This window comes from Ferrimonas sediminicola (genome assembly GCF_005116715.1).
Lineage (GTDB): Bacteria > Pseudomonadota > Gammaproteobacteria > Enterobacterales > Shewanellaceae > Ferrimonas > Ferrimonas sediminicola.
In genome coordinates, this window is the sequence record NZ_SWCI01000001.1 from 283482 (window position 1) to 398147 (window position 114666).

A 114666-nucleotide genomic window follows, 5' to 3' on the forward strand; every position below is an offset into this window, starting at 1 on the left:
TGGAGCACCCCTTCAACAGCCAGGGAAGCTGCAGCTTCCCTGAGGCGGCCACTGCGGCGCCCCTCTGGCTGCAATGGTACTGGGACGGCGATCAGCCCTCGGTGCTGAAGAACCCCACCGCAGAGGTCACCCTGGGCCGGTTCCGTGGCCATGACAAGGTGATCTATCGTCGAGAGCTGTTCTGAGGACAGAAAGACGTTCAAATGACGCATTAACGGCCGGCGTTGCAGGCAGGTGTCGGAAAAATGGAGCAAGTCGTTTTTTCGACACTGTGAAATAACCAGCAACTCCAGTGGTAAAGCGGGTTGTGGATTGGTGGGGGCGTTGGTAAAGTTAGCTGATTTTCGCATTTCTTACCGTTTTGCATACAGGGCTGGTACATGTTCAAAAAGCTTCGTGGGGTCTTCTCCAACGACCTATCTATCGATTTAGGTACCGCCAACACTCTGATCTATGTGAAGGATCAGGGTATCGTCCTGAACGAGCCATCCGTGGTGGCCATTCGTCAGGAGGGGCCCAACGCCAAGAGCGTTGCCGCCGTTGGTAGTGCAGCTAAGCGTATGCTGGGGCGTACCCCAGGCAACATCAAGGCGATCCGCCCCATGAAAGACGGTGTTATCGCCGACTTTATGGTGTGCGAAAAGATGCTGCAGTACTTCATCAAGCAGGTGCATGACAGCGGTTTTTTCCGTCCCAGCCCGCGGGTATTGATCTGCGTTCCTTGCGGATCCACCCAGGTTGAGCGCCGGGCCATCCGCGAATCCGCCCTGGGTGCCGGTGCCCGGGAGGTCTACCTGATCGACGAACCCATGGCCGCCGCCATCGGTGCCGGCCTGCCGGTGTCCGAGGCTACCGGGTCCATGGTGGTGGACATCGGTGGTGGTACCACCGAGGTGGCGATCATCTCCCTGAACGGCGTGGTCTACTCCGCCTCCGCCCGTGTCGGCGGGGACAAGTTCGATGAAGCGATCATCAACTATGTGCGCCGCAACTACGGCAGCCTGATTGGTGAAGCCACCGCAGAGCGCATCAAGCACGAGATCGGCTCCGCCTACCCGGGTGACGAGGTGCGCGAGATCGAGGTGCGCGGCCGCAACCTGGCCGAGGGTGTGCCACGCAGCTTCACCCTGAACAGCAACGAGATCCTGGAAGCCCTGCAGGAGCCCCTGTCCGGTATCGTCAGTGCGGTGATGACCGCCCTGGAGCAGTCTCCGCCGGAGCTGGCCTCCGACATCTCCGAGCGCGGCATGGTACTCACCGGCGGTGGCGCCATGCTGCGTGACCTGGACCACCTGCTGCAGGAGGAGACCGGCATCCCGGTGGTGATCGCCGACGAGCCCCTGACCTGCGTTGCCCTGGGCGGTGGTAAGGCTCTGGAGATGATCGATATCCACGGCGGTGATCTCTTCGCCGAAGAGTAGTTGGCGGCCTCCGCTGAATGAAACCTTTCTTTAACCGTGGTGCGTCTGTGCAATACCGCCTGTTTATGGCGGTATTGCTTTCTCTCGCCCTGATCCTGGCCAACGACAGGCTGTTGCCGTTGCGCTCGACCATGGCCACCCTGGTGAGTCCGTTGCAGTACTTGGCCAACTTGCCGGCCCAGGTACTGGATGGGCTCTCCACCAACCTCTCCTCCCGCGCCGAGCTTCTCCGTGAGAATGAGCGTTTGCGGCAGCGTCAGTTGCTGATGAGCGAGCAGTTGCTGAAGATGGCCAACCTTCAGGAGGAGAACGACCGCCTGCGTGCCCTGCTGCAATCCCCAACACGTAAAGACGCCCGTCGAATGGTGGCCGAGGTGATGTACGTGGACAGGGATCCGTTCAAGAGCCAGATTCTGATCGACAAGGGCATCAATGAAGGGGTCTACGTGGGGCAGCCGGTGCTGGACGATTCCGGTGTGGTGGGGCAGGTGACCGAGGTGGCCCAGTCCACCGCCCGGGTGCTGCTGATTGCCGACTTTACCCACGCCATTCCGGTTCGGGTCGCCCGCAATGATGTGCGTGCCGTTGCCCATGGCAGCGGTAAGCTGGATCAGCTGGAGTTGGTGAACGTGCCCATGAGCACCGACATCCGCGTGGGCGACCTGCTGATCTCTTCCGGGCTGGGTCAGCGGTTCCCTGAAGGTTACCCGGTGGCCACGGTCACCCAGGTGGTGCGGGATGAGGGGATGACCTGGGCACAGGTCAGTGCCGAGCCCGTGGCCCACCTGGATAGAATTCGCTACCTGTTGCTGCTGTGGCAGAACGAAGTACACAGGATATCGCCCCGGGAGGTGACGGGTGGATAAGCCACAACGCTACGGCATCATCTGGATCACCATCCTGATTGCCCTGTTCCTGCAGATCATGCCCCTTCCCCAAGTGGTGGCAGCCTGGCGCCCGGACTGGGTGCTGTTGGTGCTGGCCTACTGGACTCTGGCCCTGCCGCACCGTGCGGGCATTCTGACCGCGTTCCTGGTGGGCCTGCTGTTGGACGTGCTGCTGGGGGCCACCCTGGGGGTGCGCTCCCTGGCGCTGTCTGTGGTGATCTACCTGGTCGCCCTGCAGTATCAGAAGCTGCGCCACTTTGCCTGGATTCAGCAGATGGGCGTGGTCGCCATGCTGAGCCTGCTCAGCCATCTTCTGGTATTCTGGGCTGAATATCTTCATAGCGGTGTTCAGCTCTCCTGGGAATACCTGAAACCGGTGGCATTTACCCCCCTGCTGTGGCCCTGGGTGTTCTGGTTGCTCAGGCGAACCCGCCGTCATTACAAGGTAAAATAGTATGTCCCTGCCAAACTGCTTCCTGGCCTCCTCCTCTCCCCGCCGGAGAGAGCTGCTGGGGCAGCTGGGCTGTCAATTCGATTGCGTCAGTCCGGAGATCGATGAAACCCCGGGAGATCGGGAGAGTCCAACTGATTATGTGGCTAGGCTGGCCAGGGAGAAGGCCTGGGCCGGGGAGGCGCTGACCGACGGTTCCCGTCCGGTACTGGGTTCGGACACCGTGGTGGTGCTCGATGGTCGCATCCTAGGTAAACCCAGGGACCAGGCCGACGCCGAAGCCACCTTGGCGGCCCTTCGGGGACGCAGCCATCAGGTGATGACCGCCGTTGCCGTGGTGTGGCGGGAGCGGCTGGAGCAGGCCCTGGTGGTCACCGAGGTCACCTTCGGCGCCATGACCGCCGAGCAGATTCGCGACTACGTCGCCGGCGGCGAGCCCATGGACAAGGCGGGAAGTTATGGCATCCAGGGAGAGGGCGGGGCCTTTGTGAAGGCGATAAACGGCAGCTACTCTGCCGTAGTGGGCCTGCCTCTGGTAGAGACCCGGGAACTCTTGTCACGTTTTTAATAGGTTGGAGGTCAGGTGCACCCCTCGTCAGTCATTGGTACCGAACTGCTGATCAACGTTACCCCCACCGAAAACCGGGTAGCGCTGCTTGAACGCGGCCAGCTTCAGGAGGTCCACGTCGAACGCCGTGGTCGCCTGGGGATCGTCGGCAACATCTATCGCGGCAAGGTAACCCGGGTGTTGCCGGGTATGCAGGCGGCCTTTGTGGACATCGGCCACGAGAAGGCGGCGTTCCTGCACGCGTCCGATATCATCCCTCACACCGAATGTGTGGCCGAGCCGGAGCAGAAACAGTTCCAGGCTCAGGACATCGCTTCGCTGGTGCGCCCTGGCCAGGACATCACGGTTCAGGTGACCAAGGATCCCCTGGGGACCAAGGGCGCCCGCCTGACCACCGACATCACTCTGCCCTCCCGTTACCTGGTGTTTATGCCCGGGGCGGCCCATGTGGGGGTGTCTCAGCGCATCGAATCGGAAGAGGAGCGTGAGCGCCTGAAGAGGTTGGTGGCCCAGTTTGTCGACACCGACGGCGGCTTCATCATCCGCACCGCTGCCGAGGGGGCCTGTGAAAAGGAGCTGGCCCACGACGCCGCCTTCCTGCGCCGGGTGTGGCGCAAGGTCAGTGAGCGTCGTCAGCGCCCCGGAGGCAAGGTGATCCCCCTCTACGAGGATCTGACCCTGCCGAGGCGGCTGCTGCGGGATCTGGCGATCTGCAACATCGAGCGGGTGCAGGTGGACTCCCGCACCGCCATCAAGGAACTCCGCGAGTTTGCCGAGGAGTTCGTGCCGGATGTGGCCCCGGTGCTGGAGCACTTCACCGGTCCCTCGCCGCTGTTTGATCTCTACGATGTGGAGAATGAGATCCAGCGGGCGCTGGAGCGCAAGGTGGAGCTGAAGAACGGCGGGTACCTGATCATCGACCAGACCGAGGCGATGACCACCATCGACATCAACACCGGCGCGTTCGTCGGCCACCGCAACCTGGAAGAGACCATCTTCAACACCAACCTGGAAGCCACCCGGGCCATCGCTCATCAGTTGAGGCTGAGGAATCTCGGGGGGATCATCATCATCGACTTCATCGACATGACCTCCGATGAACACCGAAACCGGGTGCTCGGCACCCTGGAAGCGGCGCTGGCGGTGGACAGGGTGAAGACCAGCGTCAGCGGCTTCTCCCGACTGGGGCTGGTAGAGGTCACCCGCAAGCGTACCCGGGAGAGCCTGGAGCACGTGCTCTGCGGCGAGTGCCCGGTGTGCAAGGGCACCGGCACCTTGAAGACGGTGGAGACCGTCTGCTACGAGATGTTCCGCGAGATCATCCGGGTGGACCGCCAGTACGATGCCGACGAGTTCTCCGTCTACGTCGCCCCCGCGGTGCACGATGCCCTGATCGGCGACGAAGCCCACAGCCTGGCGGAGCTGGAGGTGTTTATCGGCAAGCGTATCCGCCTCCAGCCCGAGCCCCTCTATGCCCAGGACAAGTTTGACGTGGTGATGATGTGAACCTGGGCCCCGGAATCCGGCGACTGCTGAGCTTCTGCTGGTATAGCGCGGCGACGCTGATCGTGCTGTTTGCGCTGCTGGTGGCGGCGGTGCGTACCCTGTTGCCCGAGCTGGATTCCATCCGTGATGAGTTGACCGCCCAGTTGAGCGCCCAGAGTGGCCTCGATCTGGAGTTTGGCCGTCTGGGAGCCAGCTGGAAGCCCAAGGGGCCACAGCTGGTGATCGATCACTTCCGCCTTCCGGCCCAGGAGGATCTGGAGCTGGAGATCAAGGTGGAACAGGCGGTGGCCCAGTTGGACTTCTGGGCCTCGCTTCTCGATCTCGACCTACGCTTCGACGAGGTCAGTTTCACCGGGGTGGAGGTGCGACTGCTTGGTGCCTTGACCCCTGGTTCCGGGGAGGGATCCGGCAACGCCCTCGACGCCTTCAAGCGTACCTTCCTCCATGGCCTGCGCCGCCTTACCCTCGACGATGCCCGGCTGTTCCTGCCGCTGTCGGAGCAGCGGGGCGAGCCGGTGCATATCGCCCACCTCCAGTGGCGCAATCAGGGCAACCGTCACCTGGGAGAGGGGCGCCTCTACCTGGACAGCGACAGCAACCAGGATGAAACCCTGAGGCTGGCGGTGGAGCTGCGCAGCGATCGCGATCAGCTGTTCGGGCGCAGCTATGTCCAGGCCGAGCAGTTGGATATCGGTGACTGGCTGGCGCGTCAGATCGGCAGCGACGGCCGCCAGTACTCCGGCGTGCTCAACATGGAGTCATGGATCAGTTTCGATGAGTACGGCCTGCGCAGCGGCCAGGTGGAGTTTGGCGAGAGCGACTTCAGTTGGCAGGGGCCGGAACCTCAGCGCATGGCGATCAAGGGCGGTCGCCTGGTGTGGTCTCCCAGCGAGGGCGGCGGCCTGCTGGCCAGCCAGGATCTGCAACTGCAGAGCAACGGTGCCCCCTGGCCGCAGACCCACTTCGCCCTGCGCCATCGCCAGGGCGACCTCAGCCTGTGGCTGGACGGCCTGCAGCTGGACAAGCTCAAGCCCCTGCTGGGGCTGATCCCCGGGATCAACAACCGCACCCTGTCGGACATGCTGGCCGCCAACGGCCGGGGTGAGATTCGCCAGATCCGCGCCCAGCGTCACCAGGGAACCTGGGCACTGGCGGCGGATCTAGAGTCGCTGGGCTGGGATATGAGCGGCAAGGTGCCGGGGGTGGCCGGAGTCAATGGCCGCTTCACCTGGGTGGGCGAACAGGGGCGTCTGCACCTGCCCAGCCAGAAGGCGGCACTCTACTGGCCCTGGCAGTTCAGCCATACGGTTCAATTCTCCGAACTCAGCGGTGACCTGGCTATCCGTAACCAGGATGGCTGGGTGGTGACCACCGACAACCTGCGCCTCGATGGCGCTGTCCTGCAGGCGGACCTGGCGGCGGCGCTGCGGTTGCCCGGCGATCGTCCGGTGCGTCTGCAACTGTACGGCAATGCCCGCGTCAAACAGATGGAGGAGGCGGACAGGCTGTTTCCCCGCAAGGCGATGGGGGAGGGGCTTTCAGGCTACCTGGCCGAGGCGCTGCAGGCGGGCCATACCGATAACGCCCAGGTGTTGTGGCACGGAGATCTGGCCGATTACCCCTACGAGGGTGGTCAGGGGGTGTTCCAGGCGGCCTTCACCATGGAGCAGGGGCAGTTCCAGTTTCTCCCCTCCTGGCCCGCCGTGACCGACATCACCCTGGATGCGCTGTTCGAGAACATGCGCATGGATCTGTGGGTGCGGCAGGGGTTGCTGGAACGGGTCCCGGTGGAGAACGCCCATGTGTTTATCCCCACTCTCAACCGCAGTGCCACCCTCACCGTGACCGCCTCGGTGCGCACCGACGCCGCCGCCGCCAGTGAGCTGATGGCCCACTCCTCCCTGGCCAGCTCGGTGGGGACCACCCTCAAGGAGCTGCAGATCGGCGGTGCGGTGGCCACCAGTCTGGATCTCACCTTTCCCCTGGGGTCGGCGGTCAGCGATCAGCCCCCCAGCATCCTCGGCAGGGTGGCGTTGTGGGACAACCCGGTCCATCTCCGCGCCCTCTCCACCGATCTCACCGATGTCCGTGGCGAGCTGAGTTTTGATTCCGGCAGGGTTTCCGCCGAGGGGCTGACGGCCAGCGTGTTCAACCAGCCACTGACCCTGGACGTGGACACCGGGCCCGAGGGGGATGTCTACCGGGCCAGGGTGGACCTGTCCGGCCGTTGGCATACGGACAATCTTCCCAAGGGGCAGACCTTCCCATTGTTTCAGCACCTGGAGGGGGAGGCCCAGTGGCAGGGGCAGCTGCAGATGAACTTCCGCCAGGATGGCGATTACGCCTACCAGGCGAAGGTGGAGACCAGCCTGGAGGGGCTGGAGGTGGATCTTCCGGCGCCCGTGGGCAAGAGCGCCTCCACGCCGGTGCGTACCGTGCTGGAGGTCAATGGCGACCAGAGCGGTGCGCAGTTGCTGGCCAGTCAGGGGATGCGCATCGGCTACCTGGCGGAGTTTGATATCGACAGCCTGGGGTTCCACTGGCCCAGGTACCAGTTGGCCATTGGCCGGCGGCCCGGCCTGATCGGCGTGGACTCCGGTTCCATCGAGCTGGCGATCTCCCGGGTGAAGCTGGAGGAGTGGCTGCCGCTGATCACCGCCTTTGTCACCACCACTGGCGACGGCTCCCATGGCGCGGTGCCGCCGCTGACCAGGGTGCACGGATCCCTGTCGCGGTTGGACATCTTCGGACTGCACTTCGATCAGACTCTGCTGGAGGGGTGGCCCGATGAGCAGGGGTGGCGGTTCCGGGCCGAGTCGGACCAGATGCGCGGTGAGCTGTTGATCGGCCGGGACTGGCAGGAAAATGGCATCCGCGTCGATGCGGACCGGTTGCAGCTGGAGTGGGACAGTCAGAGTGGCCCCAGACAGCCCGAGTCCGCCAGCCTGATTGCGCAGATGCCGGCGGTGGAGGCCAATGTGGCTAACTTCCATGTCAGGGAGCTGGACCTGGGGCAACTCACCCTCAGTGGCCGCCATGATCCCCAGGGTTATCGGGTGGACGAGCTGCGGCTGACCCGCCCCGAGTATCAGTTTAAGGCCACCGGACTCTGGCAGCCTCAGGGCGAGAAAACCCGGTTCGATATCAGGGGGCAGTTGGCCAGTCCCGACTTTGGCAAGATGAGCGCCGTCATCGGCCAGCCGCTGGGGCTGGAGGAGTCCAGTCTGGACGCCGCCTTCAATGTCGGCTGGCAGGATGCGCCGTGGGCCCTGGAGATCCCCAGCCTGGATGGCGACCTGGAGTTCGCCTTTGGCAAGGGCAGCCTGTCCCAGGTGTCGGACAAGGGGGCGCGTATCCTGTCACTGTTCAGCCTGGACTCCCTGCTGCGCAAGCTCTCCCTCGACTTCACCGACGTGTTCGGCAAGGGATTCTACTACCAGAGCTTTGATGGCACCGTCCAGTTTGCGGACGGTGTGGCCAGCACCAGCGACACCAAGCTGGATGGCGATGCCGGGGTGATGAAGATCCGCGGCAGCTCCAATCTGGTCAGCCGGGAGCTGGATTACCGCATTAGCTTCTCTCCGGCACTGACCGCCAGTGTGCCGGCGGTGGCGTTGATGTCCGGTGCGTCCCTGACCGTTGGCGTGGGCGCTTTCGCCGTCTCCAAGATCCTGGAACCGGTAATCGAGGTGATTACCCAGCTAAACTATAAGCTTACCGGAACCTTCGACGACCCGGTTCTCGAGGAGCTGGAACGGGACAAGCGGGAGATCCGCATCATCGAAGAGGCGCAGCCCGAGTCTGAGCCTCAGGCGGAACCCAGGTCGCCGACGCCGGATTACATGGAGTCCCTGCCCGAGCCCCTGCCCGAGGGGGAGGGCAGGGCAGTCGGTCAGTAACCCAAGGAGAGTCTATGCAGCTGTATGCCCTGCAGTGCCGTTCCGGCGCCGATCCCGCGGACAACTTGAGGTGGTTGCGCCGGCAGCTGGCCCCTCTCGCCGAGGTGGCCGGAGACAAGCTGGTGGTGCTGCCGGAGTGTGTCGTCGCCTTCGATGGCCCGAAGGGGCAGTGGCAGTCGCTGGCAGAGCCCATGGGTCAGGGACCGCTGCAGCGGGGACTGGCCGAACTGGCCGAACTGAGCCGCTGCACCTTGGTGGCCGGTACCCTGCCGATCCTGGCCCCGGACGGTCGCGCCTATGCCGCCACCCTGGTGTTTGGCGCCCAGGGGCAATGCCTGGCCCGCTACGACAAGGTGCACCTGTTTGATGTGACGGTTGGGGACAACACCGGTCATTACCGGGAGAGCGACACCACCTGTCCCGGGGAGCGGCTGCAGGTGGTGGATACCCCTATGGGCCGGGTCGGCCTTGCGGTATGTTACGATCTGCGCTTTCCGGAGCTGTTTCGCGAGCTGGTGGCCCGCGGCGCCGACATCATCGCGGTACCGGCGGCCTTTACCCGGGTGACGGGCGCGGCCCACTGGGCGCCGCTGCTTCAGGCGAGGGCCATCGAAAACCAGGTCTATCTGGTGGCGGCCGGCCAGGTCGGCACCCATGACAACGGTCGGGAAACCTGGGGCCATTCGATGATTCTCGATCCCTGGGGCGAGGTATTGGCCAACGCCGGCGATGGCGAGGGGCTGATTCACGCCCCCTTCGACCGACAACGTATACAGGAGGTGCGGCAAGCGATGCCCTGCCTCAATCACATTCGGCTGCCCCTGTAGGGCGCACCCAAGGAACCAAGGACGCCATGACTTTAGAAAAAGCCAGCGCTACCCTGCTGCAGCCCGCCGGGCTCGACCTCAATGATCTGGAGCGGATCCTGTCCCGCATCCACAGTCATCAACTGGACTACTCCGACATCTACCTGCAGTCGGCCCGCCACGAGTCCTGGGTGCTGGAGGACGGCATCGTCAAGGAGGGCAGCTTCAACATCGAGCAGGGCGTCGGCATTCGTGCCATCGATGGGGAGAAAACCGGTTTTGCCTACGCCGACGAGGTCACCCTGGACGCCCTGCAGCAATCCGCAGATGCTGCCCGAGGCATCGCCGCCAATGGCGGCCAGGGGCGGGTACAGGCCCTCTGCGCCGGCCGGGAACCGAAGCGCTATCCGGCCATCGATCCTATCGGGACCTGGGAACAGCGGCAGAAGCTGTCGCTGCTGCAGGAGATGGATGCCTATGTCCGGGCCCTGGACAGCCGGGTGCAACAGGTGATCGTCAGCCTCAGTGCCGCCTACGAGGAGGTGCTGGTGGCGGCGTCCGACGGCACCCTGGCGGCGGACATTCGCCCCCTGGTGCGGCTGAACTGTTCCGTCATCATGGTTGAGGGTGATCGTCGTGAACGGGGCAGCGCCGGCATGGGAGGCCGTTACGGCTTCGAACAGCTGGATGTCACCGATGATCAGGATCGCCGCAGCGCCCTGCAGCTGTGCCATGAGGCGGTGCGCCAGGCGGAGGTGAACCTGAGGGCGGTGGACGCCCCTGCTGGCGAGATGCCGGTGGTCCTGGGGTCCGGCTGGCCTGGTGTGCTGTTGCACGAGGCGGTGGGGCATGGCCTGGAGGGGGATTTCAACCGCAAAGGATCCAGCGCCTTTGCCGGGCGCATCGGCGACAAGGTGGCCAGCGACCTGTGCACCGTGGTTGACGATGGCACCCTGGAGGGGCGCCGCGGCTCGGTGAGCATCGATGACGAGGGCACCGCCGGTCAGAACACCGTGCTGATCGAGAATGGCATCCTCACAGGCTATATGCAGGACAAACTCAACGCCCGGCTGATGGGGATGGCGCCTACCGGCAATGGCCGCCGAGAGTCCTATGCCCACCTGCCCATGCCGAGGATGACCAACACCTACATGTTGGCTGGCGACAAGGATCCCGGAGAGATCATCGAGTCGGTGCAGCGCGGCGTCTATGCGCCAAACTTCGGTGGCGGCCAGGTGGACATCACCTCGGGCAAGTTCGTGTTCTCCGCTTCCGAGGCCTACCTCATTGAAAATGGTCGAATCACCACCCCCATCAAGGGGGCGACTCTGATCGGCAACGGTCCCGAAGCGATGCAGACCATCTCCATGGTGGGCAACGACCTGGCCCTGGATAAGGGGGTCGGTGTCTGTGGCAAGGAGGGACAGAGTGTTCCCGTCGGCGTTGGCCAGCCAACCCTCAAGCTGGATCGCCTTACCGTCGGCGGCACCGACTAAGCCGCTTGGTGGTGGAATGCGCGGGGCCCATGGCCCCGCTTTTGTTTTTTGCCGGCAAAAAATCGCGGTTTTCAGGTAGGTTAGAGATCGGACGAGCACAAAAGCACTCGACTGTGAAACAGGATGGAGTAAGATCTAGAGCTTCGACTCTAAACCGGACAGACGATGAGATACTGGATCTGTGCCCTGCTCTGTTTCAGTGGCACTCTCTCCGCACAGCCCCTCAGCCTGCAACAGGCGTGGCAGCGGGTTGAGGCGGTCAGCGACAAGCTGCAGGCTCAGCAGCAGGCCCACCAGCGCGCCGAGGCGGAACTGGGCGTGGCCAACCAGCTTGGGGACCCCTCCCTGACTCTGAGGGGCAGCTACCTGAGGCTGGACAGGGCGGTGCAACTGGATGCCCGAGCGATCAACCCCCTGCCTCAGATGCTGACCCTGCTGCCGCCGGGACTGTTGCCTCCACTGCCGGATTCCGCCTGGAAGACGGAGATCAGTGATCGGGATATCTACCACGCCAGCCTGCAGGCGGTCTGGCCCCTGTACGTGGGGGGACGCATCGAAGCGGCCAAGAGCATCAAGGCCGCCGAGGTAGAGCAGCAGAAGCAGCAGACCCGCCTCGATACCCAGGAACGTTTCTCCTCCCTGGTGGAGCGCTATTTCGCGCTGGCGCTGACCCACAGGGTGGAGCAGCTGCACCTGGCCAGGCTCGACACCCTGAAGCGGCAACTGGCCAATGCCGAAGCGCTTCGGCATCAGGGTCAGATTGCCGAGGTGGAGAGGCTGGACGCCCAGGTCGCCCTGGAGCAGGGGCAGGTGGCCCTGTCCCAGGCCAGCCGCCGTCGGGTGCTGGCCCAGATGGCGCTGGATACCCTGCTGCAGAGGCAGGGCACCGAGCTGAGTCAGTCGCTGCTGCTGCCCCGGCAGATGCCCGATCTGGATCAGTGGCACCGGCAGATGCTGGCCACCCATCCGGCCCTGGCGCTGTTTGGCGCCAAGGAGGCCCAGGCCCAGGGCGCCATTAACGCCGAACGGGGTCGCTACAAGCCGGAACTGGCCCTGGTGGGCAACTACAGTTTCGATGTGGATGAGAGCCTGATGTCCGAGCTGGAGCCGGAGTGGATGGTGGGGCTGACCCTCAAGGTGCCCCTGGTTACCAACGACGGCCGCAATGACCGCGTCCGGGCCGCCAAGAGTGCCCAGCTCCAGGTTCAGCACCTCAAGGCCCAGACCCGCCAGGATCTGGAGCTGCTGATGGCCTCCCGCGAGCAGCAGCTGTCCCAGGCCCGGCACGAGTACCTGGCCCTGGCCAGCGCCGAGTCCCTGGCCAAGGAGAATCTGAGGCTGCGCCAGCTGGCCTTTGCCCAGGGTCTGGGGACCTCCATCGACCAGGTGGAGGCCGGTGACAAGCTGCTCGAGGTGCAGACCGCCCGGGCCGCTGCCCAGTACCGCTGCCTGGTGGCCCTGGGGCAACTCGCTGCCATGAGTGACAACCAGTCACTGCTGTTCCAACTTCTGAAGAGTACCGAGATCCAATGAAACGACTGAATCAACTGCTGGGCCTGCTGGCCGTGCTGCTGCTGGCCGGACTGGCCGGCCGGGCCGCCTGGACCCTGAGCCAGCCGGAACCCAAGTTTCTCCAGGGGCAGATTGAAGCCCGCCAGTACCATGTGTCCTCCAAGGTGCCCGGGCGGCTGGACAAGATCCTGGTGCATCGGGGTGACACAGTGGCCAAGGGCGATCTGCTGTTTGCCATCAGCAGCCCCGAGCTGGAAGCCAAGCAAACTCAGGCAAGGGCGGGGCTCAAGGCTGCCGAAGCTCTGAAGGCCCAGGCCGACAACGGCGCCCGCCGCCAGGAGGTGCTGGCGGCCCGGGAACAGTGGCACAAGGCCCAGGCCGCCGCCGAGCTGGCCCGTGTGACCTATGAGCGGGTCGAGGCCCTGTTTGCCGAGGGCGTGGTGGCGCGTCAGAAGCGCGATGAAGCTTTCACCCGCTGGCAGGCGGCCCAGTCCACCGACAAGGCCGCCGAGGCGGTGTACCGGATGGCGCAGGAGGGCGCCCGTCAGGAGACCCGTGATGCCGCCGCTGGCAAGGCGTTGGCGGCCCTCGGTCAGTTGGAGGAGGTGCAGGCGGTGCTGGCGGACAGCCAGATGCGCGCCCCCCGCAGTGGTGAGGTGAGCCAGGTGCTGCTGGACGAGGGGGAACTGGCGCCCACCGGGTTTCCCGTGGTGACCCTGGTCGACATGACCGATGCCTGGGCACTGTTCAATGTCCGCGAGGACAGCCTGGCCCGCTTCCCCGAGGGCGAACCGGTTCAGGTCAGGATTCCCGCCCTGGGCGACAGCTTCCCCTTCAGGGTGCGTTATCGCTCGGTACTGGGGGAGTACGCCACCTGGAATGCCACCGAGTCCGGCATGGCGTTCGACCTGCGTACCTTCGAGGTGGAGTTGGTGCCCTCCGCCGCCATTCCCGGGTTGCGTGCCGGGATGACCGCCCTGATTGAGCAATGACCAAGTCCATTGTCGTCCTGCTGCACCGCAGCGTCCGGGACCTGCTGTCCGACCCCTGGCAGGTCAGCTTGATGACCTGGCTGCCGGTACTGCTCTCGCTGATGCTGTGGGGCGTGTTTGCCCGCAGCCTGCCCACCCAGCTGCCGGTGGCGTGGACCGATCTGGACAACACCTCCGTCAGCCGAGCCCTCGGCCGTAAACTGCAGGCCAGTGCCGCCATCGGCCTGGTGGCCTACGCCACCGAAGCCGAGGCGGAGCGGGCGATGCGCCGTGGCGAGGTCTATGCCCAGGTGGTGATCCCCGCGCGCTTTGCCGCCGATCTGAGCAGCGGCCGCCGGCCCCAACTGCCGGTGTACTATAACGGTCAGTTCCTGCTGATGGGCAAGCGACTCTATTCGGCTGCCGCTTCTGCCCTGCGCGGCGGGCTGGCGGAGCTGGGCGCGCTGGGCGCCATGGCGGAGGGGGTGCCGGCAAAGGCGCTGCCGGTGGTGATGGCGCCGGTCACGGTCTCGATGACCCCGATGTTCAACCCGGATCTGGGCTATCTGCCCTTCCTGTTGCCCGGCCTGCTGCTGGCGCTCTATCAGCTGTTGGTGAGCGCCACCCTGGTCAATGCGGTGGCCCGGGGCAAACGGGGGTTGCCACTGCGGATCCTGCTGCTGCTGCTGTGGTGGTGGTTGATGGGGGGGATCGGCCTGCTGGTGCTCTATTCCGGCCTGGGCCTGCCGATGGCGGGCTCGGTGATGGTGTTGTGGCTGGCGACGATCCCGCTGCTCGGGGCCATCGCCGGCATCATCCTGTCGGTGGCGATGGTGGTGGATGACCCGGTGCGGGCTACCAGCATCGGCGGTGCGCTGTTTGCCCCGGCCTTTGCCTACATGGGGATAAGTTTCCCGCTGGAGTCGATGCCGGCGCTGGCCCAGCTGTGGCGGGTGCTGATGCCCAGTACCCACTACCTGCCTCTGATGCTGCAGGCGGGCGCCAACCACAACTGGTCTGCCACCTGGCCACTGCTGCTGATCTCCCTGCTGCTGGTGCCGGTGGCCTGCCTCTACCGGAGGATGTCATGAGCTGGTGGCAACTGTTCAAACTGGAGTGGCAGGGGCTGCTGGCGGATAAGGCGGCGATGCTGACCGCCATCGGTGGCATCCTGTTCTATGCGGTGATCTATCCGCTGCCCTACGCCAATCACGTGGCCCTGGATCAGCCGGTGGCGGTGGTGGACCTGGATCAGAGTGCCACCAGCCGCCGGCTGATGCGGATCTGGATGGCCTCACCCAAGGTGGCCCTGACCCGGGTCTACCCGGATCAGGGCGCGGCCGAGTCGGCCCTGACCGAAGGGGAGATCAAGGGCCTGATCGTGATTCCGGCCCAGTTCGAACGGCGCCTGTACCGGGGGGAGCAGGCGCCGCTGGCGGCGGCCGGGGATGGCAGCTTCCTGCTGCCCTACAGTAACCTGGCTACCGCGGCGCTCCAGGGCGCGGGTTACCTCGGCGCCGACATTCGCTTGCAGCGGGCCCTGGCCTCGGGGGGCGACGTCGCCGTCGAGTTGCGGCGGCTGCAGCCGGTGCAGACCCTGTTCCAGCCGACCTTCAACCCGGGCATGAGCTACTCCAGCTACGTGCTGCCCGGCGCTTTGGTACTGATCCTGCACCAGACCCTGCTGATGGTGGCGGCGATGCTGGGGGCCAACAACTGGAACACCCGGGGCGCCTGGCCGGGCTACCCGACGTCCGCCTGGCTGAGTGCCCGCGCGGCGATGCTGGCCTGCCTCTACCTGCCCTCCTGTGTTCTCTACTTCGATCTGATCCTGCCCTGGCAGTCGGTGGTGATGGCCGCCTCCTTCCTGACCATGGTCAGTGTGCTGACCCCTTTCCTGCTGGCGACCGCCCTGGCGGGGGTGGCGATCAGCACCCTGTTCCAACGGCGGGCGGTACCGGTGCAACTGATGGTGCTCACCGGGATGCCAATCCTGTTCACCAGCGGTTTTGTCTGGCCCACCGACAGCATGTCCGCCCTGCTCAGCGGGCTGTTTGCCTGGCTGCCGGCCCAGCCGGCGATGATCGCCATGATCAAGGCCAACCAGTTGAACCTGGGTTTACCCGGAATGGGGTTTGAGCTGTCCTCGCTGTGGATTCAGGTGCTAGCATGGGGGGCCCTGGCCTGGCTGGGGCTCAAGAGGCGTCAGGCCCTGGGGAGCCGCGACCCCACCGACGTCTGAAACCTACCAAATTGTTTTGCGAACAAGGAATTGTGATGAAACGCTCCTGTCTTGGACTCTTGCTGCTGGCCTGTGGTGCCAGTGCCAATCAGCAGGCCCTGACGCTAACCCCCTATACCGTGGCTTTCCCCTCCGCCTCCCTGGAGGAGAATGGCAAGGTGGGTCAGGAGCTGTACGGCTTTACCCTGGAGAAGCGCAGTAGGCTCAATCAGCAATGGCTGATGAGCTGGCAGCTGGAGGGCGCCTACAGCGACTTTAATTTCAGCCGAGATTCTCTGCTGGGGGGGCGCATCCAGGCCTGGGACAGCCGCACTACCCTGGGGGTGGGGATCAACGTCACCAAGCCGGATCGCACCGGCCTGACCTGGTTTGTCGGGCCCAGGCTACAGTGGTCCTATGCCGATACCGCCTCTTTCGCCGACGGTTTTGGCTACGGCCTGCTGGCCGGAGCCAGCTATCCGGTGAGTGAGGCTCTGACCCTAGGGCTGGGAGGCGGCTACTTCAACGACCCCTATAATGTGCGCTGGTTCCCGGTCTTGTTCATCAAGTGGCAGATCACCGATAAGCTGAAGCTGCATAACCCCTTCGAGCCGGGCTTCGCCGGCCGGGGCGGGCTGGAGCTGGCGTATCGGTTCAACCCCACCTGGGAGCTGGGGGCGGGGGTGGCCTACCGGACCCAGAACTTTGCGCTGGGGGAGGGAGCGGTGGAGATCGAGCAGCCGCTGAGCTTCCTGCGGGCCAGTTTCACCGCCGACGGGGGCTGGCGCCTCTCCGGCTATCTGGGTTACCGATCCGAGGGGGAGTTCTCCCTGCATGGGCCTCACGGCGGAGACACGCTGGACCTGGAGTCTGAAAGTGCCTTTGGCATGGTGGTGACCATCCACTTCTAGGGTGGCCTGGTGCGGGCCAGGTCGGGGGAGACCATCGCCTCCCCGACCGGGATCACTCTTCCAGGTATTGGCGTATCAGCTTGAACAGTTCCCGGGAGGCCTTGGGCGGTTTGGCCGCCTTGGCTTCTTTGGTGGCCTGGCGAATCAGCTGACGCACCCGTTGGCGCTCTTCGGCCATGGCGGGCACTTCGGCAAAAAGCGCCTGCATGGCGTCATCGCCCTCGGCAATCAGCCGGTCGCGCCACTGCTCCATCCGATGAAACTCCTGGCTGGCCTGGTTGTGCTTGTTGCGGAGCTTGTCCAGGGCGGCCACCAATGGTTCCGGATCGCGGCTGCGCAGCAGCTTGCCGATAAACTGCAGCTGCCGCCGGTGGGCCTCATTTTTGCCTTTCAGTCGCTGGGCCAGGGCCACCGCCTCCTCCAGCTCCTCATCCAGTGGCACCTTGGCCAGGTCATTCTTGCCAAGGGCAACGATCTCATGGCCGATCTTCTGCAGCTGCTCCGCTTCCCGCTTAAGCTCCGATTTGCTGATCCACTCCTCTTCCTGAAGCTCAGGTTCCGGGCGTTTTGCCGCCATAGCAGTTCTCCTAAATTGGTTGACCGCCTATTCTAGCAGTCCAGGGCGGCGAGCGTCACTGCCCCTATCGGAGCGGGGGCGGGGTTTGCTATCCTTGGCATCAACTGTACTTAACGGAATCGACGAGTGACTCAAGTCAGCATTGAAGCCCAGCGCCAGCAGCTGGAGGAGGCGGTGGCCCTGGCCCTGGATGAAGCCAAAAAACTGGGGGTGTCTGCCGCAGAGGTGGCCATCAGCAAACAGCAGGGGCTGAGCGTCTCCACTCGTATGGGCGAGGTGGAAACCGTGGAGTTCAACAAGGACGGGGCCCTGGGCATCTCCCTGTACCGTAACGGGGCCAAGGGGAACGCCTCCACCTCGGATCTCAGTGCCCAGGCCATCGTTGACGCGGTGCGCGCTGCCGATGGCATCGCCCGTCACACCACGTCGGATCCGCATAACGGTCTGGCGGAGGCGGAGCTGATGCCTACTCAACTGCCGGACCTCGACCTCTATCATCCGCATCCGCTGAGTTCGGAGGAGGGGATCGAGCTGGCCGCCCGCTGCGAGCAAGCGGCGCTGGAGAGTGGCCTGGGGATCGAGATGTCCGACGGCGCCAGCTGCAACAGTCACAGTGGCATCAAGGTGTATGGCAACAGCCACGGTTTTATCGGCAGCTACGCCTCCTCCCGTCACAGCCTCTCCTGCGTGCTGATCGGCAAGGATGAGCAGGGGATGGAGCGGGACTACGACTATACGGTCGGACGCCGCTTCGGCGATCTGCTCGCCCCGGAGGCCCTGGGGCGCAGCGCCGCGGCCAAGGTTCATGCCCGTCTCGGCGCCCGCAAGATCGGTACCTGTGAGGTGCCGGTGCTGTTCTCCGCCGAGACCGCCACCGGCCTGATCGGTCATCTGGTGGGGGCGATCAGCGGTGCGTCCCTCTACCGCCAGTCCTCCTTCCTGCCGGACAGCCTGGGCAGCCAGATTCTGCCCGACTGGTTCTCCATTGCCGAGGATCCCCACCTGCCGGTGGGGCTGGCCAGTGCCCCCTTCGACGGTGAAGGGGTGGCCACCCGCCCCCGGCAGATTGTCCGTGGCGGGGTGCTGGAGTCCTATTTGCTGACCGCCTACTCCGGCCGTCGGCTGGGGATGACCACCACCGGCCACGCCGGGGGGATCTACAACTGGCAACTGGACAGCAACGGCGGCGACTTGGCGGCGATGCTGAAGCAACTGGGTACCGGCCTGTATGTCACCGAACTGATGGGACACGGGGTGAATGGGGTGACCGGTGACTACTCCCGTGGTGCCGCCGGCTTCTGGGTGGAGAACGGCATCATCCAGTACCCGGTCCATGAGATCACCATTGCCGGCAACCTGAAGCAGATGTACCGGGAGATGGTGGCGGTGGGCAGCGACATCGACCCGCGCACCAGCATCAAGACCGGCTCCATCCTGCTGAGTGCCATGAAGGTGGCCGGCAACTGATCGGGACAGCCGTGCCGCTGACATGAGAAAACCGGAGCCAGGCTCCGGTTTTTTATACCGATGTCACCAAGTAAGTGGTTAGCCCGCTGCACCGGAGAGCCTGTTCCAATCAAGGCGTGGGGTGCAGTTGCCAGTGGGTCTGACAGTAAGCATCACAACGCAGAGCGGGGCAATTTAAACTGGCAACAGTGATCCGCTGTTGGGTGACATCGACATTACTCCGATTCGTCGAAGCGCCCGCTGAACAGCTGGGTCACCGCCTCCAGGGCGGGCTTGGCGTCACTGCCCTCACAGATCACCGTCACCTCCTGCCCCTGACAGGTCTGCAGCATCAGCAGCCCCAGCACGCTGTCTGCACTGGCGCTCTGATCGCCGTGGATCACCCGGATGCGGGCATCGTAGTTGTGGGCCAACTGGGCCAGCCGGGTTGCTGCCCGGGCATGCAGCCCCAGCTTGTTGACCACCTTAAGCGTTCTGGTCAGCTTCACGATTGTCCAGTTCCCGGTGGCGAACCGAGGTCTGTTTCTGCCGCTGGCGGAAGCGTTGCTCCAGCTGCTGGGCGATATAGACACTGCGGTGCTGGCCGCCGGTACAGCCGATGGCGACGGTCAGGTAGGCGCGGTTGTTGCGCTCCAGCATCGGCAGCCAGTTCAGCAGGAAGCTTTCGGTGTGGTCGATAAAGCGGGCCACCTCGGCCTCCTTGGCGAAGTAGCGCCGTACCGACTGGTCCAGCCCGGTGAGCGGGCGCAGTTGCGGATCCCAATGGGGATTGGGCAGGAAGCGCACGTCGAAGACGAAATCGGCGTCCTTGGGGATACCGTGCTTGAAACCGAAGGACTCGAACACCAGCAACAGTTCGCACTGGGTCCGGCCCAGCAGCCGGGTGCGGATCTCGTCGGCCAGCTGGTGGACCGACAGGCCGTCGGTCATGAAGCTGTGGTCCGCCAGGGTGCGAATCGGGGCCAGCAACTGGGTCTCCGAGGCGATCGCCTCGGCCAGGGAGGCGCCGCTGCGGGAGAGCGGGTGCAGCCTGCGGGTCTCGCTGTAGCGCTTGATCAGGCTGGAGTCCGAGGCGTCGAGGAAATAGATCTGCCGTTCGATGGACTCCGGCAGCGTCTGCAATATTTCCGGGACCTGTTCGGCCTGATCCTGAAGGTTGCGGATATCCAGGCTTACCGCCAGGGTGTCGCAGTGGCCCAGCATCTGCGTCACCAAAGCCGGCAACATGGCCGCCGGCAGGTTGTCCACGCAGTAGCACCCCAGGTCCTCGAGTACCCGGAGGGCGACGGACTTGCCAGCCCCGGATCGGCCCGAGAGGATGATCAGCTTCACGCCGTCACCAGGGCATAGAGGTCGGAGTCATTGGTGCACTTGCGCAGTGACCGACAGGTCTCCTTGTCTTCGAGTACCTTGGCCATGGCGGCCAGGGTGGTGAGGTGCTCCTGCACCGCCTCTTCCGGGACGAACAGGGCAAACAGCAGGTCCACCGGCTTGCCGTCGATGGCGTCGAAGGGGATCGCCTCGTCGCACTTGATGAATACGGCGATGGGGCGCTCGATGTTGGACAGGCGTCCGTGGGGCAGGGCGATCCCTTTACCGATACCGGTGCTGCCCATCCTCTCCCGGGCCAGCAGGCTTTCAAACAGCTGCTGGGGGTTGAGGTTCGGGTAGGAGACACCCGCCAGCTGGGAGATCATCTCCAGGGCGCGCTTTTTGCTCAGGCCCGGAGCGGCTATGGTGGCGCACTCCGGGCTCAGTAGGGTGGACAGTTCCATGATTAATGGCGTGAAATCTTCTCTTTGTGTTTGATTACCTGACGGTCCAGCTTGTCGATCAGGCCGTCGATGGCGGCATACATATTCTGGTCCTGGTGGGTGGCGTACACCTCACGGCCACTCAGGTTCAGTTTGGCTTCGGCGGTTTGCTGCAGTTTCTCCACATTCAGCACCACATAGACGTTGGAGATATGGTCAAAGTGGCGCTCCAGCTTATCGAACTTGGTGTGCACATAATCTCTCAGAGCGGTGGTGATCTCGACGTGATGACCGGTCAGATTGATCTGCATATAGGTTCCTCCTTTTTGCCGGTTACAGCTGTTTCCGCTGATTGGATGGAGCGATGCCGAGGGCTTCCCTGTACTTGGCGATGGTCCGTCTCGCCACCTTGATGCCCTGTTCTGCCAGCAGCTCCGCCATTTTACTGTCGCTGAGAGGCTTTTTAGGATTCTCTGCAGCAACCAATTTTTTAATTAAAGCACGAATTGCCGTCGACGAGCACTCGCCGCCGCTGTCCGTGCTCACATGACTGGAGAAGAAGTACTTCAGTTCGAAGATTCCCCGGGGGGTGTGCATGTACTTCTGGGTGGTGACTCGGGAGATGGTGGACTCGTGCATGTCCACCGCCTCGGCCACGTCGTTGAGCACCATGGGCTTCATCGCCTCGTCGCCGTACTCAAGGAACCCCTGCTGGAACTGGACGATGCAGTTGGCCACCTTGAGCAGGGTATCGTTGCGGCTCTCCAGGCTCTTGAGGAACCATTTGGCTTCCTGAAGGTGGCCCCGGACGAACTGGCTGTCGGCGGAGCTGCGGCTGTTGCGGCTGAGGGCGGCATACTGCTCGTTGATGCGGATCTTCGGCATGGTGTCCGGATTGAGCTCGACCACCCAGCGCCCCTTGCGCTTGGATACGGCCACATCGGGAATGACGTACTGATCGTTGTCGCTCACCAGGGCACTGCCGGGCCTGGGGTTGAGGGTCTGGATCAGCGCCATCGCTTCCTTGAGCTCCTCCTCCTTGAGGCGGGTCTTGCGCATCAGGCCGCGGAAGTCGCGGTTGGCCAGCAGATCCATATGGTCGCGGATCAGCATCTTCGCCTCTGCCAGCCAGGGGGTCGAGGCGTCAAACTGGCTCAACTGGACCAGCAGGCACTCAGCCAGATCCCGGGCGCAGACACCAACGGGGTCGAAACGCTGCACCCGCTTGAGGACAGCTTCCACCTCGTCCAGTTCCAGTTCATCGTCCCCCTGGGCTTCGAGGATATCCTCGGCGCTCTGAGTCAGGTAACCGCGCTCGTCGGTGGCATCGATGATGGCCACGGCGATGGCGCGGTCGGTGTCGGACATGGGGGTCAGCTCCATCTGCCACAGCAGATGGTCCTGGAGGCTGTCGCTGGTGCTGCCCTGAAAAGGCATGTCGTCCTCGCGGCTGGCCATGGGGGCGGGCGAGGAGGTGTAGTATTCGTCCCAGGAGGTGTCCACCTGCAGATCATCCGGCAGGTCGGTCTGGCTCAGGGCTTCGCTGGTGTCCAGGCTGGCGGCTTCCGGGGCGGGTTCGAGCTCGTCGCCGCCGCCGCCGAGATCGGGGGTGTCCGGGTTGGCGGGGTTGAACTCCTCCTCGACCTCAAGCAGGGGATTGGCATCCAGGGCCTCCTGGATCTCCTGCTGGAGATCCAGTGTTGACAGCTGCAGCAGGCGGATCGCCTGCTGCAGCTGCGGGGTCATGGTGAGCTGCTGTCCCAGCTTCAGCTGTAGGGAAGTCTTCATTTACAACAACCTGTCCTTATTCCTTCTAGTTCTTTCCGGTTGCATGCCTGGTCTCGAGTTCAAATTACTATAGCTTGAACTGGTCGCCCAAGTATACCGAGCGCACCAGCTTGTTCTCGAGGATGGCGGCGGGTTCACCCTGGGCGATCAACTCGCCGTGGCTGACGATGTAGGCGTGTTCGCAGACGTCCAGAGTTTCACGGACATTGTGGTCGGTGATCAGCACCCCCAGCCCCCGATCCCGCAGATGCTGGATGATCTTCTTGATGTCGATTACCGAGATGGGATCCACTCCGGCAAAGGGCTCGTCGAGCAGAATGAATTTGGGGTCTGCGGCCAGGGCTCGGGCGATCTCCACCCGGCGCCGCTCTCCGCCGGAGAGGCTCATGCCGAGGCTGTCGCGGATGTGAGTGATGTTAAACTCCTCCAGCAACTGCTCCAGCTTCTCCACCCGCTCGGTCTGGCTCAGGTCCTTGCGGGTCTGCAGCACCGCCATCAGGTTGTCGTACACCGACAGTTTGCGGAAGATGGAGGACTCCTGGGGCAGGTAGCCGATTCCCTTGCGGGCCCGGCTGTGCATCGGCAACAGGGTGATCTCCTCGTCGTCGATCAGGATGCGGCCGCGGTCGTTCTGCACCAGCCCCACCACCATGTAGAAGGTAGTGGTCTTGCCGGCGCCGTTGGGTCCCAGCAAGCCGACGATCTGGCCGGTGCTGACCTCCAGGCCAACGTTTTTCACCACTTCCCGGCCCTTGTAGGCCTTGGCCAGCTTCTCAGCGGTCAGAGTTGAACGGGTCATTGCTGCGTCTCGCCCTGTTTCTCGCCCTTGGGCTCGGTCAGTGATTTCAGGTCAGCCTCGGCGGGCTGGAAGATGGTGGTGATCTGCTCATCCTCACTGCCTTCGGCCACCAGCATCTGCTTCTCCAGGTCGTACTGGATGCTGTCTCCCTGAACCAGGCTGCCGGACTGGCGCATTTCGGCCTTGCCCTTGAGGGTCAGGATCCGCTTCTGGATGTCGTAGCGGATCTCATTGGCCTGGGCTTCCGCCAGCTTGCCGTTCTCCAACATCTGCTGGTAGGTGGCCGGCGAGCCGGACGCGATCAGGGTGGTGACCACCTTGTCGTCGGTGGCTTCGGCGCGCAGTTCGTCGGCGTTGATCAGCAGGGTGCCCTGAGTGATGCGCACCCGGCCGGAGTAGATCACCATGCCATTGGGCAGGTCCGCCCGGGAGTTGTCGGCCTTGACCTCCACCTTCTGGAGGGTGTCGCTGTCGAGGGCGGCGGCGCCGGTGCTGCCCAGCAGCATCAGGGCGGCCAGCAGCAATTTAACGGGTTTCATAGATGGCATTTACCTGACTCTTCAATTCAATCCGGTTCAAATTCAGATCCGCCCACAACCCCTTGGCGGTGATGCGAAAGCCTTCACCCTGGCCCACAATCTGCCGGTTGGAGGTCATGATCATCGTCTCCAGGTCCAGCTCCAGATAGTCGGTGGTGATGGTCTTCAGGGGTTCGTTGGGCTCAATGGAGGTGATGATAACATCATTTTCCAGTACCACGTGGCGGCCATCGCTCAGCTGCCCCTGGCTGGCCTGGACCCGCCACTTTCCCTGGCTGTTTTCAGGATAGAGCAGATAATCGGGCTGCTGCAGCCGGGTCAGGGCCAGCGCCTGGTAGTGCTCCATCTCCTCGGCGCTGATCTCTGCGCTCAGTCGGCCGGTGTTGGCGTAGACGCGGCTGCGCAGATTCTCGGCGACGAAGTCCGGCTGGTAGCTGGGCTTGATGTCCGCCTGGGTCTGATCCTTCATCACCATGGAGCGCCAGGTCAGCAGGATGGCAGCACCGAACAGGATGGCGATGGCGATCCCTTCGCGTTTCATACGCTCATCCCTTTGGCACCCTTGAGGGTGCCCTGGGCTTCCATGATCAGGTCACACAGCTCACGTACGGCACCGAAGCCGCCACGCGCTCGGGTTACCAGGTGGGCCTGTCGCAGCAGCAGAGGGTGGGCATCGGCCACCGCCACCGCCAGCCCGGTGAGCGCCATCACCGGTGCGTCCACCAGATCATCGCCGATGTAGGCGCACTGGCCGTCGCTTACGCCCAGCCGCGATTTCAGCTCCTCATAGGCGGCGACCTTGTCCTCCACACCCTGGTAGATGTGGGCGACGCCCAGGGCCGTCATCCGGGTCTGAACGATCTCGGATCGGCGCCCGGTGATCACCGCCACCTGTACGCCGCTGTTCTGAAGAGCCTTGACCCCGAAGCCATCCCGGGTGTGGAATGCCTTGAGCTCCTCGCCCTGGTTGCCCAGATAGATGCGGCCATCGGAGAAGACGCCGTCGACGTCACACACCAGCAGCCGGATGGCGCCGGCGCGCTCCAGGTTGTCCCGGGAGACCGGGCCATAGAGGGTGTCGGTCATGGTCATCACAGTACTCCCGCTTTCAGCATGTCCATCATATTCAGGGCGCCGACCGGGCGCGCCTGGTCGTCGATGCGCACCAGGCCGTTGATCTTGCGCTCCTCCATCAGTTTCAGGGCCTCGGCGGCCAGGATGTTGTCCTTGAGGGTGATGGGGTCGCGTGTCATCACCTGGCCTATGGTGCTGCTGTGGATCTCTACCCGGGCATCCAGCACCCGGCGCAGGTCGCCGTCGGTGAAGATGCCGGTGAGCCGCCCCTGCTCGTCGATGACGCAGGTCATTCCCAGCCCCTTGGCGGAGATCTCCAGCAGCGCCTGGGACAGGGGCATCTGCTCGGTGACACAGGGGAGCTGCTCGCCGGTATGGGTCAGGTCATCCACCCGCATCAGCAGCTTGCGCCCCAGTGCCCCGCCCGGGTGGGATAGGGCGAAATCGTCGGCGGTGAATCCCTTGGCCTGAAGCAGGGCCACCGCCAGGGCATCGCCCATCACCAGGGTGGCGGTGGTTGAGGAGGTGGGGGCCAGGCCGAGGGGGCAGGCCTCCTGCTCCACCTTGATGCACAGGTGCACCTGGGCCAGGCGGGCGAGGGTGGAGTCGGGGCTGCCGGTCATGGCGATCACCGGAATGCCCAGGCGACGGATCACCGGCATCAGGGTCATGATCTCTCTGGCTTCCCCGGAGTTGGAGATGGCGATGACCACGTCCTGTTCGGTGAGCATCCCCAGGTCGCCGTGACTGGCCTCACCCGGATGGACGAAAAAGGCGGGGGTGCCGGTGCTGGCCAGGGTGGCGGCAATCTTGTTGCCCACGTGCCCGGACTTGCCCATCCCCATGACGATCACCTTCCCTTGGCAGGCGAGCATCTGCTGACAGGCGGCGACGAAGCTGTCGTCGATGTACTGCTGCATCCCCTGCAGGGCTTCGATCTCCACATTGATCACTTGGCGTCCCCATTGACGCAGTTGAGAGGGGTTGGTCATGGTGTTGCTTTGCTCCTTTAACCCGCCTGAGTAAACAGCATGCCCTGATAGGCGATAAATACAACCAGAAGGATCAGCCCTTCGGCCCGGCTCAGTACCTGGCGCTTCTTCATCCACAGCAGCAGCAACGGGGCCAGGCTGGTGGCCATCATCATATAGAGGTCGCGGCCGGCGGCGTTGGCGTCCACCGGACCCGGTGCCAGCAGCGCCGGAACGGCCAGCACTGCCAGTATATTAAACAGATTGGAGCCCACCACGTTGCCGATGGCCAGGTCATCTTCATTCTTGAGGACACCGGCGATGCAGGCGGCCAGCTCAGGCAGACTGGTACCGATGGCGATGATGGTCAGGCCGATCACCAGGTCCGACATGCCGAACCACTGGGCGATGCCGACGGCGCCGTCCACCATCCAGTTTGAAGCCAGGGGCAGCAGCGCCATGCCCAGAACCAGCCATACCAGGGCCATGGGGGTGGAGAGATCCCGGGGAATCTCCTCGTCGCTCTCCCGTCCAAGGGGGTCGCTGTCGCGGTTCTGCCAGGCCTGGACACACAGGTAGCCGAGAATGATCACAAAGGCGGCGGCCAGCAGCAGGCCGTCGGTGCGACTGAGATCGAGGTCACTCAGCAGGTAGCCAGCCAACAGGGTGCCGGCCATCATCAGCGGCATCTCCCGTTTGAGGGTGGAGCTGCTGACGACCAGGGGTCTGAGCAGTGCGGTGGCGCCGAGGATCAGGGTGATATTGGCGATGTTGGATCCCAGCACATTACCTATGGCGGTATCCCCGCGACCCTCCAGGGCGGCCGTGGCGGACACCATCATCTCCGGGGCGGAGGAACCCATGGAGACGATGGTCAGGCCGATGATCAGCGAGGGCAGTCCCAGGTTCCGGGCAATGGCGGCGGCGCCGTAAACGAATCGGTCGGCGCTCCACACCAGCAGGGCCAGCCCGCCGGCCAAGAGTAACAGGTTGAGCAACATGGTCGAGAAATACCTGGCAGTATAAGAGGCGCATTGTCGCCTGAACACTTTGAAAAGAAAAGGGCGCGGCCGGATCGGAGGGGAAATTTGCGGGGCGTGTGCCCCGGGATGACCCTCATCCGCCGCTGGGTCGGAGAACACCTGTGCTACTCGGCGGCGGCCAGGGCAACTGAACCGAAGCTGAATCATGGGGGGAGGGTGCTGTTTTGTTGTTAAATTTCGTCCCGATTCTTGGTAATCTGGCCCATTACGATCTGACGTCGTGTCTGAATTGAGGGAATAACGTTCTAAGTGGATATTCAACGCAACCTGATCGAGGTTGAAGGGCTGACCTTCAGTCGTGGCAACCGTCGTATCTTCAAAGGGCTGAGCCTGGTGATCCCCAAGGGTAAGGTGACCGCCATCATGGGGCCCAGCGGCATCGGTAAAACCACTCTGCTCAAATTGATCGGCGGCCAGTTGCAGCCGGATTCCGGGCGGGTGCTGTTCGACGGTGAAGATCTGCACAGAGCGGGGCGCCAGGACCTGTTCCGCATGCGCCGACGCATGAGCATGCTGTTTCAGTCCGGGGCGCTGTTCACCGACATGTCGGTCTTCGACAACATCGCCTTTCCCCTGCGGGAACACACCCAACTGAGTGAGTCCCTGATTCGCAAGCTGGTGCTGATGAAGTTGGAAGCGGTGGGGTTGCGTGGCGCGGCCGGCCTGATGCCGTCGGAGCTGTCCGGCGGCATGCAGCGGCGGGCGGCGTTGGCGCGCGCCATCGCCCTCGAGCCGGAGCTGGTGATGTATGATGAGCCCTTCGCCGGCCAGGACCCCATCTCCATGGCGGTGCTGGTGAAACTGATCAAGGAGCTGGGACAGGCCCTGGATCTGACCTCGGTGGTGGTCAGCCACGATGTTCAGGAGGTGCTCTCCATCGCCGATTACGCCTACGTCATCGCCGACGGTCGGGTGATCGGCGCCGGTGACAGCCAGAGCCTGCTGGCGGACGGTTCGCCCCAGTTGACCCAGTTCCTTCGGGGAGAGGCGGATGGTCCGGTGGCCTTCCACTACCCGGCTCAGGATTATCAACAGGAGCTGATGCACAAATGATCCTTGAATCTGTAGCCCGGTTGGGCGCGACGGGGCTGAAGACCCTCGGTTCGCTGGGCCGTGCCGGAGTGATGTTGTGGGGTGCCTTGGTGCATCGCCCGCAGCCCGCGAAGATGTGGCCACTGCTGGCCCGCCAGATCTACAACGTCGGCGTGCTATCCATGCTGATCATCCTGGTCTCCGGCCTGTTTATCGGTATGGTACTGGGCCTGCAGGGCTACACCATCCTGGTGGATTTCGGTACCGAAGACAGCCTGGGCCCCATGGTGGCGCTCTCCCTGTTGCGGGAGTTGGGCCCGGTGGTGACGGCGCTGCTGTTTGCCGGACGGGCGGGCTCCTCCCTGACCGCGGAGATCGGTCTGATGAAGGCCACCGAGCAGCTGGCCAGCCTGGAGATGATGGCGGTGGATCCCCTGCGACGGGTGATTGCGCCGCGGTTCTGGGCCGGGGTGATCTCCATGCCTCTGCTGACGCTGATGTTTGTCGCCGTGGGCGTTTGGGGCGGACACCTGGTTGGGGTTGAGTGGAAAGGGATCGACAGCGGTGCCTTCTGGTCCATCCTCCAGGCCTCGGTGGAGTGGCGCCAGGATATTGTTAACTGCCTGATTAAATCTGTCGCCTTTGCGGTGGTGGTGACCTGGATCGCCACCTACAAGGGCTACAATGCCGTCCCCACTGCCGAAGGGCTGGGCCGGGCCACCACGGATACCGTGGTCCACGCCTCCCTGGCGGTACTGGGACTGGATTTTCTGCTGACCGCATTGATGTTTGGAAACTAGCATGACGAATAGAAAACTGGAGTTGGCCGTAGGTGCATTTCTGGCGGCCGGATTGATCGCCTTCCTGGTGCTGGTGTTCAAGGTGGCCGACATCGATCCGAGGTCTCACACCAATGTGTACTACCTGACTGCCAAGTTTGACAACATCGGCAGCCTCAAGGAGCGCTCGCCGGTGAAGGTGGGGGGCGTGGTGGTTGGCAGGGTGGCGAAGATCGATCTCGATCCCGAACTGCTGATCCCCGAAGTCACCCTGGCCATCGAGAGCCGTTTCAACCAGTTCACCGACAACAGCAGTGCCTCCATCCTCACCTCGGGTCTGCTGGGGGAGCAGTATATCGGCCTGACGCCCGGGTTTATGGATGATGAATCTGAGATCCTGGCTGATGGAGACCGTCTGGAGGACACCCGCAGTGCCATGGTGTTGGAGGAGCTGATTGGCCAGTTCCTCTACAGCGCCGGTAAAGAGTAACGGAGGAGCAGATGCTGAAACGGGTTTTACAACTGGGTCTGGTGCTGCTGATGGCGGCGGGTCTGCCCGCCTGGGCCACTAACTACACCAACCCCTACGAGATGATGCAGCAGGTGGCGGACAAGGCGTTTGCCCGGCTGGCGGAGGAGCGGTCGGCCCTGGAGCAGGATCCCGACAAGGTTCGGGTCCTGATCGATGAGGAGCTGCTGCCCTACATCGACTATAAGTACGCCGCCTACAAGGTAATGGGCCAGCAGGCCCGCCTCGCCACCAGAGAGCAGCGGCAGGCGTTCACCGAGCAGTTCAAGGAGTACATGCTGGCGACCTTTGCCAACGCCTTCAACAAATACAACGACCAGACCCTGGAGTTTGCGCCGGAACAGCCCTATCAGGATGCCAAGATCGTCGCCATCAACGTCAAGTTGATCGAAAAACAACGAGAACCGGTGGATCTGCAGTTCAAGGCCCGTAAAAACAAGAAGGGTCACTGGAAAGTATTTGATCTGGTTGCCGAAGGCATCAGCCTGCTGGCTTCCCAGCAGGCGGAGCTGGGCGGGCTGATTCGTCAGAACGGCATCGAATCTGTCACCGCACAGTTGGCGGAGCGCAATCGACAGGGTATTGTGGCCACCACAGGACAGAGCCAATGAGTGCCACCGCTTGCGTCCAGGGGATCCGTCTGAGCCTCAACGGTCGGCTGAACCTGGATTCGGTGCCCTACTTCACCAAGCCCGGACATAACCCCCTGACCGACGCCGTCACCGAGCTCGATCTCAGTGGATTGAGCCACTGTGACAGCGCCGGTGTGGCCCTGCTGATTCAGTGGGTGGCCGAAGCGAATGCCCAGGGCCGCACCCTGACCCTGGTGGCGGTGCCCGACAAGGTGAAAGCGCTCCTTGAGCTCTACGATATCGAATTCTTAACACTCGCCATCGGGCGGGAGGGAGAGGGAAATGCAGAACAGTGAAGTGGCCGACCTGCTGAAGGACACCATGAGCCTGGAGGAGGTGATCGTCACCTCTGAAGGCACCCACTATAAGGTGATTGCCGTAGGCGAGGTGTTCGACGGCATGAGCAAGGTAAAACGTCAGCAGGCGGTCTACGGTCCGCTGATGGAGAAGATTACCGACGGGACTCTGCACGCCTTGACCATCAAGGCATTCACGCCAGCGGAGTGGCAACGCGAAAAGATGTTCAACCTCTGAGTGTGATTGATTCAGCGTGGATAAACTGCAAATTCGGGCAGCCGGTCCCTTAACCGGCGACGTGACCATCTCAGGAGCCAAGAACGCCGCCCTGCCGATCCTGATGGCAACGGTGCTGGCGGATGATGAGATGCGCATTGGCAATGTTCCCGCCCTGAGGGATGTGAACACCAGCTGCCAGTTGCTGCGTCAGCTGGGGGCCGAGGTCAGCGAACTGAAACAGGGGGTGGTGGCGATTCGTCCCCAGAGTATCGACCAGTATGTGGCGCCCTATGATCTGGTCAAGACCATGCGCGCCTCCATCATGATCCTGGGGCCGCTGCTGGCCAAGTTCGGTCGGGCGGATGTCTCCCTTCCGGGCGGCTGCGCCATCGGAGCCCGTCCGGTGAACCTGCACATTCACGGTTTGCAGCAGATGGGCGCCGACGTGGTGGTGGAGGAGGGTTACATCAAGGCCCGGGTCGATGGCCGCCTGAAAGGGGCCACCATCCTGATGGACATGGTCTCCGTCACTGGCACCGAGAACCTGATGATGGCGGCCGCCCTCGCCGACGGCGTCACGGTGATCGAAAACGCCGCCCGTGAGCCTGAGGTGGTGGATCTGGCCAACTGCCTGAACGCCATGGGCGCCGACGTCCGTGGCGCCGGAAGCGACACCCTGGAGATTCACGGTGTTGAACGACTCTCCGGCATCCATTATGACGTGATGCCCGACCGCATCGAGACCGGCACCTACCTGGTGGCCGCCGCCGCCACCCGTGGCCGCATCGTCTGCCGTCGCGCCGCGCCGGAAACCATGGATGCGGTACTGCTGAAACTGGAGGAAGCCGGTGCCGTCATCGAGCGTGGTGAGGACTGGATCTCTCTGGATATGCAGGGAAAGCAGCCTAAAGCGGTGGACGTGAAAACCGCACCTCATCCGGCATTCCCCACGGATATGCAGGCACAGTTCTGTGCCCTGAACGTGGTGGCGGAGGGGGTCAGCAGGGTGACCGAGACCATATTTGAGAACCGCTTTATGCACATCCCTGAGCTGCAGCGCATGGGAGCGAGCGTGGACCTGGAGGGGAATACCGCGATGATCAAGGGCGGTGCCCGCCTCACCGGCGCCCAGGTGATGGCCACGGATCTGCGGGCCTCCGCCTGCCTGGTGATCGCCGGCCTGGTGGCAGAAGGCACCACCACAGTGGATCGCATCTACCACCTGGACCGCGGCTACGAGCAGATCGAAGCGAAGATGGCGGGCCTGGGGGCGGACGTCACCAGAGTGTCCTGATCGCGATGAGCGTCGTGGAAGCCGGCCCCTGGGCCGGTTTTTTTTTGTTCACCAATTCGCTCACGTTTTTTTCACATGCCCGGGTTAGGATCTCCGTTGGAGATATCGTCAAATCAAGGAGGTAATGATGAAGGATAATCCACAACGGCTGTCGTCGCTCTCGGTGCTGCTGCATTGGCTGGTCGGCATCACCTTTATCCTGCTGTTGTCGGTGGGGATCCTCATGGAGGAGACCGACGCGCTGGCCCTCTACCCGCTGCACAAATCGGTGGGGATGCTGCTGCTGGCGGCCGCCGCAGTGCGGATGCTGTGGCGGGCTGGCAATGGCTGGCCGGTCCCCCTTGGCCAGCCTGGTGCCATGGCGGTGGTCACCGCCCGAGCGGTGCACTGGATGTTGATCATCGGTACCGTACTGATGCCGCTGTCCGGCATGTTGATGTCCGGTGGCGGGGGTCACGGGTTGTCGCTGTTTGGCCTGGATCTGCTGGCGGCAAACCCCGATCCGCTTAATCCCGGTGAGGTGATTCCGCTGAGTCGGTCCCTGGCCGGTGTCGGCCACGAGTTGCATGAGATCGGCGGCAACCTGATGATTGCCGCCATCCTGCTGCACGTTATCGGCGCCCTCAAACACCACTTCATCGATCGGGACGCCACCCTGACCCGGATGCTGGGCCGGACGCCGAGGTAGAGGTCCGGATCCGGCTCATGGGGTCCTGCCGCTGTGGTAAGCTGATCCCATGAACCTCACCCATGAACAGTGCGAGCGGGCCCGCCTGGCCCGCGATAGCCGCTTCGACGGCCGCTTCTTTACCGCGGTGATCAGCACCGGCATCTACTGTCGGCCGGTGTGCCCCGCGCCGCCCCCCAGGCCGGAAAACGTTCGGTACTTCGCGAATGCCGCGGCGGCCGCTGCCGCCGGTTTCAGGCCCTGCCTTCGCTGCCGCCCCGAAAGCGCCCCGCTGAGCCCCGCCTGGCGGGGCTGTGAAACCACGGTGGACAGGGCGTTGACGCTGATCCACGACGGTGAACCCGGGGAGACGCTGGCGGGGGTGTGCGAGCGCCTCGGGGTGAGCCAGCGCCACTTGCGCCGCCTGTTCCAACACCATCTCGGCGTGTCGCCGCTGGCCTATGCGCTGAACCACAGGTTGCTGTTTGCCAAGCAGTTGCTTGCGGAGAGTGAGTTGTCGGTGCTCGATATAGCGCTGGCGTGCGGCTTCAACTCCCGGCGGCGTTTCAACGACGCGTTTGTGGGACAGTTCCGGCTGACGCCGACCCGGGTACGTCGCGGTGAGTCGGGTGTCGGCCAGGGGTGTACACTGACACTGAGTTACCGTCCGCCGCTGGACTGGTCCCGTATGCTGGCGTTTCTGGCCCTCAGGGCACTGCCCGGCGTCGAGGTGGTCGAGGACGATCGTTACCGCCGGGCGTTTCGTTGGCAGCAGGCCAGGGGGTGGTTCGAGGTCGCCCCGGTATCGGGCAGAGACGCACTGGGGCTGACGCTGCACTGCGACTCGCCCAGGGCGATACGCCCCGTGGTGCAACGGGTGCGGCGGGTACTGGATCTGGACCTGGACCCGCTGGAGCTGACCCGGCACCTCAGTCAGGATCCGCTCCAGGCGCCGTTGTGGCTGGCGCAGCCGGCTTGTCGGTTGCCCGGGGTATGGAGCGAGTTTGAGGCGGTGGTGCGTGCCCTGGTCGGGCAGCAGATCAGCGTCAAGGGGGCGCGGACCATCCTCAGCCGGCTGTGCCGCCGCTTCGGTGATCCACTGCAGGGGCCCGGCCTGGCGCGGCTGTTTCCTGAACCCGCCGCACTGGCCGGGGCGGATCTGTCCGGCCTGGGGCTGACCCGGCCCCGCGCCGGTTGGATAGCGGCGATTGCCCAGGCCTATGCCGAGGGGTTCAGTGCCGGAGAGGGGGATCTGGTCTCCAGGGTCAACCGGCTCAAGACCCTGAAGGGGGTGGGGGACTGGACCGCGCACTATGTGTGCATGCGGGCGTTTGGCGAAAGCGACGCCTTCGTGGCCACGGACCTGGGGCTGTACCATGCCCTGGGCCTGACGCGGGGGACGGCGGCGCAAACCCTGGCCCTGGCTGAGCCGTGGCGCCCCTGGCGCGCCTATGGAGTAATGGCACTGTGGCATTCACTGGGAGAGAGAGCATGAAATACGACACCTGGGACAGCCCCTGGGGGGAGATCCTGGCGGCGGTGTCCGACAGGGGACTGGCGCTGCTGGCGTTTCAGCAGGGGACGCAGCCGGCGACGCCACCACCGGAGTGGCACAGGGACCGGGAGGCGTTGGCCGAGGTGCGTCGCCAGTGTCGGGAGTATGCCGAGGGCCGCAGGTCGACGTTTGAGCTTCCTCTGGATATGACCGGCACCGAGTTCCAGCGCCAGGTGTGGCAGGCGCTGACCACCATCCCGGCCGGTGCCACGCGCAGCTATGGGGAGATCGCCCGGCAGATAGGCCGGCCCAAGGCGGTCCGGGCGGTGGGGGCCGCCAATGGCCGCAATCCGGTCGCCCTGGTGGTGCCCTGTCACCGGGTGATCGGGGCATCGGGCAGTCTGACCGGCTACGCCGGAGGGGTGGATCTGAAGGCGGCGCTGCTGCGACACGAGCAGCGGCTGGCATAGACAAAGGGCTCAACTGAGCCCTTTGTCCTGTTTGGGTTATCGCTCCGGTCCCTGGTAGGGCGGTTTCTCACCGATGGTGACCGGCAGCTGCAGCCGTTTGCCGTTGCGGATCAGGGTCAGGTTGACCTCGGTGCCCGGCGGGGTCTCGGCGATGTCATCCATCATGGCATTGACCCCGTTCAGGGGCTGACCGTTGAGCTCGATCACCACGTCCCATTGGGCCAGGCCGGCGCGGAACGCGGGGCCACCCCGGTCGATGCCGGTCAGGACCACTCCCTGCAGATCCGTCAGTCCCAGGCTCTGGCTGGCATTGAAATCCAGATTCTGGGCAGCCACTCCGAGGTGACCGCGGATCACCCGACCATCCTGGATCAGCTTCTGCATCACCTTGTAGGCCAACTGCAGCGGGATGGCGAAGTTGATCCCCAGCCCGCTCTCGCCACCGACGTTGTAGTTGGCGGTGTTGACCCCGACCAGATAGCCGTCGGCGTCAACCAGGGCACCTCCGGAGTTGCCCTGGTTGATGGCGGCGTCGGTCTGAATAAAATCCTGATACTGAGAACTCAAGCCGGTGCGTCCCGTGGCACTGACGATCCCCTGGGTGATGGTCTGGCCCAGGTTGTAGGGATTGCCGATGGCCAGCACCGCATCGCCGACCTCGGTGGTCCGCTTCAGGTCAAAAGGGATGCTGGGCAGGCTCTGGCCCTCGGTGTTGAGGTAGAGCACCGCCAGATCTGTCCAGGGGTCGGCGCCGATCATCACCGCCGATCCCCAGCGCCCGTCCTGAAGGGCCACGTAGATCAGGTCGGCCCGACTCACCACATGGTAGTTGGTGAGCACATAGCCGTCCTCGCGCATGATGATGCCTGAGCCCAGGCCGGCGTCCGTCGACTGGCTGGGATTCTGGGGATTCTGGCTGCGGGTGTAGATGTTGACCACCGCCGGTGACGCCCGCTTGACCGCGTGGGCGAAGCTGTTGCGTCCCACCTGGCTGGTGGGCCAGTTGAGATCCGGCAACTGCTGCCGCAAGTTGGGGCTGATCAGGACAATGGCCGCCGCCAGCACCAATCCGGCCAGAATGGGTTTAGCAATGTAGAGGAGTAGCCTTGCCATAGTGCCGAGGGTCCAATGAAAAACAGCAGGATAGCATATCCGGGGTAAGAGAAAAAAAGCCGCGGTCGGACCGCGGCTTCGTCTCAGGTTGAAGGACTATCGGACGATCAGGTACATGTTGGCGTTGTCCCGGCGAATGTTCAGTGCCAGGGCGCCTTCATAATCCTCCAGCAGCTTGCGCAGCGCCTTGAGGCTCTGTACCCGTTCACGGTTCACCCCGAGGATGATGTCACCCTTACGCAATCCCTGGCGGGCGGCGGGAGAACGCTCCTCCAGTTCGGTAATGGCCACACCCTGGATGCCATCCTGGTTATAGGTGGAGAGCTTGGCGCCCTCCAGGGCAGGATGAACCACGCTGGCCTTGACGTTTTCGCCCTCGGCTTCGCTCAGGGTGACATTGACGTTTTCCTGGTCGCCGTCACGGATAATGCCCAGCTTCACCTTGGAGCCGGCGCCCATGGTGGCTACCTTGGCGCGCAGTTCGGCGAAAGTGCGGATCTTGCGGCCGTTCACGGAGACAATGATGTCGCCCGCCTTGAGGCCCGCCTTGGCGGCGGCGGAATCGGGCACCACCTGGCTGACGAAGGCGCCATGCTGGGACTCCAGGCCGAACAGCTTGGCGGTCTCGTTATCCAGCTCCCGGCCCAGGACCCCGAGGACGCCCCGGCGCACTTCGCCGTACTCGATGATCTGTTCCGTCAGCCCCTTCACCATGTCCGAGGGGATGGCGAAGCCGATGCCGACGTTGCCACCGCTGGGGGCCAGGATGGCGGTATTGATACCGATCAGCTCACCGTTGAGGTTCACCAGCGCGCCGCCTGAGTTGCCGCTGTTGATGGCGGCATCGGTCTGGATGAAGTTTTCCAGGCTCTCGATATTCAGGCCGCTGCGCCCCAGGGCGCTGACGATGCCGGAGGTGACGGTCTGACCCAGGCCGAAGGGGTTGCCGATGGCCACGGCGAAGTCGCCTACCCTGAGTTCGTCAGACTTGGCCAGCTTTACCTCGGTCAGATCGCCGGCCTCCACCTGTAGCAGCGCCACATCGCTGCTCTGATCGGAGCCGATCAGCTTGGCTTCAAACTCGCGCCCGTCGGCCAGGCTGACCAGGATCTTGTCGGCACCGTCGATAACGTGGTGGTTGGTGACGATGTAGCCGTCCTCGGCGTCGATGATCACCCCGGAACCCAGGCCGCGGAAGGGTCGCTCCTGCACCCGCTCACGGGGAGCATTGGGGCCGAAGAAGTAACGGAAGGGCTCGGGGATCTCCTGACGGGAGACATGAGTTCCCGACACGGATACCGAGACCACCGCCGGGGCGACCTGTTCAATCATCGGGGCCAGGCTGGGCAGCTGCTGTCCGTCAACAGCCAGGGGCAGGGCGGCCTGGCTGGTGGCTGGAAACAGAGATAAACCGGCAGACAACAAAGCGGCGGTCAAAACAGCGACAGACTTTTTCATCTATAAAAACTCTCCGTATATCAGCAAATTTGTCTACTTGCTTTCGGACAGTCTGTCGCCGTTTTAGTTCCGCCTGTTAGCTGACTTTTTTGTTGGGGGTGATGATGCCGTGGGAGCCTTGGACATAGTCGTTGGGCTGGAACTCCTCGCTGGAGATCATCACCGGCTCGGGTTGATGCAGGGGCAGTTGGGCGGTGGACAGCTGCTCATTGAACAGGTGAGATGCCGAGTCGTTCCACAGCTTGTTGGCCTTGTCCAGGTTCTGGCTAAGTTGCAGCAGGGTGGCGTGGGACTGCTCGAAATAGTCGGCCATCTCCTGGCGCTGCTGCTCGAGATCGAACCTGGCGCTCTCCAGGGCCTTCTTCAGTTGCGGAGTCTCCTCGGCGCTGCCACCGCTCTTCCAGCGGACCAGGTAGCCCACACCGGCACCGAGGATGAAGGCTAATGCAATCCAAACTTCGTTCATATCTTCTCCATGGCGACCCCTGCGCTCGGGTCTGAATACTTGAGGGTATTGTACTTGTTATAGAACAACTATACATCGGCTGTGCCCTCCGTGGTACCATGCGACCCCAAAGCTTAGACCAGTTGAGAGGGCAAAGGACGTGCCGCAGGCGACCCCCTTAGAGCGTTATCAGGCGGATCTGCAACGGGCAGATTTTCATGAAGACCCCGCACAAAAGCAGGCGGTTGAACACCTGCAGTCCCTGTATGAGAAGCTGATCGAGCGCCGGCAGGCCTCCAGGCCCGGACTGCTCTCCCGGTTACTGGGTCGCAGTGCCCTCCCGGTCCCGGTCCAGGGCCTCTACTTCTGGGGCGGGGTCGGTCGGGGCAAGACCTATTTGGTGGACACCTTCTACGAGGCGCTGCCCATCGAGCGTAAGTTGCGCATTCATTTCCACCGATTCATGCACCGGGTCCACCGGGAGCTGGACCGGGCCAAGGGGCAGGCCAACCCCCTCGAGGCGGTGGCGGCGGCACTGGCTGCCGAGGCCGAGGTGATCTGCTTCGACGAGTTCTTCGTGTCCGACATCACCGACGCCATGCTGCTGGCGGGGCTGCTCCGTGCCCTGTTTGAACGAGGCGTGGTGCTGGTGGCGACCTCCAACATCCCCCCGGTCGACCTGTACCGCAACGGTCTGCAGCGTGCCCGCTTCCTGCCCGCCATCGACCTGATCGAGACCCACTGCCGGGTGGTCAATGTGGATCACGGCATCGACTACCGCCTGCGGGCCCTGGAGCAGGCCGAGATCTTCCACCACCCCCTGGATGAGGCGGCTGAGGCGAATCTGCACCTTTACTTCGAACAGTTGGCGCCGGAGCCGGGCCGGATTGGCGGCACCATCGAGGTGGAGGGACGCTTTATCCCGGTACGTCGCGAGGCGGACGGGGTGGTGCTGGCGGATTTCCTGGCCCTGTGCGACGGTCCCCGCAGCCAGGTGGACTACATGGAGCTGGCCCGTTGCTACCACACCGTATTGATGAGTGGGGTGACCGCCATGGGGGCGCAGTTGACCGGCGATGACATCGCTCGCCGTTTCCTGGCGCTGGTGGATGAGTTCTACGAGCGGGGCGTTAAGCTGATCATCTCCTGCGAGGTGCCACTGCAGGCGATCTACGCCGGCGGCGGCCTGGAGTTCGAGTTCCGCCGCTGCCTGAGCCGGCTGCAGGAGATGCAAAGCCACGACTACCTGGCGCGTCCGCACCTGCCCTGACCCGGATCCTGGGTCGATCCCCGCCTAGCGGGTCAAAACCGTCGTTTTTCATCAAAAAACGGGTGATTTTTGGCTCGCCTTACTCTATAATTCGCGCCCTGCCCACGTTACGAATGGTTGATTATTCAACCAGACACTCGGTTTGCGACGTGTTCGAAGGGGCACGGAAGAAACCAACATAGCGTACGGTGTCGGCCCCGACATTGTACTGATGTGTAACAGCTAATTTGGGTTATTAGTTAGATGAAAACCTTTACTGCAAAGCCAGAAAGCGTTCAGCGTGACTGGTTCGTCATCGATGCCGATGGCAAAACTCTGGGTCGTCTGGCCACTGAAGTTGCTCGTCGCCTGCGCGGCAAGCACAAGCCTGAGTACACCCCTCACGTTGACACCGGTGACTACATCGTGATCATCAACGCTGAGAAAGTTACCGTGACCGGTAACAAGTCTCAGGACAAGATGTACTACAGCCACTCTGGTTACCCTGGCGGTATCAAAGAGATCAACTTCGCTGATCTGCAGGCTCGCAAGCCTGAGATGATCATCGAGAAAGCGGTTAAGGGCATGCTGCCGAAGGGTCCTCTGGGCCGCGCCATGTTCCGTAAGCTGAAAGTGTACGCCGGCGCCGAGCACGCACACGCTGCTCAACAGCCTCAAGTACTAGACATCTAATACGGAGATTTTGGCAATGGCACAAACTCAATACTACGGCACTGGCCGCCGCAAGAGCTCTACCGCTCGTGTATTCATCAAAGCTGGCAGTGGTAACATCACTGTAAACAAGCGTTCTCTGGACACCTACTTCGGTCGTGAGACCGCTCGTATGGTTGTTCGTCAGCCTCTGGAGCTGGTGGACATGCTGGAGAAGCTGGACATCTACGTAACCGTTCAGGGCGGCGGTACCACCGGTCAAGCCGGTGCCATCCGTCACGGTATCACCCGTGCCCTGATGGAGTACGATGAGACTCTGCGTCCTGTTCTGCGTAAAGCTGGCTTCGTTACTCGTGACGCCCGTGAGGTTGAGCGTAAGAAAGTTGGCCTGCGTAAAGCACGTCGTCGTCCTCAGTTCTCCAAGCGTTAATTCGCCTGGAACTTCGGACTGGAAAACCCGCTGCCTGGCAGCGGGTTTTTTTATGCCCAATGGAAAATGGCGCGCAATCTGCTGTTTTGTAAAGTTATCTTGTTCTCATGTTTCCAAATTATTGTTATTCAGAACAATATCCCCACGGAAAGTATGATCTATCTCTAATTTTTCTATATAATGGGCGCGCGACCGAGCTTTAACGGTACCTGAAGCCCTTATTTGGGCGACTGTCCGCTCGGAAAGACTAAAAAATAAGCAGACCCCAATGGGAGATTTAGTGGATGAGCAATGCGCCTGTCGATAATGGACGTCGCAGATTCCTGACCGCTGCTACAGCCGTAGTGGGCAGTGTCGGCGCCGCTGCTGTTGCGGTTCCATTCATCAAGTCATGGAACCCGAGTGCCAAGGCCAAAGCCGCCGGTGCTCCAGTAGAAGTCAACATCAGTAAACTGGAACCAGGCCAGCTGTTGCGTGTCGAGTGGCGCGGCAAGCCGGTGTGGATCGTACGTCGTACCCCTGAGGTGCTGGATGGCTTGACCAAGCTGGCCGAACAGCTGCGCGACCCGGACTCGGTTGAGCCCCAGCAGCCCGAATACGCGCAGAACGCCTTCCGCTCCATTAAGGATGAGTATTTTGTCGCCGTAGGCCTGTGTACCCACCTCGGGTGCTCTCCCACCTACATGCCGGACACCTTCTCCCAGCAGGTCGAAGGGGTCGCCTCCGGTTTCTTCTGCCCCTGCCACGGCTCCAAGTTCGACTTGGCCGGGCGGGTATTCCAGGGCGTTCCTGCCCCGCTGAACCTGGTGATTCCGCCCCACAGCTACGTGAATGAGAACACCATCCTGATCGGTATTGAGAAGGGGGCGGCCTGATTATGAAAAAGATCATTGACTGGATCGACGAGCGGATTCCGATGACGGCCACCTACAACAAGCATGTTGGCCAGTATCCCGCTCCTAAGAACTTCAACTTCTGGTACTACTTTGGCTCCCTGGCGATGCTGGTACTGGTGAACCAGCTGCTCACCGGTGTGTGGCTGACCATGAACTACGTGCCCACCGCCGAAGGCGCCTTCGCCTCGGTGGAGTACATCATGCGTGATGTGGAGTATGGCTGGCTGCTGCGTTACATGCACTCCACCGGCGCCTCCGCGTTCTTCGTGGTGGTGTACCTGCACATGTTCCGCGGCATGATGTATGGCTCCTACCAGAAGCCCCGCGAGCTGCTGTGGATCTTCGGCATGCTGATCTTCCTGATCCTGATGGCCGAAGCCTTTATGGGTTACCTGCTGCCCTGGGGACAGATGTCCTACTGGGGAGCCCAGGTGATCATCTCCCTGTTCGGTGCCATCCCGGTGATTGGTGACGATCTGACCCTGTGGATCCGCGGTGATTACGTGGTCTCCGGCGCGACCCTGAACCGCTTCTTCGCCCTGCACGTGATTGCCCTGCCGCTGGTGCTGGTGGTGCTGGTGTTCCTGCACATCATCGCCCTGCACGAGGTGGGATCCAATAACCCCGACGGCATCGAAGTGAAGAAGAACAAGGGACCCGATGGCTGGCCCGTGGACGCCATCCCCTTCCACCCCTACTACACCGTGAAGGACATCATGGGCGTGGCGGGCTTCCTGATCCTGTTCTGCTACGTGCTGTTCTTCATGCCCGAAGGGGGCGGTTACTTCCTGGAGCGTCCCAACTTCGAGGCCGCTAACCCGCTGAAGACGCCGCCTCACATCGCCCCGGTGTGGTACTTCACCCCGTTCTACGCCATCCTGCGCGCCATTCCGGACAAGCTGCTGGGTGTGGTCGGCATGGGCGCTGCCATCGGCGTGCTGTTCGTCCTGCCCTGGCTGGATCGCTGCAAGGTGAAGTCCATCCGCTACCGCAGTGTCCTGCATAAGCTGAACCTGGCCCAGTTCGTAGTCTGCTTCCTGGTTCTGGGCTACCTGGGCGCGGTACAGGCGACCCCGACCCTGACCCTGCTGGCCCGCATCTGTACCCTGGGTTACTTCGGCTTCTTCGTCCTGCTGTTCGTCTATAGCAAAAACGAGAAGTGCAAACCGGTTCCAGAGAGGGTGACAGGCTAATGAAAAAGGTATTCGCAGTATTGATCGCTTGCCTGCCGGCCCTGGCCTACGCCGCCGGCGGCAGCAACGAACACGTGGTCAGCGCCAACATCGATCTGACCGACAAGGACTCGCTGAAGCGCGGCGCCCAGGCGTTTATGGATAACTGCAGCGGCTGTCACAGCCTGCAGTACCAGCGCTATCAGCGTATCGCCGACGATCTGGGCATGACCGAACAGGAGGTTACCGCCCTGATCCACACCGATGCCAAGGTGGGTGAGCAGATCACCAGTGCCATGAGTCGGGACGACGGTGCCAAGTGGTTTGGTGCCGCCCCCCCGGATCTGACCCTGGAAGCCAGGCTCAAGAGTCCAGATTGGATCTACTCCTATCTGAAGTCCTTCTATGTGGATGAGAGCCGCCCGTTTGGCGTCAACAACCTGGTGTTCCCCTCGGTGGGGATGCCCCACGTGCTGGAGGGCCTGCAGGGGACCCCGGTACTTCAGGAGGATGGCACCATCGTCGCTACCGGCGGCGCGCTGACCGCCGAGGAGTACGATGAGTATGTCCGTGACATCACCAACTTCCTGACCTATACCGGCGAGCCGGTGAAGCTGGAGCGTGAGCGTCTGGGCAAATGGGTGCTGGGCTTCCTGTTTATCTTCTTCATCATCGCCTACTTGCTGAAGAAGGAATATTGGCGAGATGTACACTAATCGCCAATAACAGGTTACAATCTACCTCTTGCGCAGTTGGGGGCGGTCTCGCCCCCAACTGTTTTACCGTTTCTGAAAGAGTTTGGAGGATTCGATGGCTGTTGCTGCCAATAAGCGCTCTGTAATGGCACTGTTTTCCGGTGCTAGTGATCTGTACAGCCACCAAGTGCGCATCGTGTTGGCTGAGAAGGGCGTGGGTGTCGAGGTGATTCAGGTTGACCCCAACCACCTGCCGGACGAACTGGTGGAGATGAACCCCTACAACAGCGTACCGACTCTGCTCGACCGTGAGTTGGTTCTGTACAACTCCCGTATCATCATGGAGTATCTGGACGAGCGGTTCCCTCACCCCCCACTGATGCCGGTCTACCCCGTTTCCCGTGGTCAGAGCCGTCTGATGATGTACCGCATCCAGAAGGACTGGTATGCCCTGGCTGAGCGTATCATGCGTGGCGACCGCGCCGAGCCGGCGCGCAAGGAGCTGACCGAAAGCATCCTTGGTTTGGCGCCTGTGTTCGCCGAAACCCCCTACTTCATGAGCGAAGAGTTCACCCTGGTGGATTGCTATCTGGCGGCCCTGTTCTGGCGTCTGCCACAGCTGGGCATTGAACTGAGCGGCCGCGGCAGCAACGAGGTCAAGGCCTACATGACCCGTGTTTTCGAGCGCGAATCCTTCAAGGCATCGCTGACCGAAGCGGAACGCGAGCTGCGCATTGGTGTCTGAGCTGAGCCCACAACGCCCCTATCTGCTGCGGGCGATGTATGACTGGTTGGTGGACAACGGCCTGACCCCCCACCTGGCGGTCAGCGCCGATCTGCCCGGGGTGGTGGTGCCTCGCCAGTACGTCAAGGAGGGCCAGATCGTCCTCAACGTCGCGCCCCACGCCGTGGGTAATCTGCAGCTTGGCATCGACGAGGTGCGTTTCAATGCCCGCTTTGGCGGTCAGCCCCAGGCCCTGGTGCTGCCTCTGTATGCCATTGATGCCATCTACGCGCGCGAGAATGGCGCCGGAACCCTGTTCCCGCCGGAAGAGGCCTACGAGCAGGCATTGCTGGAGGATGAGCCGTTGCCCGAGCCATCGGCAACCGAATCCGAGCCCGAAGCCGAGACCCCGCCGAAGCGGCGACCCAGCTTGCGGGTGATCAAATAGAACGACGCGGCCCAGGCCGCGTTTTTTTATGGTCGTTTCCCGGCAAAGGCTTCGGAAATGCAGAGCCTCTTTTCGGGAAAACGCCAAGCTGCAGCCCGGTGCCGACCAACTCAGTTGAGCAAGTGTGATCGGGGTCACAAATGTGGTTCCGGAAGCTAAAGTTTTTCGGCAAAGGCCGAGTTCCCTGCTATCCGGCCAGCTCTCTGAATAAACCTCATTTATTCCAGTTGGTTAACCAAAAGAATCGGGCTGTCGGGGAAACCGGCGTCGGTTAACGTTTGTGCAAAGCTACGTTAAACATGTCTATAAATCACTCAAATGTCGGGCTGTTTTCATGTCAATGGTCAGGTTTTGAGTGGTTTGTCCAGAAAGTGAGCCATCAGTATTCTGTTTCCCAGTTATCTCTGCGCACCTTTGGGTTTGCGCGAGCCTAGTCATCAATATTCAGACAGCAGATAAAGGCAACTCCCCATACTCGGGAGACGCAAAGCCACCGGCCATCGGCCCTTGCCGATTGGCGGCGGAGCTACCTCATGTCTGGCACCGATCTTCCGTCCCGGGTTGAAGATCCTGCCCATGCGCCTGCCCTATCTGCCGACAGTTGGAGAATCAGACTTGAATCGGCAACAAGATCAGAATTCGGACGGTATCATCCCCTTGAAGGCCCTGTTTGGGGCGGCCCTGTTGACCTTTACCCTGAGTGCCTGCGGCGGCTCCAGTGGTGGTGGCAGCAACCCGGACCCTGACCCGGAGCCACCGCCGGTGATCCCCGACCCGGATCCCGAGCCGGACCCGGACCCGGAGCCAGACCCAGAGCCGGAGCCGGAGCCGGACCCAGAGCCGGAGCCGGAGCCGGACCCAGAGCCGGAGCCGGACCCCGAGCCGGACCCCGAGCCGGAGCCGGACCCCGAGCCGGACCCTGCGCCCGACCCAGGGCCGGTTCTTCAGGGCGATGCGGTCTACTTTAGCGGTCAGGGGGCTTATGGCGAGATCGCCGACTGGCGCGCCGATGGCGAGTTTCGGGTGGTGGCCTGGCTGGACCGGGTGAATGCGGAGCCCTCCGCCAAAACCGTGCTGGTGTCTGACGATGATGGCGACTACCTCTCCTTCAGCCACGACAGCGTCGAAGGCCGATGGAACGGCAACACCGTGTCGCTTACCGGTCCATTCGAGTTCAATCGTACCCGCTATGTGGAGATCACCGTTGACGACGGCAAGCTCAGCGCTTCCGATGGTGAGAGCCAGGCCAGCGTCAGCGATGGTGCCGTGGACGCCGATGCCGCCACTTACCGCTGGCTCTATCGCCTGCAGGACAGTTACTCCAGTGGAGGGCTGCAGGCCCTGGCCCTGGTGGATCTGGACAATGCCGACAACACCCGCACCCTGATCTTCGACCAGGACAGGGGGGTGATCGCCTCCGGGAACGGGGCCGAGAGCACCCATCTGCTGCATGGCCTGGGCAGTGGAGACTGGCACCCCATCGATACCAATGTGTCGCCACCGCTGCCCCACGTGGCCAGTCAGGCGGATTGGGATGCGGAGTTTGCCAGGAGCTACTCCGGCCAGCGGCCGCTGATTGGCACCACCAACGGCAACGATGAGAAGAAGTTCGCCTGGCAGGGGCACTACTGGATGCGCGCTTACGTACGCATGGCCGAGACCTATGGTGACAGCAAGTACCTGGATTACGCCGTTGAGCTGGCGGACCACATGTTCAACTACACCGACGAGAAGCGGGTGGAGCGTGGTGAGCTGAATATCCATAACGAGCCCTACCAGGGGCTGGCACCCAAGCTGTATCTGAATACGCCCGGCCTGCCGGTGCCCGGCTGGCGCAGGCCCTATAACGGTGCCTGGCGCAATGAGGCGCTCACCGACGGCATGATCCTCAATGCCATCATGAGGCTGGTGGATCACATCAAGAGTGAGAATCTCAGCCAGTATATGGAGCGGGCCGACTACTACATCGAGCGTGCAGAGCGGATTGTACGCGCCCACGACAGCTCCTACAGCACCACCAAAAATGGTGCCATCCAGGGATCCTACTTCTATGTGAACTACAAGAATGAGGACTATGGGGACGGCGGATTGTTCTCCAATCCCCTGCCGTTCAACCACAACATGACCCTGGCAACCGCGATGATCTTCCTGGACAAGTGGGGGCAGGGAAACGGTGATCTGGGGCAGAAGGCCCGGGAGATCCTCGGCTTCTACATGGATAATCTGAGGATGGAGGCCAATAACCTGTGCAACTGGGACTACCAGTTCCTGGCCAACGGCGGAGGCAAGATGGAGGACTTCAACCACGCCCACCTGGATGTCGGCTTCATGGTAGTGGCACGACAGGAGGGGCTGCTGGAGAGCGATGAGCCGCTGCAGTGTATGGCCAACACCCTGGTCCAGAGGGTATTCCGGGCACCCGCCATGGCCAGCTTCGGCGTTGACGGCAGCGGGATCAGCTCCACTTGGGACCAGGTGGCTATCGGCTACGACTGGATTGACCTGCAGGAGGTGGATCCCAGGGTCGGACAGGTGGCCGAGCACATTCTGCGTCACTACGGTGATCTGAGCTGGTACCGCCCCTACCTGGCGGCGGCCAACACCCTCTACTGGCGATCCCGGAGCCAGTAACCCGAGAGGCACTCCCCGGCGGGGCCACCCTGTGTGGCCCCGCTCTCATTTTGCGGCGGTAGGGGTTGTCAGTTTTTCCACAGGCGGAATCTTTCAGGGTAACCAACTAAAAAATAAGTGTAATGGCCCGAATTTACTGGCTTTGACTCCGATCTTGCTTCCTTGACAATACTCGCTTTGTGTCCATAAACTTGGTAGCTTGTGGGAAAAAGTGGTTATTTGTGGGAAAAATCTTGTCCGACTGAAGTTTAACAGGGATGGAGTAGCCAGTGTTCAGAGGCGCCAGCAGCATCGTACTTGATGCCAAGGGCCGGATCGCCATACCAAAGCGATACCGGCCGCTGCTGTGTGCCGAGGACTCCGCTCCTCTGGTGCTCACCGTGGACATTCACTCCCCCTGCCTGCTTCTCTACCCACTCCAAGCCTGGAGCGCGGTGGAGCAGAAGCTGGCACGCCTGTCGGATACCCAGCCCAGTGAGCGGGCCGTGAAACGGTTGCTGCTCGGCTATGCCAGCGATGTGGAGATCGATCGCATGGGCCGGGTGCTGATCCCTCCCCCCCTGAGGCAGTTTGCCTCCCTGGACAAGCAACTGATGCTGGTGGGCCAGTTGAACAAGTTTGAGATCTGGTCCGAACAGAACTGGCAGAGCCAGATAGAAGCCTCCCATGCCGCAGTGGAAGCGGAAGCCTTTATCGACAACCAACGTTTACAGGAATTTGCCCTCTGATGGCGGAAACTTTTAGTCATGTCACCGTACTGCTCAAAGAGGCGGTGGATGGGTTAAACATCAAGCCCGACGGCCTCTATGTCGACGGCACATTCGGTCGCGGCGGTCACAGCCGCGAGATTCTCTCTCGCCTCGGACCCGACGGTCGCCTGTTTGGCATCGACCGGGATCCCCAGGCGGTGGCGGTGGCCCGGGAGCTGGAGCAGGCGGATCCCCGTTTCAGCATCATCCACGGCCCCTTCTCCGGCCTGGCGGACTACATCCGTGAACGAGGCCTGGAGGGCAGGGTGGATGGTGTGTTGTTGGACCTGGGTGTCTCCTCCCCTCAACTGGACGATGCCGAGCGAGGCTTCAGCTTCCTGCGGGACGGACCGCTGGATATGCGCATGGACAACAGCCAGGGGGAGACCGCTGCCCAATGGCTGGAGCGCGCCGATGCCAAGGACATCGCCTGGGTGATCCGCACCTTCGGTGAGGACAAGTACGCCGGCCCCATCGCCAGGGCGATCAAGGCACACCTAGAGGAGGGCAAGCCCCTGACCCGGACCCGGGATCTGGCCGGCCTGATTGAGTCGATCACGCCCAAACACAAGCTAGAGAAGGGCAAGCACCCCGCTACCCGCACCTTCCAGGCGATCCGCATCTACATCAACAGCGAGCTGGAGGAGATCGAGCGTGCCCTGGCCGGATCCCTGCTGGCGCTGGCACCCAAGGGACGGCTGTCGGTGATCAGCTTCCACTCCCTGGAGGACCGCATGGTCAAGCGTTTCATGCGTCGCCAGAGCCAGGGTGAGCCGTTGCCGCCGGGATTGCCCCTGACCGAGGATCAGATCAACCAGACACGCACCATGAAGACCATCGGCAAGGCGCTGAAGCCCTCCGATGTCGAAGTGGATGACAACACCCGTTCCCGCAGCTCGGTGCTGAGGGTGGCGGAGAGGCTGGGCTGAGATGATGCCGGGTGACGCCGGTCTGGGTTCGGCCATTGTGGCGGATCTGCGCCGCCTGTGGCCGATGCTGCTGATGGGGGCGCTGGTGCTGATCAGCGCCCTGGCAGTGGTGTGGACCGCCTACGAAGCCCGGCAGATGACCAATGCCCTGAACCAGCAGCTGCAGCATCGGGATGAACTGGATATCGAGTGGCGCCACCTGTTGCTGGAGGAGCAGACCCTGACAGAGCATAGCCGGGTGGGCAGGATGGCTGAGAAACAGTTGGGTATGGGACGCCCCGCACCGGGGCAAGAGGTGGTGGTGAGGCTGCCATGAAGCCAGCAACGCGCAAGAAGCGCCCCCTGAAACGACGCAGTGCCAAGGCTCCGGCCAAGTCCGGGGCCAAGCAGAACCTGCACCCAACCCTGTTCCAGTACCGCTACCGGTTTGTGGTGGTGGCCCTGTGTGCCGTCTTCCTGGCGATTGTCGGCCGGGCCGCCTACATCCAGGTGATCTCTCCGGACCGTCTTATCTACGAGGGAGACATGCGCTCGCTGCGCACCCAGACCCGCGAGGTTCAGCGTGGGCTGATCACCGATCGCAACGGTGAGATGCTGGCGGTGAGCGTACCCGCGGAAGCGATCTGGGCCGATCCAAAAATACTCAACGAGAAGAACAGCTTCGCCGACAGCCGTCGTTGGCAGGCCCTGGCGGAAGTGGTGGGCGAGGATGCCGCTGAGCTGGCCGCTCGCCTCAAGGCCCATCCCAAGCGCCGTTTCGTTTACCTCAAGCGGCAGGTGACCCCGGCCCTTGCCCGCTATGTGCGTGAACTGAAGATCGCCGGCATCGGCCTCAAGCCGGAGTCGCGTCGTTACTACCCGGCGGGGGAGATCACCGCCCAGTTGGTGGGGATCACCAACATCGACGACAAGGGACTGGAGGGGCTGGAGCGTCAGTATGACGACTGGCTGACCGGTTCCGCCAGCAAACGCCGGGTGCGCAAGTCCCGGGACGGCAAGGTGGTGGAGAACCTGTCGGTGATCGAGGAGGGGGAGAACCCCAACGATCTGCGTCTGAGCATCGATATGCGGCTGCAGTCCCTGGCCTACGAGGAGCTGAAGAGGGCCACCGAATATCATATGGCCAGCTCCGGCTCCATCGTCATTCTGGATGTGGCCACCAGCGAAGTACTGGCCATGGTCAATACCCCCAGTTACAACCCCAATCAGCGGGCGGGGATGCAGAGCTTTGCCATGCGCAATCGCGCCATTACTGACACCTTTGAGCCCGGGTCGACCATCAAGCCGCTGGTGGTGGCTACCGCCCTGTCCGAGGGGGCGACCACACCGGACGAGGTGATCAACACCAGCCCTGGCTGGAAGCGCATCGGCGGCAGCGTCGTTCGTGATACCCGCAATTTCGGCAAGCTGGATATTACCCATGTGCTGCTCAAATCCTCTAACATGGGCACCTCCAACCTGGCCCTGAGGATGGAGATTGAGACCCTGCTGGACAGCTATGCCCGCTTTGGCATCGGCGAGTACTCCGGCATCAACCTGCCCGGCGAGTCCACCGGCGTGCTCTCCCGTCGTCACCGCTGGTCGGACTTTGAGCGGGCCACCCTCTCCTTCGGCTATGGTCTCAGCGCCACACCGCTGCAACTGGCGCGGGTCTACGCCATCCTCGGCAACGGTGGCCGCAGGAACCCGGTGTCGATCCTCAAGCTTCGTCCCGATCAGATGCCCGCCGCCGAGCAGGCAGTGCCGGAATGGGTGGCGGATGAGGTGGTGCGGATGCTGTCCGGCATCACCGGCCCCGAGGGGACCGCCAAGCGCGCCCATATCGACGGCTACACCGTGGCCGGCAAGACCGGGACCTCCCGCAAGGCAGTGGCCGGTGGCTATGGGGATGACTATGTAACCTATTTTGCCGGCCTGGCACCCGCCGAGCGGCCCAGGCTGGCGATCTCCGTGGTGATCAACGACCCCAAGGGGGAGCAGTACTACGGGGGGACCGTGGCCGCGCCGGTGTTTGCCAAGGTGATGGCCGGGGCGCTGCAGATGCTGAACGTGGCGCCCATTACAGAACAGGAGCGGGCCGGCAATCTGGTGGCCCGACGAGGAGGCGCAAATGATCGCTCTAGATGATCTGTTGGCGCCGTGGATGACGCTCGAAACAGAGACAGAGGTTCGGGGCCTGACCCTGGACAGCCGCCAGGTGGTCCCAGGGGACTGCTTTGTGGCGATGCCCGGCCACCTGGTGGATGGCCGTGATTACATCGATGCCGCCGTGGCCAAAGGGGCGGTGGCGGTGCTGGAGGAGGCGGAGCGGGCCGGGTTGATCGCCGAGGCGCCGGTGCTGCGCATCGGCCTGCCGCAGTTGGCCTCTCAACTCAGCGCCATCGCCCTGCGCGCCTACCCCGATGCGGCCAGGCCGGTGCTTTACGGGGTGACCGGCACCAACGGCAAGACCACGGTGACCCAGCTGCTGGCCCAGCTTCATGACTTGATGGGGGAGAGGGCCGGGGTCATGGGGACCGTCGGCAATGGCCTGTGGGGTGCGCTTGAGCCCTCCGCCAATACCACCTCGGATGCCCTCACCGTGGCTCGCGCCCTGGCGGACCAGGCCCGGGCCGGCGCGGCGGCGGTCGCGCTGGAGGTGAGCAGCCATGGCCTGTCTCAGCACCGGGTGGATGCCCTGCCGTTTGCCGTGGGCATCTTTACCAACCTCAGCCGTGACCACCTGGATTACCATGGCGATATGAACGGCTATTCCGATGCCAAGGCCAGGTTGTTTGAGCTGCCGCAGCTGCAGGCGGGGGTGTTCAATCTGGACGACCAGTATGGCGCCCAGTGGCACCGGCGCTGGCCGACGGACAAGCCCGGAGTGGGCTACAGCATCGACGGTGCCACCTGCCGTGGTCACTTCCTGTCGGTCAAGCGGGCAGACTACCACCCCGGCGGCGTCAGTGCCGTGGTTGACTCCAGCTGGGGAAGGTTTCAGCTCGATTCACCGCTGATTGGCCAGTTCAACCTGGCCAACCTGCTGGCGGCCCTGGGAGCGATGCTGATTCGCGGGATGGAGCTGGCTCCTCTGCTGCAGGCGGTCAGCCGGCTCAAGCCGGCCTTGGGGCGAATGGAGAGTTTCTCCGCCCCTGGCAGGGCCACCGTGGTGGTGGATTATGCCCATACCCCGGATGCCCTGGGCCAGGCCCTGACGGCGCTCAAGCACCACTGCCGGGGACGCCTCTGGTGTGTGTTTGGTTGCGGCGGTGACCGCGACCGGGGCAAACGACCGCTGATGGCCATGGAGGCCGAGGCGCTGGCCGACGAACTGGTGCTGACCGCAGACAACCCCAGGAGCGAGGCGGTGGCCGACATCATCGGCCAGATGCAGCAGGGGCTGTCCGGGCGGGCCCATTGCCGGGTGGAGACCGACCGTGCCCGGGCGGTGGCCCTGGCAGTGGCTGAGGCCGGCGAAAAAGACATGATTCTGGTGGCGGGAAAGGGCCACGAGGATTATCAGATTATCGGTACCGAGCGTCGCCACTACGACGAGCGTCGTTGGGTGCAGCAACTGATGGAGAGCGTCGATGATTGAGCTCAGCCTGAGCCGGATGGCGGAGATCCTCTCCGGTGAGCTGGTCGGAGAGGACCGCCTGGTCTCCAGCTTGTTTACCGACAGTCGGGCTCCGCAAGCCGGCGGTGTGTTTGTGGCCCTCAAGGGGGAGCATTTCGACGGCCACGGCTATGTCAGGCAGGTGGCCGAGCTGGCCGCGGCCGCACTGGTCAGTGAGCCTCAGCCGCTGGCGCTGCCCCAGGTGGTGGTCGGCGATACCCGTCTGGCCCTGGGGCAACTGGGAGCCTGGCTGTGTCGCAAGCTGGCCCCCTACCGGGTGGCGATCACCGGATCGGTGGGAAAGACCTCGGTGAAGGAGCTGACCGCGGCCATCTTCGCCTGCGAGGGGCCGACCCTGGCCACCCGCGGCAACTTCAACAACGATCTCGGGGTGCCGTTAACCCTGCTCAGGCTGGAACCTCAGCACCGGTTCGGGGTCTTTGAACTGGGGGCCAACCACCCCGGCGAGATCCGCTACACCTCCTCGCTGGTGCGCCCCAACGTGGCGGTGATCAACAATGTTCAGGCCGCCCACCTGGAGGGGTTCGGCTCCATCGACGGTGTGGCCCGGGCCAAGAGCGAGATTTTTGAACACCTGACTGACGATGGTGTCGCGGTAATCAACTTGGACGACCATAAGGCCGACTTTATCAGGGAGACCCTGGGAACGCGGCCGGTGCTGACCTTCTCCAGCCGCGGTTTCGCCGATCTGTATGCCGAGGCGCTGCAGGTGCTGGACAACGGTTGCTACCGATTTACCCTGCATCGCCATGACGGTGCCCGTACCGTCTCCTTGCCTCTGGTGGGCCGCCACCAGGTGGACAACGCCCTGGCGGCTGCCGCCCTGGCCACTGCCGCCGGCATTGAGCTGGACCGCATTGTCCAGGGGCTGCAGGGCGTGGCGCCGGTGAAGGGCCGGATGCGCCCCATCCGCCTGGCGGCCGGCGTCACGGTGATCGACGACTGCTACAACGCCAGCGTGGCGTCCGGCAAGGCGGCCATCGATGCCCTGGCGGAGACGTCCTCGATTAAGGTACTGATTTTTGGTGACATGGGTGAGCTGGGGCAGGACGCCGAGCGCCTTCACGGCGAGGTGGGGGCCCACGGGGTGAAAAAAGAGATTGACCACGTGCTGACAGTGGGTACATTAAGCCGCTCGATTTCTGCGCCCCACCCCCGCGGGCGCCATTTTGCGGATCAGACCGCCCTGGTTGCCGCCATCAAGGTTTTGCTGGCGGAAAATGACCGGCCCATAACCCTTTTGGTGAAGGGATCCCGAAGCGCCGCCATGGAACGGGTGATCGATGCGCTGTCGGAACACTATGGAGAACAGAAGTAGATGCTGGTTTACCTGGCCGAATACCTGGCCCAGTTTTATAGCGGGTTCAACGTCTTTTCCTATCTGACGTTCCGCGCCATTCTTGGACTGTTGACCGCCCTGGCGTTCTGCCTGGTGGCAGGCCCCTACCTGATTCGTTATCTGCAAAACATGCAGATTGGCCAGGTGGTCAGAGACGACGGTCCCGAGTCCCACTTCAGCAAACGCGGTACCCCCACCATGGGGGGGATCATGATCCTCGGAGGGATCTTCGTCAGCGTGCTGCTGTGGGGAGAGCTGGCTAACCGCTACGTGTTGGTGATGCTGTTCGTTCTCGGCTCCTTCGGTGCCATCGGCTTCGTCGATGATTACCGCAAGGTGATTCGTAAGGATCCCAAGGGGTTGATTGCTCGTTGGAAATACTTCTGGCAGTCCGCCATCGCCTTGGTGGTGGCCGGCTACCTGCTGTGGAGCGCCCGCAGTCCCGATGAAACCATGCTGGTGGTGCCCTTCTTCAAGGATGTGATGCCTCAGCTGGGCGGCATCTTCCTGCTGCTGGCGTACTTCACCATCGTCGGCAGCTCCAACGCGGTCAACCTGACCGACGGCCTCGACGGGCTGGCCATCGTGCCCACCGTGATGGTGGCGGCGGCGTTTGCCCTGGTGGCTTACCTGTCCGGCCATGCCGAGTTTTCCCGCTACCTGCACATCCCCTACCTGCCGGGGGTGGGTGAGCTGGTGATCGTCTGCACCGCCATGGTGGGGGCGGGATTGGGCTTTTTGTGGTTCAACACCTATCCGGCCCAGGTGTTCATGGGGGACGTGGGTTCTCTCGCTTTGGGTGCGGCCCTGGGCGCCATTGCCGTGCTCACCCGCCAGGAGATCCTGTTGGTGATCATGGGGGGGATCTTCGTGGTGGAAACTCTGTCGGTAATCCTGCAGGTGGGCTCCTTCAAGATGCGCCGTAAGCGTATCTTCAAGATGGCGCCGATCCACCACCACTATGAACTCAAGGGGTGGCCGGAGCCGCGGGTGATCGTCCGTTTCTGGATCATCTCCCTGTGCCTGGTTCTGCTGGGTCTGGCGACCCTGAAGGTGCGCTGATGAGCCAACTGACTGTGCCGGTACGATGGTTGATTCTGGGACTGGGTATCACCGGTCTCTCCTGTGTGCGCCATCTGCACCGACGCGGTGACACCCTGGCGGTGTGGGACAGCCGGCGGACGCCCCCGGGTGCCGACACCCTGGCTGCGGAGTTCCCCGGTGTGCCGCTGATTTCCGGCCCCTTCGACGCCGAGGCCCTGAAGCTGGCCCAGACCCTGGTGGTCTCCCCTGGCATCCCCCTGGCTCACCCGGCCATCGCCGAGGCGATGGCGGCGGGGGTCGAGGCGATCGGCGACATCGAACTGTTTGCCCGCGAGGTGGACGCCCCGGTGGTGGCCATCACCGGCTCCAACGGCAAGTCCACGGTGACTACCCTGATGGGGGAGATGGCCCGCGAGGCGGGGCGCAGTGTCGGCATCGGCGGCAACATCGGCACCCCGGCGCTGGATCTGCTGGGGCGGGGCCACGACTGCTACGTGCTGGAGCTCTCCAGCTTCCAACTGGAGACCACAACCAGCCTGCGGCCGCGTATCGCCACCGTACTCAACGTCAGCGATGACCACCTGGACCGCTACCGGGACTTTGGTCACTACCGGGACACCAAGGCCACCATCTACGCGGGCGCCGAGCTGGTGCTGGAAAATGCCGACGACCCCCACACCCGCAGCGGCCGCCCCGATGCCTGGCGCTTCGGCCTGCAGCGGGGGGAGTTCCGGCTGGAGGGGGGCCGGCTGATGGCCAGAGAACGGCCGGTGCTGGCGGCGGCCGACATGGCCCTGGTGGGCAGCCACAACCAGGCCAACGCCCTGGCGGCCATCGCCATGGCCGAGGCCCTGGGACTGGAGCAGGCGCCGATGGTGAAGGCCCTGACGAGGTTCGGCGGCCTGCCACACCGCTGTGAGACCGTGGCGGTCAAGGGCGGAGTCCACTACGTCAACGACTCCAAGGCCACCAATGTGGGGGCCACCCTGGCGGCGCTGCAGGGGATGAAGGCGTTTCCCGGCCGACTGCACCTGATCGCCGGCGGTGTGGGCAAGGGCGCGGATTTCTCTCCCCTGGCGCCCTGGCTGAATGAGCGGGTCGACCAGCTGGTAACCTTGGGGCAGGATGGCGACGCCATCGCCGCCCTGAAACCCGGGGCGCTGGGTTGCGATTCCCTGGAGCAGGGGGTCAGGATGCTGGCAGAGCGGGCCCGGCCCGGGGACATGGTGCTGCTGTCGCCGGCCTGCGCCAGCCTGGATATGTTTGCCAACTACGTGGCGCGCGGAGAGGCGTTCCGCCAAGCGGTGGAGGCCCTGTAGATGGCACTGGAGCAGCTGACCATCAACTTCAGGGAGTCGCCGTCACAGCCGATGCTGTATGACCGGATGCTGCTGATGCTGATGGTGGTGCTGGCCTGTCTCGGCCTGGTGATGGTGACCTCCGCGTCCCTGGCGGAAGCGGAGAACCTCACCGGGGACCCGTTCCACTTCGTGAGGCGCCACCTGTTCTTCCTGGCCATGGCCGGGGTGATCGTGGCGGTGGGGGTGCGCATCCCCATCGCCGTCTGGCAGAGGTACAGCGCGCCGTTGATGTTTCTGGGACTGGGGCTGTTGGTGGCGGTGCTGATTGGCGGCCGCAGCGTCAATGGCGCCACCCGCTGGATCCCCCTGGGGCCCTTCAACCTGCAGGTGGCGGAGGTGGCCAAGTTCACCCTGTTCCTCTATCTGGCTGGGTACCTGGTGCGACGCCACCAGGAGGTGCGGGAGGAGATCAAGGGGTTCCTCAAGCCCTTTGTCGCCCTGGGGATGTATGCGGTGCTGTTGCTGATGCAGCCGGATCTCGGCACCACGGTGGTGATGTTTGTCACCGTGATGGGAATGCTGTTCCTGGCCGGGGCCAAACTGCGTGACTTTTTCGCGCTGATGCTGCTGGGGGTGGCGATGGTGGTGCTGCTGATCGTCTCGGCCCCCTACCGGATGAAGCGGGTCACCAGTTTCTGGGATCCCTGGGAGGATCCCTTCGGAGCCGGCTATCAGCTGACCCAGTCGCTGATGGCCTATGGCCGGGGTGACTGGCTGGGGCAGGGGCTGGGCAACAGCATTCAGAAGCTGGAGTACCTGCCGGAGGCCCACACGGATTTCATTTTTGCGGTACTGGGTGAAGAGCTGGGGTTTGTCGGCGTCACCTGTGTGCTGGTGCTGGTGCTGATGCTGGCATTGCGGGCCCTGCGTATCGGCAACCTGGCCCTGCAGGCCAACCAGGCGTTTTCCGGCTACCTGGCCTATGGCATTGGCATCTGGTTTAGTTTTCAGACCGCGGTTAACGTCGGCGCCAGTGTGGGCCTGCTGCCCACCAAGGGGTTGACGCTGCCCATGGTCAGTTATGGTGGAAGCAGTTTATGGGTAACAACGGGCGCAGCCGTGGTATTGCTGCGCATCGACTACGAGCGGCGCTTGGCTCAGCTGAGTGCCAAGGGGGCGGAGCGATGACGGCGCCTAAGCGATTGATGGTGATGGCCGGTGGCACCGGCGGTCATGTTTTCCCCGCCCTGGCGGTGGCCCGGCGACTCCAGGAGCAGGGCTGGCAGGTGAGCTGGCTCGGCACCGCCGATCGCATGGAGGCACGAGTGGTGCCCCAGCATGGCTTCGAGATCGACTTTATCGACATCCAGGGCGTGCGCGGCAACGGCCTGCTGCGCAAGCTCAAGGCGCCGCTGCAGATCCTCAAGGCGGTCTACCAGTCCTGGTGCATCCAGCGTCGGCGCAAACCGGATGTGGTGCTGGGGATGGGCGGTTACGCCGCCGGGCCCGGTGGCATTGCCGCCTGGCTCAGGGGCACTCCGGTGGTGCTGCATGAGCAGAACGCCGTGGCCGGGGCCACCAATCGCATCCTCGCCCGCTTCGCCAGCCGCATCCTGTGTGCCTTCGACGGCGTGTTCCCCGGGCGGCAGGCCCGCCGGGTGGGCAACCCGGTGCGGGAGGAGTTGCTGGCGGTGGGTCGCGATCATCCTGTGGTTCCCGGTGACCAGCTCAAGGTGCTGATTGTCGGTGGCAGCCTGGGGGCCAAGGTGCTCAATGAGACGTTGCCCCAGGCGGCGCAGCGACTGGGCCCGAACACCAGCCTGACCGTCTGGCACCAGGTGGGGCGTGGCAATGAGGCTGCCACCCGGGAGGCCTGGCAAACTCTGGCCCCGGCGGTCGGAGTGCAGGTCTCGGAGTTTATCGATGACATGGCGGCGGCTTATACCTGGGCGGATCTGGTGATCTGTCGGGCCGGTGCCCTGACCGTGGCGGAGCTGGCGGCCTGCGGTCGCCCCGCCATCCTGGTGCCCTTCCCCCATGCGGTGGACGATCACCAGACCAAGAATAGCGAAGCCCTGGTGGCGGCAGGGGCGGCCAAATTGATGCCCCAGTCAAAGCTGACCCCGTCGGCCTTGGCATGCAGGCTGACCCAGCTGGCCCATGATTCAGAACGTTTGACCGCCATGGCCAGAGCGGCAACCCAGGTGGCGGTACCCCAAGCCACCCAATTGGTGGCCGAGGAGTGTATCCAGGCCGCCGGAGGCAACAATGAGTAACAGAACCACTTCCAACGGTTTGCCCGCCATGAGGCGGGTAAAAGCGATCCATTTTGTCGGCATCGGCGGCGCCGGCATGGGCGGCATCGCCGAGGTGCTGGTCAACGAGGGCTATGCCATCAGTGGCAGTGACATCGCCGAGAATGCGGTCACCGAGCGCCTCCGGGCGCTGGGGGCCACCATCCACATCGGTCATGACGCCCGGTGGATTGAGGAGAAGGATGTGGTGGTGGTCTCCACCGCCATCAAACAGGATAATCCCGAGGTGGTAGCGGCGCGCGCCGACCGTATTCCCGTGGTGCAGCGGGCCCAGATGCTGGCGGAGCTGATGCGCTTCCGCCACGGCATCGCCATTGCCGGGACCCACGGCAAGACCACCACCACCAGCCTGATCGCCAGCATCTTCGCCCAGGCACAGCTGGATCCCACCTTCGTCATCGGCGGTCTGCTCAACAGTGCCGGTACCAACGCCAGGCTGGGATCCGGCAAGTTCCTGATCGCCGAGGCGGATGAGTCCGACGCCAGCTTCCTGCACCTGCAGCCCATGGTGTCGGTGGTCACCAATGTCGAGCCGGACCACATGGACACCTACGGCGGTGACGTCAGCAAGCTGCACGACACCTTCGTCGAGTTTCTGCACAATCTGCCCTTCTACGGCCTGGCCGTGGTCTGCGGCGACGATCCCGGTGTGCGCGAGTTGCTGCCCAGGCTCGGTCGCCAACTGGTGACCTACGGCTTCGAGGAGGGGGGGGACGTTCGCGCTACTCACTTCCGTCAGAGTGGGACCCACAGCGAGTTCGTGGTTCAGCGTCAAGGCCGGGCCGACCTGAGGGTGACTCTTTCCCTGCCGGGTCGTCACAATGTCCTGAACGCCCTGGCGGCGATCGCGGTGGCCACCGATGCGGGGATCCCCGATGAGGCCATTGCCGCCGCCCTGACCAGCTTCGAGGGGATCGGCCGCCGCTTCCAGCAGTATGGTGAGTTCGATACCGGTCGCGGCCGGGCGCTGTTGGTGGACGATTATGGGCACCACCCCAGTGAGGTGGCGGCCACCATCAAGGCGGCCCGGGCCGCCTGGCCGGAACGTCGGCTGGTGATGGCCTATCAGCCCCACCGCTACAGCCGTACCCGGGATCTTTACGACGACTTTGCCCAGGTGCTGGCCCAGGTGGATCAACTGCTGCTGCTGGAGGTGTACGCCGCCGGTGAGGAGCCCATCGCCGGCGCTGACAGCCGGGCCCTGGCTCGCACCATCCGTGGCCGAGGCAAGGTGGATCCCATCTATGTGCCGGGACCCGACGCCTTGCCGGCGATGCTGGCGGAGGTGCTGCAGGACGGCGATGTGGTTTTGACTCAGGGGGCCGGCAACATCGGCGCCCTGGCCAGGAAGCTGGGCGCCATGGAGCTCTCGGTGGAGAAGATGAGAGGGGAACACCATGACTGAGTTTGGCAAAGTGGCCGTGTTGTTGGGCGGCAGCAGCGCCGAGCGGGAGATCTCCCTGAAGTCGGGGCAGGCCGTGTTGGCGGGCCTGCTCAAGGCAGGGGTCGATGCCCACCCCTTCGACCCGTCCGAGCGCGCCCTGACGGAGCTGGCGGGGTTTGACCGCGCCTTTGTCGTTCTACATGGCCGTGGTGGCGAGGATGGCACCCTGCAGGGCGCCCTGGAACACATGGCTATGCCCTACACCGGCAGCGGCGTGCTGGGCTGTGCCCTGGCCATGGACAAGGTGCGCACCAAGAGTCTGTGGGCCGGTCAGGGGCTGCCCACCGCCGCCTTCGAGGTAGCCGTCGAGGGGCGGTTCAAGGCGGAGACCGCTTCACAGATGCTGTCACGCCTGGGGGGCAAGGTGATGGTCAAGCCAGCCAATGAAGGATCCTCCATCGGCATGGCCATCGCCGAGACGCCGGAGCAGCTGGCCCAGGCGATCGCCGCCGCCCACGAGTTTGACCGGGAGGTGCTGGTGGAGCAGTGGATCGACGGTCCGGAGTTTACCGTCGCCATCCTGGGAGAGCGGGCGCTGCCGGTCATCGAGATGCGCACCGACAACGCCTTCTACGACTACCAGGCCAAGTACCAATCCAATGAGACCCGCTACCTCTGTCCCTGCGAACTGCCTGAGCAGGAGGAGCTTGAGCTGCGGGCGTTGGCTCTGACCGCCTTCCGTGCGGTGGGCGCCAGCGGCTGGGGTCGTGTCGACGTGATGCGCACCAGAGACGGCCGCTGGCAGCTGCTGGAGGTGAATGCGGTACCAGGCATGACCGAGACCAGCCTGGTGCCCAAGGCGGCCAGGGCGGTGGGGATCGACTTTCCCACCCTGGTGACCACCATCCTGGCCCAGACCGTGGAGTAGCCACCGATGGGGTTGGCGGTGTGGCGCAGCTGGTCCTGGCCCAGGGTGAACTGGTACTCGGTCTGTGGCGTGCTGCTGCTGATTTCGGTGTTGCTGGGCCTGGCCTGGGGTGGACGCTTGCTGGGGCAGACCCTGGCGGATGCCGAACGGTTGCCCATCGATGAGATCGCCCTGGTGGGTCAGCGCAGTTACACCCGGGACATCGAGGTCCGTCAGGCGCTGTCCGCCATCGAGGGAGACAGCCTGGTGACCGCCGACATGGAGAAGGTGCGCACCGCCCTCACTCGGCTGCCCTGGGTCAACCGGGTGACGGTGCGGCGGGAGTGGCCCAACCGGCTGCGGCTCTATCTGGTGGAGCAGCGCCCCATGGCCCACTGGAACGGCGGCGACTGGCTCAATCAGGACGCCCAGGTGTTCCAGGCGCCGCCAAGGTCCGGGATCGGCGCGTTGCCCCAGTTGGCCGGCCCTGAGGGCAGCAGTGAAAAAGTGTGGCAGAACTGGCTGAAATTCAGTGAGCTTCTGAGGTTAAATGGATTTTCGCCACAGAGACTGACCCTGAGCCATCGCCACGCCTGGACCCTGACCCTGGAGGATGGGCTGGAGCTGAGGCTGGGACGCATCGAGGGGATCGAGCGGCTGCAGCGGTTTATTGAGCTGTGGCCCACGCTTTCCAGGCAAGGAAGGCAAGCACAATACATTGATATTCGGTACGATACGGGATTGGCTGTCGGCTGGCAGTTGGAACAGAGAGATTGATGACATCATGACCAAAAGTCAGGAGCGAAACCTAATTGTGGGTTTGGACATCGGCACCTCCAAGGTGGTGGCAATCATTGGCGAGGTGCTGCCTGACGGCGCCATCAGCATCGCCGGCCTGGGCAGTCAGCCCTCCCGTGGCATGGACAAGGGCGGGGTGAACGATCTGGATTCGGTCTCCCGCAGCATCAAGAACGCCATCGGCCAGGCGGAGATGATGGCGGACTGCCAGGTGGACTCGGTGTTCCTCAGCATCTCGGGCCGTCACGTGGACAGCCAGAACGAGAAGGGGATGGTCTCCATCGACGACGATGAGGTGACCCAGGATGACGTTGACCACGCCATCCATACCGCCCGTTCGGTGAAGATCCCCACCGAAAGGCGGATCCTGCACGTGCTGCCCCAGGAGTTCACCATCGACGAGCAGGAGGGTATCCGCAGTCCGGTGGGGATCTCCGGGATGCGGATGGAGGTGGATGTGCACATCGTCACCTGCTCCAACGACTGGGCCAAGAACATCATCAAGTGCGTGGAGCGCTGTGGCATCCAGGTGGAGGACCTGGTGTTCTCGGCCCTGGCCAGTGCCGATTCGGTGCTGACCCAGGATGAGAAGGATCTGGGGGCCTGCCTGGTGGACATCGGCGGCGGCACCACCGACATCGCCGTCTACACCAACGGTGCCCTGCGCCACTGTGCGGTGATCCCGGTGGCCGGCAACCAGGTGACCAGTGACATCGCCAAGATATTCCGCACTCCGCTCTCCTACGCCGAGCAGATCAAGGTGCAGTACGCCTCGGCCCGCAGTGCCCTGGTGAGCCAGGAGGAGAGCATCGACGTGCACTCCGTCGGTGGCCGGCCGTCCCGCACCATGTCCCGCCATACCCTGGCGGAGGTGGTGGAGCCCCGCTATCAGGAGATCTTCGAGCTGGTCCAGGAGGAGCTGCGGGCCAGCGGCTTCGAAGAGCAGGTGGCCGCCGGGGTGGTGCTGACCGGCGGCACCTCGGCCATCGAAGGGGCGGTGGAGGTGGCCGAGGAGTGCTTCGGCATGCCGGTGCGGGTGGCGGTACCCCACGAACCCAAGGGACTGAAGGAATACGTCAGCGAGCCAAGCTTTGCAACCTCCGTCGGCTTGCTGTACTTTGGCGCCGAGCGCATCCGCGATCGGGAAATAGAACGCCATACAAAACACGGAGTAACCAGCATGTTGGACCGGATCCAAGGCTGGTTTAAAGGCGAGTTTTAGCGGCCCGCACAGTTGATCGGGGGTAGCATTGGCCCCTGAGATTCAGCCGCTTGATAACAGAATGACTTTGGACGCAGGCTAAACGGAGATAAGAGTATGTTTGAGGTTGTGGACGCGCACACCGAAGATGCCGTCATCAAGGTGATCGGCGTGGGGGGCGGTGGTGGCAACGCCATCGAGCACATGGTTGAGCAGACCATCGAAGGAGCCCAGTTTATCGTGGCCAACACGGACTCGCAGGCACTGCGCAAGTCCACCGCTGGCACCACCATTCAGCTGGGCAAGAACGTCACCAAAGGACTGGGCGCCGGAGCCAACCCTGCCGTGGGCTATGAAGCGGCCATGGAGGACAAAGAGTCCATCCGCGCCGCCCTGACCGGGTCCGACATGGTGTTCATCGCCGCCGGCATGGGTGGGGGAACCGGGACCGGTGCCGCGCCGGTGGTGGCCGAGGTGGCCAAGGAGGAGGGGATCCTCACCGTCGCCGTGGTGACCAAGCCGTTTGTCTTCGAAGGTAAGAAGCGTGCCGCCTATGCGGAGCAGGGGATCGCCGAACTGTCCAAGCATGTGGATTCACTGATCACCGTGCCCAACGACAAGCTGCTGAAGGTGCTGGGCACCAAGACCAGCCTGCTGGAGGCGTTCAGTGCCGCCAACAACGTGCTGCTGGGAGCGGTACAGGGGATCGCCGAGCTGATCACCCGCACCGGCCTGATCAACGTCGACTTCGCCGACGTGAAGACGGTGATGTCCGAGATGGGCAACGCCATGATGGGCACAGGTGTGGCCCGGGGCGAGAACCGCGCCGAAGAGGCCGCCGAAGCCGCGGTATCCAGTCCGCTGCTGGAGGATATCGACCTGACCGGTGCCAAGGGCGTGCTGGTGAACATCACCTGTGGCATGGATCTCTCCATCGAGGAGTACACCCTGATCGGTGATCATGTCCGCGCCTACGCCTCCGAGAACGCCACCATCGTGGTGGGGACCGTTATCGAACCGGAGATGAGCGACGAGATCCGGGTCACTGTGGTGGCCACCGGCATCGGCGCCGACAAGAAGCCAGACATTCAGATCGTGGTGCCGCCCAAGGCGGCGACCCCTGCCCCTCAGCCTGTGGCTCAGCCCGAGCCCAAGCCCCTGGAGCAGCCCGCGGTCTCCATGCAGCCGATCCGGATCGAGCCTGCGGCCCAGGCCAGCGAGCCGGCGACCCCGACGGCCCCTGCGCCGACACCGGCCAGCAGCCACGGCAATGCCGCGCCTGCCCAGGATGCCCAGAAGGGTGCTTACCTGGATATTCCGGCGTTCCTGCGTAAGCAGTTGGATTAAAAGGTTTTATTATCTGATCAGACCAGATTTTGGCCCTGGGCGTTTTTTCTGGTAAAATATGCCCCCCGAAATTGAGTTTATTGAGAGCAGGACGGTTAATGAGTAAACAGCGCACTCTACAGCGCCCGGTTCAGGCAACCGGTGTGGGTCTTCACTCCGGTGACAAGGTCACCCTGAGCATCAATCCGGCCCCCGTGGGCACCGGGATTGTGTTCCGGCGTACCGATCTGACCCCGGTGGCGGAGATCCCCGCCAGTGCCGCGCTGGTGCGTGAGACCACCCTGTGTACCGGCCTGGTCAGCGACGAGGGTCACCGTATCGCCACGGTGGAGCACCTGATGTCTGCCCTGGCCGGCCTCGGCGTAGACAATGCCATCATCGAGGTGGATGCGCCCGAGATCCCCATTATGGACGGCAGTGCCAGTCCCTTTGTCTTCCTTCTTCAGACCGCCGGCCTGGTAGAGCAGCCTGCGTCCAAACAGTACCTGCGCATCCGTAAGCCGATCCGGGTCGAAGAGGGTGACAAGTGGGCGGAGTTCCGTCCCCATAATGGCTTTAAACTCAACTTTGCCATCGACTTCGATCACCCGGAGATCGCCAGAAGCCAGCAGAAGATGGTGATGGAGTTCTCCTCTGCCGAATACATCAAGCAGGTGAGTCGCGCCCGCACCTTCGGGTTTATGCGCGACATCGAGTACCTGCGGGCCAACAACCTGGCCCTGGGCGGCAGCATGGAGAACGCCGTGGTGCTGGACGAGTTCCGCATCCTCAACCCCGATGGCCTGCGGGTTGAGAACGAGTTCGTCAAGCATAAGATTCTGGATGCCGTGGGGGATCTCTATCTGGGAGGGTATGCCATCCTGGGAGAATTCACCGCGTTCAAGTCCGGTCATGCGCTGAATAACCAACTGATTCGCGCGGTACTGGCGGATCAGGAAGCCTGGGAACTGGTGAGCTTCGAGGAGGCTCAGCAGGTGCCGATGGACTACCTGGCACCGGTGACCGCCTGAGTTAAGAGTTGTTCTGCTGGCCGCCCCCATGGGCGGCCAGTTTTTTTAGCTTCTCTCCCAGGCTGCCGCCTATAGATTCTGCAAGCTCCTGAATCTGGCTCGCAGCTTGAGGACTGAGTCTATTAAGATTTTGCGTTACCTGTCGCTCAATCCTGGACAGTGTCGGGTTGACTTTGATCTCAATAGTGGTGAGCATTGGGAAACCTTGTTGCCGCAACTGCTGCAGCAGCTGCAGTTTCATGAACTGCAGCCGGGTTGCCCAGGCGGCGCTGTCGGTCTCGATGATCATGACACCGTCGCGAAGGTTGGCTACCCGGTACCGCCCCCTGAGGTCACTGCCCAGGAGATCGGTGGTCGCCTGTTGCAACTGTCTGAGCGACTCAGTGCGCTCCTGGACCTGACGGAGCCTTTGGCTCATCAGCTCGGCAACATCGGTAGGTTTTGACTTCATACCAAGACACAAAAGATTAGATAAGAACTCCATGAGTGTAACAGTCTTTATAAAGGGAAAGCACGGTGTACGGCACTGGCAACCGGGCAAGGGGTGGTTTTTGCTGCCGCTGATGCTAGTGGCCGCCGGCGTTGGGCTGTTCCAGCTCCATAAAGAGCAGTTGCACGAGGTGGAGCAGAAGCTGGCTCAGGCTCAGGAGAGTCAGGCCGATGGGCAGGAGCAGGTGGAAGAGATCCGCCAGCTGACCCAGACCCAGTTGGCCACCCTGGCGGTCCGCCTCGGGCGGATGCAGGCGCAGATGAATCGCCTGGAGTCGCTGGGGATCGCACTGGCCGATCGGGCCGAACTAACCGAACAGTTTGATTTCTCATCGGCGGTGGGCCTGGGTGGCGCCAATGCCGATGAGCTGGGTGATGTGGGGCTCAAGCAGCTGCTGCTGGAGATGGAGCAACTGGCCAAGCGGCTGGACAGCTCGGACAGCCAGCTGGCGCTACTTGAAACTGTCGAGCGCAATCACCATATAGATTTAAGCAGTTATTTGTCAGGACGTCCCATCGTCAAGGGCTGGCAGTCCTCCGACTATGGGATGCGCAACGATCCATTCACCGGCCGTCCCGCCATGCATAAAGGCATCGATTTCGCGGGTACGGAAGGGGGCGATGTCGTCGCCACCGGAGCGGGAGTCGTCTCCTACTCGGGCGAGATGTACGGTTACGGCAATTTGGTCGAGATTGATCATGGTAACGGGGTGAAGACCCGTTACGGTCATAACAAGGCCCTGCTGGTCAAGGCAGGCCAGGTGGTCAAGAAGGGAGACGTTATTGCCGAACTGGGCAATACCGGCCGTTCGACCGGACCCCATGTCCATTACGAAGTGTTGCGCAACGATCGTCAGGTTAATCCTAACAAATACGTTTACCGTAAGCCCCGCAGTTAGTGGGGCGGGCAATCCTGGTAGGGCCAACGGAGTTTGGTCCGAGTCCTAAGTAAAAAGTGAAATAAGACGATGTTTGCACAACTCCTCACCAAGATTTTTGGTAGCAAGAACGAGCGTACCTTGAAGCAGCTGCGCAAGGTTGCCGCGCAGATCAACCAGCTGGAAGCGGAATATGAGGCCCTGAGCGACGAGCAGCTCAAGGCCAAGACCGAGGAGTTCAAGCAGCGCATCGCCGACGGGGCCCGCCTGGACGATATCCTTCCGGAAGCGTTTGCCACCGTCCGGGAGGCCTCCAAGCGGGTGTTCGGCATGCGTCACTTCGACGTGCAGCTGATCGGCGGTATGGTGCTGCAGTCTGGCCGCATCGCCGAGATGCGCACCGGTGAAGGTAAAACCCTGACTGCGACCCTGCCGGCCTACCTCAATGCCCTGACCGGCAAAGGGGTTCACGTGATCACGGTCAACGACTACCTGGCCAGCCGCGACGCCGACTGGAACCGTCCCCTGTTCGAATTCCTGGGCATGACCGTGGGCATCAACGTGCCGGGCATGGGTCCCCAGCAGAAGAAGGAAGCCTACGCCGCGGACATTACCTACGGCACCAACAACGAATTCGGCTTCGACTACCTGCGCGACAATATGGCCTTCTCCGCCCCGGAGCGGGTTCAGCGCCCCCTGTTCTACGCCATCATCGACGAGGTGGACTCCATCCTGATCGATGAAGCCCGTACCCCGCTGATCATCTCTGGTGCCGCCGAGGACAGCTCAGAGTCCTATATCAAGGTGGACAAGATCATCCCCCGCCTGGTCCGCCAGGATAAGGAGGATACCGAGGAGTACACCGGTGAGGGTGACTACACCATCGATGAAAAGGGCAAGCAGGTTCACCTGACCGAGCGCGGTCAGGAGAAGGTCGAGGAGCTGCTGATCGAGATCGGCATGCTGCCCGAGGGCGAGTCCCTCTACAGCGCCACCAACATCTCTCTGCTGCACCATGTGAACGCCGCCTTGCGTGCCCACACCCTGTTCGAGAAGGACGTGGACTACATCATCCAGGATGGCGAGATCGTCATCGTCGATGAGCACACCGGCCGCACCATGCCGGGCCGTCGCTGGTCAGAGGGTCTGCACCAGGCGGTGGAAGCCAAAGAGGGGGTGAGAATCCAGAATGAGAACCAGACCCTGGCCTCGATCACCTTCCAGAACTACTTCCGGCTGTATGACAAGCTGGGGGGGATGACCGGTACCGCCGACACCGAAGCGTTCGAATTCCAGCACATCTACGGCCTGGATACCGTGGTGATTCCCACCAACCGTCCGATGATCCGTGACGACCGCCCCGATCAGGTCTACCTGACCGAAGAGGAGAAGTTCGAAGCGATCATCGCCGACATCAAGGATTGCCAGGAGCGTGGTCAGCCTACCCTGGTGGGCACCATCTCCATCGAGGCGTCAGAGCGCCTCTCCAACGAGCTGCGCAAGTCCAAGATCAAGCACAACGTCCTGAACGCCAAGTTCCACGAGCAGGAAGCCCAGATCGTCGCCGACGCCGGTCGCAGCGGTGCGGTTACCATCGCCACCAACATGGCCGGCCGGGGTACCGACATCGTGCTGGGCGGCAGCTGGCAGGCGGAACTGGAGGAGCTCAGGGCGAGCGGTGCCACCGAGGAGCAGATTGCCGAGAAGCACGACAACTGGCAGGAGCGTCACGACGCGGTTTTGGAGGCCGGTGGTCTGCACATCATCGGTACCGAGCGTCACGAGTCCCGCCGTATCGACAACCAGCTGCGTGGCCGTTCCGGCCGTCAGGGTGATGCAGGTTCCTCCCGCTTCTACCTGTCCATGGAAGACTCGCTGATGCGCATCTTCGCATCCGACCGGGTGTCCGGCCTGATGAAGAAGCTGGGTATGGAGCGGGGCGAAGCGATCGAGCACCCCTGGGTGACCAAGTCCATCGAAGGCGCCCAGCGCAAGGTGGAAGCCCGCAACTTCGATATCCGTAAGCAGCTGCTGGAGTTTGACGACGTGGCCAACGACCAGCGTAAGGTGGTCTACGCCCAGCGTAACGAGCTGATGGACAGCGACAGCATCGCCGAGACCATCGAGGTGATTCGCGACGATGTCCTGGCCAACGTCATCAACAGCTACATACCTCCCCAGTCTCTGGAGGAGATGTGGGATGTCCCCGGCCTGGAGGAGCGCCTGGCCTCCGAGTTCAACCTGGAGCTGCCCATTGGCAAGTGGCTCGAGGAGGAGGAGGACCTCCACGAGGAGACCCTGCGCGAGCGCATCAGTCAGGCCTGGGGTGAGGTGTACAAGCAGAAGGAGCAGTTTGTCGGTGAGCCGGTTCTGCGCCAGTTCGAAAAGGCGATCATGCTGCAGACCCTGGACAACCTGTGGAAGGAGCACCTGGCGGCGATGGACCACCTGCGCCAGGGCATCCACCTGCGCGGATATGCCCAGAAGAACCCCAAGCAGGAGTACAAGCGCGAGTCTTTCGAGATGTTCGAGAGCATGCTGGAGACCCTGAAGCACGACGTGATCTCCATCCTTTCCAAGGTCCGGGTTCAGACCCAGTCCGAGGTGGATGAGATGGAGGCCAAGCGCCGAGAGCAGGAGGAGGCCCTGGCGGCACAGCGCAACTACTCCGGCGCGCCCGAGGGCGAACAGGCGCCGCAGCCCAAGGTGGGCCGGAACGAGCCCTGCCCCTGTGGTTCCGGCAAGAAGTACAAGCAGTGTCACGGTAAGCTGGCCTAATAAGGTCTGATATCAGATAGCAAATGCCAGTCTCCGGACTGGCATTTTTGATCAGAGAGGAGCATGGCGGTGGCCATTCAGAGAATCGTTATCGGCCTGGTTCGGAACAGCCAGGACCAGTATTTGATCAGCCTCAGGCGGGGGGAGCAGCACCTGGCAGGCAAGTGGGAGTTCCCCGGCGGCAAGGCGGAGGCGGGGGAGGATGAACTCTCCGCCCTGGCCAGGGAGCTGGAGGAGGAGGTGGGGCTGGAACTCACTGGCGCCGAACTGATGGAGCGCAAGGTGTTCGAGTTCGACGACCGCACCCTGGCGCTGCACTTCTACCGGGTGACCGGCTACCGTGGCCAGCCCAGGGCCAGGGAGGGGCAACCCCTGAAGTGGGCCAGTGTCGAGGAGCTCAGGGCCCTGCCGTTTCCCAAGGCCAACGACTCGGTGATTGCCGCGTTGTGACATGAAAAAAAGGCTCCCTGGGAGCCTTTTTTCATGGTCGAGGTTAATCCTCTTTGAAGAAGTCGCCCTCGTCGTAGCCGAGATCGTCGGGGATCTCCGGTTCGACGGGGATGGCGTGCTTCTCGTCGGCCCAGTCTCCCAGATCGATCATCTTGCAGCGTTCGCTGCAGAACGGCTTGAAGGGGTGGTTATCGTCCCAGGTCACCGTTTTCTTGCAGGTGGGGCATTGTACTTCCAGGGTCATGGGGTCTCCATCGACAGCGACAGGCTAAAGGGGAGGTTGCGCACTTCGGCGCTGCCCGTGCCGGCGTTCATCATGTTCAGACTGAATCGGCTCTTGTGGCCGCTGATCACCGGGTAACAGCCATAGTGGTTGTCCAGGCGGATCCGCAGCAGGGCCAGAGGGTGATCGGCATTATGGAGAAACTGGCCCTGGATCGCCACCCTGTTCTCCCAGTGACTGCATTCGCGAATCAGTTGCAGTTGCAGGGCGATCGCCTCGGTCAGCGGTGCCAGGGTGGCCAGCCAGGCGTCGATATCCTGGATCCGCTGGGCCCTGGACTGACCCAGCCAGTGCTGCAGCCGGGGGAGGTCAAAGCCACAGGCTCCGCCGGCCAGGTTGACCCGCTGGCGGATCTGGCTCAGAAACCTGTCCTGACGCAGAGTGCTGCCCGGGCGCTCCATCTGCAGCAGGGCGCGGCCTTGCCGCTGCAGGGTCTCCACCAGTGCCTGAAGCTGCCGCTGGTCCACTCCGGGCTGGCTCTGCCACTGGGTCACCAGGGACAGGCTCTGATCCACCTGCTTGGCCAGCTCCCCCTTGATGTCGGAGCGTTCCAGCAGGTCGCACAGCTCGAACAGGGTGCGGAACAGGCTGCGGTGGGCACTGGGGCAGTCGCCGTTACGGCAGTCCTCCAGGGCCTGCACCAATTGCTCCACCCTCAGGTAGAAGCGGGTGCGTTCGTTCAGGGGATGTTCGTACAGGGTCGAGTTACTCATGGCTCCCGGCAAGTGTCAGATAGTGTTGATGGAGCTGTTCCACCTGGGTGTTAAGGTCGGCAAGATTTCCGCCGTTGTCAATGCGATCGTCGGCGGCGGCCAGCCGCTGGGCCCGACTGGCCTGATTGGCCATGATCTTCTCCACTAGGGCCTGGTCATTGTGATCCCGGCTCATGGTACGCCTAAGCTGCTCCTCCTCCGGCAGATCCACCACCAGTACCCTTTCTACCAGGGACTGCAGGCCGTTCTCCACCAGCAGCGGGATCACCAGCAGGGCATAGGGGGAGGTGGCCGCCCGGCCCCGTTCGATCATGCGGGCGCGCACCAGCGGATGGATCAGGGAATTAAGCCACCGCAGCTCCTCAGGCTGGTTGAATACCCGCCGACGCAGGGCGGCCCGGTCCAGGCCGCCGCCGTCACTCAGTACCTGGTCGCCGAAGTGGTCGACGATCGCCTTCAGGCCGTCGCTGCCTGGGGCGACCACTTCGCGGGCGATAAGGTCGGCGTCGATAAGCTCAATGCCCCGTTTGGCAAACAGATCCGCGACCGTGCTCTTGCCCGAGCCGATGCCGCCGGTGAGGCCGATCAGCAGGGCGCTCACAGGCCCACCACCCGGGTCAGATACCAGTGGACTATCCGGTCGCCCCACAACAGCGCCACCCAGCCCGCCAGGATGATCCAGGGTCCGAAGGGCATGGGGTTGTCCCGCTTCAGCCGGCCCAGGGCCAGCTGGATTAGGCCGAATCCAGCCCCGAGGAGGGAGGAGAGCAGGATGATCAGCAGCAGCGGCTTCCACCCCAGCCAGGCGCCAAACAGCGCCAGCAGCTTGAAGTCGCCGTACCCCATCCCCTCCTTACCGGTGACCAGCCTGAACAGCTGAAACACGCTCCAAAGGCTGAGGTAGCCGAAGGCGGCGCCGAGCACCGCCTGCTCCAGGGGAACCAGGCCATCCCCCAGGTTGAACAGCAGCCCCAGCCACAGCAGAGGCAGGGTGATCTGGTCCGGCAGCAGCATCGTATCCGCATCGATAAAGGCCAGGGCGATCAGGCCAAGGCTCAGCAACCACAGGGCGCCGAAGGTGGGAGTAGGACCAAACTGCCAGGCCAGCAGGACGGAGACGGCCGCGGTCAGCAGCTCCACCAGGGGGTAGCGCAGGCCGATGGTGGCGCCACAATGGTGACAGCGTCCCCGCAGCAGTAGGTAGCTGAGCAGCGGGATGTTGTGCTTCATGGGGATGGGCGTCAGGCAGTGACCGCAGCGAGAGCGCGGGGTGGCCAGGTTGAAGGGGGTGGGCAGATCGCTGCGAGTCACCGGTTGTTCGCAGTACTCCTGGCACTCGACGCGCCAGTCCCGGTCCATCATGATCGGCAGGCGATGGATCACCACGTTGAGGAAGCTGCCCAGGATCAGGCCCAGCAGGGCGACCAGGGAGGAAAACAGCCAGGGCTGCAGTTGGAAAAGGGTGATCCAGTAGTCCATTTCGTGATTCGGCTTAATGAGTTATCTCTGCTGATCCTAGCCGACCACGCTACCCAATTGGAAGATCGGAAGATACATTGCCACCACCAACCCGCCTACGAGTGATCCTATCACCACCATCAGCAGAGGCTCGATCAGGGTGGAGAGGCCGTCGACGGCGTCATCCACCTGCATCTCGTAGATGTTGGCCACCTTGTTGAGCATCTCATCCAGGGAGCCGGACTCCTCGCCGATAAGCACCATCTGTACCAGCATGTCCGGGAACACCTTTTGGGTGCGCATCGCCATGTTCATCTGCAGCCCGGAGACCACCTGGTCCCTGACGGCCTGCACCGCACTGCGGTACACCGCATTGCCCGCGGCCCCGGCGGCGGAATTCAGCCCCTCGATCAGTGGCACCCCGGCGGCGAAGGTGGTCGCCAGGGTCCGGGCAAAGCGGGCTACGGCCCCCTTGTGCAGTATCGGGCCCACCAGGGGCAGCCTGAGCAGCAGGGCGTCGAGGCGGTCGCGCACGCGGGCCGAGCTGCGATGGGCGCGGATCCCTCCCCACACCAGGCCAATCACTCCGCAGGCGAAGTAGGGCCAGGCCTGCTGGAGGACGCGGGACAACTGGATCACCCACTGGGTAAACAGGGGCAACTCGGCGTTGAAGCTGGCAAAGATCTCTTCGAACTGGGGCACCACGAACAGCAGCAGGATCACCGTGACCATCAGGGCGACCAGGATCACCGCGGTAGGGTAGAACATCGCCTTCTTGATCTTCGACTTCAGCGCCTCCGCCTTCTCCCGGTAGGTGGCGATGCGGTCGAACACCCGGTCCAGGGCGCCGGAGTGCTCTCCCGCCTCCACCAGGTCGCAGTAGAGCTCATCGAACTGCTGACGGTGGGGGCGCAGTGCCTGGGACAGGGGGACGCCCGCCTCCACCTGCAGCAGGATCTCTCCCAGAAGGTTGCGCATCGCTTCCCGGTCGTGGCCCCGACCGATCATCTGCAGGGTGGTGACCAGGGGAACGCCGGCCAGCAGCATGGTGGCGATCTGCCGGGTCACCATGGCCAGCTCCATGGGGGTAATCCGCCCTCCTCGTTGGAACAGCGGGCTGGGCTTCCGCCGCAGTCGCACCGCGTGGATCCCCTGTTTGCGCAGCTGGCTGCGGGCCTCTTCGGCATTGACGGCGCGGATTTCACCCTGGGTACGGTCGCCGCTGGCGTTGGCGCCTCGCCACAGAAACTCGGTGATGGTGGGGGCGGCGCCCTTGGCGGCACGGCTCATGGGGCCGCCTGCCAGTCGGTGATGCGGTTGATCTCTGCCAGGGTGGTGACGCCGGCCGCCACCTGGGCCAGGCCCGACTGGCGCAGGGGCACCATGCCGCCCTCCCTGGCGACCCGGGCCAGCTCCAGCGAGGTGCCGTTGGCCATGATCAGCTCGGCCAGGGAGGGGGACATGGGCAGCAGTTCATAGACCCCCAGGCGGCCCCGGTAGCCGTCGGTGCAGTGATCGCAGCCCCTGGCCCGGTAGAGGGTGGGGCCGGAGGCGATCTGTGTGTCACTGAATCCCGCCTCCTGCAGTACCTCGGGTGTCAATGGTTCCGCTTCCCGGCAGTGGACGCACAGCCGTCTGGCCAGCCGCTGGGCGATGATCAGTGACACCGAGGCGGCGATGTTATAGGCCGGCACGCCCATGTTCAGCAACCGGGTCAGGGTCTCGGCGGCGGAGTTGGTGTGCAGGGTGGAGAGCACCAGGTGACCGGTCTGGGCGGCCTTGATGGCGATCTCCGCGGTCTCCAGGTCCCGAATCTCCCCCACCATGACGATGTCCGGGTCCTGGCGCAGGAAGGCCCTCAGGGCGGAGGCGAAGGTGAGTCCGGCCCTGTTGTTTATCTGTACCTGATTAATCCCCGGCAGGTTGATCTCGACCGGGTCCTCGGCGGTGGAGATGTTGCGCTGCTCGGTGTTGAGGATATTCAGCCCGGTGTAGAGGGAGACGGTCTTACCGGAGCCGGTGGGGCCGGTGACCAGGATCATTCCCTGGGGCCGTTGCAGTGCCGACAGGTAGAGCCGCTTCTGCTGCGGTTGGTAGCCGAGGACGTCGATGTTGAGCAGGGCCGCCGAGCCGTCCAGTATCCGCATAACGATCTTCTCGCCGAACAGGGTCGGCAGGGTGGAGACCCGAAAGTCGATGGCCCGCTTGGGGCTCAGGCGCAGTTTTATCCGGCCATCCTGGGGCAGGCGGCGCTCGGCGATGTCCAGCTTGGACATCACCTTGAGGCGGGCGGAGATGCGGCTGGCCAGGTTGACGGGCGGGGTGGAGACGGTGTGCAGCACCCCATCGATGCGAAAGCGGATGCGGTAGCTCGACTCGTAGGGCTCAAAGTGCAGATCCGACGCCCCCCGCTTGATGGCGTCGGTGAGCAGCTTGTTGATGTAGATGACGATGGGGGCATCGTCGGCGGCCGGCGGCGCCTCGTTCGGCGCCCCCAGCTCCTCCACCTCGAGGTCGCCCAGGTTCTGCTCATCGAGCTCGGTCAGTTCCAGGGCGTCGAAGTCGCTCTCCAGAAACCGGTCTATCACCTGCTCCAGAGCCGACCGCTCCACCAGCACCGGCACCGACCGCAGGCCGGTGTTGAACTCGAAATCCTCCAGCACTGTCAGGTTGGCTGCATCAGAGGTGGCAACAAACAGCTGACCACCTCGGCTGGCCAGGGGCAGGCAGCGGTGGCGCTCCACCAGCTTCTGACTGATCAGCGCCGACGGCAGGGAGTCGGGGTTGAGCTGGCGGATATCGAACAGCGGCGCTCCCAGGCTGCGCGCCTGCCGATAGTAGTGGGACTCCAAACGGCCCCCTAGCAGAGTCCGGCGGCGAGACAGCTGCCTGATTGGCTCCAAGCGATGGCGCCATTGGTGGCAGCCGGGGCCAGGATATAGGTTTTGCCGTCTACCGAGGCGGCTCCGGTGGCGGTAATGCCCGCGGTGGTAAAGGTCACACTGGCGACGTTGGCTCCGCGATCGGCGCCGTTGACGTTGCCGCTGGCATCGATATCGACCTTGCCGCTGCAGGCGGTATGAACCTCAGCCGCCGTGGCCGTAGTGCCCACGGTCTGCATGCAGACCTCAATCTGGGTCTTGATGGAACCGGTGGCGGCAATCACTTCGGCGAATTTGGCGCGTTTTGTGTAGGTCTGGTAGGCGGGCAGGGCGATGGCGGCCAGGATGCCGACGATGGCCACGACGATCATCAGCTCGATCAGGGTAAAGCCTTGCGGGCGGGTATGGGTAAGCATCTGGATACTCCTTTCCATGGGCGACATTCCGTGTCTCCTCCCCGCCTCCTGCGGGGAAGTGGTTCTAGTCTAAAACTAGTACAAAGTACTGGCCCTACAAGGCCAAGGGGGAAAAATCGTCGAGGCTGGAGAGACCGGCTCAGAGCGCAGGCGGGTCGATGAGAGGGGAGTGAATTGATGGGGAGCAACGGCACCCCGGGGTGCCGTTGCGGTGAGGTCTCAGCGGAAGCGCATGGAGAGATCGACGGCCCGAACATGCTTGGTCAGGGCGCCGACCGAGATGTAATCGATGCCGGTGTGGGCGAACTCGGCGATGGTGTTCAGGGTGACGTTGCCGCTGACCTCCAGTTTGGTTCGGCCCCGGTTCAGCTCCACCGCCTGCATCTGCATGGTCAGGTCGAAGTTGTCCAGCATCACGATGTCGGCGCCGCAGTCGATGGCCAGCTTCAGCTCCTCCAGGTTCTCCACCTCCACTTCGACCGGCTTATCGGCATGGAGGGTACGGGCGGCGGCGATAGCCTCGCCGATGCCGCCACAGGCGGCGATGTGGTTCTCTTTGATCAGGAAGGCGTCAAACAGGCCGATGCGGTGGTTCTTGCCGCCGCCGCAGGTGACCGCGTACTTCTGGGCGGTGCGCAGGCCGGGGATGGTCTTGCGGGTGTCCAGCAGTTGGGTGCCGGTGCCCTCAAGCTTGATGGCATACTGGTTGACCACGGTGGCGACCCCGGAGAGGGTCTGGACGAAGTTCAGGGCGACCCGCTCGCCGGTCAGCAGTGTGCGGGCCGGACCAGAGAGCTCACACAAGACCTGGTTGGGCAGAATCAGGTCCCCGTCATCCACGTGCCAGTGGAGGGCCACCTCGCCCCCCAGCTGGTTGAACACCTGCTCGACCCAGGCCTTGCCACAGAACACCGCTTCTTCGCGGCTGATGATGGTGGCTTCGGCGGTGCGATCGGCGGGGATCAGTTGGGCGGTGATGTCCCCCTCGTCGGCAGTGAGACCTCCCAGGTCTTCAGCCAGCGCGGCGGCCACGGTGAGGCGGATGTCGTTTTCCAGCATAGCGAATTACTTCCTGATAGTAAGTGTTTGTCCCCGTTGCACCAGCTCCAGGTGCCGCAGGGCGTTCATCCCCAGCAGTACGGTATCGTCCTCCTGGCCGGGGTTGAGACTGGCCTCCAGATTATACAGGGTCAGTGGGCCGATTGTGAGTGTCTCTACGGTGGTGCGGTAGACGGTGATGCTGCCGTTGGCGGTGCTCACCGGGAAGGGGTAGCCAGCCTTAAGCCCCAGAGCGGGGCCGAGGTGGGCGGGGATCGAGGTGGTGGTGGCTCCGGTATCCAGCATCAGGGTGACCTCCTGGCCGTTGATGGTGCCGACCACCAGGTAGTGGCCCTGACGGTTCTGCTGCAGCACCAGCTCCTGTCCCTGGATCATCGGGTTCAGGTTGGGGTTGTGTTGGCGCTCGAGCTTGTCGTCGAAATAGAGGTAGAGCAGGGCCAGCATCGACAGCCAGGCGAGAAACAGCATCGGCTTGCCAAAGGGAGAGTGGGGGCGTGATCTCTTCATACCTGACCTGCTAAAGTGTGGGTTTTGGCATTATCGGTTTTCTCCATGGACAAGGGCAACCACCACTCTCTGGAGCCGCGGGGGCGTTGGCTCCATCGGTCGATCCATCGCTTTAGCCCGTTCCAGGACGCCCGTCCCGACGGTGTCCGCATCGACGCCCTGGTGATCCACAACATCAGCCTGCTGCCCGGGCAGTTTGGCAGTGACTATGTCGACCAGTTGTTCCTGGGCTGCATCCAGGTGGATCACCCGCTGTTGCAGCAGGTACGCGGCCTGAGGGTGTCGGCCCACCTGCTTATCCGCCGGGACGGCAGCGTAGTTCAGTATGTCCCCTTCGACCGCCGGGCCTGGCACGCCGGTGTCAGCGAGCTGGCCGGGCGTCACCGCTGCAACGACTTCAGCATCGGAATTGAGATGGAGGGCAGTGATCATTGCCCCTTCACCATGGCACAATATCATAGTCTTATCGAGGTAACTCTTTCACTGTTGGAGTCTTATCCCGATATTACTCTGGACAGAATCGTGGGTCACAGCGACATAGCCCCGGGACGGAAAAGCGATCCGGGCCCCTATTTCGACTGGGATCTCTATCGGCAAGAACTGAACAAGGCGCGCTAGATGGCTCTGTTTTCTCTACTGGTGGTACTGCTGCTCGAGCGGCTGAAGCTGATCGCTCCTTTCCTGCAGTTCAATGCGGTCTTCGGTGCCTACCGACGGCGGCTGTTCAGCGACAGCGAGTTGCGCAGCGCCTGGAAGATGCTGTTCGCGCTGGCCCTGGCCCCGGCGCTGGTGGCTCTGCTGGCCCATGAGTTGGAGGGGGTGGGCTATGGCGTCTGGCACCTGGCCCTGTGGTTGCTGGTGGGGGTGGTGCTGTTCGGTCACATGGAGCTGAGGCAGGCGTTCAAGGAGTATCTGCAGGCCGCCTGCCGGGGCGACATGCAGGCCTGTTTCCACACCGCGGACAGGGTGGACCCGGTTCCGCTGGAGGCGGTGAGCGAGCGGGAACTGGGTCAGCGGATGGGCCAGGTGGCCGCCTGGCTCAATTACCGCTACTACGCGGCGGTGGCCCTGTACTTTGTGCTGCTGGGCCCTGCGGTGGCCACCCTCTACTGCGTGGTCCGCGGTTATCATGATCACTTCGAACGTCATCAGCTGAACCGCCCACTGGTGTCCGGGTTGATGACTCTGCTCGATTGGGTGCCTGCTCGGCTGGTGGCTTTCGGCTTTGCCCTCTCCGGTCACTTCAGCCGCGCGCTGTCGGTCTGGCTCTCCCTGGCGTTTCAGCCGGCGGTGCCAGCCCGGATCCTGATCTACCGGGTGGCCCTGGTGGCGGAGGAGATCCCGGTGGAGAGCGCCGCGCCGGTGTGTGTCCAGTCGACCCTCAACCTGCTGAAGCTGGCCAAGCGCAACGTCACCCTGCTGCTGATCCTGGTGTCGCTGCTGACCATCTTCGGGGTCCTGAACTGAGGCTGGTCAGCCCAATTGCCCAGGGGAGTCCGCGGACTCCCCTTTTTGTTGTCCACTCTGGCTGAGTTCACATAGGCTTCACCTTTCGGGTGATCGGGCGCACACCCGTCAGTCTGACCAGTAAAAAGTCGATTGAAGAATCACCATCTTTAGGAGAGTTTTAATCGTCATCAGAATCCGGCTCAGTGCAATTGTCGAAATTGCGAGCCGTGCGGTTGATCTATCTCTCAAAGGCCGGATGATCCAACGTGGTGGCAATCCCCTTTGCCCGCCAGAATCTCATTCACAGATTCCTTTGATATCAAAATGTTGTAAAGTGGTCATACCATTGATTGCAAGGCCTGTTCGGTTTTATTGATCGGGTCGATCTATTGAATGCATTCTGTGATATCAATCAAAGTGGTTGCCATTTGCGAGTGTGATCTGCTACATTTCGTTGCGCACTCTTAATGGTCTTACCAATTGACAAACCATTAGCAGACTGGGAAGTTATCCGACCATGGCCTACCAAAAAATCAGCCAGCCAAAGCTGTCCGACGTCATCGTTAACCAACTGGAGAAGATGATCCTCGAAGGCAGCCTGAAACCGGGGCAGAAACTGCCGCCGGAGCGGGAGCTGGCGCAGCAGTTTGAAGTATCCCGTCCCTCTCTGAGGGAGGCGATTCAAAAGCTGGAGGTGAAGGGCCTTTTGAATCGGCGCCAGGGTGGCGGCACCTATGTGCAGGATCAGCTTTGGAAGAGCCTGGCCGATCCCCTTATCGAACTGCTGGCGGACAACCCGGAGACTCAGTACGACCTCCTGGAGTTTCGTCACGCAACCGAAGGGATGATGGCCTATTATGCAGCTTTGCGTGGCACCGATTCGGACCACGCCATTCTTAAGCAGAGAATTGAACGACTCCATGAGGTTCAGGGTCAGCTCGAGCTCGAGGCGAAGGCGATCGTGGACTTCTACCGTGCGGTGGCCGAAGCCTCACACAACGTTGCCATGTTGCACGTGGTGCTGAGTCTGTCGCCTCTGCTCGAGCGTAATGTCGCGGAAAACCTCGCACTTCTGTACCGTCGTGAGGGCTCCGCGCACTACGCCAACCTGCACCGTGAAGCCCTGTTGAAAGCGATCTTGAATCGAGAGCCCGAAGTGGCTCGCAGGGCCTCCAACGAACACCTGGCCTACATCGAGGAAGTGACCATCGAAGTGCGCCAGGAGGACAGTCGTCAGCAGCGCAGCCTGCGCCGCCTGCGGAACGACTATTAGCAGAATGCGAGTAAAGGCGGTCCGTCGGGCCGCCCCATCACAAGCAACGATGGAAGAGGAATTTTGTGATGCCGGAAATGTTGCCACACGACGTGGATCCGCAAGAAACTCATGAATGGCTGGGCGCCCTGGCCGCGGTACTGGAACAGGATGGCCCCGAGCGGGCACACTACCTGCTGGAGCAGATGATCGATAAGGCCCGCCGTAGCGGTGCCCATCTGCCCTACAAGCCGACCACCGCCTATGTGAACACCATCCCTGTCGGCTCCGAGCCCCACATGCCCGGTAACCAGGAGCTGGAGGAGCGCATCCGCGCCATCATCCGCTGGAACGCCCTGGCCATGGTACTGCGCGCGTCCAAGAAGGATCTGGAGCTTGGGGGTCACATCTCCAGCTTTGCCTCCAGTGCCACCCTGTACGATGTGTGTTTCAACCACTTCTTCCGTGCACCCAACGAGAAGGATGGCGGTGACCTGGTCTACTTCCAGGGCCATATCGCCCCCGGCATCTACTCCCGCTCCTTCCTGGAAGGCCGCCTGACCGAAGCCCAACTGGACAACTTCCGCCAGGAGGTGGACGGTAAGGGGCTGCCCTCCTACCCCCATCCCCGCCTGATGCCAGATTACTGGCAGTTCCCCACCGTCTCCATGGGACTGGGACCCATCGCCGCCATCTATCAGGCCCGCTATCTGAAGTACCTGACCGACCGCGGCATCAAGGATTGCTCCGAACAGAAGGTGTACTGCTTCCTAGGTGACGGTGAAGTGGATGAGCCGGAAGCCCTGGGCGCCATCGGCCTGGCCGCCCGTGAGGAGCTGGACAACCTGATCTTCATCGTCAACTGTAACCTGCAGCGTCTGGATGGCCCGGTGCGCGGCAACGGCAAGATCATCCAGGAGCTGGAGGGCGAGTTCCGCGGCGCCGGCTGGGAAGTGATCAAGGTGATCTGGGGTCGCTACTGGGATCCGCTACTGGCCCAGGATACCTCCGGCAAGCTGCTGCAGCTGATGGAGGAGACCGTCGACGGTGAGTATCAGAACTGCAAGGCCAAGGGTGGCGCCTACACCCGTGAACACTTCTTCGGCAAGTACCCCGAGACCGCAGAGATGGTGGCCAACATGTCCGACAACGACATCTGGCGCCTGAACCGGGGTGGTCACGATCCGGTGAAGGTATACGCCGCCCTGAAGAAGGCCAATGAAACCAAGGGCCGCCCCACCGTGATCCTGGCCAAGACCGTCAAGGGCTACGGCATGGGTGACGCCGGTGAAGGCAAGAACATCGCCCACCAGGTGAAGAAGATGGATATGGAGGCGATCAAGCACTTCCGTGACCGCTTCAACATCCCGCTGACCGACGAGCAGCTGGAAGAGATCCCTTACTACCACCCGGGTGAAGACTCCGAAGAGGTGAAGTACCTGCGTGAGCGCCGCGAATCGCTGAAAGGCTACATGCCCGCCCGTACCGCCAAGTTCTCCGAGGAGCTGGTGACCCCGCCGCTGAAGGCGTTCGACGCTGTGCTCAAGGGTTCCAACGGCCGGGAGATCTCCACCACCATGGCGTTCGTCCGGGTGCTGACCGCCCTGCTGAAAGACAAGCAGATCGGCAAGCGCATCGTACCCATCATTCCCGATGAGGCCCGCACCTTCGGTATGGAAGGCTTGTTCCGCCAGGTGGGCATCTACGCCCATGAGGGACAGAAGTACACCCCGCAGGACAAGGACCAGGTGGCCTACTACCGTGAGGACAAGAAGGGTCAGGTTCTGCAGGAGGGAATCAACGAGCTGGGTGCCATGAGCTCCTGGCTGGCGGCGGCGACCAGCTATTCCACCAACGATACCCCGACCATCCCGTTCTACATCTACTACTCCATGTTCGGTTTCCAGCGTGTGGGTGACATGGCCTGGGCGGCCGGCGACATGCGGGCCCGCGGCTTCCTGGTCGGCGGGACCTCAGGACGCACCACCCTCAACGGTGAAGGTCTGCAGCATCAGGATGGCCACAGCCATATCCTGGCCAACACCATCCCCAGTTGTGTGACCTATGATCCTACCTATGGCTATGAGGTGGCGGTCATCGTTCAGAACGGTCTGGAGCGGATGTACGGTGATGCCCAGGAGGATGTGTTCTACTACCTGACCACCCTCAACGAAAACTACGAGCAGCCCGCCATGCCGGAAGGCGTGGAGGATGGGATCATCAAGGGGATCTACAAGCTCGACAGCATCAAGGGGTCCGGCAAGGGCAAGGTGCAGCTGCTGGGTTGTGGCTCCATCCTGCAACAGGTCCGCAAGGCGGCCGAAGCCCTGGCCAAGGATTTCGGTATCGATGTGGATGTGTTCAGCGTCACCAGCTTCAACGAGCTGACCCGTGACGGCCAGGATGTGGAACGCTACAACCTGCTGCATCCCACCGCCGAACCCAAGCAGGCTTACATCAGCAAGGTGCTGGATGACACCCCGGTGATCGCCGCCACCGACTACATGAAGACCTACGCCGATCAGGTTCGCGCCTGGGTTCCCGGCGACTACCGTGTGCTGGGCACCGATGGCTTCGGCCGTTCGGACAGCCGTGCCAACCTGCGTCACCACTTCGAAGTGGACTCCCGCTGGGTGGTGCTGGCGGCACTGAAGTCCCTGGTGGATCGTGGCGAACTGCCGGTCGAGGTACTGAACCAGACCATCGAGCAGTACGGTATCGATACCGCCAAACCGAATCCGCTGTGGGCTTGATAGGGATTATATAAATGTCACAAATCAAAGAGATCCGTCTGCCTGACGTAGGCGGCGATGCGGTAGAGATCATTGAGCTTTGTGTGGCCGCGGGAGACACCGTGGAAGCGGAAGGCGCCCTGATCACCGTGGAAACCGACAAGGCCACCATGGATGTGCCCAGCGAAGACGCCGGTACCGTGGTGGAGCTGAAAGTCAATGTGGGTGACAAGGTGTCCGAAGGGGACCTGATCGCCCTGGTGCAGGTAGCCGGCGAGGCTGCCGCCGAGGCCCCGGCCGAGGCCGCGGCTCCTGCGGCAGAGTCGGCCCCGGCCGCCGAGCCTGCTGCGCCCGAGGCTCCCGCTGCCGTCGAGGCCCCTGTGGCCCCGGCCCAGGCGGTGGTGAAAGAGGTGACCGTGCCCGATATCGGTGAGTCCGGAGAGGTGGACATCATCGAGGTGTTGGTGGCCGTAGGCGACAGCGTCGATGCGGAACAGGGGCTGATCACCCTGGAGACCGACAAGGCCACCATGGAGGTGCCTGCCCCCTTCGCCGGCGTGGTGAAGGAGCTGAAGGTCAACGTGGGTGACAAGATCGGAGAAGGGGGCCTGGTGGCCCTGATCGAGACCCAGGAGGCGGCCCCGGTCACCGCAGAGCTGGCCCCGGCGCCCGCAGCCGAAGTACCCAAGGCGGCGCCCGCAGCGGCCCCGGCCAAGCCCTCTGCGCCCCCGGTTCCTCACCACCCCTCCGCGGCGGCCCCCAAGGCCACCGGCGCGGTCTACGCCTCTCCGGCGGTTCGCCGTCTGGCCAGCGAGTTTGGTGTGGACCTGACCAAGGTGAGCGGCACCGGTCGCAAGAACCGTATCCTCAAGGAGGATGTCCAGGCCTACGTCAAGTACGAGCTGTCCCGGCCCAAGGCCAGCGCCGCCACCAGCACCGGTGCCGGCAACGGCCTGCAGGTGATTGAAGGGCCCAAGGTGGACTTCGCCAAGTTCGGTGAGGTGGAGGAGGTGGCACTGACCCGGATCCAGAAGATCTCCGGCCCCAACCTGCACCGCAACTGGGTGACCATCCCCCACGTGACCCAGTTCGACGAGGCGGACATCACCGAGCAGGAGGCGTTCCGCAAGGAGCAGAACCAGCTGGCAGCCAAGAGCGACAGTGGTGTGAAGATCACCCCATTGGTGTTCATCCTCAAGGCGGCGGCCCGTGCCCTGGAGACCCATCCCAAGTTCAACAGCTCCCTGTCTGCGGATGGTGAGAGCCTGGTGATGAAGAAGTACATCCACATCGGTGTGGCGGTGGATACCCCCAACGGCCTGGTGGTGCCGGTAGTTCGCGATGTGAACAAGAAGGGGATCATCGAGCTGTCCAAGGATCTGGCGGAGCTCTCCACCAAGGCCCGTCAAGGTAAGTTGACAGCTACCGACATGCAGGGAAGCTGCTTCACCATCTCCAGCCTGGGCGGCATCGGCGGGACTCAGTTCACTCCCATCGTCAACGCCCCGGATGTGGCCATCCTCGGCGTGTCCCGCTCCGAGATGAAGCCCAAGTGGGATGGCCAGGCGTTCCAGCCCCGGCTGATGCTGCCCCTGGCGATGTCCTATGACCACAGGGTGATCGACGGTGCTGACGCGGCCCGCTTCATCACTACCCTGAGCCAGACACTGGGTGACATCCGTCGATTGATTCTGTAAATCGGCATATAAAAGGCCGACCATTCTGGTTGGCCTTTTGTTTAAGGAATCGGGGCAGTACAATGCCAGCATCCCCGCCGTCAGGTGGTGACTGCCCCAACGGAATGAATAAAAAATAGAGGACATTATGAGCAACGAGATCAAAACCCAAGTCGTGGTTCTCGGTGCCGGACCCGCCGGTTACTCCGCCGCTTTTCGTGCCGCTGACCTCGGCTTGGAAACCGTTATCGTTGAGCGTTACTCCACCCTGGGTGGCGTGTGCCTGAACGTCGGTTGTATCCCCTCCAAAGCACTGCTGCACGTGGCCAAGGTGATCGATGAAGCCAAGGCGATGGCCGATCACGGCGTAAGCTTCGGTGAGCCGCAGATCGATCTGGACAAGGTTCGCGCCCACAAGGAGAAGGTGATTGGTCAACTGACCGGCGGACTGGCCGGCATGGCCAAGATGCGTAAGGTGAAGGTGGTCAACGGCTTCGGTAAGTTTACCGGCCCCAACTCCATCGCCATCGAGGGTGCCGACGGCACCACAGTGGTGAACTTCGACCACGCCATCATCGCTGCCGGCTCGCGTCCCATCGAGTTGCCTTTCATCCCTCACGAAGATCCCCGTATCTGGGATTCCACCGATGCCCTGGAGCTGAAAGAGATCCCCGAGCGCCTGCTGGTAATGGGCGGCGGCATCATCGGCCTGGAGATGGGTACCGTGTACCACACCCTGGGTTCCAAGGTGGACGTGGTGGAGATGCTGGATCAGGTGATCCCCGCAGCTGATAAGGATGTGGTTCGCGTCTTTACCAAGCGGATGAAGAACAAGTTCGACTTCATGCTGGAGACCAAGGTGACCCAGGTGGAAGCCAAGGAGGACGGCATCTACGTCAGCATGGAGGGCAAGAAGGCCCCGGCCGAACCTCAGCGCTATGACGCGGTTCTGGTGGCCATTGGTCGCACCCCCAACGGTAAGTTGATCGACGCCGACAAGGCGGGTGTGAAGATCGATGAGCGCGGCTTTATCAATGTGGATAAGCAGATGCGCACCAACGTCAACCACATCTTTGCCATCGGCGACATCGTCGGTCAGCCGATGCTGGCGCACAAGGGTGTTCATGAAGGCCATGTGGCTGCCGAGGTGATATCCGGTAAGAAGCACTACTTCGATCCCAAGGTGATCCCCTCCATCGCCTACACCGATCCGGAAGTGGCCTGGGTGGGCCTGACCGAGAAGGAAGCCAAGGCGCAGAACATCGCCTACGAAACCGCCGTCTTCCCCTGGGCCGCCAGTGGCCGAGCCATTGCCCAGGATGCCGCCGACGGCATGACCAAGCTGATCTTCGACAAGGAGACCCACCGGGTGATCGGCGGTGCCATCGTCGGCAGCAACGGCGGTGAACTGCTGGGTGAGATTGGCCTGGCCATCGAGATGGGCTGTGACGCCGAGGATCTGGCGCTGACCATTCACGCCCACCCGACCCTGCATGAGTCCGTGGGTCTGGCCGCCGAGGTGTATGAGGGCAGCATCACCGACCTGCCCAACCCCAAGGCGAAGAAGAAGTAATTCTCTTCAAATGCGAATTAAGCGGCTTCGGCCGCTTTTTTTATGCACAGATGGATGGAAGTTTGATAGAACAACTTTTAAAGTAGCGATTCGATAACCATAACTATAAAGGTGTTTCTTCTGTTGAGGTGGCTCACGTTTCTGGTCCTGTTGTTGGGGCAAGCTTTACCGGCGCACGGTCTTCAGAGCCGTGTCTTTGATCACCACTCCGGATTCGCCTCCAACTCCGTCACCGACATGGCGTTCAGCGACCGCGGACTGCTGTGGGTGACCACCCACGATGGCCTTTACCGTATCGCCAGCCACAAGGTGCGACGCATCGATCGCTTCAACGACACCGTTCTGCTGCCCGACTTCACCCTGGTCAGGGTGTCGACCCTGCCCAATAACCTGGTGCTGATTTCCAGCGAGCATGACCTGTTCCTGCTGGATGAGCGGCAAAACCGCGTCTCCCTGATCGGACGCGACAGCTATACCGACTACCAGCGCGGCGGCGCCACCGCCATCACCGAAGCGGAGGGGGCCACCTTTTGGGTACTGAACGAGCTGGGACAGCTCTACCGCTTCGATATGGATCGCCAGCAGGCCACCCTGCTGTCGGTGATCGGCGCCCAGAAACACTTCTTCCAGAGGATGGTCCATCACCGCGACACCCTGGTGACCGGTACCCGTAACCAGCTGATTCGCTTCTCCATGGACGGGGAGGTTCTGCTCTCCCAGGAGTGGCCCAAGGAGAGGGGGAATCTCACCACCCTGTTCTCTGATCGCCAGGGACGGTTGTGGGTCGCCTCGACCCGGGGCCTCTATTACCAGCAGGGGGAGCACTTTGTTCGCATCGACGCCATCGGACGTTCGGTGCGGGATATCAAGCAGGACAGCAACGGCAACCTGTGGGTGGTCACCACCATGGGGTTGTTCCGCCTCGGCGGGGAGGATCTCCAAGTTACCGCCCTGGGCCGCAGCGAGGATCTGTTCGATCTGGCGGCCAGCATGCATAAGCTGGAGCTGGATGGCCAGGACAACCTGTGGGTGGCGACCATCAGCGCCGGCATCGCCGCCCTGTCTCAGCCGGAAGACTATGTGGTGGATCGGTTGTCGACCCACACCTCCCCGGCACTGGGCGCCGATGTGGTGTGGGGCTTCGGCGGTGACGCCGAGCAGCTGTTTGTCGCCCATGACCAGGGGCTGGACGAGGTCAGCCTGGTGCAGCGGACGGTTCGGCCGATGATCCTGGAGGGGCTGGACCCGCTCGATGCGGTGTTCAATGTGTTGCCCATCTCCGACACCGAGTTGCTGGCCGGCTCCTCCAAGGGGTTGTTTCTGGTGGACCGGGCTACCGGTATGGGGCGGCGCATCGCCACCGGTGATGACGGACTGCCGGATCTGAGCAACCGGGTGATCCTGAGCCTGGCCCAAGGGCCGGGCCGGGTATGGCTGGCCACCGACATCGGGCTCTATCTCTACCACACCGACAGCCGCAGCCTCGAGGTGATTCTCGATGAGGGAGAGCGGCTGTCCGAGGTGCGCAATGTGCTGGATCTGGGGGATGAGGTGTGGCTCGGAGGGCGGCAGTTGTTTGGTCGCTACCACCTAGCCGAGCGCCGCTTTGAATCCACCCTCAACTGGCTGCCTGCCGGGCCGGAGTATCACTTCGGTCCCATGACCCGTGTCGCCGAGAACCGCCTGCTGGTGGGCAGTTTCGGCGAAGGGGTCCTCGAGGTGAATACCAAGCTGAAGATGGCCTTTGCCATGAATGAGCAGTGGCGGCTGAACTGCATCACCCCCTACTTCATCGAAGCCACCAGTGAAGGTGCGGTGATCGGCTGCCCCCAGGTGCTCGCCCGTTACAACAGTGACAGCGGCGAGATCATCAGCGTGGGCAAGGATGGCGGCCTGTTCAATACCGAACTGAATGAGGGGGCCGCCTACCGGCTTGGGGATGGCTCCCTGCTGGTGGGGAGCACCACCGGCCTGTTGCGGGTGGACCCGCTGCAGATCACCGAGGCCCAAAGCAGCAACGGCATCCAGCTGGAGTCGGTCAAGGTGCAGTACGAGGATGACAGCGATCTCTTCCTGTTGCCCGAGCAGCAATCGGTGACCATCCGCCCCAGCTTCGAGCTGGTCACCATTAAGCTGGGGAGCAGCAATCTGATCACCGCCCCGGCGGTGCAGTTTCGCTACCAGCTGGTGTTTGACGGCAACCCCAGCACCATGACCGAGCTCAATGGTGAAACCAGCATCACCCTGTCACGGATGCCGCCGGGGAACCACTCGTTGCTGGTCTATGGCGAGTTTGACGGCAAGTGGCAGCAGGAGCCGCTGCGGCTGAACTTCCGGGTGGAGCAGTACTGGTGGGCCCACCAGGGGATGCAGTTGCTGTTCCTCACCGTGACCATATTGATGCTGTTCATCACCGCGGTGAACTGGCGCAACCAGCTGCGTCGTCAGCGCCGCATCAACCAGGCGCTGAGACAGAGCCAGCACCGGCTGCAACTGGCCCTTCAGGGGGGCGGCTCCGACATCTGGGAGTGGGACGCCAAGAGCGACAGCTTTTATGTGGAGAATCGCCAGACCACCCTGTCCAGGACCAACCGGCCGATGCGAATCCCCAGGCTGGGCATGACCTTGCACCGCCAGGATCTGCAGCCGGTCTACCAGGCCTGGAAGCAGCTGTTGGCCGGGGACCTGGAGAGACTCAATGTGGAGTTCCGCGCCATCAGCCCCGTTGGCGAGTGGCGTTGGTTGTGGGTTACCGGGACGGTGATTGAGCGGGATCCCGAGACCGGCCAGACGCTGCTGGTGGCCGGGGTCTATGCCGACCGCACCAAGGTGCGCAAGATGGCCCACCTGCATACCCTCTATGCCCACGCCATGGAGAACACCACCGAGGGGATGATGATCCTCGACTCGGAGTATACGGTGACCGCCCACAACCCGTCGGCGCTGGCGATTCTTGGCTACCCCAAGGGCGCCCTCGAGGGGGTCAGCCTGGCGGATACCCTGCTGACTGACCGCACCATCCTGCAGGAGATGAACCTCGCCCGCCGCTGGAGCGGTGAGGCGCAGATGCGCCGCAGGGGACGTGGTCAGGTTCCGGTGTGGCTCAACCTCAGTCATATGTCGCTGGACAGCGGCGGCGACTATCTGGTGGTGCTGTTCTCCGACATCTCCGAGCGCAAGAAGCAGGAGATGGCGCTGCAGAAGCTGGCCAACTTCGACCTGGTCACCGGGCTGCCCAATCGCTCCCAGTTCGATCAGCAGATTCGCGAGCTGATGGAGCAGGCGCCCGGAGAGCCCCTGGCGATGCTGTTCCTGGATCTGGACAGGTTCAAGCACATCAACGACACCTTCGGTCACGGAACCGGGGATGCCCTGCTGGTGGAGGTGAGTCGGCTGCTCTCCTCGGTGGTGGGCGGCAGCGGCACCGTCTGCCGGTTTGGCGGTGACGAGTTCGTGATCATTGTCCGCGACTTTAGCCACCGACTGCAGGTGGAGGCCCTGGCGGAGCGGATACTCAGCCTGCTGTCGGAGCCTATCCAGGTGCAGCAGCAGGTGCTCTACCTGTCGGTAAGCATCGGCATCGCCCTCTATCCGGAGGATGGCAGCCAGGCGGAGGAGCTGCTGAAGAACGCCGACCTTGCCATGTACCATGCCAAGGAGGAGGGGCGCGGCCGTGCCTGCTTCTACACCCGGGAGCGCGACGCCCAGGCCACCTACCAGCTGGAGATGGAGAATGAGCTGCGCCAGGCCCTGGAGCAGGATAAGCTGAAGATCCACTACCAGCCCCAACTGGATGTCTCCGACAGCAGCGTCTGCGGGGTGGAGGCCCTGATGCGTTGGAAGCGGGAGGACGGCACCCCGGTGTCACCGGATCTCTTCATCGAGCTGGCGGAGTCCAGCGGACTGATCATCCGGTTGGATCGCTGGATGCTGGAGAACGCCTGTCGTGAGTTCATGTCCTGGCCGGACAACCAGGCGCTGAAGCTGTCGATCAATGTCTCTGCCAGCCACTTCCGCCAGTACGATTATGTGGAGTTTATCCAGTCGGTGTTGCAGAGCACCGGCATTCCGCCGCAGCAGCTGTGCCTGGAGATCACCGAAGGGGTCCTGATGCAGCAGGTCAACCTGGCACAGGCTCATCTGCTGGCCCTGAGGGAACTGGGGATCTCGGTGGCGGTGGACGATTTTGGCACCGGCTACTCCTCCCTCTCCTACCTGAGTCAGTTTGCGGTGAACAGCCTGAAGATCGACCGCTCCTTTATCCAGTCGATGCTGGAGAATAAGGCCAACCGGGCGATCACCTGCAGTATTCTCGACCTGGGCCGCAACCTGGAGCTGGATGTGGTGGCCGAAGGGGTGGAAACCCCGCAGCAGCTGGCCTTCCTCCGCAGTCAGGGCTGCCACCTGGTCCAGGGGTATCACTTCGCCCGGCCGATGCCGTCTTCACAGTGCTGCCAGTGGCTGGCAAACTGGACCCCAAATGAACAGGAACTGTTGATGGCCTCCTCCTAGGGCCTGCGCAGCCGGGGGCGGCCGTTGTCGCGGCCCGGCCTGAAGCGGCGGCCCCGGTCGCTCACCCAGGGAGGGGGGCCATTGCCGCCGGATCGGCGCCCGGCAATCCAACACTTCATCACCAAAGACCAACACGCCCCAGAGGGACCTATGTTACGCAAATTACTTGTTTTGCTTCTGCTACTGCCGTTGTGGGGGCAGGCCTCCGAGCGTCCGACCGTGGGTGTGGTTCTCTCCGGGGGCGGCGCCAAGGGGGCCGCACACATCGGGGTGCTGCGGGTGCTGGAGCAGAACCGTATCCCGGTGGATTACATCGCCGGCACCTCCATGGGCTCCTACGTGGCCGGTCTCTATGCACTGGGGTACAGCGCCGACGAGATCGAGGCCACCCTGCTCAGCATGGATTTCAATACCGGTTTCGATGACGACATCCCCAGGGAGAGTCTCTCCTACCGCCACAAGCAGCAGCGCGATGATTTTCCCCTGGGGGTCAAGATGGGCTACCGTGACGGTGAGCTGAGGTTTCCCAAGGGGGCCCTGCAGGGCCAGACCATGCGTTCGTTGATCCGCCGTTCGGTGGGGACCATTCCCGAGATCGGCCACTTCGACGATCTGGCCATCCCGCTGAGGACGGTGGCCACCGACTTGGCCGACCGCAGCGAGGTGGTGCTGGAGAGCGGCAACCTGGTGATGGCGATGCAGGCCAGCATGACCATTCCCGGCGCCCTGGCACCCATCGAGATCGACGGGCGGATGCTGGTGGACGGAGGCATGGCCAATAACCTGCCGGTGTCGGTGGTCAAGGCGATGGGGGCCGACGTGGTGATCGCCGTCGACATCGGCACCCCTCTCAAGGGGAAGGACGATCTCAAGTCGGTGTTCGACATCGTCGACCAGCTGACCGGCTACCTGACCAACCTGACCCGGGATCAGCAGGTGGCGCTGATGGGCGAGCGGGATATCCTGCTGGTCCCCGAGATCGACGGGGTCGGCACCACTGATTTTGATCTGATGTCTGAGATGATCCCCAGGGGGGAGGCAGCTGCCCGGACCAAGCTGGACGCGCTTAGGGCCCTGTCGCTGCCGGAGGGCCGCTACAAGGGCTACCTCGCCCAGAAGCAGGCGTTACGCAGCTTCTGGCACAACAAGGGCGCCGGGGAACTGGTGGCCATCGAGTTGGACAACGACTCCTGGGTCACCGAGAACCGCATCCTTGCCGCCTTGGGCGTCAAGCCTGGCCAGCCCCTGGCCCAGGACGAGATCGAGCAGGCAATCGCCCGGGTGTATGCCCTCAACGAGTTTGAGCGGGTAGACGCCTACATTCAGGAGCGACCCGAAGGGCGGGTGCTGGTGGTGGATACCGATGGCAAGAGCTGGGGGCCCCACCTGTTTGAGTTGGGCCTGAGGTTTGAGGATGACTTCGATAACCCCACCAGCTCCAGCCTGGATGTCGCCTTTACCATGAATAACATCACCGCGCTTCATGGCCAGTGGCGCAATGAACTCTCCCTGGGGGGCAACCGCCGCTTCAGCACGGAGTTCTATCTGCCCTTGGACACCAATGACCGCTGGTATGGCCGCGGCCGATTCGAGACCCAGCAGGAGCGCTGGGAGCGGATCGCACCGTCGGTGGATTTCCCCTTCCGCAGCATCGAGCGCAAGCGGGACAACTGGCTGGCGGCACTGGGCGTCAACCTCGGGTTGGCGGCGCAGCTGGAGCTGGGCTACCAGTATGAGACCGGCCGGGTAAGCGATGAGCATGCGCTGGCGCTGACCAAGCTGGGGGACTACGAGTTTCACGGGGCCAGGATCAGCTACGGCTACGATACCCTGGATGGCGCCATGTTCCCCACCCAAGGCAACCGCCTGCAGTTCAGCGTCTCCCACATCGACGAGCGGTCGGATATCACCTTCGACGGCCTGCCCACCAACGAGCAGGAGTCGCTGGTCTACCACCTGGCCTGGACCGGGGCCACCCACTGGGATCAGCACAGCCTGTTCGTCAAGGGCGAACTGGAGACCATCGACAGCGACGGCATCAGCTTCGTCCACTTCACCTCACTGGGGGGCTTCCTGAACCTTTCCGGCTTCTACCGTGACTCGCTGCTGGGGAGTCACAAGGGGCTGGTGGCCGGGGTGTACACCTATGATCTCAGCAAGGGGGTTCTGGGGATCACCTGGCCCCTCTATCTGGGGTTCTCCGCCGAGGCGGGCAATGTCTGGTTGACCCGGGAGGCGGCGGACTGGAATGACCTGATCTACGCCGGCAGCCTGTTCGTCGGAGCGGAAACCAAGCTGGGGCCGGCGGCCATAGCCTGGGGCATGGCCGACAGCGGTGATGCCAGCCTCTACCTGTTCCTGGGCAAGAGGTTCTAAAACGAAGCGATTCGCTGGGGCTACCGCCGCTGCCCCTGCCGGCTTGCCGTTGGTGCGTCGGCGATCGCGGTTCTTATCAGCTACAGCCAGTGCTCCAGGGAGAACTCCTCCAGGCTGAGGTATTGCCGATCGGCGATCACGTACCTGGGATCGCTGCGATGATCGGCGTCGGGCACCGCCAGGGTGTGCATCCGCGCCGCCTTGGCTGCCAGCAGGCCGTTGAAGGAGTCCTCGATGGCCAGGCAGTCGGTGGCCGCCAGCCCCAGGGCGTCGGCGGCATTGAGGTACACCTGGGGGTGGGGCTTGCCCAGGGGCAGGTGTTCGGCGGAACAGGTCGCCTGGAAGTAGTGGCCAATCTCCAACTTCTCCAGGGTGGTCTCCATCAGAATATGGGGCGAGGAGGTGGCCAGGGCCATGGGCAGGCCGGCCTGATGCAGCGACTCCAGGGTGGCGTGCACACCGGCCATCGGCTCTCCCCTGGCGCGGATCACCGCCACCATGGCGTCGAGGATCTGTTGCTCCACCTCCTTGGGGGTGGCCCCGCGCCAGGGGTGGCGGCTGAACCAGAACTGAACCACATGATCGATTCTCAATCCCTGGGTTTTCAGGGTGTCCTCCAGGGTGATGGGAACGCCGTATTGAGGAAACACCTCCATTTCAGCTACTTGCCAAAAAGGCTCGGAGTCCACCAGGACGCCGTCCATATCAAAAATCACCCCTTTGACCATATCGGTTCCTCTCACCTGCGGATGGGTCTGTTGAAACAGTTCAGAGTTTGACTAAGGTAAACAGATTCGAAATCGTTTCAATTTACAGCCCGGCTTGCCGGGCAGTGTAACCTATTTGTGTAAGGTGAACCTATGATCAAACCTCTCTCCGTTCTCAGTCTGGCACTGCTGGTGGCCGGTTGCGGCGGCGGCAGCTCCTCGTCACCCCAGACGGGTCAGTTCGGCCTGGCGGTGTCCGATGCCCCGGTGGAGCAGGCGGACGAAGTGGTGCTGTTCTTCAACGAGGTGGTGCTGGTGCCCGAAGACGGCGGCGAACCGGTGACCATAGATCTCAGCGAAGACGGCCCCGACAGCGTCGATCTGCTGCAGTACACCGGCAGCGACAGCGCGACCCTGGTCAACGGCCAGGTCCTGCCCGTCGGTGATTACACCATGTGCCTCTACGCCCTGGATGGCGACGGCTCCGAGCAGCTCTCCTACGTCAATACCCAGGACCAGGGGGTGGTGCCGTTGAAGGTGAACAGCAAGGGCAGCTGCCAGGGCGTTCAGGGGAACACTGACCAGGCCGGGCGCATCTTCTTCAACCGGCCGTTCACCATCAATACCGGCATCAACAATTTCGTGGCGGAGTTCAATCTGCGCCAGGGGCTGGTGGACCCCCAGGGACAGGAGGGGATGTACATCAAGCCCACCGCGGTGCAACTGGTAAACCTGGCGGGAGCCGGCAACATTGCCGGGGTGCTGGCGGAGCAGCAAAGGGAGGCCTGTGAGGCGGACATGGCCTCGCTGCTGGAGGTGTCCGAGTTCAGCCATGTGGCTTACCTCTACGCCGGGGAGAGGGACCGCTCCACCATGGGCGATCTGGTCGGTGAGGCCGGTTACCCCGCGGAGTCTCCCCTGGTGGCGCCGGTGGCCACTGCCGATATCAGCCTGGACGAAGCCAGCGGTGAGTACCGTTACGAGTTCGGCTTCATCGGCGAGGGCAACTACAGCATCGGCTACAGCTGCGTGGCCAACTTTGATCTGCCGGAAAGCCACGAAACCGAGGAGCAGGATTTCACCTTTTACCAGCACTACACCCCGGTCCAGGTTCAGCCTGGCCAGACCACAACCCAGAATCTCGATCCGATTCTGTGATCCCTCGCGGCGGCTCCCTTTCTGGGAGCCGCCCGGCGTCACTTTCTTCAACTTTAGTCCAAAAAACCGGCTCATCGGAGCGGTTGCAATTTAAACTTCCGTTTTAATTCAGATATACTGCCCACAGCCCTAAACATGTGGCGTTCATCACAAAATGGAATCAAACTGCCACGCATAACCGGAGTGCTCTGTGATCTGACGCAGAGGTCACCGATCCGGAATCTACAACAGGACGAGCAGCTTCGTTGTAAGCCTGCCAGTAAAAGAGGAATTTTGCCGTGCTAGAAGCCTACCGTGAACACGTTGCCGAACGCGCAAACCAAGGTATCGCTCCCAAGCCCCTGGACGCGGAGCAGACCGCGGCCCTGGTGGAGCTGCTGAAAAATCCCCCCGTCGGTGAAGAGGAGACCCTGGTTGACCTGCTGGAAAACCGCATCCCGCCAGGCGTGGATGAGGCGGCCTATGTCAAGGCCAGCTTCCTGACCGCGGTGGCCCGTGGCGAGGCTTCCAGCCCACTGCTGAGCAAGGCACGCGCCACCGAGCTGCTGGGCACCATGCAGGGGGGCTACAACATCGAGCCGCTGATCGCTCTGCTGGATGACGCCGAACTGGCGCCGCTGGCGGCCAAGGCCCTGTCTCACACCCTGCTGATGTTCGATGCTTTCCACGATGTGGTGGAGAAGATGAATGCAGGCAACGAGTTTGCCAAGCAGGTGGTGCACTCCTGGGCAGAGGCGGAGTGGTTCCTCTCCAAGCCGGCCCTGGCGGAGAAGATCACCCTGACCGTGTTCAAGGTGAGTGGCGAAACCAACACCGACGACCTGTCTCCCGCCCCCGACGCCTGGTCCCGTCCGGACATCCCCTTGCACGCCCTGGCGATGCTGAAAAACCCCCGCGACGGCATTACCCCCGACCAGCCGGGTGAGATTGGCCCGATCAGCACCATCGAGGCGCTGAAGAAGAAGGGCCATCCGGTTGCCTATGTGGGCGACGTGGTGGGTACCGGTTCCTCCCGCAAGTCCGCCACCAACTCGGTACTGTGGTTTATGGGGGACGACATCCCCAACGTGCCCAACAAGCGCGCCGGTGGTTACTGCCTGGGTGGCAAGATTGCGCCGATCTTCTTCAACACCATGGAGGACGCCGGCGCCCTGCCCATCGAGCTGGATGTGACCCAGATGAACATGGGTGACGTCATCGAGATCTACCCCTACGAGGGCGTGGCCAGGAACGCCGACAGCGGCGAGGAGCTGTGTCGCTTCAGCCTGAAGACCGACGTGCTGCTGGACGAGGTGCGCGCCGGAGGCCGTATCCCGCTGATCATTGGCCGTGGCCTGACCGATCGTGCCCGTGAGGCCTTGGGCCTGGGCACCAGCGAGGTGTTCCGTCGTCCCGCCGACGTGACCGACAGTGGCAAGGGCTACACCCTGGCACAGAAGATGGTGGGTAAGGCCTGCGGTGTGGCCGGTGTCCGACCCGGCCAGTACTGTGAGCCGAAGATGACTACAGTGGGGTCTCAGGATACCACCGGGCCCATGACCCGGGACGAGCTGAAGGACCTGGCCTGTCTGGGTTTCTCCGCCGACCTGACCATGCAGTCCTTCTGCCACACCGCCGCCTACCCCAAGCCGGTGGATGTGACCACCCACGCCACCCTGCCGGACTTCATCATGAACCGCGGCGGTATCTCCCTGCGTCCCGGTGACGGGGTGATCCACTCCTGGCTGAACCGCATGCTGCTGCCCGACACCGTGGGGACCGGCGGTGACTCCCACACCCGCTTCCCGCTGGGGATCTCCTTCCCGGCCGGCTCCGGCCTGGTGGCCTTTGCCGCCGCCACCGGTGTGATGCCCCTGGATATGCCCGAGTCCGTGCTGGTTCGCTTCAAGGGTGAGATGCAGCCTGGCATCACCCTGCGCGATCTGGTGCACGCCATCCCCTACTACGCCATCCAGCAGGGCCTGTTGACCGTAGAGAAGCAGGGCAAGAAGAACATCTTCTCCGGCCGGGTGCTGGAGATCGAGGGCCTGGATCACCTCACCGTAGAGCAGGCATTCGAGCTGTCAGATGCCTCCGCCGAACGCTCTGCCGCTGGCTGTACCATCAAGCTGTCCGAGGAGTCGGTGGCCGAGTACCTGCAGTCCAACATCGTCATGCTCAAGTGGATGATCGCCGAGGGCTATGGCGACCGTCGCACCATCGAGCGCCGCATCCAGGCGATGGAGAAGTGGCTGGCCAACCCGGAACTGATGGAAGCCGATGCCGATGCCGAGTACTGCGAAGTGATCGAGATCGACCTGGCGGAGATCAGGGAGCCGATCCTGTGTGCCCCCAACGATCCGGACGATGCCCGCCTGTTGTCCCAGGTGCAGGGGGAGAAGATCGATGAGGTGTTCATCGGTTCCTGCATGACCAACATTGGTCACTTCCGTGCCGCCGGCAAGCTGCTGGACAAGCACAAAGGCGCCCTGCCGACCCGTCTGTGGGTGGCTCCGCCCACCAAGATGGATCAGCAGCAGCTGATCGATGAGGGTTACTACGGCATCTATGGCCGTGTGGGTGCCCGCACCGAGATGCCCGGCTGCTCCCTGTGCATGGGCAACCAGGCCCGGGTGGCCGATGGCGCCTCCGTGGTCTCCACCTCCACCCGCAACTTCCCCAACCGTCTGGGGACCGGCGCCAATGTGTTCCTGGCCTCGGCGGAGCTGGCGGCGGTGGCGTCCATCCTGGGCAAGCTGCCCACGGTCGAGGAGTATCAGGAGTACGCCAAGGCGATAGACGCCCAGGCGGCGGATACCTACCGCTACCTGAACTTCCACAAGATGGAGCACTACACCAAGCCGGCAGGCGAGGTGATCATCCAGGCTGCGGTCTAAGCCGAAGCAACAGAAAAGCCCCGCATTGGCGGGGCTTTTTTTGTTTCGCAGAGATCAGGGTTGGGCTTGCAGCTCTTCGCTGTAGTGGCGGTGCAAGGTGTCCAGCAGCTTATCCTCGAAGGCGAAGCGCTCCTCCATCGCCTGGCCCAGGCGAGAGAGGGCCTCGTCCAGCTCCATCATCCGTTCATCATCATCGTCGAAGGGGGCGCCGAACTTGTCGTTGAAGTCCAGGGCGACGTCGGTACTCTTGGCGATCTGCGGGACGATGCGGCTGGCCAACTGACGGCTGTCTTCGCCGTGCTTCTCGCACTCGGAGACCACCTGGTCATACACCTCGAAATGGCCTTCGGACACGTAGTCCACCAGCAGGTTGCAGAAGTGGTGCACCCCGTCGGAATCGGGCAGCTGGGGAGAGTTGTCGTAGGGGGGCAGGTTGGCCAGCTGGCAGTAGTGAATCAGCAGTTGACGCCTGTTGTTCAACCACTGGTCAATGAGTTTGTTCTTCCCTCCCCACTGTTCTACCGCATTCTGGAGTCTGGTGAGCATGGCCTATCCCTCTTGTTCTGCGATCCTGTTGATTCAAATTTAAGTAATGGAACGGCAGTTGATCAATGTTTTTTTTAGCTGAGTTCGGCAGGGCGGGGTGGCGGGGAGGCAGATAATGGCGTCCCGGTGCGGTGCCACAATAAAAAACCCCACAGCAAAGCTATGGGGTCGAAGATATGGTCTTTCAGGGCTCGCTTGCCGCGAGCTTCTGCGTTATTTGCTAGCGCGCTATTTTTATACCAAAGGCGAGGGTGGGGTGCAATACCTTGTTACCAATAAGTTCCCATTGAATTTGAGTCACACTTCAAACTTTTGACCACAAATTTTGCGAATCTCCTCACGTCCCCGTGGTCATAAAGCCGTGGCCAGATGCTACAATAACGCCACTTTTTGAACCGCTTGCGTGTTAGGGATGAGCGAAATGTCCGAGTTGAAAAACGATCGTTACTTGCGTGCGCTGCTGCGTCAGCCCGTCGATAAAACCCCAGTATGGATGATGCGTCAGGCTGGACGCTACCTGCCCGAGTATCGCGCTACCCGCGCCGAAGCCGGTGATTTCATGTCCCTGTGCCGTAACGCCGAGCTGGCCTGCGAGGTGACTCTGCAGCCTCTGCGCCGCTATCCGCTGGATGCAGCCATCCTGTTCTCCGACATCCTCACCGTGCCCGACGCCATGGGCCTGGGTCTCTACTTCGAGCAGGGTGAAGGCCCTCGTTTCGAGACCCTGTGTGACAGCAAGGCGGTTATCGAGAAACTGCCCGTTCCCGATCCCGAGGGGGAACTGAAATACGTGATGGATGCGGTGCGCACCATCCGCCGTGAACTGAAGGGTGAAGTGCCCCTGATCGGCTTCTCCGGCAGCCCCTGGACCCTGGCGACCTACATGGTTGAAGGCGGCAGTTCCAAGGATTTCGCCAAGATCAAGAAGATGGCCTTTGCCGAGCCCGCCACTCTGCACCTGCTGCTGGACAAGCTGGCCGACTCCGTCATCCTCTACCTGAACGCCCAGATCAAGGCGGGCGCCCAGGCGGTTCAGATCTTCGACACCTGGGGCGGCGCCCTGTCCGGCCCCGCTTACCGTGAGTTTTCCCTGCGCTACATGCAGAAGATCGTCGACGGCCTGATCCGCGAGCACGACGGCCGCAAGGTGCCGGTGGTGCTGTTCACCAAGGGCGGTGGCCAGTGGCTGGAAGAGATCGCCGCCACCGGCTGCGACGCCGTGGGTTGCGACTGGACCGTGGACATGAAGCTGGCCCGTCAGCGGGTGGGTGACAAGGTGGCCCTGCAGGGCAACATGGACCCCTCCTGGCTGTACGCGCCGGCGGACAAGATCCGCGGCGAGGTGGCCCGCATCCTGGCCGAGTTTGGCCACGGCAGCGGCCATGTGTTCAACCTGGGTCACGGCATCCATCAGCACGTGGATCCGGAGAACGCCGGCGCCTTCATCAACGCCGTTCACGAGCTGTCCGAGCCCTACCACAAGTAAGGTTCTGCTCGTATTAAAGAAACCCGGCTAGATGCCGGGTTTTTTATGGCCATTTTTTTAGAGCAGATCGCAAAAATACCCCTTCCCTTTTTTCCGTCGATGCTCCATCATTTCAAACATTAGTTTGTTAACCGGACAAATGTTTATGACCGAGCGGGAGCAACAGATCCTGGCCATCCTGCGTCAGGACCCCATGATCCCCCAGCAGGAGCTGGCGGACCGCCTGGGGATCAGCCGCAGCGCGGTGGCAGGACACATCATGAACCTTACCCGCAAGGGGGCGATTCAGGGCAAGGGCTACATCCTGGCACCGGAGCAGTATGCGGTGGTGATCGGCGGGGCCAACATGGACCTGTGCGGCCGCTCCGACGCGCCCCTGGTGAGCGGGGACTCCAACCCAGGCCACCTGACCTGCAGTGCCGGCGGTGTGGGGCGCAACATCGCCGACAACCTGGGCCGCCTGGGCAGCCGGGTGCAGTTCATCGGCGCCCTCGGCGACGACAACTGGGGCGAACAGCTCAAGCAGGCCTGCCGTGAAGCCGGTGTCGGGGTGGATCACTGCCTGACCGTTACCGCGGCCACCACCAGCAGTTACCTCTCTATCCATGGCCCCGACGGTGAGATGCAGGTGGCGCTGAACGACATGTCGCTGATCGAACGCCTCAGCGCCGACCAGCTGGCCAAGCGGGACGGCGTGTTCAGGCGGGCCAGTGCCCTGGTGCTGGACGCCAATCTCAGCCACGGTGCCCTGGAGTACCTGTTTGATCGTCATGGCGATACCCCGATCCTGGTGGACCCGGTGTCCACGGTGAAGGCGGGCCGGCTGCAGCCTTTCCTGAGCAAGATCCACACCCTCAAGCCCAACCGCATGGAAGCGGCCCTGCTGGCCGGCCGATCTCTGGAGCGCACCGAGGATCTGCCCGACGTGGCCGCAGCCCTGCACGATAAGGGGGTGCAGCGACTGCTGATCAGCCTGGGGGCGGAGGGCGCCTTCGCCAGCGATGGCTGTGGTCACCGGTTTATCCCCGCCTCCGCCACTCAGGTGAACAACGTCACCGGTGCAGGAGACGCCCTGATGGCCGGGCTGACCCACGGATTTCTGAATCAATGGCAATGGGACCACAGTGTCGATTTTGCCCTGGGCGCAGCGCGACTGGCGTTGTGTGCCGATAACACCATCAATTCAACCATGTCAGAGCAGGCGGTCGAGCGTCTGCTGGAGGAGACCCCATCATGTTAGAGAAGTACCTGGATATCCAACCCGAAGTCGCCGAAGCCCTGGCCAACAACCAGCCCGTGGTGGCTCTGGAATCCACCATCATCTCCCACGGCATGCCGTACCCGCGCAACGTGGAGACTGCGCTGCTGGTTGAGCAGGCGATCCGCGAACAGGGTGCGATTCCCGCCACCATCGCCATCATCGAGGGCCGCCTAAAGGTGGGCCTGGATGAAGCGCAGATCCGCCACCTGGGCCAGGCGGGACAAGCGGTCGCCAAGGTGAGCCGCCGCGACATCCCCTTCATCGTGGCCGCCAGGAAGGATGGGGCCACTACGGTTGCCGCCACCATGATCCTGGCGGCGATGGCCGGCATCAAGGTGTTCGCCACCGGCGGCATCGGCGGTGTTCATCGTGGCGCCCAGGAGACCTTTGATATCTCCGCCGACCTGCAGGAGCTGGCCAATACCGATGTGGCCGTGGTCTGTGCCGGTGCCAAGTCGATCCTGGATCTCGGCCTGACCCGAGAATACCTGGAGACCCAGGGGGTCCCCGTGGTTGGCTACCAGACCGACAGCCTGCCCGCGTTCTACACCAGGGAAAGTGAACACAGCATCGACTACCGTCTGGAGACTCCTGAAGCGATCGCCGAGGCGTTGAAGGCCAAGTGGGCGATGGATCTCAAGGGTGGGGTGGTGGTGGCAAACCCCATTCCGGAGGAGTACGCCATGGCGCCTCAGGTGATCACTGATGCCATCGAGACCGCCCTGAAGGAGGCTGAGAAGCAGGGGATCGCCGGTAAGGCCTCCACCCCCTTTCTGCTGGCTCGGGTCTGCGAACTGACCGGCGGCAACAGCCTGGATTCCAACATCCAGCTGGTGCTCAATAACGCCCGCCTGGGGGCCCGGATCGCCGCCGCCTACTGCCGCTAACCATCGCCCAGCGCCGCTGCCACTCTCTGTTGCAGCGGCGCTATCAGCTCCGCCTCGAACCAGGGATTGCGCCTGAGCCACAGGTTGTTCCTCGGCGAGGGGTGGGGCAGGGCGATCATCCCCCTTTCCAGATGGGTGCGCCAGCGGCGCACGCTCTGGGTCACCGAATCAAACTGCTCCAGGTAGTGTCTCTGGGCATACTGGCCCACCAACAGGGTGAGCTCTATCTGCGGCATCATCGCCCGGATCTGCCGGTGCCAAAGAGGCGCACAGCGGGGATCCGGCGGGTTGTCGCCGTTGCGGCCCCGCCCCGGATAGCAGAATCCCATGGGGATGATCGCCACCTGGGCCGGGTCATAGAATCGCTCCGGTGCCAGGTTGAGCCACTGCCGCAGACGCACCCCGCTGGGATCATTGAAGGGGATGCCGCTGTTGTGCACCTTCAGGCCGGGCGCCTGGCCGATGATCAGCATCTTGCTGGTATGGGAGAACTGCACCACCGGGCGGGGCCCCAGGGGCAGGGCATCGCGGCACAGTTCACAGCGTCGAACCCGTCTTGCCAGGTCGTCTGAAGCTTTTTTGAGCTCAATCCCGTTCCGTTTATCAGAATCCATATCGATTTCGCATTTGCCATTTAAAAGGGCATGAATTTTCGGTAACTTGACCTTCATCATTTCAAAATGTAGCGGTCCGACCCAGCGGCGTCGATGAGCATCACCAAGCGTTTTACACTACAACTGGCAGCCATCGCCTTACCGATACTGATCTTTATCGGCAGCGCCCTCTATTGGCAACTGGAAAGCGGCCTCTCGTCGATGACCGCCGATCTCCACAGCCGCACCCTGGCGGGGGTGGTGGATGAGCTGGAGTCCGAGTTGCGCCGGCAAAACCGGGATCTCTCCGATCTGCTGGTGGCCCAGCCTCCGCTGCAGCAGCACCTGTTGGCCCAGAGCCGCCTCCAGGGGCGGGTCCCCCTGGTGATCAATCACCACGGCGAACTGCGGTTGCTGCTGCCGGACGCCGCCCGCCCCACCGGGACCGAGCAGGGAGTCCTGGACAAGTTCACCCGGCTGTTCAACACCGGCACCTTCCAGTATGAGCGCAGCGGCGTCATGGCGCTGGGGGACCGCTTCTACACCGTAGTGCTGATTCCCGCCCAGACCAAGGCGTGGCGGGGGCTGGCGCTGATTCAGGAGTTGACCCCGGAGAGGTTCAAGACCCTGAGTCACAGCAGCGAACTGATTGGTGAGCTGCAACTGCTGCCGGAGTCCCGCATCGGCCGTAACATCAGTATTCCCCTGGCCACCTTTTCCGGCGAGTCCCTGTGGGTGACCGCCACCTTCCACCAGTGGCAGCGGTTGGAGAAGACCCAGTTGCTGTGGTCGCTGATGGTGTTGTTCATCGCCGCCGTGTTGCTGATGCTGGGGGTGATGGTGTTCCAGCTGTGGCGCCAGCTGCTGGTGCCCGCCCGCGAGTTGAACCTGGCCCTGGAGAACCACAGGCAGAACAAGCTGTGGCATAAGCCGCTGCGGCTTAAGGGCAGCGGCACCACTCGCAAGTTGACGCGGTTGATCAACGCCCTGTCCGAAGAGGTGGGGATCAGCCATCTGTTCCACCACAGCGCCCTGAACGCGGTTTCCGACGCCGCCATCATGGTCAACCAGGAGGGCAGGGTGATTCAGCTGAGTCCGGTGGCGGAACTGCTGCTGGGCTTCAATACCGACCAGGTGCTCAACAAGCCGCTCTCCGCCATCATGCCCGGAAACTCCGGGGCCCAGTTGGATGCCATGCTGGTGACCCTGCTCAACGGCAGTAAGCTGCACGACGAGGGGCGGGTTCAGCTCGCCCGCGAACAGTTGGCCAAGATGGTGGATTTCAGCATCACCCGGGTGGACAAACATGAGGGGGAGTGCGCCGGTGCGGTGGTGATCCTCAAGGATATCACCCGCTCGGAGCTGCTTAAGCGCGAGCTCAAGCGCAAGTCCCACTACGACCTGGTTACCGGTCTGTACAACCGTCAGAGCTTCGACCAGTATCTGCAGAACCTGGAGCGCGACGATGGTCAGCATGCAGTCTGCTACATGGACCTGGCCCGCTTCAAGTTGATCAACGACAGCTGCGGTCACGAAGCGGGCGACCGGATGCTCAAGGATGTGTCCGAGGCGATGGTTCGTTGTCTCCGCAAGGGCGATTTCCTGGCGAGGCTGGGGGGGGACGAGTTTGCCCTGGTGTTGTGCAATACCACCGCGCTGGAGGCGGCCCGGCAGCTGAAGGTGCTGATGGACAAGGTGCGCGCCATCACCCTCTACTGGGACTCTGGCAGCTACACCGTCGGCATCCATATCGGGGTGGCCTTCCACCGTGGGCTGGAGAGCAGCCCCCGCGAGGTGTTCAAGGATGCCGAACTGGCCTGTCAGGCGGCCAAGAGCAAGGGGGAGAGCCAGATCCACTTCTTCGACTCCCTGGATCAGGACATGGCCCACCAGCGCAATGCCCCGGCCTGGGCGATGAAGATCAACGAAGCGATCATCAACGACAACCTGGTGCTGTTTTTCCAGCCCATCGAGGCGATCTCCCACAAGAGCGCCAAGCGGCGGATGGAGATCCTGCTGCGCATCCGTGAAGAGAACGGCAGCATCCTGGCCCCCGGGCAGTTTATCGCCGCCGCCGAACGCTTCAACCTGATGCCGACGGTGGACCGGGCGGTGGTGCGCAAGGCGTTCGAGTGGCTGGCCCGCCATCCGGAGCTGTGGGAGATTCAGGTGCTGTCGGTGAACCTGTCCGGCACCACCCTCTCCAGCGATGGCCTGGTGGATTACATCGACGATCTCACCAAGAGCCTCAACATCCCGTCCCACTGCATCTGCTTCGAGGTGACCGAAACCGCGGCCATCGCCAACGAGAGCCGGGCGCTGGAGATCCTTCACGCCCTGCGTCGCCGCGGCTTTGCCTTTGCCCTGGACGACTTCGGCTCGGGCTTTGCCTCCTACGGTTACCTGCGGCAGCTGCCGGTGGATTATGTGAAGATCGATGGCTGCTTCGTGCGCAACCTGGCCACCAACGCCAAGGATTACGCCATCGTCAAATCGATCCACGACGTGTGCCGGGTGATCGGCATCGAGACGGTGGCGGAGTTTGTCGAGGACCAGGACACCCTGGACCAACTGAAGATGATCGGCGTGAACTACGCCCAGGGCTACGGCATCGGCCGGCCCAAGGATCTGGAAAGCTACGAGCCGGATCTGCCGTTGCCGGAGGAGCCCGCCCAGGCCTGGCCGTAAGCCCCGGCCTTAACCCAAGCGTAAGACCCCCAGGGAGGGAAGACGATGCAGGGAGTGCAGGACAAGGTGGTGATCCTCACCGGCGCCTCGGAGGGGATTGGCCGGGCGCTGGCGCAGGCGCTGCACGGAGCCGGTGCCCGGTTGATGCTGGCGGCCCGAAGCTCTGAGCGGCTGGCCCAGCTGGCCGCCGAACTGGGAGAGGGGGTGCAGTGGTGTGGCTGTGACGTCGCCGACCCGGCTCAGTGCCAGGCCCTGGTGGAGCGGACCCAGGGGGCCTTCGGTCGCATCGATATCCTTATCAACAACGCCGGCATCACCATGTGGAGCCGCTTCGACCAGGTTGACGATCTGGCCCTCTACGACACCCTGATGCGGGTCAACTACCTGGGGGCGGTCTACCTGACCCATGCCGCCCTGCCGGCTCTGAAGGCCAGCGCTGGCCAGGTGGTGGCGGTGGCCTCGGTGGCCGGTCTCACCGGGGTGCCCAGCCGCAGCGGCTATGCCGCCTCCAAGCACGCCATGGTCGGCTTCTTCGACTCCCTGCGTATCGAACTCAAACCGGACGGGGTGGACGTCACCGTCATCTGCCCCGACTTCGTCGTGTCGCAGATCCACAAAAGGGCCATCGGCCCCGATGGCGAGCCCCTGGGGCAGAGTCCGATGCGGGAGGCGAAGATCATGACCGCCGAGCGCTGCGCCGCACTCTGCCTCAAGGCGATCGCCGGTCGCAGGCGGCTGCTGATCACCTCGCTCAGGGGCCGGCTGGGGCGCTGGCTCAGGCTGGTGGCCCCGGGCCTGGTCGACCGTATCGCCGACCGGGCGATACGACAGCGGCATTGAAGTCGCGCCAGCCCCCTTCGCGGCGACCGTGACATTGATGGGCAAACCAGGCGCCCAGAGGCCGGTCGCGGCGGGAACCCCTACACTTTAAGTGGTTAAAAACCGGTCATCGCCAGCATCGCGCCACTCTGCTACAATCCGCGCCCGGTTAGAGAAAAGGTGCACCATGATCCCCAAGGCAAAAACCAAGTTGTTTGACTACCCCAAGTACTGGGCCGAGAGCTACGGTCCGGCGCCCTTTATGCCCACCACCCGCAAGGAGATGGAGGCCCTGGGCTGGGACAGCTGCGACATCATCGTCATCACCGGCGACGCCTATGTGGATCACCCCTCCTTCGGCATGGGCATCGTCGGCCGTATGCTGGAAGCCCAGGGGTTCCGGGTCGGGGTGATCGACCAGCCCGACTGGACCTCCAAAGAGGACTTTATGCGCCTGGGCAAACCCAACCTGTTCTTCGCCGTCGGCGCCGGCAACATGGACTCGATGATCAACCACTACACCGCCGATCGCCGCCTGCGCCATGATGACGCCTACACCCCGGGCAACGTCCACGGCAAGCGACCGGACCGGGCGGTGGTGGTCTACACCCAGCGCTGCAAGGAGGCCTACAAGGATGTGCCGGTCACCATCGGCAGCATCGAGGCCAGCCTGCGCCGCATCGCCCACTACGACTACTGGCAGGACAAGGTGCGTCGCGCCATCCTGTTCGACGCCAAGGCGGACCTGCTGATCTACGGCAACGCCGAGCGCCCCATCATCGAGGTGGCCCACCGTCTGGCGGCGGGGGAGCCCATCTCCGAGATGCGCGACATCCGTGGCACCGGCTTCCTCACCAGGGAGGCCCTACCAGGCTGGAGCGGCCTGGACTCCACCACCCTGGACGCCCCCGGCAAGATCGACCCCATCCCCAACCCCTACGGGGCCGACGAGATGGGCTGTCAGATGGCGTCGCCCCGGCAGGAGGAGGGGGCCAAGGCGGTCATCGTTCAGCCCGCTAAGCCCAAGCCGTGGGAGAAGCAGTACATCCTGCTGCCCGCCTATGACCAGGTGCGGGTGGACAAGGTACTCTACGCCCACAGCTCGCGGGTGTTCCATCAGGAGACCAATCCGGGCTGCGCCCGGGCGCTGATGCAGCGCCACGGAGACCGCTACATCTGGCTTAATCCACCGGCGATCCCGCTGGAGACCGACGAGATGGACTGGGTGTTCGGCCTGCCCTATCAGCGGGTGCCCCACCCCAAGTACCAGGGGAAGACCATTCCCGCCTACGAGATGATCAAGACCTCCATCAACATCATGCGTGGCTGTTACGGCGGTTGCTCCTTCTGCTCCATCACCGAGCATGAAGGCAGGATCATCCAGAGCCGCAGCCATGAGTCGGTGATCCGGGAGATCGAGGAGATCAAGGAGAAGGTGCCCGGTTTTACCGGGGTGATCTCCGACCTGGGCGGCCCCACCGCCAACATGTACCATCTGCGTTGCAAGAGCCCTAAGGCGGAGGCCACCTGCCGTCGTCTCTCCTGCATCTACCCGGACATCTGCGGCCACATGGACACCGACCACACCCCCACCATCGAGCTGTACCGCAAGGCGCGCAAGGTAAAGGGGATCAAGAAGGTGCTGATCGCCTCAGGGGTACGCTATGACCTGGCGGTGGAGGACCCCCGCTATGTGAAGGAGCTGGTGAGCCACCACGTCGGCGGCTACCTGAAGATTGCGCCCGAGCACACCGAAGAGGGGCCGCTGTCCAAGATGCTCAAACCGGGGATGGGCAGCTACTATCGATTCAAGGAGCTGTTCGACCAGTACTCTACCGAGGCGGGCAAGAAACAGTACCTGATCCCCTACTTTATCTCCGCCCACCCGGGGACCAGCATCAAGGACATGGCCAACCTGGCGCTGTGGCTGAAGGAGAACAACTTCAAGCTGGACCAGGTGCAGAACTTCTATCCCTCGCCCCTGGCCAACGCCACCGCCATCTGGCACACCGAGCTGGATTCCATGCGCAAGGTGAGCCACAGGTCGGACAGGGTCACGGTGGCCAAGGGCGGAAGGGAGCGACGCATCCACAAGGCGATTCTGCGTTACCACGACCCTGAGGGCTGGTCACTGGTGCGCGAAGGGTTGAAGAAGGCGGGCCTGGCCAAATTGATCGGTCATGGCCCCCACTGTCTGGTGCCCCCCGAGGGCCACAAGCCCAGAGGTCAGGCAGGCCGCGGCAAACCGGCCCTGAGCAAGCACACCGGCCTTAAGCAGTTTGACACGCCCCGCAGGGCGGCCAATCGGGCTGGCGAGAACGGCCGTGGCGGAGGCAAGGGCAAACCGGTTTCTCAGGGCCAGCGTAACGGGCCAGCGACTGGAGGAAACAAACCAGCGGCGGCAGGCAAAGGGCCGTCAGCGGGCCGGGGCAAGTCCCAGGGACGCCCCAAGATTCAGCGTCAGGGGCGCTAACATGGCAACGCCGGGCGGTCGCCCGGCGTTTTTGATTACGATCGACTAGCGATAGTAGCGGTCGATCATCAGGGTGATGCTGCTGCCGTTGTGGGTGTGGCAGGTGCCGGCGTCGAATTCCCGCTCCAGGGTAAACTCGCACTCGCCCAGTTCGGGGGAGAACAGGCTGAGGCGGGTGGCCAGTTCATCGACACTGATCACCAGTTCCAGGTGGCCGCCGTTGCCTCGGTCCAGTCTGAGGTAGTAGGGCTTGACCAGGGTCACCAGCACCTCCTGGGCGTGCACCAGATTGCCATCGGTATCGTGGATGCCGTAGAGCAGTTTCACCTGGGGGGAGGTGCTGTCGAATGCCTGGGCCGAGGCACTCAGCACCAGCATCAGGGCAATCAGTAGCTGCTTCATCGGAGCCTCCTTGTCGGCCTGCAGTAAGCATAGGTGCCGGGAGGCTGGGCCGCCAATGGCGGCCCGGTAAACTTAATCGAGACGGTCCAGGCGGCGGCGGGCGTAGCGCCCGGGGGCGGCTTCGAGGCCCGCCGACGGCACTCGTGCCGCTACCCTGGTGGACGGGTTCTGCTGCGCCAGCCACTGTTGCCAGGTGGGCCACCAACTGCCCTCCTGGCGGGAGGCACCCTCCAGCCAGGCGTCGGCGGAGCCGGCGCTCTCCCCGGAAAAGTGACCATACTTGCCGCCGGGCGGGTTGATGATTCCCGCTACGTGCCCGGACTCCCCCAGGATGAAGCTGGTGTTGCCTCCCAGGGCCTGGCCGCTGTCGTAACAGGGCTGCCACAGGGCGATGTGATCCTCCTTGGTGGCGACCACGAATGCCGGAGCGGTGACCCGTTTCAGATCCAGGCCGGTGCCTCTGACCTGGAATTGGCCTTTCTTCATCAACTGGTTGTGCTGGTACAGGCGCCGAATCAGGCTGGTGTGGCAGGGACCGGGGACGTTGGTGCTGTCGCCGTTCCAGTGGAGCAGGTCGAGGGCCATGGGGCTCTTGCCCTTGAGGTAACCCTCGACGAAGTAGTTCCAGTAGAGCTGGTTCTCCCGCAGCAGGGAGAAGGTGACCGCCAGCTGGCGGCCGTCCATCAGCCCCCGATGCCGGTTCTGGGCCTCCACCGCATTAAGGGTGGCTGGGTTGAGGAAGTGGCCAATCTCTCCGGGCTGGGAGAAGTCCAGCAGGGTGGTCAGCAGGGTGGCGGACTGGATGCGGCGTTTCATCCGGCGAGCGCTCATGTAGGCCATGGCGGCGGTCAGCAGGGTGCCGCCGATGCAGTAGCCGACGCCATTGACCTCCCTCTCGCCGGTGGCTGCTTCGATGGCGTCCAGGGCGGCCATCACTCCATCCACCACGTAGTCGTCAAAATCCAGCTCACTGTGGCTCTGGTCCGGGTTGACCCAGGAGATCATAAATACCGTGTGCCCCTGGCTGACCAGGTAGTGCACCAGGGAGTTCTTCGCCTGCAGGTCGAGGATGTAGTACTTGTTGATGAAGGCGGGCACCATCAGCACCGGCCGTTTGAACACCTCGTTGGTGGCGGGCTGGTACTGGATCAGCTGCAGCAGCTGATTTTCGAAGACCACCCGCCCCGGGGTGGTGGCCAGGTCCCGCCCCAGCTCGAAGGCGCCGTCGTCGTTCATCGCCACCTTCAACTGGTGGCCACTGCGGGCCAGGTCTTCCCTGAGCCGGCTCATTCCCTCCACCAGGTTGCGGCCGCCGCTGTCGGCGGTCAGCGTCAGTAGCTCCGGGTTGGTGGCCAGGCAGTTGCTGGGAGAGAGGGCACTGAGTACCTGCCGGGCCAGGAACTTGAGCCGTTCCCTCTGGCTCTCCTCCAGACCCGGCTGCTGGTCGATCCCCTCCTGGACGTGGCGACAGGCCAGCAGGTAGGACTGGAGGATACAACTGAACCAGGGGTTGGAGTGCCATTGGGGGTCGATGAAGCGCCTATCCCCCTTCTCCGGGGCAATGATCGGAGGCTGTTGCTGTAACATCCCCTCGAACAGTTGCAGCTGCTCCTGCCACCAGGCCAGCTGGCGGGCGATCACCCGGTCGGGCTGGGAGAGCTCATGCTGCCATAGGTTCAGCCACTCCTGGCCCAGGCCAAGATAGAGATCCTCCTGGCCAGAGTCGGGTGTCAACCACTTCTGCCACAGCTGCTGCTGGCACTGGCCCCACTGGCTGAGCCACTCCATGGACTCCTGGTTCATGATTGCATCTCCTTGCCGGCTATCAGGACTGGGGGCGGGTCAGCTTATCCATGGAGGCACGGAACGCCTGGCCCATCTCGTTCAGGGTCTGCATGTCCTGCATCATTCGGCCGGAGATCTCCCCCATCAACTGCATCTGCTTGCCGGCCAGGGCGGTCAGGGTCTGCAGATCCTTGACGTCGGCGCAGGCCTGGATCTGGTCGATGCTGAGATCGGTGTAGTGCTTGCCAGCTTCCTGCTGCAGACGGGTTAGCTGCTGGTAGTGATCCGCCAACAGTTGGTTCATCTCTACCCAGGGGGCGGAAAACCGCTGAGCCTGGTCCTGAAACTGCTTCATCATCTCCATGTACATGCTCTTCTCCTTAAGCGTTTGCTGAAAAAACACTGAGGAAGTTAGGGGGGAGTCATGACAATAGGGTGACACTGCCGTGAGCGCGGGATGACGTTTTTGTGGTTGGGGGCGCGGAACTTGGGTGGCCTTGTGTCGGCGTCGACCGGCGGTGGCCCGTGGCGGCTGAGTAGGGCTGATAGAGGGAGAGCGCTGATGTGTTGCCAACCTGCATTCCGGGACTCCTCTGGCGGGATAGACTCTTCCTTTATCGGTCGGCTTTCGTTCGTAATTAAAGGAATTTGCAGGACTTTAGCTTTACAGGAACAGGATGGCCGTCGTGTTTCTCCCGCATCCGGGGCAGGATGGCGCCCGTGGAGAAGCGTGAATTGGCGACTATTCACGGCTTTTGGCAAGTAATCGGCGGTAATGGCGGATTTGGGATCCCAAAAGGTGTCCCAAATCACCCAAAAACGTCCCGGGTTCACCCTTATGCAACAAGTGGGTGCAGATTATTTTTCCTTTTCCTTGCCTTAAGGCAGCAATCGGTCTTTTTCCCCGGGGGATGCTTCACAGTTTGATTTTTCCTCATTTTTGCAATCGCTTCGATCACGGAGGCTCCGAATCAGGGAGGTTAAGGTTCAGCTGCCCATAGGGGCTGTTGATTTTTAGTGATTGCCTTTGGGCAAACACCAATTTGAATTGGTACCGAGTACTTAAAGACCGGCTCTGAGGCGGACCGACGACAACCACTCAGCGTTGTCCGATTTCGACGTAGAGCAACTATGCCAGCAATCGAACGCCTTGATTGATCGTCGTCATCCTCGGCCAAAGCCTCGCCACCAAACATCAACACCCCCTACTAAGGGCAACAATCAAACCGCTGATTGAAGGAGATGATGATGAAACCTCTCAACTTTAAGGTCGCCACCCTGGCGGCCATGCTGGCCACAGCCCTGACCGGCTGTTCCGGCGACGACGGCCAAGATGGCAAAGACGGTACTCCCGGTGAGCCTGGTCAACCCGGTAATCCCGGGCTGATCGTTGCCGACAGTGCCAAGTCTCTCGAGGTCACTGTGACCGACATTGCCCTGGGCGAACACACCCAGGTGAACTTCAGTGTGGTCAACGAGCAGGACCTGCCCGTGGCCGGACTGGATAAGTTCGGCTTTCTCCTCTCCGGTCTGGAACTGGGCCAGGATGGGGATGCCAACGCCTGGAAACTGCTGGCCTCGGAAAGCTGCCCCGCCAGTAAATACTCCGGATGCGGCACCCTGGTGGACAACAAGGATGGCACCTACAGCTATCAGTTCGACAGGGACGTCACCGCCGAGTCCGCCTTCACCATCGCTGACGATAAGAGTCTGCGCCTGGTGGTCCGCAGTGGTGGCGAGGAGGTCGGTAGCACCGAGGTGGCCTATGCCAACCTGATTCACGACTTCCGTCCCGACGGCAATACCCCCTCCTACTCCAAGAATGTGGTCACCGAGGAGAACTGTGTCTCCTGTCACGACGACCTGGCATTCCACGGTGGCAAGTACACCGAGGTGGAGACCTGCGTTGCCTGTCACGCCGACAACAAGGTGGGCGAAGAGGCCCTGTTCACCAATCTGGCCCACAGGCTCCACATCGGCAAGATCGCCGCCCCGGTCGGTGGTTGTGACAACTGCCACAACGAGGCCGGCGAGGCGAGCGACTTTGCCAACTGGAAGCGGGTGCCTACCATCGCGTCCTGCGCCACCTGCCACGCCGATGTGGACTTCAAGACTGGCGCCAACCATGTGGGTGGCCCCCGTGAAGACAATAGCGCCTGTGCCGTGTGCCACAGCGAAGCGATGATCGAGACGAACCACCTGTCCACCTACCAGGGGCAGATCTCTCGCCGCGAAAATGTTCACCTGACTGTGACCGATGCCAGGATGGTGGCGGCCCCCCAGGCCCAGGCCAACATCGATGCCGGCCTGGATACCGACCAGACCGGTTATGTGCAGTTGACCGTAGACATCCGTGACAGGGATGGCCAGTCGATGAACCTGCAGCTGGATAAGGCGGATTTCTTCTACTACTCCGAGTTCTACATCAACTGGGGTGGCCATGACATGGGCATGGAGCGCGGTAAGATCCTGCGGGTGTTCACCAATAAGGAGCTCTACCCAGGCTACGTGGACACGCCCATCGTACTGAACTACGAGAACGGTGAAACCACCTTCGAGATCGGTCCGTTCGAGCTGACCGACACCTTCGATGGTGACCTGACCGACAGCTACGGCATGGTGACCCCCCGCATCTGGTTCTGCATGGACGCCCAGGGTGAGAAACTGGAGTCCTGCAAGGAGACCTCCAGTGTCTGGGGCCAAGGTGCCGCAGGCTTCAACTGGCTGCACTTCTTCGATGAGCAGGGCATGCTCTCCGAACGTCCACGCCGTCAGGTGGTGACCAATGAGAAGTGTGGCTCCTGCCACGGCATGACCGAGCGCGACAGCGATGGCATGGCCCAGATGACCCTCAACTGCCGCAGCTGCCACCCGGTGACCAAGACCGACTCCGCCTTCTTCGGTACCACCTGTGCGTCCGGGTCCATCGACAAGGATGGCGACGGCCAGTTGGATGAGCAGATCATGCTCAAGAGCCTCCGTCCGCGGGGCGAGCGTGACTGGACCACAGCCTCCAACGCCGGTGAGGAGTGTCTGGCCTGCCACAACGCCAACAACCCGCCGACCCAGGTGATCCGCGACGCCCACACCAAGCAGGGCGATGCTGATTACGTGGAGCAACTGACCATGAGCCACCCTGACCACAAGGTGTGGATCCACGCCATGCACGCCAACAACCGTGCCAACCAGGGCGGTGAGGGTTGGGTGCGCAACGTGGCGTACTCCGCCGATCTGGCCAACTGCGTCAAGTGCCATGAAGGTGACAGCTTCGATGCCAAGTACCTGGTGGGTCGTAAGCCCCTGGCGCTGGATCTGGACTACATGGACAGCTACGACGGCCTGGATCCGGACAACGGCAAGGACACCAGTGGCAACAAACGTTACGCCGTGGACGCCAAGGCGGATGCCTATGTCTCCCCCACCGCGGCGGTGTGCCTAAGCTGTCATGGTAAGCGTGCCCCTGAGGCCGGAGAGGATCGCCGCCAGGTACGCAAAGAGGTGGTGGCGCACATGAAGCAGAACGGTGCCCAGTTCGGTGTGACCGAAGGTGAGTACACAGGTGAAGAGTCCTGCGCCGTGTGCCACAACCTGGACAACCTCAAGTCTGTTCATGGTCTCAACTAAGGGCTGACGTCCGCGTGTGCAACGTTTCCCTGTAAGCCAAGGCCCGGGCCTCATCACCCGGGCCTTTTTTGAGTCTGGGGCGGGATCACAAAGCTGAAGGTGCAGAATAAAACCTGCATTAATTTGGGATTATCATGACTATTAAGCTGAGCCTTAACCTGATTCAAGGCTGTCTAACAGGGTTGAGAGGACCGATGTGAAACTATCCAAGTATCTGACTGTGGACGAGGAGCGTCGTCTGCTCCTCGACAGCAAAGGGAACTTGACTCATCCGCTCTCCTTCGCCGAGCTGGAGATGCTCAAGCTGCTGGTGGCCGATCACGGCGAGGTTGTCGACAAGCAGCGTCTCACCGACGCCGGCTGGCCAGGGCGGATCGTCGCCCAGTCCTCGCTGACCCAATGCATCAGCACCCTGAGGCGCAAGCTCGAGGGGCATCATGATATCGAGCTGAAGACCATCCCCAGGTATGGTTACTGCCTCTGTTACGTAGAGGCGGCAGCAGGGCCGAGCGCCGTCGACAATGACCCCGGAGGCGACGCGCCACCACCCGCCGCCCGGGAGTCGGGCGCCATCCCTGGTGGCCCCAAAGCGCCCGTGAGTTGGCGCTGGCCTCTGCTGGGCCTGGTGCTGGTGGCCGTGGCTTTCCTGCACCTTTCCGGCGGTCTGTCTCTGGCCCTGGACTGGCTGAGGATGATGGGTCAGCCTTCGGTGGCGGCCATCTCCAGCGAGCCGCTCAGGGTCGGATCCCACCCCAACCTGGCCCATAACGTGGTGTTCGAGGAGGAGGAGGCCCTGCCCAAGGTGTCCCCCCAGGCGTTTATCGCCAACTGGGAGCGGGTGGATGAGATGTTGCCGGAGGTAAAGGCTCAGCAGAGCTACCTGAAGCAGAGCCCGGATTTCGACTCCATCGCCCTGTGTGCCGACTTCGATGGTATCTGCCGGGACCGGCAGCCGCTGAACCTGGTGCGCCGTCATGGCGAGCAGCCGTCACTGGATCTCAAATGGCTGCGGGACACCAAGCTGAGGATGGAGCAGGTGACCTACAACAAGATCCTGCTGGATCGCTTCGACGGGCCGACGGAGGGGGTGATGGAGGATGTCTACCGTGCCGACGTCTACTACTACGGTGATAGCGACAACGTAGTTCGGGGTGACATCCGTTTCTCCCTCCTCTATCAGTCCGAGTCGAGGGGGCAGATGTTGGTGGCCGCCTGTTTTACCGATGCCCTGAACCGGGAGATCAGCATGCGCTACGAGTTTTCCGGCCCCTTCAGGGTGCAGCAGTCTCGGGTGGATGGCCGTCCGGTGAAACGCTTCCTGATCCAGGTGGAGGACCAGAACTTCCGCCGGCCGGAGCAGCTGTCCGAAGAGGGGGCGGTGATCTACCGGGAGATTCAGAAGGCGGTGCTGTCTAAGAAACAGATGACCCTGCACCAGGTTTATGAGGATGACCAAAGCGGCGTCTGGAGCCTGCCCTTGTGGGGGGAGACCATGGTGTGGGCCCATCGGGCCCAGCTGACCCTTTGATCCCAAAACAGAAAGGGGCTCCTACGAGCCCCTTTTGCTATTCCCGAACCACGGAGATGTCGGAAAAGCCCTTCTGGCGGATGTAGTTGTCGCGGAAGTTGCGCAGGGTCTTCTTGTCCCGGGTGGACATTCGCACCGCCTGCTCCATCGCCAGGTAGTCGCTGGTATCGATCCCCTCGGCGGCGGCCACCGCCTCGAAGGCGTCGTGGTACTTGTCGTTGGCGTAGCCGATGCTCTTCTGCTGCCCCTTGAAGGTGTAGCTGATGGTCAGAGCCATTAGTTTTTCTCCTTCAGGCGGATGCCGTCGCTGTCGATGCTGATCTTGCCCGCCTTGAACAGGCTGCCCAGGGTGCGCTTGTACACCTTCTTGCTCACCTTGAACACCCGCTTGATCGCATC

General features: G+C 62.8%; 104 protein-coding genes and 1 riboswitch (2 of these 105 running past the window's edge). Of the genes, 71 read left to right on the forward strand and 33 right to left on the reverse strand.

Annotated elements, in window-relative coordinates:
- The 14 genes from FCL40_RS01275 to FCL40_RS01340 all read left to right on the forward strand — a co-directional run.
- On the forward strand, positions 1-185 hold the 3' end of the coding sequence (locus FCL40_RS01275; protein ID WP_136850565.1) for a DUF6701 domain-containing protein. 3475 nt of this gene lie to the left of the window's left edge; 185 of the gene's 3660 nt are visible here — the last part of the coding sequence; the start codon falls outside the window, past its left edge; its stop codon occupies positions 183-185.
- A 195-nt stretch (positions 186-380) separates the two neighbouring features.
- Positions 381-1421, forward strand: a complete 1041-nt coding sequence (locus tag FCL40_RS01280) for a rod shape-determining protein (protein ID WP_136850567.1) — start codon at positions 381-383, stop codon at positions 1419-1421.
- Between the two features lie 17 nt (positions 1422-1438).
- Entirely contained in the window at positions 1439-2287 is an 849-nt protein-coding gene (mreC, locus tag FCL40_RS01285) for a rod shape-determining protein MreC (RefSeq protein ID WP_136850569.1), read from the forward strand.
- Positions 2280-2762, forward strand: a complete 483-nt coding sequence (gene mreD, locus FCL40_RS01290) for a rod shape-determining protein MreD (RefSeq protein ID WP_267873490.1) — start codon at positions 2280-2282, stop codon at positions 2760-2762. The genes mreC and mreD overlap by 8 nt, the downstream gene beginning before the upstream one ends.
- 1 nt (position 2763) lies before the next feature.
- On the forward strand, positions 2764-3327 hold the full coding sequence (locus FCL40_RS01295; RefSeq protein WP_324614055.1) for a Maf family protein: 564 nt from the start codon (positions 2764-2766) through the stop codon (positions 3325-3327).
- Between the two features lie 33 nt (positions 3328-3360).
- Positions 3361-4833, forward strand: a complete 1473-nt coding sequence (rng, locus tag FCL40_RS01300) for a ribonuclease G (protein ID WP_136851357.1) — start codon at positions 3361-3363, stop codon at positions 4831-4833.
- A complete protein-coding gene (locus FCL40_RS01305) occupies positions 4830-8732 on the forward strand; it encodes a YhdP family protein (protein ID WP_136850571.1) in 3903 nt (1300 codons plus the stop codon). Before rng ends, FCL40_RS01305 begins: the two co-directional genes overlap by 4 nt.
- Positions 8733-8746: 14 nt before the next feature.
- Positions 8747-9559, forward strand: a complete 813-nt coding sequence (locus FCL40_RS01310) for a carbon-nitrogen hydrolase family protein (protein ID WP_136850573.1) — start codon at positions 8747-8749, stop codon at positions 9557-9559.
- Between the two features lie 26 nt (positions 9560-9585).
- Entirely contained in the window at positions 9586-11034 is a 1449-nt protein-coding gene (gene tldD / locus FCL40_RS01315; protein ID WP_136850575.1) for a metalloprotease TldD, read from the forward strand.
- Positions 11035-11199: 165 nt separating this feature from the next.
- Positions 11200-12567 (forward strand): TolC family protein, encoded by a 1368-nt coding sequence (locus tag FCL40_RS01320; RefSeq protein ID WP_136850577.1) that lies wholly within the window; start codon positions 11200-11202, stop codon positions 12565-12567.
- Positions 12564-13538: an HlyD family secretion protein gene (locus tag FCL40_RS01325; protein ID WP_136850579.1), complete on the forward strand. Its 975-nt coding sequence runs from the start codon at positions 12564-12566 to the stop codon at positions 13536-13538. The genes FCL40_RS01320 and FCL40_RS01325 overlap by 4 nt, the downstream gene beginning before the upstream one ends.
- On the forward strand, positions 13535-14608 hold the full coding sequence (locus FCL40_RS01330) for an ABC transporter permease (RefSeq protein ID WP_136850581.1): 1074 nt from the start codon (positions 13535-13537) through the stop codon (positions 14606-14608). The genes FCL40_RS01325 and FCL40_RS01330 overlap by 4 nt, the downstream gene beginning before the upstream one ends.
- Positions 14605-15759: an ABC transporter permease gene (locus FCL40_RS01335; RefSeq protein ID WP_136850583.1), complete on the forward strand. Its 1155-nt coding sequence runs from the start codon at positions 14605-14607 to the stop codon at positions 15757-15759. The genes FCL40_RS01330 and FCL40_RS01335 overlap by 4 nt, the downstream gene beginning before the upstream one ends.
- 35 nt (positions 15760-15794) lie before the next feature.
- On the forward strand, positions 15795-16649 hold the full coding sequence (locus FCL40_RS01340) for a TonB-dependent receptor (RefSeq protein WP_136850585.1): 855 nt from the start codon (positions 15795-15797) through the stop codon (positions 16647-16649).
- A 52-nt stretch (positions 16650-16701) separates the two neighbouring features.
- Here the strand turns inward: FCL40_RS01340 and yjgA are convergent, their stop codons facing one another.
- Entirely contained in the window at positions 16702-17226 is a 525-nt protein-coding gene (gene yjgA, locus FCL40_RS01345; RefSeq protein ID WP_136850587.1) for a ribosome biogenesis factor YjgA, read from the reverse strand.
- A gap of 126 nt (positions 17227-17352) precedes the next feature.
- Here yjgA and pmbA point away from each other — a divergent pair, with 126 nt between their 5' ends.
- Entirely contained in the window at positions 17353-18693 is a 1341-nt protein-coding gene (pmbA, locus tag FCL40_RS01350) for a metalloprotease PmbA (protein WP_136850589.1), read from the forward strand.
- A gap of 215 nt (positions 18694-18908) precedes the next feature.
- Here pmbA and FCL40_RS01355 read toward each other — a convergent pair whose 3' ends face one another.
- From FCL40_RS01355 to FCL40_RS01405, 11 genes are all read right to left on the reverse strand, one after another.
- Positions 18909-19181 (reverse strand): HPr family phosphocarrier protein, encoded by a 273-nt coding sequence (locus FCL40_RS01355; RefSeq protein WP_136850591.1) that lies wholly within the window; start codon positions 19179-19181, stop codon positions 18909-18911.
- Positions 19159-20025 carry an RNase adapter RapZ gene (gene rapZ, locus FCL40_RS01360; RefSeq protein ID WP_136850593.1) on the reverse strand — a complete coding sequence of 289 codons (867 nt, stop codon included), beginning with the start codon at positions 20023-20025 and terminating at the stop codon, positions 19159-19161. The genes FCL40_RS01355 and rapZ overlap by 23 nt, the downstream gene beginning before the upstream one ends.
- Entirely contained in the window at positions 20022-20468 is a 447-nt protein-coding gene (gene ptsN, locus FCL40_RS01365) for a PTS IIA-like nitrogen regulatory protein PtsN (protein WP_136850595.1), read from the reverse strand. Before ptsN ends, rapZ begins: the two co-directional genes overlap by 4 nt.
- Positions 20469-20470: 2 nt before the next feature.
- Complete coding sequence (gene hpf, locus FCL40_RS01370) at positions 20471-20758, reverse strand: ribosome hibernation promoting factor (protein ID WP_136850597.1); 288 nt, start codon at positions 20756-20758, stop codon at positions 20471-20473.
- Positions 20759-20780: 22 nt separating this feature from the next.
- Positions 20781-22235: an RNA polymerase factor sigma-54 gene (locus tag FCL40_RS01375; RefSeq protein WP_136850599.1), complete on the reverse strand. Its 1455-nt coding sequence runs from the start codon at positions 22233-22235 to the stop codon at positions 20781-20783.
- 67 nt (positions 22236-22302) lie between these two features.
- On the reverse strand, positions 22303-23034 hold the full coding sequence (gene lptB, locus FCL40_RS01380) for an LPS export ABC transporter ATP-binding protein (protein ID WP_136850602.1): 732 nt from the start codon (positions 23032-23034) through the stop codon (positions 22303-22305).
- A complete protein-coding gene (gene lptA / locus FCL40_RS01385) occupies positions 23031-23573 on the reverse strand; it encodes a lipopolysaccharide transport periplasmic protein LptA (protein WP_169306962.1) in 543 nt (180 codons plus the stop codon). The genes lptB and lptA overlap by 4 nt, the downstream gene beginning before the upstream one ends.
- Positions 23560-24114, reverse strand: coding sequence for an LPS export ABC transporter periplasmic protein LptC (gene lptC, locus FCL40_RS01390; RefSeq protein ID WP_136850604.1), 555 nt, complete (start codon positions 24112-24114; stop codon positions 23560-23562). Before lptC ends, lptA begins: the two co-directional genes overlap by 14 nt.
- A complete protein-coding gene (kdsC, locus tag FCL40_RS01395; protein ID WP_205729074.1) occupies positions 24111-24659 on the reverse strand; it encodes a 3-deoxy-manno-octulosonate-8-phosphatase KdsC in 549 nt (182 codons plus the stop codon). Before kdsC ends, lptC begins: the two co-directional genes overlap by 4 nt.
- A gap of 5 nt (positions 24660-24664) precedes the next feature.
- Entirely contained in the window at positions 24665-25639 is a 975-nt protein-coding gene (locus FCL40_RS01400) for a KpsF/GutQ family sugar-phosphate isomerase (RefSeq protein ID WP_136850606.1), read from the reverse strand.
- Between the two features lie 17 nt (positions 25640-25656).
- A complete protein-coding gene (locus FCL40_RS01405; protein ID WP_136850607.1) occupies positions 25657-26619 on the reverse strand; it encodes a calcium/sodium antiporter in 963 nt (320 codons plus the stop codon).
- 297 nt (positions 26620-26916) lie between these two features.
- Here FCL40_RS01405 and FCL40_RS01410 point away from each other — a divergent pair, with 297 nt between their 5' ends.
- From FCL40_RS01410 to FCL40_RS18860, 10 genes are all read left to right on the forward strand, one after another.
- The gene (locus tag FCL40_RS01410) at positions 26917-27714 is read left to right on the forward strand and encodes an ATP-binding cassette domain-containing protein (RefSeq protein ID WP_407644135.1); all 798 of its coding nucleotides are present in this window, start codon (positions 26917-26919) and stop codon (positions 27712-27714) included.
- Positions 27711-28493: a lipid asymmetry maintenance ABC transporter permease subunit MlaE gene (gene mlaE / locus FCL40_RS01415; protein WP_136850610.1), complete on the forward strand. Its 783-nt coding sequence runs from the start codon at positions 27711-27713 to the stop codon at positions 28491-28493. The genes FCL40_RS01410 and mlaE overlap by 4 nt, the downstream gene beginning before the upstream one ends.
- A 1-nt stretch (position 28494) precedes the next feature.
- On the forward strand, positions 28495-28962 hold the full coding sequence (gene mlaD, locus FCL40_RS01420; RefSeq protein ID WP_136850612.1) for an outer membrane lipid asymmetry maintenance protein MlaD: 468 nt from the start codon (positions 28495-28497) through the stop codon (positions 28960-28962).
- Between the two features lie 11 nt (positions 28963-28973).
- A complete protein-coding gene (locus FCL40_RS01425) occupies positions 28974-29612 on the forward strand; it encodes an MlaC/ttg2D family ABC transporter substrate-binding protein (protein ID WP_136850614.1) in 639 nt (212 codons plus the stop codon).
- Positions 29609-29929, forward strand: a complete 321-nt coding sequence (locus FCL40_RS01430; protein WP_136850615.1) for an STAS domain-containing protein — start codon at positions 29609-29611, stop codon at positions 29927-29929. Before FCL40_RS01425 ends, FCL40_RS01430 begins: the two co-directional genes overlap by 4 nt.
- Entirely contained in the window at positions 29916-30167 is a 252-nt protein-coding gene (locus FCL40_RS01435; RefSeq protein WP_136850617.1) for a BolA family protein, read from the forward strand. Before FCL40_RS01430 ends, FCL40_RS01435 begins: the two co-directional genes overlap by 14 nt.
- A 16-nt stretch (positions 30168-30183) precedes the next feature.
- Entirely contained in the window at positions 30184-31443 is a 1260-nt protein-coding gene (murA, locus tag FCL40_RS01440; RefSeq protein ID WP_136850619.1) for a UDP-N-acetylglucosamine 1-carboxyvinyltransferase, read from the forward strand.
- A gap of 127 nt (positions 31444-31570) precedes the next feature.
- Positions 31571-32131 carry a cytochrome b gene (locus tag FCL40_RS01445; protein ID WP_205729067.1) on the forward strand — a complete coding sequence of 187 codons (561 nt, stop codon included), beginning with the start codon at positions 31571-31573 and terminating at the stop codon, positions 32129-32131.
- A gap of 49 nt (positions 32132-32180) precedes the next feature.
- Positions 32181-33605 carry a DNA-3-methyladenine glycosylase 2 family protein gene (locus FCL40_RS01450; RefSeq protein ID WP_136850622.1) on the forward strand — a complete coding sequence of 475 codons (1425 nt, stop codon included), beginning with the start codon at positions 32181-32183 and terminating at the stop codon, positions 33603-33605.
- A complete protein-coding gene (locus tag FCL40_RS18860; protein WP_136850624.1) occupies positions 33602-34075 on the forward strand; it encodes a methylated-DNA--[protein]-cysteine S-methyltransferase in 474 nt (157 codons plus the stop codon). Before FCL40_RS01450 ends, FCL40_RS18860 begins: the two co-directional genes overlap by 4 nt.
- Positions 34076-34111: 36 nt before the next feature.
- Here the strand turns inward: FCL40_RS18860 and degS are convergent, their stop codons facing one another.
- From degS to FCL40_RS01470, 3 genes are all read right to left on the reverse strand, one after another.
- Entirely contained in the window at positions 34112-35188 is a 1077-nt protein-coding gene (gene degS, locus FCL40_RS01460; protein WP_136850626.1) for an outer membrane-stress sensor serine endopeptidase DegS, read from the reverse strand.
- A 96-nt stretch (positions 35189-35284) separates the two neighbouring features.
- Positions 35285-36646 (reverse strand): Do family serine endopeptidase, encoded by a 1362-nt coding sequence (locus FCL40_RS01465; RefSeq protein WP_136850628.1) that lies wholly within the window; start codon positions 36644-36646, stop codon positions 35285-35287.
- A gap of 76 nt (positions 36647-36722) precedes the next feature.
- Positions 36723-37112: a ZapG family protein gene (locus FCL40_RS01470; RefSeq protein WP_136850630.1), complete on the reverse strand. Its 390-nt coding sequence runs from the start codon at positions 37110-37112 to the stop codon at positions 36723-36725.
- 139 nt (positions 37113-37251) lie between these two features.
- Here FCL40_RS01470 and zapE point away from each other — a divergent pair, with 139 nt between their 5' ends.
- The 25 genes from zapE to lpxC all read left to right on the forward strand — a co-directional run bounded on the left by zapE (position 37252) and on the right by lpxC (position 63951).
- Complete coding sequence (zapE, locus tag FCL40_RS01475) at positions 37252-38361, forward strand: cell division protein ZapE (RefSeq protein WP_136850632.1); 1110 nt, start codon at positions 37252-37254, stop codon at positions 38359-38361.
- Positions 38362-38604: 243 nt separating this feature from the next.
- Entirely contained in the window at positions 38605-39033 is a 429-nt protein-coding gene (rplM, locus tag FCL40_RS01480) for a 50S ribosomal protein L13 (protein WP_136850633.1), read from the forward strand.
- Positions 39034-39049: 16 nt separating this feature from the next.
- Positions 39050-39442, forward strand: a complete 393-nt coding sequence (gene rpsI, locus FCL40_RS01485) for a 30S ribosomal protein S9 (RefSeq protein WP_136850634.1) — start codon at positions 39050-39052, stop codon at positions 39440-39442.
- Positions 39443-39726: 284 nt separating this feature from the next.
- Positions 39727-40317, forward strand: a complete 591-nt coding sequence (petA, locus tag FCL40_RS01490) for a ubiquinol-cytochrome c reductase iron-sulfur subunit (protein ID WP_136850636.1) — start codon at positions 39727-39729, stop codon at positions 40315-40317.
- A 2-nt stretch (positions 40318-40319) separates the two neighbouring features.
- Positions 40320-41531 carry a cytochrome b gene (locus FCL40_RS01495; protein ID WP_407644129.1) on the forward strand — a complete coding sequence of 404 codons (1212 nt, stop codon included), beginning with the start codon at positions 40320-40322 and terminating at the stop codon, positions 41529-41531.
- On the forward strand, positions 41531-42226 hold the full coding sequence (locus FCL40_RS01500; RefSeq protein ID WP_136850640.1) for a cytochrome c1: 696 nt from the start codon (positions 41531-41533) through the stop codon (positions 42224-42226). The genes FCL40_RS01495 and FCL40_RS01500 overlap by 1 nt, the downstream gene beginning before the upstream one ends.
- A 94-nt stretch (positions 42227-42320) precedes the next feature.
- Positions 42321-42950 carry a stringent starvation protein SspA gene (gene sspA / locus FCL40_RS01505; RefSeq protein ID WP_136850642.1) on the forward strand — a complete coding sequence of 210 codons (630 nt, stop codon included), beginning with the start codon at positions 42321-42323 and terminating at the stop codon, positions 42948-42950.
- Positions 42943-43377 (forward strand): ClpXP protease specificity-enhancing factor, encoded by a 435-nt coding sequence (locus tag FCL40_RS01510; RefSeq protein WP_205729068.1) that lies wholly within the window; start codon positions 42943-42945, stop codon positions 43375-43377. The genes sspA and FCL40_RS01510 overlap by 8 nt, the downstream gene beginning before the upstream one ends.
- Positions 43378-43827: 450 nt before the next feature.
- A riboswitch (cyclic di-GMP riboswitch) is annotated at positions 43828-43911 on the forward strand.
- A gap of 81 nt (positions 43912-43992) precedes the next feature.
- Positions 43993-46008, forward strand: coding sequence for a hypothetical protein (locus FCL40_RS18640; protein WP_205729069.1), 2016 nt, complete (start codon positions 43993-43995; stop codon positions 46006-46008).
- Positions 46009-46277: 269 nt separating this feature from the next.
- On the forward strand, positions 46278-46736 hold the full coding sequence (gene mraZ / locus FCL40_RS01520; RefSeq protein ID WP_136850646.1) for a division/cell wall cluster transcriptional repressor MraZ: 459 nt from the start codon (positions 46278-46280) through the stop codon (positions 46734-46736).
- Positions 46736-47686, forward strand: a complete 951-nt coding sequence (gene rsmH, locus FCL40_RS01525; protein WP_136850648.1) for a 16S rRNA (cytosine(1402)-N(4))-methyltransferase RsmH — start codon at positions 46736-46738, stop codon at positions 47684-47686. Before mraZ ends, rsmH begins: the two co-directional genes overlap by 1 nt.
- Positions 47687-47690: 4 nt before the next feature.
- Positions 47691-48002 (forward strand): cell division protein FtsL, encoded by a 312-nt coding sequence (ftsL, locus tag FCL40_RS01530; RefSeq protein WP_136851359.1) that lies wholly within the window; start codon positions 47691-47693, stop codon positions 48000-48002.
- The gene (locus FCL40_RS01535) at positions 47999-49813 is read left to right on the forward strand and encodes a peptidoglycan D,D-transpeptidase FtsI family protein (protein ID WP_136850650.1); all 1815 of its coding nucleotides are present in this window, start codon (positions 47999-48001) and stop codon (positions 49811-49813) included. The genes ftsL and FCL40_RS01535 overlap by 4 nt, the downstream gene beginning before the upstream one ends.
- The gene (murE, locus tag FCL40_RS01540) at positions 49797-51266 is read left to right on the forward strand and encodes a UDP-N-acetylmuramoyl-L-alanyl-D-glutamate--2,6-diaminopimelate ligase (RefSeq protein ID WP_136850652.1); all 1470 of its coding nucleotides are present in this window, start codon (positions 49797-49799) and stop codon (positions 51264-51266) included. Before FCL40_RS01535 ends, murE begins: the two co-directional genes overlap by 17 nt.
- Positions 51259-52623 carry a UDP-N-acetylmuramoyl-tripeptide--D-alanyl-D-alanine ligase gene (locus FCL40_RS01545; protein WP_136850654.1) on the forward strand — a complete coding sequence of 455 codons (1365 nt, stop codon included), beginning with the start codon at positions 51259-51261 and terminating at the stop codon, positions 52621-52623. The genes murE and FCL40_RS01545 overlap by 8 nt, the downstream gene beginning before the upstream one ends.
- On the forward strand, positions 52624-53706 hold the full coding sequence (mraY, locus tag FCL40_RS01550) for a phospho-N-acetylmuramoyl-pentapeptide-transferase (protein ID WP_136850656.1): 1083 nt from the start codon (positions 52624-52626) through the stop codon (positions 53704-53706).
- Positions 53706-55007 carry a UDP-N-acetylmuramoyl-L-alanine--D-glutamate ligase gene (murD, locus tag FCL40_RS01555; RefSeq protein WP_136850658.1) on the forward strand — a complete coding sequence of 434 codons (1302 nt, stop codon included), beginning with the start codon at positions 53706-53708 and terminating at the stop codon, positions 55005-55007. The genes mraY and murD overlap by 1 nt, the downstream gene beginning before the upstream one ends.
- On the forward strand, positions 55008-56177 hold the full coding sequence (gene ftsW / locus FCL40_RS01560; protein ID WP_136850660.1) for a cell division protein FtsW: 1170 nt from the start codon (positions 55008-55010) through the stop codon (positions 56175-56177).
- On the forward strand, positions 56174-57265 hold the full coding sequence (gene murG, locus FCL40_RS01565; RefSeq protein ID WP_136850662.1) for an undecaprenyldiphospho-muramoylpentapeptide beta-N-acetylglucosaminyltransferase: 1092 nt from the start codon (positions 56174-56176) through the stop codon (positions 57263-57265). The genes ftsW and murG overlap by 4 nt, the downstream gene beginning before the upstream one ends.
- Entirely contained in the window at positions 57258-58709 is a 1452-nt protein-coding gene (gene murC / locus FCL40_RS01570; RefSeq protein WP_136850664.1) for a UDP-N-acetylmuramate--L-alanine ligase, read from the forward strand. Before murG ends, murC begins: the two co-directional genes overlap by 8 nt.
- Positions 58702-59616 (forward strand): D-alanine--D-alanine ligase, encoded by a 915-nt coding sequence (locus FCL40_RS01575; RefSeq protein ID WP_136850666.1) that lies wholly within the window; start codon positions 58702-58704, stop codon positions 59614-59616. Before murC ends, FCL40_RS01575 begins: the two co-directional genes overlap by 8 nt.
- Before the next feature lie 6 nt (positions 59617-59622).
- Positions 59623-60372, forward strand: a complete 750-nt coding sequence (locus FCL40_RS01580) for a cell division protein FtsQ/DivIB (protein WP_136850668.1) — start codon at positions 59623-59625, stop codon at positions 60370-60372.
- Between the two features lie 7 nt (positions 60373-60379).
- Positions 60380-61615, forward strand: a complete 1236-nt coding sequence (gene ftsA / locus FCL40_RS01585) for a cell division protein FtsA (protein WP_136850670.1) — start codon at positions 60380-60382, stop codon at positions 61613-61615.
- Positions 61616-61711: 96 nt separating this feature from the next.
- A complete protein-coding gene (ftsZ, locus tag FCL40_RS01590; RefSeq protein ID WP_136850672.1) occupies positions 61712-62941 on the forward strand; it encodes a cell division protein FtsZ in 1230 nt (409 codons plus the stop codon).
- Between the two features lie 98 nt (positions 62942-63039).
- A complete protein-coding gene (gene lpxC / locus FCL40_RS01595; protein WP_136850674.1) occupies positions 63040-63951 on the forward strand; it encodes a UDP-3-O-acyl-N-acetylglucosamine deacetylase in 912 nt (303 codons plus the stop codon).
- 1 nt (position 63952) lies between these two features.
- Here the strand turns inward: lpxC and FCL40_RS01600 are convergent, their stop codons facing one another.
- Positions 63953-64435 (reverse strand): DUF721 domain-containing protein, encoded by a 483-nt coding sequence (locus FCL40_RS01600; RefSeq protein WP_136850676.1) that lies wholly within the window; start codon positions 64433-64435, stop codon positions 63953-63955.
- On the opposite strand from FCL40_RS01600, the gene FCL40_RS01605 reads away from it, so the two are divergent.
- From FCL40_RS01605 to mutT, 3 genes are all read left to right on the forward strand, one after another.
- Positions 64434-65339, forward strand: a complete 906-nt coding sequence (locus tag FCL40_RS01605) for a M23 family metallopeptidase (protein ID WP_136850678.1) — start codon at positions 64434-64436, stop codon at positions 65337-65339. The genes FCL40_RS01600 and FCL40_RS01605 overlap by 2 nt on opposite strands.
- A gap of 69 nt (positions 65340-65408) precedes the next feature.
- The gene (gene secA / locus FCL40_RS01610) at positions 65409-68096 is read left to right on the forward strand and encodes a preprotein translocase subunit SecA (RefSeq protein ID WP_136850680.1); all 2688 of its coding nucleotides are present in this window, start codon (positions 65409-65411) and stop codon (positions 68094-68096) included.
- A gap of 69 nt (positions 68097-68165) precedes the next feature.
- Positions 68166-68546, forward strand: coding sequence for an 8-oxo-dGTP diphosphatase MutT (gene mutT, locus FCL40_RS01615; protein ID WP_169306964.1), 381 nt, complete (start codon positions 68166-68168; stop codon positions 68544-68546).
- Between the two features lie 43 nt (positions 68547-68589).
- Here the strand turns inward: mutT and yacG are convergent, their stop codons facing one another.
- The 9 genes from yacG to FCL40_RS01660 form a co-directional block, all read right to left on the reverse strand.
- Positions 68590-68790 (reverse strand): DNA gyrase inhibitor YacG, encoded by a 201-nt coding sequence (yacG, locus tag FCL40_RS01620; RefSeq protein WP_136850684.1) that lies wholly within the window; start codon positions 68788-68790, stop codon positions 68590-68592.
- Positions 68787-69542: a cell division protein ZapD gene (locus tag FCL40_RS01625; RefSeq protein WP_136850689.1), complete on the reverse strand. Its 756-nt coding sequence runs from the start codon at positions 69540-69542 to the stop codon at positions 68787-68789. Before FCL40_RS01625 ends, yacG begins: the two co-directional genes overlap by 4 nt.
- The gene (gene coaE, locus FCL40_RS01630) at positions 69535-70143 is read right to left on the reverse strand and encodes a dephospho-CoA kinase (protein WP_136850691.1); all 609 of its coding nucleotides are present in this window, start codon (positions 70141-70143) and stop codon (positions 69535-69537) included. Before coaE ends, FCL40_RS01625 begins: the two co-directional genes overlap by 8 nt.
- Positions 70140-71021 (reverse strand): prepilin peptidase, encoded by an 882-nt coding sequence (locus tag FCL40_RS01635; protein ID WP_136850693.1) that lies wholly within the window; start codon positions 71019-71021, stop codon positions 70140-70142. The genes coaE and FCL40_RS01635 overlap by 4 nt, the downstream gene beginning before the upstream one ends.
- A 36-nt stretch (positions 71022-71057) precedes the next feature.
- Positions 71058-72290, reverse strand: coding sequence for a type II secretion system F family protein (locus tag FCL40_RS01640; protein WP_136850695.1), 1233 nt, complete (start codon positions 72288-72290; stop codon positions 71058-71060).
- Entirely contained in the window at positions 72287-73852 is a 1566-nt protein-coding gene (gene pilB, locus FCL40_RS01645) for a type IV-A pilus assembly ATPase PilB (protein ID WP_324614056.1), read from the reverse strand. The genes FCL40_RS01640 and pilB overlap by 4 nt, the downstream gene beginning before the upstream one ends.
- Positions 73853-73860: 8 nt before the next feature.
- Entirely contained in the window at positions 73861-74298 is a 438-nt protein-coding gene (locus FCL40_RS01650; protein WP_136850699.1) for a pilin, read from the reverse strand.
- Between the two features lie 219 nt (positions 74299-74517).
- Positions 74518-75357 carry a carboxylating nicotinate-nucleotide diphosphorylase gene (gene nadC / locus FCL40_RS01655; RefSeq protein ID WP_136850700.1) on the reverse strand — a complete coding sequence of 280 codons (840 nt, stop codon included), beginning with the start codon at positions 75355-75357 and terminating at the stop codon, positions 74518-74520.
- A 6-nt stretch (positions 75358-75363) separates the two neighbouring features.
- The gene (locus FCL40_RS01660) at positions 75364-75864 is read right to left on the reverse strand and encodes a retropepsin-like aspartic protease family protein (protein WP_136850701.1); all 501 of its coding nucleotides are present in this window, start codon (positions 75862-75864) and stop codon (positions 75364-75366) included.
- A 45-nt stretch (positions 75865-75909) separates the two neighbouring features.
- Here FCL40_RS01660 and ampD point away from each other — a divergent pair, with 45 nt between their 5' ends.
- The 8 genes from ampD (at position 75910) to FCL40_RS01700 (ending at position 91434) form a co-directional block, all read left to right on the forward strand.
- Positions 75910-76482 carry a 1,6-anhydro-N-acetylmuramyl-L-alanine amidase AmpD gene (gene ampD, locus FCL40_RS01665; RefSeq protein WP_136851361.1) on the forward strand — a complete coding sequence of 191 codons (573 nt, stop codon included), beginning with the start codon at positions 75910-75912 and terminating at the stop codon, positions 76480-76482.
- A complete protein-coding gene (ampE, locus tag FCL40_RS01670) occupies positions 76483-77331 on the forward strand; it encodes a beta-lactamase regulator AmpE (RefSeq protein ID WP_136850703.1) in 849 nt (282 codons plus the stop codon).
- A 499-nt stretch (positions 77332-77830) separates the two neighbouring features.
- The gene (gene pdhR / locus FCL40_RS01675) at positions 77831-78586 is read left to right on the forward strand and encodes a pyruvate dehydrogenase complex transcriptional repressor PdhR (protein WP_136850705.1); all 756 of its coding nucleotides are present in this window, start codon (positions 77831-77833) and stop codon (positions 78584-78586) included.
- A 68-nt stretch (positions 78587-78654) separates the two neighbouring features.
- Entirely contained in the window at positions 78655-81318 is a 2664-nt protein-coding gene (aceE, locus tag FCL40_RS01680; protein ID WP_136850707.1) for a pyruvate dehydrogenase (acetyl-transferring), homodimeric type, read from the forward strand.
- Between the two features lie 14 nt (positions 81319-81332).
- A complete protein-coding gene (gene aceF, locus FCL40_RS01685; protein ID WP_136850709.1) occupies positions 81333-82994 on the forward strand; it encodes a dihydrolipoyllysine-residue acetyltransferase in 1662 nt (553 codons plus the stop codon).
- 127 nt (positions 82995-83121) lie between these two features.
- Positions 83122-84546, forward strand: coding sequence for a dihydrolipoyl dehydrogenase (gene lpdA / locus FCL40_RS01690; RefSeq protein WP_136850711.1), 1425 nt, complete (start codon positions 83122-83124; stop codon positions 84544-84546).
- 153 nt (positions 84547-84699) lie between these two features.
- Positions 84700-89058 carry an EAL domain-containing protein gene (locus FCL40_RS01695; protein ID WP_136850713.1) on the forward strand — a complete coding sequence of 1453 codons (4359 nt, stop codon included), beginning with the start codon at positions 84700-84702 and terminating at the stop codon, positions 89056-89058.
- Positions 89059-89208: 150 nt separating this feature from the next.
- Positions 89209-91434: a patatin-like phospholipase family protein gene (locus tag FCL40_RS01700; RefSeq protein WP_136850715.1), complete on the forward strand. Its 2226-nt coding sequence runs from the start codon at positions 89209-89211 to the stop codon at positions 91432-91434.
- Positions 91435-91514: 80 nt separating this feature from the next.
- Here FCL40_RS01700 and hxpB read toward each other — a convergent pair whose 3' ends face one another.
- Positions 91515-92162, reverse strand: a complete 648-nt coding sequence (gene hxpB / locus FCL40_RS01705; RefSeq protein WP_136850717.1) for a hexitol phosphatase HxpB — start codon at positions 92160-92162, stop codon at positions 91515-91517.
- 132 nt (positions 92163-92294) lie between these two features.
- On the opposite strand from hxpB, the gene FCL40_RS01710 reads away from it, so the two are divergent.
- Positions 92295-93299, forward strand: coding sequence for a DUF4382 domain-containing protein (locus tag FCL40_RS01710; RefSeq protein WP_136850719.1), 1005 nt, complete (start codon positions 92295-92297; stop codon positions 93297-93299).
- A 278-nt stretch (positions 93300-93577) separates the two neighbouring features.
- Positions 93578-96175 (forward strand): bifunctional aconitate hydratase 2/2-methylisocitrate dehydratase, encoded by a 2598-nt coding sequence (gene acnB / locus FCL40_RS01715; RefSeq protein ID WP_136850721.1) that lies wholly within the window; start codon positions 93578-93580, stop codon positions 96173-96175.
- 54 nt (positions 96176-96229) lie between these two features.
- On the opposite strand, the gene rsd is transcribed toward acnB, so the two are convergent.
- Entirely contained in the window at positions 96230-96721 is a 492-nt protein-coding gene (rsd, locus tag FCL40_RS01720) for a sigma D regulator (protein WP_136850723.1), read from the reverse strand.
- 421 nt (positions 96722-97142) lie between these two features.
- Here rsd and hemE point away from each other — a divergent pair, with 421 nt between their 5' ends.
- The 3 genes from hemE to FCL40_RS01735 all read left to right on the forward strand — a co-directional run bounded on the left by hemE (position 97143) and on the right by FCL40_RS01735 (position 100355).
- A complete protein-coding gene (gene hemE / locus FCL40_RS01725) occupies positions 97143-98207 on the forward strand; it encodes a uroporphyrinogen decarboxylase (protein WP_136850725.1) in 1065 nt (354 codons plus the stop codon).
- A gap of 145 nt (positions 98208-98352) precedes the next feature.
- Positions 98353-99447 carry a PfkB family carbohydrate kinase gene (locus tag FCL40_RS01730; RefSeq protein WP_136850727.1) on the forward strand — a complete coding sequence of 365 codons (1095 nt, stop codon included), beginning with the start codon at positions 98353-98355 and terminating at the stop codon, positions 99445-99447.
- Positions 99441-100355: a pseudouridine-5'-phosphate glycosidase gene (locus FCL40_RS01735; RefSeq protein ID WP_136850729.1), complete on the forward strand. Its 915-nt coding sequence runs from the start codon at positions 99441-99443 to the stop codon at positions 100353-100355. Before FCL40_RS01730 ends, FCL40_RS01735 begins: the two co-directional genes overlap by 7 nt.
- Here the strand turns inward: FCL40_RS01735 and FCL40_RS01740 are convergent.
- Positions 100352-100969: a uracil-DNA glycosylase family protein gene (locus FCL40_RS01740; RefSeq protein ID WP_136850731.1), complete on the reverse strand. Its 618-nt coding sequence runs from the start codon at positions 100967-100969 to the stop codon at positions 100352-100354. The two genes, FCL40_RS01735 and FCL40_RS01740, sit on opposite strands and share 4 nt — an antisense overlap.
- Positions 100970-101062: 93 nt before the next feature.
- On the opposite strand from FCL40_RS01740, the gene FCL40_RS01745 reads away from it, so the two are divergent.
- The 3 genes from FCL40_RS01745 (at position 101063) to FCL40_RS01755 (ending at position 106928) form a co-directional block, all read left to right on the forward strand.
- Positions 101063-103636 carry a putative bifunctional diguanylate cyclase/phosphodiesterase gene (locus tag FCL40_RS01745; RefSeq protein ID WP_136850733.1) on the forward strand — a complete coding sequence of 858 codons (2574 nt, stop codon included), beginning with the start codon at positions 101063-101065 and terminating at the stop codon, positions 103634-103636.
- Between the two features lie 45 nt (positions 103637-103681).
- A complete protein-coding gene (locus tag FCL40_RS01750) occupies positions 103682-104476 on the forward strand; it encodes an SDR family oxidoreductase (RefSeq protein WP_136850735.1) in 795 nt (264 codons plus the stop codon).
- Positions 104477-104642: 166 nt separating this feature from the next.
- Positions 104643-106928: a YgiQ family radical SAM protein gene (locus FCL40_RS01755; RefSeq protein ID WP_136850736.1), complete on the forward strand. Its 2286-nt coding sequence runs from the start codon at positions 104643-104645 to the stop codon at positions 106926-106928.
- Positions 106929-106973: 45 nt separating this feature from the next.
- On the opposite strand, the gene FCL40_RS01760 is transcribed toward FCL40_RS01755, so the two are convergent.
- The 3 genes from FCL40_RS01760 to FCL40_RS01770 all read right to left on the reverse strand — a co-directional run bounded on the left by FCL40_RS01760 (position 106974) and on the right by FCL40_RS01770 (position 109485).
- The gene (locus FCL40_RS01760) at positions 106974-107330 is read right to left on the reverse strand and encodes a hypothetical protein (protein ID WP_136850738.1); all 357 of its coding nucleotides are present in this window, start codon (positions 107328-107330) and stop codon (positions 106974-106976) included.
- 72 nt (positions 107331-107402) lie between these two features.
- Positions 107403-109133 (reverse strand): class I poly(R)-hydroxyalkanoic acid synthase, encoded by a 1731-nt coding sequence (phaC, locus tag FCL40_RS01765; RefSeq protein WP_229360247.1) that lies wholly within the window; start codon positions 109131-109133, stop codon positions 107403-107405.
- 22 nt (positions 109134-109155) lie between these two features.
- The gene (locus FCL40_RS01770; RefSeq protein ID WP_136850743.1) at positions 109156-109485 is read right to left on the reverse strand and encodes a phasin family protein; all 330 of its coding nucleotides are present in this window, start codon (positions 109483-109485) and stop codon (positions 109156-109158) included.
- 878 nt (positions 109486-110363) lie between these two features.
- Here FCL40_RS01770 and FCL40_RS01775 point away from each other — a divergent pair.
- Positions 110364-112739, forward strand: a complete 2376-nt coding sequence (locus FCL40_RS01775) for a multiheme c-type cytochrome (protein ID WP_136850746.1) — start codon at positions 110364-110366, stop codon at positions 112737-112739.
- A 196-nt stretch (positions 112740-112935) separates the two neighbouring features.
- A complete protein-coding gene (locus FCL40_RS01780; RefSeq protein ID WP_136850748.1) occupies positions 112936-114267 on the forward strand; it encodes a winged helix-turn-helix domain-containing protein in 1332 nt (443 codons plus the stop codon).
- Positions 114268-114304: 37 nt separating this feature from the next.
- Here FCL40_RS01780 and FCL40_RS01785 read toward each other — a convergent pair whose 3' ends face one another.
- Together FCL40_RS01785 and FCL40_RS01790 are read right to left on the reverse strand one after the other, a co-directional pair.
- Complete coding sequence (locus FCL40_RS01785) at positions 114305-114544, reverse strand: DUF2960 domain-containing protein (protein ID WP_136850750.1); 240 nt, start codon at positions 114542-114544, stop codon at positions 114305-114307.
- A protein-coding gene (locus tag FCL40_RS01790; RefSeq protein ID WP_136850752.1) for a CvfB family protein crosses the window boundary here: on the reverse strand, positions 114544-114666 show its end. The gene runs 717 nt beyond the window's last position; only the last 123 of its 840 coding nucleotides appear in the window; its start codon lies off the right edge, out of view — the gene reads right to left on this strand; its stop codon occupies positions 114544-114546. The genes FCL40_RS01785 and FCL40_RS01790 overlap by 1 nt, the downstream gene beginning before the upstream one ends.

Bases quoted from the DNA above. Each gene is read 5' to 3' on its own strand.
- FCL40_RS01280 (WP_136850567.1), top strand. From the start codon at position 381: ATGTTCAAAAAGCTTCGTGGGGTCTTCTCCAACGACCTATCTATCGAT.
- mreC (WP_136850569.1), top strand. From the start codon at position 1,439: ATGAAACCTTTCTTTAACCGTGGTGCGTCTGTGCAATACCGCCTGTTT.
- FCL40_RS01295 (WP_324614055.1), top strand. From the start codon at position 2,764: ATGTCCCTGCCAAACTGCTTCCTGGCCTCCTCCTCTCCCCGCCGGAGA.
- FCL40_RS01310 (WP_136850573.1), top strand. From the start codon at position 8,747: ATGCAGCTGTATGCCCTGCAGTGCCGTTCCGGCGCCGATCCCGCGGAC.
- tldD (WP_136850575.1), top strand. From the start codon at position 9,586: ATGACTTTAGAAAAAGCCAGCGCTACCCTGCTGCAGCCCGCCGGGCTC.
- FCL40_RS01320 (WP_136850577.1), top strand. From the start codon at position 11,200: ATGAGATACTGGATCTGTGCCCTGCTCTGTTTCAGTGGCACTCTCTCC.
- FCL40_RS01325 (WP_136850579.1), top strand. From the start codon at position 12,564: ATGAAACGACTGAATCAACTGCTGGGCCTGCTGGCCGTGCTGCTGCTG.
- FCL40_RS01330 (WP_136850581.1), top strand. From the start codon at position 13,535: ATGACCAAGTCCATTGTCGTCCTGCTGCACCGCAGCGTCCGGGACCTG.
- FCL40_RS01335 (WP_136850583.1), top strand. From the start codon at position 14,605: ATGAGCTGGTGGCAACTGTTCAAACTGGAGTGGCAGGGGCTGCTGGCG.
- FCL40_RS01340 (WP_136850585.1), top strand. From the start codon at position 15,795: ATGAAACGCTCCTGTCTTGGACTCTTGCTGCTGGCCTGTGGTGCCAGT.
- yjgA (WP_136850587.1), bottom strand. From the start codon at position 17,226: ATGGCGGCAAAACGCCCGGAACCTGAGCTTCAGGAAGAGGAGTGGATC.
- ptsN (WP_136850595.1), bottom strand. From the start codon at position 20,468: ATGGAACTGTCCACCCTACTGAGCCCGGAGTGCGCCACCATAGCCGCT.
- hpf (WP_136850597.1), bottom strand. From the start codon at position 20,758: ATGCAGATCAATCTGACCGGTCATCACGTCGAGATCACCACCGCTCTG.
- FCL40_RS01375 (WP_136850599.1), bottom strand. From the start codon at position 22,235: ATGAAGACTTCCCTACAGCTGAAGCTGGGACAGCAGCTCACCATGACC.
- lptB (WP_136850602.1), bottom strand. From the start codon at position 23,034: ATGACCCGTTCAACTCTGACCGCTGAGAAGCTGGCCAAGGCCTACAAG.
- lptA (WP_169306962.1), bottom strand. From the start codon at position 23,573: ATGAAACCCGTTAAATTGCTGCTGGCCGCCCTGATGCTGCTGGGCAGC.
- lptC (WP_136850604.1), bottom strand. From the start codon at position 24,114: ATGAAACGCGAAGGGATCGCCATCGCCATCCTGTTCGGTGCTGCCATC.
- kdsC (WP_205729074.1), bottom strand. From the start codon at position 24,659: ATGACCGACACCCTCTATGGCCCGGTCTCCCGGGACAACCTGGAGCGC.
- FCL40_RS01400 (WP_136850606.1), bottom strand. From the start codon at position 25,639: ATGACCAACCCCTCTCAACTGCGTCAATGGGGACGCCAAGTGATCAAT.
- FCL40_RS01405 (WP_136850607.1), bottom strand. From the start codon at position 26,619: ATGTTGCTCAACCTGTTACTCTTGGCCGGCGGGCTGGCCCTGCTGGTG.
- mlaE (WP_136850610.1), top strand. From the start codon at position 27,711: ATGATCCTTGAATCTGTAGCCCGGTTGGGCGCGACGGGGCTGAAGACC.
- mlaD (WP_136850612.1), top strand. From the start codon at position 28,495: ATGACGAATAGAAAACTGGAGTTGGCCGTAGGTGCATTTCTGGCGGCC.
- FCL40_RS01425 (WP_136850614.1), top strand. From the start codon at position 28,974: ATGCTGAAACGGGTTTTACAACTGGGTCTGGTGCTGCTGATGGCGGCG.
- FCL40_RS01430 (WP_136850615.1), top strand. From the start codon at position 29,609: ATGAGTGCCACCGCTTGCGTCCAGGGGATCCGTCTGAGCCTCAACGGT.
- FCL40_RS01435 (WP_136850617.1), top strand. From the start codon at position 29,916: ATGCAGAACAGTGAAGTGGCCGACCTGCTGAAGGACACCATGAGCCTG.
- FCL40_RS01445 (WP_205729067.1), top strand. From the start codon at position 31,571: ATGAAGGATAATCCACAACGGCTGTCGTCGCTCTCGGTGCTGCTGCAT.
- FCL40_RS01450 (WP_136850622.1), top strand. From the start codon at position 32,181: ATGAACCTCACCCATGAACAGTGCGAGCGGGCCCGCCTGGCCCGCGAT.
- FCL40_RS18860 (WP_136850624.1), top strand. From the start codon at position 33,602: ATGAAATACGACACCTGGGACAGCCCCTGGGGGGAGATCCTGGCGGCG.
- degS (WP_136850626.1), bottom strand. From the start codon at position 35,188: ATGGCAAGGCTACTCCTCTACATTGCTAAACCCATTCTGGCCGGATTG.
- FCL40_RS01465 (WP_136850628.1), bottom strand. From the start codon at position 36,646: ATGAAAAAGTCTGTCGCTGTTTTGACCGCCGCTTTGTTGTCTGCCGGT.
- FCL40_RS01470 (WP_136850630.1), bottom strand. From the start codon at position 37,112: ATGAACGAAGTTTGGATTGCATTAGCCTTCATCCTCGGTGCCGGTGTG.
- rplM (WP_136850633.1), top strand. From the start codon at position 38,605: ATGAAAACCTTTACTGCAAAGCCAGAAAGCGTTCAGCGTGACTGGTTC.
- rpsI (WP_136850634.1), top strand. From the start codon at position 39,050: ATGGCACAAACTCAATACTACGGCACTGGCCGCCGCAAGAGCTCTACC.
- petA (WP_136850636.1), top strand. From the start codon at position 39,727: ATGAGCAATGCGCCTGTCGATAATGGACGTCGCAGATTCCTGACCGCT.
- FCL40_RS01495 (WP_407644129.1), top strand. From the start codon at position 40,320: ATGAAAAAGATCATTGACTGGATCGACGAGCGGATTCCGATGACGGCC.
- FCL40_RS01500 (WP_136850640.1), top strand. From the start codon at position 41,531: ATGAAAAAGGTATTCGCAGTATTGATCGCTTGCCTGCCGGCCCTGGCC.
- sspA (WP_136850642.1), top strand. From the start codon at position 42,321: ATGGCTGTTGCTGCCAATAAGCGCTCTGTAATGGCACTGTTTTCCGGT.
- rsmH (WP_136850648.1), top strand. From the start codon at position 46,736: ATGGCGGAAACTTTTAGTCATGTCACCGTACTGCTCAAAGAGGCGGTG.
- ftsL (WP_136851359.1), top strand. From the start codon at position 47,691: ATGCCGGGTGACGCCGGTCTGGGTTCGGCCATTGTGGCGGATCTGCGC.
- FCL40_RS01535 (WP_136850650.1), top strand. From the start codon at position 47,999: ATGAAGCCAGCAACGCGCAAGAAGCGCCCCCTGAAACGACGCAGTGCC.
- murE (WP_136850652.1), top strand. From the start codon at position 49,797: ATGATCGCTCTAGATGATCTGTTGGCGCCGTGGATGACGCTCGAAACA.
- FCL40_RS01545 (WP_136850654.1), top strand. From the start codon at position 51,259: ATGATTGAGCTCAGCCTGAGCCGGATGGCGGAGATCCTCTCCGGTGAG.
- mraY (WP_136850656.1), top strand. From the start codon at position 52,624: ATGCTGGTTTACCTGGCCGAATACCTGGCCCAGTTTTATAGCGGGTTC.
- murD (WP_136850658.1), top strand. From the start codon at position 53,706: ATGAGCCAACTGACTGTGCCGGTACGATGGTTGATTCTGGGACTGGGT.
- ftsW (WP_136850660.1), top strand. From the start codon at position 55,008: ATGGCACTGGAGCAGCTGACCATCAACTTCAGGGAGTCGCCGTCACAG.
- murG (WP_136850662.1), top strand. From the start codon at position 56,174: ATGACGGCGCCTAAGCGATTGATGGTGATGGCCGGTGGCACCGGCGGT.
- murC (WP_136850664.1), top strand. From the start codon at position 57,258: ATGAGTAACAGAACCACTTCCAACGGTTTGCCCGCCATGAGGCGGGTA.
- FCL40_RS01575 (WP_136850666.1), top strand. From the start codon at position 58,702: ATGACTGAGTTTGGCAAAGTGGCCGTGTTGTTGGGCGGCAGCAGCGCC.
- FCL40_RS01580 (WP_136850668.1), top strand. From the start codon at position 59,623: ATGGGGTTGGCGGTGTGGCGCAGCTGGTCCTGGCCCAGGGTGAACTGG.
- ftsA (WP_136850670.1), top strand. From the start codon at position 60,380: ATGACCAAAAGTCAGGAGCGAAACCTAATTGTGGGTTTGGACATCGGC.
- ftsZ (WP_136850672.1), top strand. From the start codon at position 61,712: ATGTTTGAGGTTGTGGACGCGCACACCGAAGATGCCGTCATCAAGGTG.
- lpxC (WP_136850674.1), top strand. From the start codon at position 63,040: ATGAGTAAACAGCGCACTCTACAGCGCCCGGTTCAGGCAACCGGTGTG.
- FCL40_RS01605 (WP_136850678.1), top strand. From the start codon at position 64,434: ATGAGTGTAACAGTCTTTATAAAGGGAAAGCACGGTGTACGGCACTGG.
- FCL40_RS01600 (WP_136850676.1), bottom strand. From the start codon at position 64,435: ATGGAGTTCTTATCTAATCTTTTGTGTCTTGGTATGAAGTCAAAACCT.
- secA (WP_136850680.1), top strand. From the start codon at position 65,409: ATGTTTGCACAACTCCTCACCAAGATTTTTGGTAGCAAGAACGAGCGT.
- yacG (WP_136850684.1), bottom strand. From the start codon at position 68,790: ATGACCCTGGAAGTACAATGCCCCACCTGCAAGAAAACGGTGACCTGG.
- FCL40_RS01625 (WP_136850689.1), bottom strand. From the start codon at position 69,542: ATGAGTAACTCGACCCTGTACGAACATCCCCTGAACGAACGCACCCGC.
- FCL40_RS01635 (WP_136850693.1), bottom strand. From the start codon at position 71,021: ATGGACTACTGGATCACCCTTTTCCAACTGCAGCCCTGGCTGTTTTCC.
- FCL40_RS01640 (WP_136850695.1), bottom strand. From the start codon at position 72,290: ATGAGCCGTGCCGCCAAGGGCGCCGCCCCCACCATCACCGAGTTTCTG.
- FCL40_RS01650 (WP_136850699.1), bottom strand. From the start codon at position 74,298: ATGCTTACCCATACCCGCCCGCAAGGCTTTACCCTGATCGAGCTGATG.
- nadC (WP_136850700.1), bottom strand. From the start codon at position 75,357: ATGCTGGAAAACGACATCCGCCTCACCGTGGCCGCCGCGCTGGCTGAA.
- FCL40_RS01660 (WP_136850701.1), bottom strand. From the start codon at position 75,864: ATGAAGAGATCACGCCCCCACTCTCCCTTTGGCAAGCCGATGCTGTTT.
- ampD (WP_136851361.1), top strand. From the start codon at position 75,910: ATGGACAAGGGCAACCACCACTCTCTGGAGCCGCGGGGGCGTTGGCTC.
- ampE (WP_136850703.1), top strand. From the start codon at position 76,483: ATGGCTCTGTTTTCTCTACTGGTGGTACTGCTGCTCGAGCGGCTGAAG.
- pdhR (WP_136850705.1), top strand. From the start codon at position 77,831: ATGGCCTACCAAAAAATCAGCCAGCCAAAGCTGTCCGACGTCATCGTT.
- aceE (WP_136850707.1), top strand. From the start codon at position 78,655: ATGCCGGAAATGTTGCCACACGACGTGGATCCGCAAGAAACTCATGAA.
- aceF (WP_136850709.1), top strand. From the start codon at position 81,333: ATGTCACAAATCAAAGAGATCCGTCTGCCTGACGTAGGCGGCGATGCG.
- lpdA (WP_136850711.1), top strand. From the start codon at position 83,122: ATGAGCAACGAGATCAAAACCCAAGTCGTGGTTCTCGGTGCCGGACCC.
- FCL40_RS01700 (WP_136850715.1), top strand. From the start codon at position 89,209: ATGTTACGCAAATTACTTGTTTTGCTTCTGCTACTGCCGTTGTGGGGG.
- hxpB (WP_136850717.1), bottom strand. From the start codon at position 92,162: ATGGTCAAAGGGGTGATTTTTGATATGGACGGCGTCCTGGTGGACTCC.
- FCL40_RS01710 (WP_136850719.1), top strand. From the start codon at position 92,295: ATGATCAAACCTCTCTCCGTTCTCAGTCTGGCACTGCTGGTGGCCGGT.
- rsd (WP_136850723.1), bottom strand. From the start codon at position 96,721: ATGCTCACCAGACTCCAGAATGCGGTAGAACAGTGGGGAGGGAAGAAC.
- hemE (WP_136850725.1), top strand. From the start codon at position 97,143: ATGTCCGAGTTGAAAAACGATCGTTACTTGCGTGCGCTGCTGCGTCAG.
- FCL40_RS01730 (WP_136850727.1), top strand. From the start codon at position 98,353: ATGACCGAGCGGGAGCAACAGATCCTGGCCATCCTGCGTCAGGACCCC.
- FCL40_RS01735 (WP_136850729.1), top strand. From the start codon at position 99,441: ATGTTAGAGAAGTACCTGGATATCCAACCCGAAGTCGCCGAAGCCCTG.
- FCL40_RS01740 (WP_136850731.1), bottom strand. From the start codon at position 100,969: ATGGATTCTGATAAACGGAACGGGATTGAGCTCAAAAAAGCTTCAGAC.
- FCL40_RS01745 (WP_136850733.1), top strand. From the start codon at position 101,063: ATGAGCATCACCAAGCGTTTTACACTACAACTGGCAGCCATCGCCTTA.
- FCL40_RS01750 (WP_136850735.1), top strand. From the start codon at position 103,682: ATGCAGGGAGTGCAGGACAAGGTGGTGATCCTCACCGGCGCCTCGGAG.
- FCL40_RS01755 (WP_136850736.1), top strand. From the start codon at position 104,643: ATGATCCCCAAGGCAAAAACCAAGTTGTTTGACTACCCCAAGTACTGG.
- FCL40_RS01760 (WP_136850738.1), bottom strand. From the start codon at position 107,330: ATGAAGCAGCTACTGATTGCCCTGATGCTGGTGCTGAGTGCCTCGGCC.
- phaC (WP_229360247.1), bottom strand. From the start codon at position 109,133: ATGAACCAGGAGTCCATGGAGTGGCTCAGCCAGTGGGGCCAGTGCCAG.
- FCL40_RS01770 (WP_136850743.1), bottom strand. From the start codon at position 109,485: ATGTACATGGAGATGATGAAGCAGTTTCAGGACCAGGCTCAGCGGTTT.
- FCL40_RS01775 (WP_136850746.1), top strand. From the start codon at position 110,364: ATGAAACCTCTCAACTTTAAGGTCGCCACCCTGGCGGCCATGCTGGCC.
- FCL40_RS01785 (WP_136850750.1), bottom strand. From the start codon at position 114,544: ATGGCTCTGACCATCAGCTACACCTTCAAGGGGCAGCAGAAGAGCATC.